Here is a 113,526-nt window from a genome sequence, read left to right on the forward strand (position 1 = left end):
GCCGGCGACCACCGACAGGGTCAGTGGGATCACGGCCAGGCCGACTCCGGCGCCGATGACGACGACGGTCAGTCCGATCTGCGGGAAGTAGCTCGGCGACGACGTGGCCACACTCGCGGCGTACAGGCATCCTGCGAGGATCACCGCCCCACCGGCCACCACCAGCCAGCGCGGTTGGATCCTCAACGCCAACTTGGAGGCGACCCCGGCGGCCACGCCCAGGCCGAAGGCGAACGGCACCACCGAGAGTCCGCTCTGGATCGGTGAGTATTTCAGTACGCCCTGGAGGTAGAGCGAGATGAACACCGCCATACACATGATGATCGCGCCGGCCAGCAGGATGGCCAGCAGGGCCGCGACGCGACTGCTGTTGCTGAACAGGCGCAGCGGCAGGATGGGGTTGTGCGCCCGCCGCTCCACCCATACGAAGGTGACCGCCGCGACCAGCGCCAACGCGAACGCCGCGACCACCTGAAGACTGCTCCATCCCACCGACGGCCCCTCGTTCACCGCCAGCACGAACAGCGTGCAGGCCGCGGTCGCGAGTACCGCACCCTTCACGTCGAGGGACAGTCGCGCGCCCTGCGACTCGAACAACCAGATGACACCGCCGACGGCGACCAGCGCGCCGATCGGCACGTTGATGAGGAACACCAGTCGCCAGCTGACCTCGGTGAGCACGCCACCGGCGATGAGACCGGCCACCGAGCCGATACCGGTCATCGCGGCGTAGATGGCGAACGCCTGACTCCGCGCCTTCCCCGGCGCATACGTGGTCGCCACCAGGGCCATCGCCGTCGGTGCGGCGATCGCGGCGGCCGCGCCCTGCATCGCGCGACCGACGATCAGGCTGTAGGGGTCCCACGCCAGGCCGCACAGCAGGGAGGTCGCGGTGAAGGCCGCGACACCACCGACGAACATCCGTTTGCGTCCGAAGGTGTCACCGAGGCGACCGCCGAGCAGCATCAACCCACCGAAGGCGAGTACGTAGGCGGTGATGATCCAGTTGCCACCGGACTCGTTGAGGGTGAGCGCGTGCCGGATGCGCGGCAGCGCCAGCGCCACGACCGTCCCGTCGAGCACCACGAGCAGCTGCATCCCGCCGAGGACGAAGATGGGCGCGCCGAAGACGCGGGTCAGCCCGGTGGTGACCGGCGGATGTTCGGTGGCGGACATGGATGTCGACGGTACCGCTCAGCGGTGGCGGCGTCACAATCCCGTGGCGCACCGATGAGCGGCCGACGTCCGGTCAGCCGGTGGAACCGGTCGCGGCGTCGAAGGCCGCGACGGCGCCGATCACGACGATCGCCGGCGGGGTGAGCCCGCGCTCGCGTCCGACACGGGCGGCGTCACCGAGGACGGCCCGGATACGCCGCTGGGTGGGCAGCGACGCGTTCTCGATCAGCGCCACCGGCGTCTGCGGGTCACGGCCCGCGGCGATCAGCGCCGCGGCGAAGGCGTCGAGCCGCTCCACCGCCATCATCAGCACCACGGTGCCGCGCAGCTTGCCGAGGGCATCCCAGTCGACGAGCGAATCCGGGTGACCGGGCGGCAGGTGTCCGGAGACGATGACCACCTCGTGGGTGACGCCGCGATGGGTCACCGGGATACCTGCGGCGGCAGGTGCGGAGATCGGGCTGGTGATACCCGGAACCACCGTCACCTGCACCCCCGCGTCCACACAGGCGGCGAGCTCCTCGAATCCGCGGCCGTAGACGTACGGGTCGCCACCCTTGAGCCGGACCACGAACTTACCCGCGCGGGCCCGGTCGATGAGGACCTGGTTGATCGCCTCCTGCTTCATCGCCCGCCCGTAGGGCACCTTGGCGGCGTCGATGATCTCGACGGTGGGGCTCAGTTCCGACAGCAGTGCCGCCGGGCCCAGCCGGTCGGCGACCACCACGTCGGCGGCGGCCAACAACCGCCGACCGCGCACCGTGATGAGTTCGGGATCGCCCGGACCGCCACCGACCAGCGCGACCCCGGGAGGGTGAGTGGTCTCCACCGACGACTCCAGGCTGCCGTCGAGAAGTTGTCTGCTGATCTCCCTGCGGATCGCGGCCGAGAGCCGGTGGTCACCGGAGGCGAGCACCCCGACGGTGACCCCGTCGTGCCGGACGGACGCCGGGGTTGCGGCGCTGCCGAATCGGGCGTCGTCGGCCCGGACGCAGAAGATGCGGCGGGAGTCGGCCTCGGCGACCACCTGTGCGTTGACCTCGGGATCGTCGGTGCAGGCCAGCGCATACCAGGCCTCGGCGAGGTCACCGGGACGGTAGGCCCGCCGTTGCACGGTGATGCCGGGGAACGATTCGACCGTCGGGGTGGGATCTACCGCTATGACGTGGATGTCGGCGCCGCTGGAGGCCAGCGTGCTCAGCCGTCGTTGCACCACCGAGCCACCGCCGATGATCACCACCCGCCGACCGTGCAGGTCGAGCCCCACCATGTACTGCTCACCGGTGTGGTGACCGTCGGGATCCGGGCCACCAGGGGTCGTCGGGGTCGGTTCGGGCATGTCGTGAACGGTACCGAGCGGCAGCGACGCGCCCGACGGCAGCGTCACCCGTCGCGGACCGCCCGACGTTCAGTCGCGGATGTCGGCGGTCGCGCCGCGACCCGCCCGCACCAATCCGGCGATGAGTCCCGGATGCGCGGCCGGGTGCAGGTGCAGATACGACCCGAGCACCGACCCGCGAATCACCCCGTCGGTGACCATTCGGGCGCCCGCACGCCATCCCCAGGCGTCGTCGGCGGTCTCCGCCGGGTCCCGCAGCACCACACTGCGGTGGAACTCGTGGCCGGTGACCCGGGTGCCCGCCCGGAAGAAGCAGGAGTCGGTCACCGCGACGGCGTCGCGGTAACCGAGCGTCAGGTGATCGCCGAACATCCCGCGCACCGGCAGCACCCCGGCCATCGGGTGGCCGTCGAGTTCGTGCGCGAGATAGAGCAGTCCCGCGCATTCGCCGTAGATCGGGCGGCCGGTGTGGGCGAGCGCACGCAGGTCGGCGCGCAGCGGTTCGTTCGCGGCGAGCTGTTCGGCGTACTCCTCGGGGAAGCCACCGCCGATGACGGCCGCGCAGGCGCCTGCGGGCAGGCGGTCGGTGAGCGGGTCGAAGGCGACCACGTCGGCGCCCGCGGCGGTGAGCAGTTCCACCTGTTCGGCGTAACCGAACGTGAACGCCGCACCACCGGCCACCGCGACCACCGGTCGGGCGGCCTCCGGCGTGCGCGCGATGTGATGGGCGACGGCGTCGGTCGCGGACCAGGGCGCCGCGGCGACCGAGGTGCGTGCGGTCGCGACGATGCCGGGCAGGTCCAGTCCGTCGGCGATGAGGTCGGTCATCGCGGTGACGGCGTTCTGTGCCGCGGGTCGACGTTCGGCGGCCGGGATCAGGCCGAGGTGTCGGGAGGGGACGGCCAGCGCGATGTCGCGGCGGATCACCCCGAACACGGGCAGTCCCACCCGTTGCGCGGCCTGCCGCAGCACGAACTCGTGGCGGGCCGAACCGACCCGGTTGAAGATGACACCCCCGATGGCGACGGCCGCGTCGAAGGAGACGAAGCCGTGCAGCAGCGCGGCCATCGACTGACTGTGTCCGGCGGCGTCGACGACGAGGATGACCGGTGCACCGAGCAGGGCGGCGACCCGTGCGGTCGATCCCTCGGCGGCGGACATGGCACCGTGTTCGTCGATGCGACCGTCGAAGAGTCCCATCACCCCCTCGACGACCGCGAGGTCGGCGTCGGCGGTTCCCGCGGCGTACAGCGGGCCGATGAGCTCCTCCCCGACGAGCACCGGGTCGAGGTTGCGACCGAGACGGCCCGCGGCCAGCGTGTGATATCCGGGGTCGATGTAGTCCGGGCCGATCTTGAACGGCGCGACCCGGTGACCGGCCCGGCCCAGCGCACCCATCAGACCGGTGGCCACCGTGGTCTTACCGCTACCCGACGCGGGGGCGGCGATGACCACGGCGGGTGCGGCCGTCACCACTCGATCCCCTTCTGCCCCTTACGGCCCGCATCCATCGGGTGTTTCACCTTGTGCATCTCGGTGACCAGGTCGGCGACGTCCATCAGTTCCGGCGACGCGTCGCGACCGGTGATGATGACGTGTTGACGGCCCGGGCGCGTCGTCAACGTCTCGATCACCTCGCCGGTGTCCACCCATCCCCACTTCAGTGGGTAGGTGAACTCGTCGAGCACGTAGAAGTCGTGGACCTCGTTCGCCAGTCGGCGACGGATCTCCCGCCACCCGGCCGCGGCCTGTTCGGCGTGATCGGTGACGTCGGCGTCGTGGCGGATCCACGACCAGCCCTGCCCCATCTTGTGCCACTCCACCGGCGCACCCTCGCCGGTCTCTTCGTGCAACCTGCCGAGTCGGGTGAGCACCGTCTCCTCGCCGACCCGCCACTTGGCGCTTTTCACGAATTGGAAGACACCGATGGACAGCCCGGAGTTCCAGGCCCGGACGGCCATCCCGAAGGCGGCCGTGGACTTGCCCTTGCCGTCGCCGGTGTGCACCGCCAACACGGGCGCGTTGCGACGTTGGCGGGTGGTCAGCCCGTCGTCGGGGATGACCGCGGGAACTCCACGGGGCATGGCGCGACCCTATGCCGCGATCCGCGAGGAACGCGAGGTGGTGCCGGTGAGGTCGTCCAGACGTAACACGGTGGCGCGCAGTCGCGCGGCCAGCGCCCCGGCCAGTCCGAGGCGGACGAAACCCTCTTCGCAGTCCACCACGGCCACCGTGGCCCCGCGTTCGCGGAGCCGGTCGGCCGCGGTGTCGGCCCGGCCGCGCGGGTCGGTACCCGCGGTGGCCCGGCCGTCGGTGAGCACCACCAGGATCGGCCGTCGGTGCGGGTCGCCGACCGCGGCCCGGCGGATGACGTCGTCGGCGGCGAGCAGTCCCTCGGCCAACGGGGTACGACCACCGGTGCGCAACCCGGTCAGTCGGCGCACCGCGACGTCCACCGACCCGGTCGGTGGCACGGCCACCTCGGCCGCGTCACCACGGAACACCACCACCGCGACGCGGTCACGGCGTTGGTAGGAGTCGCGCAGCAGGTCCACGCAGGCCGCGGTGACGGCGTCGAGTCGGCGTCGCGCGGCCATCGACCCCGACAGGTCCACCGCGAAGACCACCAGGTTTCCCTCCCGGCCCACTCGTTGCGCCGACCGCAGGTCGCCGGGGGCGATCCGCACCCGGCCGTCGGGACGCGGTACCCCCGCGGTGCGTTCCACCGCGGCCAACACCGTGGCGGGCAGATGGACGCCGGTCCCCCCGTCGACCACCCCGCGGATGGCCCGCCCGCGACGGGTGCGAGCCGGTGAGCGCCTACCCGGGTCACCCTCCCCCAGTCCGCGGGCGCGCAGCGCCCGACCCACCCCGCCGCCGAGGCGACCCTGTTGGTCGGGGATGCGCAACGCACCGGACGGCGCGGGCGCGCGGTCGTCGTCGGAGCTGGTGTCCGGGCTCTGTTGCGCGGTCGTCGGACCGGCCGGTGGCGGGGCCTGCGGACCGGGCGCGGGCGCACCACCGCCCGGTCCGTTCGGATCGTCATCGGGGTCGACCGGGTCGGGTGCGGCCGCGGCGTCCCCGGGTGGGTCCGCCCGGGCGGGCTCGTCGACCTGTGTGGATGCGGACTCCATCAGGTCGTCGACCTCGTCGTCCGACAACCCGGGTGCGTCGAACGGGTCGCGGCGACGACGATGCGGCAGAGCCAGTTCCACCGCGGCACGGACGTCGTCGGAGGTGACCGCGGTCGCCCCACGCCAGGCGGCGTGAGCGCGGGCGGCGCGGGCGACCACGATGTCGCCGCGCATGCCGTCGACCCCGAGATCGGCGCAGATCGCCGCGATCCGGCGGAGCTCGGTGATGCCGAGCTGCACCGCGGGTAGCGACTCGCGCGCGGCGACGATTGCCGCGGACACCGAATCGTCTTGTGCGGCATAAGCGTTGTCGAAGGCAACCGGGTCGGCGTCGAAGGCCAGCCGCCGCGTGACCACCTCCACGCGGGTGTCCACGTCGTCGGGGGCGGACACGTCGACCGCCAGGCCGAACCGATCGAGCAACTGCGGACGCAGCTCGCCCTCTTCGGCATTCATCGTGCCCACCAGCACGAACCGCGACGGATACGAGGCCGACACCCCGTCGCGCTCGACCACCACGTGGCCGGAGGCCGCGGCGTCGAGCAACACGTCGACGAGGTGGTCGGCGAGCAGGTTGACCTCGTCGATGTAGAGGATCCCGCCGTCGGCCTGGGCCAGCAGCCCCGGGGAGAACGTCGCCCGCCCCTCGTGCAGCGCACTTTCGAGATCAATGGACCCGACCACCCGGTCCTCGGTGGCCCCGATGGGGAGTTCCACCACCGTCGACGCGCCAGGGCGCGCTGCGGCGGTTGCGCCGGCCAGCAGCCGCCCCAGACCACGGACCGCGGTGGACTTCGCGGTGCCCTTCTCGCCGCGGATGAGCACACCACCGATGGCGGGATCGACGGCACTGAGCACCAATGCACGCTTGAGCGCATCCTGACCGACCAGGGCGCTGAACGGGAACCGTACCGGGGCGGAGCTTTCCGGATGACCGGCGGGATTCGGGTGGTCCGTCGTCGTCACGACTGCCAGGGCTTGCCGCCGCCACGGCGCATCGGCACATGCGGGATGCCGTCGAGCACGTACTCCGGCCCCTCCGGCGCGAACCCGTGTTTGGCGTACATGTCCACCAGATACGTCTGGGCGTCGATGAGACAGGGATCCGAACCGACCTCGGCCAGAGCGGTCTGCAACAGCCTGGTGGTGTGACCCTGGCCGCGTTCGGACCGCTCGGTGCACAGCCGCCCGATGCGGAATGTCTTGCCCTGCTGGTGTTCTTCGAGCAGTCGCAAGGTGCAGATGACCCGCCCGTCGTGCTCCAACCACAGGTGCCGGGTGTCCCCCAGCAGGTCCTTGCCGTCGAGTTCGGCGTAGGGGCAGGCCTGTTCGACCACGAACACGTCGACCCGCAGCTGCAGGATGTCGTAGAGCGTGGTGGTGTCCAGGTCGCGGGCCCAGCTGCGGTGCAGCGTTGCGGTGGCGGTCATGACCTTGTGACTATCACACCGTGGTGGGCGACGCCACGTGCGCGCTGTGATCCACGGGCTGGTCGGCGGGAGTGCCGCCGAGCTCCAGCACCTTCGACGTATGCGACCAGATCTCACCGAACAACCGCGGGTTGTCCGACAGCTTCTGTCCGAACGACGGGATCATCTCGGTCAACGCCGGCCGCCACGACTCGAAGTGCTTGGGGAAGCACTTCTTCAGCACGTCGATCATCGCGGGAACCGCGGTGGAGGCACCGGGTGAGGCCCCCAGCAGACCGGAGATGGTGCCATCGGCCGCGTTGACCACCTCGGTGCCGAACTGCAGACTGCCACCCCTGCCGTCCTTCTTGATGATCTGCACGCGCTGACCCGCGGTGATGAGCTCCCAGTCCGTACCGTCGGCGAGCGGCACGAACTCCGAGAGCGTGGTGACCCGGTCGTGCTCGTTCGCGGCCAGCTCGGAGATCAGGTACTTGAGCAGTCCGAACTCCTTGGGGGCGATGGACATCATCGGCACCACGTTCCCCGGCTTCACCGAGGTGATCAGATCGCTCCACTTACCCGACTTGAGGAACTTGGGCGACCAGCCGGCGTACGGACCGAACAGCAGACCTGGTTTGTGGTTGATGACGCGGGTGTCGAGGTGCGGCACCGACATCGGTGGGGCTCCGACCGCGGCGCGGCCGTAGACCTTGGCGTGGTGTTCGTTGACGAGGTCGGGATTGGTGCATCGGAAGAACGCGCCGCTGACGGGGAACCCGCCGGACCCCTTGATCTCCTCGATGCCCGATTTCTGCAACAGGTGCAGCGCACCGCCCCCTGCGCCGACGAAGACGAAGGCGGCGTGCACGGTGAGCTTCTCGTGGGTGCGCAGGTTGACCACCTTGAGCACCCAGCTGCCGTCGGACTGCTTGGACAACCCGGTGACCGCGTGACCGAAATAGATGTCGCTGCTCTTGCCGACGTAGTTGAGCAACTCCTGGGTGAGAGCACCGAAGTCGACGTCGGTGCCGCCGTCATACCAGTTGAGGGCGACCGGGTCGGCATAGTTGCGTCCTGCCGCCATCAACGGCAGCCTGCGGGCGAACTCGTCGTCGTCGTCGATGAACTCCATCCCGGCGAACAACGGGTTCGCCGCGAGCGCCGCCTGCCGCTTGCGCAGGTACTCCACGCCGTCGGCTCCGTGGCAGAAGCTGACGTGCGGGATGGGGTTGATGAACTCGCTGGCCGAGCTGAGTACGCCGTGTTCCAGCGCGTGTGACCAGAACTGGCGCGACACCTGGAACTGCTCGTTGATGGTGACGGCCTTGGCGATGTCGACCGAGCCGTCGGCGGCCTGCGGGGTGTAGTTCAGTTCGCAGAGCGCCGAGTGTCCGGTTCCCGCGTTGTTCCACGGGTCGCTGCTCTCCGCGGCCGCGGCGTCGAGTCGCTCGAACATGGTGATGGTCCAGTCCGGCTGCAACTGCCGGATGAGAGACCCCAGGGTGGCGCTCATGATGCCCGCGCCGATGAGAACCACATCGGACTTGATGACACCCGATGTCGGCCCCGTCTTGTTCGACACCGTGCTGTTCGTGCCCGTGCCGTTCGTCCCAGCCACCACCAGATCACTCCTCACCCAGATCCGTCGACCGTCGTTGTCAGCGGTTCACCCATTGTTCCTCATCGCCGGGCGACCGATGAAGCCCGTGTGGGCAAACGCACCGCGAGGATCGTGGTCGACGGTCACCGCCCGCTCAGTAGAGTTGTCCGGGTGTCCCCCACTTCACACCCGACCGGTGACGAACAGCCCGCTGACCAGGCAGGTCCGGTTGCCGACGTGACCGCACCCGCCCTCGACGAGGTGGTCGAGGGCACCGAGCCCCCGGCAGGGCCGGCCGCAGGCACCGGCTGGCAACCCGACATCCTCGGTCCGGACTACCGATCCCTGACCATCGACCTGGGCCGCGATCCCGACGACGAGGGCGACATCGTCGCGACCCTGGTGCGGCACACCCCGACCGGTGCGGAGCCCCCACCGGGGCCCGCGGTGCTCTACGTGCACGGGTTCACCGACTACTTCTTCCAACGCCCGCTCGCCGAGTTCTTCGACGACCGCGGGTTCACGTTCTACGCGCTGGACCTGCGCAAATGCGGACGGTCGCTGCGCGAGGGTCAGACCCCGCACTACATCACCGATCTCGAGGCCTACGACACCGAACTCGGGGCCGCGCTGGACCGGGTGATCGCCGAGACCGGTGGACCGGTACTGGTGGCCGCGCACTCCACGGGCGGGTTGATCACCGCGCTCTGGCTCGACCGGCTGCGGCGCACCGACGCCGAACGCCATGCCCGTATCAGCGGGCTGGCGCTGAACAGCCCGTGGTTCGACCTGCAGGGCGAGGCCTATCTGCGCAGCGTGGGCACGGTGTTGGTGAACGCGGTCGGCAAGGTCGACGGCACACGCGTCGTACCCAAGGAGTTGTCGCAGGCCTATGGGGAGAGCATCCACCGGTCGGTACACGGCGAGTGGGACTACGACCTTGCGTTCAAGCCGCTGACGGGTTTCCCGGTGACATTCGGGTTCCTCAGCGCGGTTCGGCACGGCCACGCCCGACTGCACCGCGGGCTCGACGTGGGGGTGCCGTCGCTGGTCCTGCGCTCGGACGCCACCCTGTTCACGGGGAGCTACCGTCCGGAGGTGGACCGGGCCGACGCCGTCCTCGACGTGGCGCAGATCGCCCGGTGGAGCGGCTGCGTCGGCAAGCGGGTGACCGTGGTCCCGATCCCGGGCGCCCGCCACGACGTGTTCCTCTCGCTGACCGAGCCGCGGGAGGCGGCCTACCGCGAACTCGACCGGTGGCTGTCGGCCACCACCCGGTCGGTCGGGGTCGTCGACAGCGAGGGGGCGAGCGCATGACGGGCTCCGGTCCCACCTCCGACGACACCGTCGTCGACGTCGCCGTGATCGGCACCGGCAGCGGTAACACCTTCATCGACGACCGGTACGCCGACCTGCGGGTGGCGATGTTCGAGAAGGGTGTCTTCGGTGGCACCTGCCTGAACGTCGGATGCATCCCGACCAAGATGTTCGTCTACGCGGCCGAGGTGGCCGAGACCATCCGCGAATCCGAGCGTTACGGTATCGACGCGTCGGTGAACAAGGTGCGGTGGCGCGACATCGTGAACCGGGTGTTCGGACGTATCGACCCGATCACCGCGGGCGGCGAGGACTATCGCGCCCACCGCAGTCCCAACGTCACCCTGTACCGCAGCGAGGTGCGGTTCGTGGGGTCCACAGACGATGGGTATCACCGGCTGCGGACGGAGTCCGGGGACGAGATCACCGCCAAACAGGTGGTGATCGCCGCCGGGTCGCGGCCGGTCATCCCCGACGTCATCGCCCGCAGCGGGGTGCCATTCCACACCAACGACGATGTGATGCGTCTCGCCGAACTCCCCGAACACCTGATCATCGTCGGCGGCGGGTACATCGCCGCCGAGTTCGCGCACGTCTTCGGGTCGTTGGGCAGCGAGGTGTCCATCATCGGACGCAGCGGGCGACTGTTGCGCACTCAGGACGAGACAATCTCCGACAGGTTCACCGAGATCGCCCGCGACCGGTTCGACGTGCATCTGGACGCGCAGGTCACCCAGGTCTCCCAGCGCGACGAGGGGGTGATCGCGGTGAGCCTGGCCGACGGCACCGAGGTCACCGGCGACGCCCTCCTGGTGGCCGCGGGTCGGATCTCCAACGCCGACACACTCGACCTGTCGACCATCGGCGTCGAACTCGACGACCGGGGCCGGGTGCCGGTCGACGGGTACGGGCGGGTGCCGTCGTCCAATGTGTGGGCCCTGGGCGACGTCAGTTCCGACCACCAGCTCAAACACGTGGCCAACTACGAGGCCCGGGTGGTCGGCGCCAATGTGTTGCGTGGCTGGGATGCCGACGACCTCGTCGCCTTCGGTGACCGCCCGGTGCCGTCGGCGGTGTTCACGCACCCGCAGATCGCCAGCGTGGGACTGACCGAGTCTGCGGCTCACGACGCCGGATTGGACATCACCGTCAAGGTGCAGGACTACGGCGACGTGGCCTACGGCTGGGCGATGGAGGACACCACCGGTCTGTGCAAGGTGATCGCCGACCGTCGCTCCGGCCGTCTGGTGGGTGTGCACGTCATCGGGCCGCAGGCACCGACGGTGATACAGCCCGCCATCCAGGCGATGACGTTCGGGTTGCCCGCCGAGGAGATGGCGCGCGGCCAGTACTGGATCCACCCGGCGATGCCCGAGGTGCTGGAGAACGCGCTGCTGGGGTTGGACCTCCCCAAGCCTGAGGTCTGAGACCGGCCTCAGAAGGTGGCGCTGCGCAGCGCGATCTCGCTGGCCAGTGCTTGCGGGGCGCGCTGCGGTATCCAGTGGTCGACCCCCGGCAGCGCACAGAAGCGAAAATCGGAGAACACGAACCGGCCGCTCCGTTCGGCCTGGTCCCGGCCGAGCGCGGTGTCGTTCTCGCTCCAGATCATGGTGGTGGGTACCTCGACCGGCGGGCAGCTCATCGCGGTCTTGATCCGATCGGCGGTCAGGTTGGCCCGGTACCAGTTGAGCGCTCCCGTGAGCGCGGGGCGGTCGGTCAGCGGCAGCACCGAGTCGTCGGGTACCAGCGCGCGGAGCCGCGCGGCGTCGTCGGCGAGGAGGGTGTCCTCGGCCTCCGGGGCGATCAGCTTGGGGATGTAGGCCGAACGCTTGCGTTGGTCGGGGTCGCCCGCCACCGAGGCGAAGGCCGACGGGTGCCCGGTGCTGGCGGCCACCAACCCGGTGACCCGGTCACTGTGTCGCGCGGCGAGGTGCCAGGCGACGAGCCCGCCCCAGTCGTGGCCGACCACGTGCGCATATCCGGCGCCCACCGCGTCGAGGATCCCGACGGCGTCGGAGACGAGCAGGTCGATCCGGTAGGCCTCCACCGCCGTCGGTCGTGCACCGGGGCTGTACCCGCGTTGATCCGGGACGACGGTGCGCAGGCCCGAGTCGTGCAGTCGGGGCACCACCTCGTCGAAACACGCGCCGGTGGTGGGGAATCCGTGGAGCAGGAGCACAGTGGGGGCACGTTCGGGTCCGCTGACGCGGACGTCGAACTCGAGGTCGTCGACCGTCACCTTCTGCACGTGCTCGTCCACACGGTCAGCCTACGTGGGAGCCGCACAGCGAAGCGCGCTAACCCGAGATGGCGTGGACGCCGCGACCGGCACCGACGGCTTGCGTGCCGGCCGCTCCCGGAGCGTCCGGCACCGGGGCTCGCATCGCCGCGATCAGAGCCGAACAACAGGCGCCACTCATTCGCTGGTCGGACTGCAGAACGGCGTCGATACCGATGAGTTCTCGGTACCCAGACCCATCACACCCCCCGACACGCGGATGCGAAAACCCTGACCAACGTCGACCTTTGGCGATCCCCGCCACCGGGATGAAATTTTTCCACCACTCTCATCAGCGATACGCGGCGACAACGGTTGTGTCGTGAGCGGGGACGGCGATGGTGCGGGCGATCATGTCGGCGAATGTTCGACGGCGTCTGCCCCATAGGGGCCACAACCAGCCCAATCCGAGGGCGATGTTGTCGACGAAGTGCACCAGGGTGCGGTAGAGGCAGCCGATCGCGCCGATGGGTTGGCCTGTGTCGGTGTCGACGATCTGGATGTCGCACCATTGTTTGCCCAGTGACGATCCGCTACGGCCTTGCCGGATGAGACTGTTCCACACCCAGAACGCAACATCTGCGACCAACAGGATGCTGTACATCGCTGTCGACCAGGGTTGCCCAACATGCAGGGCATGGCCGATCCAGACGGGCACGTAGATGATCAGTGTCAAGGCGTTGTCGATGATGCTGGCGCATCCCCGCCGCCACCACGGGCTGTAGGTGTCCCGCGGGTAGATCGGTGTGCCGCGACGGTCGGTCGGATACGTCGGGCGAGCATCGTCGGCTGCGGTCATCGTCGGGCACCCTCCTTGTCGGGTCACCTCGGGAGCCGGGACGATCCCGCCGCGGGCACCCCCGCCGTTGCGGAATCCGGTTCATAGTCCCACGCCCGGTTCTGATCCGGCGCCACCGTGTTCGAGCCGGTGGGGTTGAGTGGCGGAATGTTGCGCTCTGTCGATGTCCATCCGCAGGAGGCGTGGTCGACTCTGTTCGTCCTGCAACTCCCGCGTCTTGTCGAACACGGCGTCCATCCGTGGAGACTCGACCTGGATCTCACGCTGTGGTCATCAATACGGTCACCGAGATCGGTCACCAGATCGACCTGTGTCACCCCCGTCGATCGACCCGCAGTGTGGGCAATCCGGCGGGGGTCCCGCGGGTGATGAGTTCGCCGATAGCGTCGGTGTCGGCGTGCTGTTCGATCAGGTCGGCCAGGGTGTCGAGTTGTCGGAGTCGGGCGGCGCCGTGGTCGGTGTCGGCGGCCACCCGGAACCCATGACGACCGGCGGCGGCCGCGACCTCCGTCAACCAGTCACGCCGTAGCGCGTCGTTGGACAGCAGTCCGTGCCAGTGGGTCCCCCACACCGGGCCGCGACTGCTGCCCTCCGACCCCCGGTCGTCGTCGATGAGCCAGCCCGGATCACCATTCCGGACGACGGTGCCGTGATGGATCTCGTACCCGCGCACCGGCCGGTCGCCGACGCGTCCGGTGGCCTGGCGGACCGTCTTGTCCGCGGCGAAACGGATGTCGAGATCGAGCAACCCCAGTCCCGGCACCGTGCCTGCCACCGACTCGATGTCGTCATCGATGCGACGGCCCAGCATCTGGTAGCCGCCGCAGATGCCCAGCACCGGTCTGCCCGCCGCCACCCGGTCGCCGAGCGCGCGGGCGAGACCGCGCGCCCGCAACCACCCCAGGTCGGACATGGTGGCCTTTGTCCCCGGCACCACCACCAGATCGGCGGTGTGCAGGGCGGCGATGTCGTCCACCCAGCGCACGTCGACACCGGGTTCGCACGCCAATGCCTCCAGGTCGGTCGAGTTCGACAACCGCGGCAAGCGGATCGCGGCCACCGACAAGCGCTCCTCACCGTGGGCCTCACCACCCGGTCCCACCGTCGACCCGACCGGCACGGACAACGAATCCTCGGCGTCGAGCCACAGGTCGGACAGGTACGGCAGCACGCCGAGGGTGGGCCGTCCGGTTCGTCGCGCGAGTTCGTCGAGCCCGGGGGTGAGCAGCGCGGGGTCCCCGCGGAACTTGTTGACCAGGAACCCGGCGATGCGGCGTTGGTCGTCGGGCTCGAGGGCCGCGACGGTGCCCAGCAGGTGGGCGAGTACGCCGCCGCGGTCGATGTCGGCCACCACCAGCACGGGGATGTCGGCGGACGCGGCCAGACCCATGTTCGCGATGTCGGAGTCGCGCAGATTGATCTCGGCGACCGACCCGGCGCCCTCGCAGACCACGACGTCGAAGTCCGCACGCAACGCGGTCAGGTCGTCGGCGACCACCTGCGCCAACGCCGCACGCCGGCGGTGGTAGTCGGCGGCGCCGATGGTCCCGTCGGCGACACCGCGCACCACCACCTGCGATCGACGATCCGAGCCCGGTTTGAGCAACACCGGGTTGAAGCGCACCGACGGTTCCAACCCGCAGGCCAATGCCTGGGCAGCCTGCGCGCGGCCGATCTCCCCGCCGTCGAGGGTGACCACGGAGTTGTTGGACATGTTCTGCGCCTTGAACGGCGCCACCCGCACCCCACGTCGGGCCAGCAAACGGCACAATCCGGCCACCACCAGGCTCTTGCCCGCGTCGGAGGTGGTGCCGCCGATGAGCACCGCTCCCCCGGAACTCACCGGTATGCCCGTGTCATTCGTCGGGGAGCGTGAGGATCTCCGCGCCGTCCTCGGTGACCACCAGGGTGTGCTCGAACTGCGCCGTCCATTGCTTGTCCTGGGTGGCGACCGTCCACCCGTCGTCCCAGATCTGGTAGGCCAACGACCCCAGGTTGATCATCGGCTCGATGGTGAACACCATGCCCGGTTCCAGCACCGTGTCGACGTTCGGCTGGTCGTAGTGCAGTACCACCAGACCGTTGTGGAAGGTCTCCCCGATCCCGTGACCGGTGAAGTCGCGCACCACGTTGTAGCCGAAGCGATGGGCGTAGGACTCGATGACCCGGCCGACCACGTTGAGCTCGCGGCCCGCGCGCACCGCCTTGATCGCCCGCATGGTGGCGGTGTGGGTGCGCTCGACGAGGTCGGCGTGCTCCTGGCTGACGTCGCCGGCCAGGAAGGTGGCGTTGGTATCGCCGTGTACACCATCGATGTAGGCGGTGACGTCGATGTTGACGATGTCGCCGTCGGCGACCACGGTGGAGTCGGGGATGCCGTGGCAGATGATCTCGTTCAGCGAGGTGCAGCACGACTTGGGAAAACCCTTGTAACCCAACGTGGACGGATACGCACCGTGATCGATCATGTACTGGTGCGCGATCCGGTCGAGCTCGTCGGTGGTGACGCCGGGGGCGACGGCCTTACCGGCCTCGGCGAGGGCATTGGCCGCGATCTTGCCCGCGACGCGCATCTTCTCGATGGTCTCCGGCGTCTGTACCCACGGCTCGTGGCCCTCGTTGACCCGGGATTTCCAGGCGTATTCGGGGCGCGGGATGGTCACCGGGACCGGCAGGGTGGGCGACACCTCACCGGGCTGGAGGGCTGCACGTACGGACATGCCGACCAGGATAGGTCAGCTGCCGGTGGGTGAGACCGGGCACGGGTGCCGCAGGTGACACCGATGCGTCCGGCTACCGCAGCGTCACTGGCCGTAGCCCTCGGGCAGCCCGGCGAAGAAGTCGCGGGTGACCCCGACCGCGTAGTCGGAGCTGCCACCCAGCACGATCAGGGTGGCGAAGGCGATGTCACCGCGGTACCCGGCGAACCAGGCATGCGATCCGCCGGGCACCTCGGCCTCACCGGTCTTGCCGTACACCTCGCCCTGATCGGAGATCCGGTCGGCGGTGCCGTCGACAACCACCTGCCGCATCATCGGCCGCAGTTGGTCCAGCACTCCCGGGGCGAGGGCGGCGCGCGGTCCGGTGACCTCGGTGCGTCGGTTCAGGATCAGCTGCGGCACCGGGGTGGTGCCGTGCTGCACGGTTGCCGCGACCAGTGCCATCCCGAGCGGCGTCGCGACCACCTTGCCCTGGCCGAAACCGTCCTCGGTGCGCGACACCAATTCGGGTGCGATGGGGACGCTGCCGGACTGGGCGGGCATCCCCGGGATGGCGTACCCCGGCCCCACTCCCATGGCGGTGGCCGCGTGGGCCAGATCGGACGGACCCATCTCGCTGGCCAGTTTCGCGAAGGTGGTGTTGCAGGACCGCGCGAAGGCCGTCTGCAGCGGCACGTCACCGAGCGCGAACCCGTCGTAGTTGGGCACGCTGCGCTGTCCGATGGTGACCTCACCGGGACACCCGACCGTGGTCTGCGGGGTGACCATCTTGGCGTTGAACGCCGCCGCCGAGGTGACCATCTTGAACGTCGAGCCGGGCGGGTACAGACCCATCGTGGCCAGCGGTCCCGCCTTGGTGGCGGCTTCGTTCTGCGCGATGGCCAACAATCGGCCGGTGGACGGCTGGATGACGACCATCATCGTCTGCAGCTTCTTCTGCACGTCCACGGCGCGTTGCGCGGCGTTCTGCACCTGTCGGGACAGTCCGACGGTCACCGCGGGGGCAGGCCGCGGGTCGGTCTGCGCCAGCACGTCGGAGACCTGCCCGTTGACCCCGAGCGTGACGACCCGCCAACCGGGGGTCCCGCCGAGCTCGCCGGCCACCACACTCTTCACCTGTCCGACGACCTCGGGGGCGAAGGTCGGGTCGGTGGGCAGCAGGTCGCCCTGGCGCCGGGCGTCGACACCGGCGACCGCCGCGAGCTGGTCGCTGATCTTGTCGTAGTCGCCCGACTGCAGGGTGGCGACCACGTGCGGGCCCTGTTGAGCGGTGGACTCCTCGGCGATCTTCTGCGCCGACAGCGTCGGGTCGTACCGGGTGAGCAGCTCGGCGAGCGTGGTCGCGGCGTCGCCGACGGATCCGCGTTGCGCCGCCACGGACGCGTCGAACCGCACCGCGACCACCTCACCCTGCCGCAGGATCTCGGTGCCGTCGGTCTCGTTCACCGTCGCCATCGGCGCATCGAGGGTCTGGGCGGCGATCTGCTGACCGGAGCCGAGTCCCGGATGGATGTCGGCGTTGCTCCAGCGCACCTTCCACCCGCTGTCGGTACGCGCCATGGCCAGCGTCGCCTGGTAGGTCCAGACCTGTTTCGACGGCAGCGTCCAGTGGTAGGTGGCGGTGACCGACGCGGTGTCGCCGGTGATCTTCGAGGCGGTGGTGTCCGCGGTCATGGCGGTCGCCTGGAGACCGTTCCAGACCATGTCGAGCGCGGTGCGGGCCGACGTCGGGTCGTCGGTGTCGGCGGATGCGCGGTCGGTGTGTCGGGCGCCGACGTCGGCGAGAAACGCTCCCGCGGCGGCCCGCGGCCCGTCGTCGGGTTCGGAGCAGGAGACCACCGTGACCGTCAGCACGGCCACCGACACGACGGTGATCGCCGACCGCAGCAGCGTCCGTCGGGAAGGTCGGTGTGGCACGGTCATCGACTGCAGAGTCTACGAGCGCGCACGGTGCTGATCGGTTTGCCACGCAGTGGTTTCGCCGGATCCGGTGGGATCCGCGACAGGGCTCGGCGACTCAGTCGACGAGGATGGTGGCGAAGGTCCCGACCTCCGCGAACCCGACGCGTCGGTAGGCGCCGCGGGCCGGGTCGTTGAACCCGTTCACGTACAGGCTCGCGATGCGCCCCCGTGCGACCACCGAACGGACCACAGCAGCGGTACCTGCCGCACCGAGCCCCTCGCCGCGGCGGTGCGGGGCCACCCAGACGCCCTGGATCTGACCGACTCGACGCGACATCGACCCGACCTCGGCCTTGAAGACCACCTCACCGCGGTCGAACCGGGCGTAGGCGCGCCCGGCGGCGATGAGGGAGGTGATCCGGCGTCGGTAGGACCGTCCACCGTCGGTGCCGCAGGGGTCCACGCCCACCTCGTTGACGAACATGTCGATGGCCGCGGGCAGGTAGGCGTCGAGGTCGTCGAGGCCCACCCGCCGGACCCGTTCGTCGGGAGCGCACGCGGGGTCACCCGACATGGCCAGCAACGGTTGGTGATCGCGGATCTCGCGGGCCGGGCCCCAGTGGTCGCTCGCCTGCTCCCAGAACGGCAACACCAGATCCGACCGGCCGACGATCGACGAACAGATCCGAGCCGCCCGGACCGCACGTTCGACGAAGGCGTCGATGTCACGCGGACCGCCGAGCATCGGGATGAGATTGGCGCCGGAGAAGCAGAGCGCCGCGGCCGGGTCACCGTTGCTCCACATCTCACCGCCGAGCAGACGCGGGGTCAGTCCGTGTTCCTCGAAGCGCGCGGCCACCATGCACATGGCGACGGGGTCGAGGTCGAGCGCCCGCGCCACGGCTTCGCTGTCGCGTGCCCCGAGGGGGCGGTCGCCCAGCAACTTCAGCACGGTGGCGCTCCCTCGCGTCGGTCCTGTCGGCTTGTCGGACTACCCGACGGTGACGACGGGCGAACCGGGGGTGGTCTCCCCCTCAGTGTCCCCCGATTCCTCCGCGATGCGCAGCGCTTCTTCGATCAGTGTCTCCACGATCTGCGCTTCGGGGACCGTCTTGATGACCTCACCCTTGACGAAGATCTGCCCACGACCGTTCCCCGAGGCGACACCGAGGTCGGCTTCACGGGCCTCACCGGGCCCGTTGACCACGCAACCCATCACGGCAACCCGCAGCGGGACCTCCATACCCTCGAGCCCCGCGGTCACCTCGTCGGCGAGTTTGTACACGTCCACCTGCGCACGTCCACACGACGGGCAGGAGACGATCTCCAGCTTCCGGGGGCGGAGGTTCAGCGACTGCAGGATCTGACTGCCGACCTTGACCTCCTCGGCCGGAGGGGCCGACAGCGACACCCGGATGGTGTCGCCGATGCCGTCGGCGAGCAACGACCCGAAGGCCACCGCGGACTTGATGGTGCCCTGGAAAGCGGGTCCGGCCTCGGTGACACCGAGGTGCAGGGGGTAGTCACACTGGGCGGCGAGCTGGCGGTAGGCCTCGACCATGACCACCGGGTCGTTGTGCTTGACCGAGATCTTGATGTCGCCGAACCCGTGTTCCTCGAACAGTCCGGCCTCCCACAGCGCCGACTCGACGAGCGCCTCGGGGGTGGCCTTGCCGTACTTCTGCAGCAGCCGGGGGTCGAGCGACCCGGCGTTGACGCCGATCCGGATGGGGATGCCCGCCGCGCCCGCCGCCTGGGCGACCTCTTTGACCCGGCCGTCGAACTCCTTGATGTTGCCGGGATTGACCCGGACCGCGGCGCACCCGGCGTCGATGGCCGCGAAGATGTAGCGCGGCTGGAAGTGGATGTCGGCGATGACCGGGATCTGACTCTTCCTGGCGATCGCGGGTAGCGCGTCGGCGTCCTCCTGGCGCGGGCAGGCCACCCGGACGATGTCACAGCCGGAGGCCGTGAGCTCGGCGATCTGCTGCAACGTGGCGTTGATGTCGTGGGTCTTGGTTGTGGTCATCGACTGCACGGAGATGGGGTGATCGCTACCCACCCCGACCGAGCCCACGCGGATCTGGCGGGTCGTGCGTCGCGGTGCCAACACGGGTGCCGGTCCGGCAGGCATTCCCAGCCCGACTGCTGTGCTCACTGGTCACATCTCTTTCGTTCGGCGTTCTCAGAACAGTTTGATCGGGTTGACGATGTCGGCGGTCAGGGTGAGGGCCATGTACGTACCCATGACCGCCAACACCACGTAGGTGGCAGGCATCAGCTTCATGTAGTCCACCGGTCCGCCCGCCGCACGGCCTCGCCACCGGCGCACCGCGTCGCGTCCCTTCTCGTACCCGATCAGGGCCATGTGCCCACCATCCAAGGGTAATAGCGGCACGAGGTTGAAGAGACCGAGGAAGAAGTTGATGCTGGCCAACAAGAAGATGAACATCGGCCAGTTGCTGGTGTCGGCGGCCTCCCCGCCGATGACGGATGCGCCGTAGACACTGACCGGGGTGTCCTGGGCGCGGGGGCCGCCGGTCACCGCGGTCCACAGATCCGACACCTTGGACGGCAGCGAGAGCAACGAGTCCCAGGTCTTGTGCAACAGGTCACCGGTGAACACCACGGCACCGGGGATCGCGGTGAGCGGGTTGTACTGCGTCGGGCCCGGCGGCTCCGGGTAGGCGATCCCGATCATCCTCACGGTCTCGGTGGTGCTGGTGCCGTTGTCGTCGGTGGTGACGGTGACCGGCTGCGGGGTGATGGTCACGGTGCGCGTCGTACCGTCGTGGCGGACGGTGAGCGTCACCGGCCCCGTGCTCTTCTTGATGATCGGGGTGAGGTCGGCCGCCTTGCTCACCGGGGTGCCGTCGGCGGCGACGATCTCGTCCCCCGGTCGTAGACCGGCGGTGGCGGCCGGACCGGCGCCGCTACAGGGACCCATCCGACCGTCTGCGCCGACGGTCGCCGACACGCACTGCGTCTTGTCGACTGTCGCGGGAGTCGGCGGCTGGTTGAGATCGGGCAATCCCCAGGCCACGGCCAGCACCCAGATGAGCGCGAATCCGAGAATGAAGTTCTGCACCGGGCCGGCGACCATCACGAACAGCCGTTTCCACGCCTTCTGCCGGTACATCGCGCGGGACGCCTTGGCCGGCGGCACCTCGTCGTAGGTGGTCATCCCCGCGATGTCGCAGAATCCGCCGAGCGGGATCAGCTTCAGGCCGTATTCGGTCTCACCCCTACGGACGGACCAGACCTTGGGGCCGAATCCGACGAAGTAGCGGCGTACCCACATCCCGGTGCGCTGGGCGGCCCACATGTGTCCGCACTCGTGCCAGGCGATCGACGCCAGCAACCCGAGCGCGAACAGCACCACGCCCACCACGAAGACCACGGTTGCCTCAGACCTCTCTCACCCGGCTGTTCAGACCCCGACCCGCGCCACCAGCGCACGCGCGCGTGTTCGCGCCCACGCGTCGGCGGCGAACACCTCCTCCACGGTACCGGGCGAGCCGGACCACTGGTCTGCGGCGGCGAGTACCTCGGCGATGATCCCGGTGATCCGCGGAAAGGTGATCCTCCGGGCGAAGAAGGCCTCCGCGGCGGCCTCGTTGGCGGCGTTGTACACCGCGGTGAGGCAGCCGCCCCGGGTGCCGGCGTCCCTGGCGAGTTCGATGGCCGGGAAGACCGCGTCGTCGACGGGTTCGAAGGTCCACGTCGAGGCCGCGCGGAAGTCGCACGCGGACGACGCTCCGGGCACCCTGTCGGGCCAGCCCAGTGCCAGCGCGATGGGCAACTTCATCGACGGTGGCGACGCCTTGGCGATGGTCGCCCCGTCGACGAAGGTGACCATCGAGTGCACGATCGACTGCGGGTGCACGGTGACGTCGATGTGGTCGTAGTCGACGCCGAAGAGCAGATGCGCCTCGATCACCTCGAGTGCCTTGTTGACCAGGGTGGCCGAGTTGAGGGTGATCACCGGTCCCATCGACCAGGTGGGGTGCCTGCCGGCCTGCTCCGGGGTCACCGACTCCAGTTGTGCGGCGGTGAAACCGCGGAACGGTCCCCCAGAGGCGGTGAGCACCAGACGATCGACCTCGGCGGCCGAGCCACCGCGCAGGCATTGCGCGATCGCCGAGTGTTCGGAGTCGACCGGCACGATCTGTCCGGGCGCCGCGGCGGCGAGGACAAGCTCGCCACCTGCGACCAGCGACTCCTTGTTGGCCAGCGCCAGTCGGGCGCCCGACCGCAGGGTCGCCAACGTCGGCGCGAGTCCCAGCGACCCCACCACCGCGTTGAGGACGACGTCGGCGTCGACGGTCTCCACGAGCGCGGTCATCGCGTCGGGGCCGCTGAGGACCGGCCCGCCGTCGAGCGCATCGGCGACCACCCCGGCGGCCGTCGCGTCGGCGACGCCGATCGACGCGGCGGGTATCCCGTGCGCCGCGGCCTGCCGTACCAACAGGTCCGCCTGGGCGCCGCCCGCGCCGAGACCGACCACCGTGAACCGATCGGGGTGGGCGGCGATCACCTCCAACGCCTGGGTTCCGATCGAACCGGTGCTGCCGAGGATCAGGACGCGGGTGCTCACCGCTTCATACTGCCCGGCGGGTGGTCGGAGGCGTCACGCCCGGGTGACCAGACGTTCCCCGCGTCGGGCGGGTGTGTCTGCTGCCAGTGTCGGGCGATGTCGATGCGCCGGGTGATCCAGACCTTGTCATGCGATTGCACGTGGTCGAGAAAGCGTTCGAGGGCCGCGATGCGTGCCGGACGCCCGACGATCCGGCAGTGCAGACCGACCGAGAGCATCTTCGGCGCACCGCGTTCACCCTCGGTGTAGAGGGTGTCGAAGGCGTCGCGCAGATGCGCGAAGAACTGCTCCCCCGACGGGAAGCCGCCCGGTGACGCGAAGCGCATGTCGTTGGTGTCCAGGGTGTACGGCACCACCAGGTGCTCGACGGTCGCGTCGGCCGGGTCGGCGGGTTGACCGCCCCCCGCGGGGACCCGCACCCAGTAGGGCAGGTCGTCGGCGTAGCTGTCGGAGTCGTAGACGAACCCACCGTGCTCGACCACCAGCCGCCGGGTGTTCGGGGAATCGCGTCCGGTGTACCAACCGAGGGGTGCGACGCCGGCCAGTTCGGTGAGGATGTCGACGGCCTCGGCCATGTGAGCCCGCTCGATCACCGGGTTGATCAGCTGATAGTTCAACCAGCGCAGACCGTGTGCGGCGATCTCGTCTCCGCGTTCGACGAAGGCCGCCACCGCCTCGGGGTTGCGGGCCATCGCCTGGGCCACCGCGAAGATCGTCAACGGCAGTCGGCGACGGCCGAAGACGCCGAGTACCCGCCACAACCCGGCCCTCGATCCGTACTCGTAGAGCGACTCCATGCTCATGTGCCGGTTCGGGAACGACTGTGCACCGACCATCTCGGAGAGAAAGGTCTCGCTACCCCGATCCCCCTCGAGGACGTTGTTCTCCGCGCCCTCCTCGTAGTTGAGGACGAACTGCAGCGCGATGTTGGCCCCACCCGGCCAGTGCGGGTGCGGGGGCCGCGGACCGTAACCGATCAGGTCCCGGGGGTAGGCCTCGTTGCGGTAGCGCGACATCGACACGCCGTCCATCCTCTCATCGGCATCTGCCGGTCGCAGACTGCCGGCCGGTCGGCGATATGCTCATCGCATACGCACCACCGCGAACCCGCCCGAGCGGCCGGGTGGCGGATCAGCCCAACGATCAGGGAGTACCGACGTGGCAAGCAACGAGGTCGAACACGCATCCCACGGGCAGGCCGTCGAGTGGCGTCACGAGCCCACCGACGCTCCGTCGGCCCGGTTCGGCTGGCACGGCGAGGGCAGGAAGACCATGCGGATCGCCGCCGTGGTCTCGCTGGCCGCTTTGTTGTTCATGATCATCGGCAACCAGAAGGGTCACGTCGAGGACCTCTACCTCATCGGCTTCGCGGTGGTCCTCGGTCTCATCCTGCTGCGCGACTGGATCACCCATCGCGGCAAGTGGAAGAACGGCAGCTGGAAGAACTGAACGCGGCGGTCCGATCGCCTCAGCGTTCCTCGGCGGCGAGTTGGCCGCAGGCCGCGGCGATCTCCTGACCTCGGGTGTCGCGCACCGTGCACGCGACACCCTGCGCCTGCACGCGACGCACGAATTCGCGTTCGACGGGTTTCGGGCTGGCATCCCATTCCGACCCGGGGGTGGGGTTGAGCGGGATCAGGTTCACGTGCACCAGGTTGCCCAACGCCTTGCGCAGTGTCGTACCGAGCAGCTCCGCCCGCCACGGTTGGTCGTTCACGTCGCGGATCAGCGCGTACTCGATGGACACCCGCCGACCGGTGATGTCGGCGTAATACCGCGCGGCGTCGAGCACCTCGCGCACAGACCACCGGTTGTTGACCGGGACCAGGGTGTCGCGCAGTTCGTCGTCGGGACAGTGCAGCGACACCGCCAGCGTCACCGACATGCCCTCGTCGGCGAGTCTGCGGATCGCCGGGGCCAGACCCACCGTCGACACGGTCACCGATCGCTGCGAGATGCCGAACCCCTCCGGTGCCGGTGCGGTGATCTTGCGAACCGCGTCGATCACCCGCCGGTAGTTGGCCAGCGGCTCGCCCATGCCCATGAACACCACATTCGACAGTCGGCCCGGTTCTCCGAGGTCACCGTCGCGGAGGGCCGCGGCCGCGGCGCGTACCTGGTCGACGATCTCGGCGGTGGACAGGTTGCGGTCCAGGCCGCCCTGCCCGGTCGCGCAGAACGGGCAGGCCATCCCGCAGCCCGCCTGACTGGACACGCACAGGGTGTTGCGTTGCCGAACCGCGCCGAGTCCGTCCTGTTCCTCGTCGGTCTCGGCCGCCAGGTCGGTGGTCGTTCGGGTACCGGTGCCGTACCGCATCAGCACCGACTCCAACAATGTGCCGTCATGCAGCTTCCACAGCGTCTTGCGCGTCGCGCCGTCATCGCAGGAGATGGTGCGCACCACCGTCATCAGCGGCGGGAACAGCTGGTCGGCGACCGCGCCGCGCAACCCGACGGGTAATTCGGTCATCTGGTGCGGGTCCGCGTTCAACCTGCCGTAGTACTGCCGGGCGAGTTGATCGGCCCGGAACTTCGGCAGCCCCAGGCGCTGCACCGCGTCCACCCGGCCTGCGGCGTCGAGATCGGCCAGATGGGTCGGCGGCTTACCGCGTTTGGGCGCGTCGAACACCAGCGGGATTGCGGGACCGGGCATGGGTCCACGTTCTCGCACTTCGGGACGCAAATCCAATCCTCGGTCGCAATCGCACCGCGACCACGGTCACAGAACCCGCTCGATCCCGCCTGTCGACTGTTCTCACGGCGCCGCACGCGCGATCATGAGTTCATGACCAGTCATGATCGGGGCGCGCAGCACGAGTTCGAACCGGCCGAATCGGCCCCCGTCACCCCACGCCCCGAGGATCAGCACAAGCAGACCTCACCCCTTGCCGAGGTCAGACACACCCGGACCCGAGCCGTCTGGACGGGCCTGTTCGTGGTGGCGGTCATCGTCATCCTGCTGCTCGTGTTCATCGTGCAGAACCTCGACAAGACGCCAATCCACCTCTTCTTCTGGGATGTGACGCTGCCGCTGGGCGTGAGCCTGTTGATCGCCGCCATCGCCGGCGCCCTGATCGCCGGGATCATCGGTACGGCCCGGATCTTCCAGCTTCGTCGCGCGGTCAAGAAACAGCTCTGACCCGGGCCCGCCGTCCAGTCGATGATTGTTCGGCGATGTCGGCGACCGCGGCGAGCACCGCCTCGCGGGTGTCGGCGGGAAGCCGCTCTGCCACCTTCACCCGGAGGACGAACGGCGGCGGCACGGGCAGGGCGCCAATCATCCGGAGCCCCTCCGGAACGCCGTCGACGACGGGCAGCATGGTGACCGCGACCCCTGCGCGCACCACCGATTGCAGTCCGGCGAGATCGGGTGTCTCGCAGACCACCTGGTGGTCACGGTCCGCCTGGCGCAGGACGTCGACGATGGGCTCCCGCAGCGCACAGGGGGCGTCGAACAGCGCCACCGGTAACGGCTCGTCGTCGAGCGTGAAGTCGGTGGCGCCCAGCCAGACCACCGGGATCCGCACCGCGTCGGCGCCGGCCCGTTCGTCGGGTGGTGGCCGGTCGTCGACACCGTCGAGGTAGATCGCGACGTCGGCGTCGCCGTTGGCGTGCGCGGCGGCCACCCGATCCGAACGGTCCAGCCGGAACCGCACCGTCTCCTCGGGCAGTCGCGCGCGTAACAAGGCCGCCAGGGCCGGAACCACGCGGTCGGCCGCGTGCTCGGTGGTGGCCACCGTGATGGTGCGCGGGACGGGCACCTGCATCCGCTCCACCGCACGGTCGTGGGCGGCGAGAATGATGCGCGCCTCACCGAGCAGCACGTCGCCGGCGTCGGTGAACCGGCTGACGCGGCCGACCCTCTCCACCAACGCGGCGCCGGTCTCGGACTCCAGGCGCCGGACGTGTTGGCTCACCGCGGATTGCGTCAGGTGGAGCGCCACCGCGGCACGATGGAACCCGCCGTAGGTGGCCACCGCAACCAGACTGCGCAGCGGGGTGATGTCCAACGTCGGGCTCATGGCGCCATCCTATTCCGATCAGTACAGCTGATCAATCACGATCAGTGATCATTGTTGGACCGTGCGGGGTTTCTGCCGTGAGGATCGGAACATGCGTATCCCCCTCGGGCTGGCCGCCGCGATCGTGGTCTTGTGGGCATTCGGGTACCCCCTCGGCGCCCTCGGACTGACCGCCATGTCGCCGATGCTCCTGCTGACGTTCCGCTTCGCCCTGTCGGCGGCGGTGGTCGGGGCGATCGTGGTCGCGCGACGGGTCGCGCTACCCCGCGGTCGCGACCTCGCACACGTCTGCGTGGCCGGGTTGCTGGCCCAGGCCGTGCAATTCGGCGCGGTGTATCTCGGACTGCAGATGGGTGTGCCGTCGGTGATCGCGGCGCTGGTCATCGCGTTGAACCCGGTGGCGACGACGATGCTGGCCCGTCCGTTGCTGGGCGTGCGGCTGACCCGACGGTCGGTGGTCGCCATCGGGCTCGGTGTACTGGCGGTGGTGGCCGCGTGTGCGCAGCGGCTCGCCCAGGTCGGCCCGTTGGACGCCGGGGTGGCGCTCACGCTGCTGGGCCTGCTGGGACTCGCGGTGGGCGGGGTCTATCAGCAGCGGTTCTGCTCGCACATCGACGCGATGGCGTCGAATGCGGTGCAACTGGGGATCGCAACGGTCCCGACCGCGGTGATGGCGCTGGCCATCCCCCAGTCGGTGACCGACCCGGTACGCGCGGCATGGGTGATCCCGCTGATGGTGCTGTTCTCGTCGGCGCTGTGCACCACGTTGTACCTGCGGGCGGTCACCATGGTGGGCGCGGCGTCGGCGTCCATGTTGTTCACCGTCATCCCGTCGGTGTCGGCTCTGCTGTCGTGGGTGATGCTCGGGCAGCGGCCCGACGTCGGGGTGTACGCAGGCCTGGCGCTGGGGGCATCGGCACTGTTGGTCGCCCGCCGCGGCGCGGGGGCGGCGCGCGTCCCGGTGCGGACCACGGTGGCACGACGCCTGTCGGTCAGAGCAGAGCGCTCAGCACCGCCCAGACCACGAACGCCGACGGCAGCAGCGAATCGAGCCGATCCATGATTCCGCCGTGTCCCGGGAGCAACGTCCCCATGTCCTTGATCTTCAGGTCGCGCTTGATCTGCGACTCCACCAGATCGCCGAGGGTCCCGCAGATGACCAGCACCGGCCCGAGCACGGCGCCGACCCACCATGCCGCGTCGACGAGATAATGGACGATGAGTACGGCTCCGACGGTGCCGAACACCAGTGAGCCGGCCATCCCCTCCCACGACTTCTTCGGCGAGATGGCGGGCACCATCGGGTGCTTGCCGAACAACACGCCCGCCGCGTAGCCCCCCACGTCCGAGCAGACCACCACGATCATCAGGGTCAGCACCCGGGCCGAGCCGTGCGGTTGCAGCACCATCAACGTGCCGAAGGCCGCCAACAACGGCAGCCAGGCGAGCACCAGCACCGACGCGGCGAGATCCTGCAGATAGTTGATCGGCGCCGCGCTGCGACCCTGCGACAACAGTTTCCAGATCATCATCACCAACACCGTGGTGACGAACGCGACCAGGATGCCGGTGGTCCCCCACGGCCAGCCGGACCAGATGACGGCCTGACCGCCGACCAGCAGTGGGACCAGTGCGACGTGCCTGCCGCCGTCGCGCAGCCGCTTGCTGACCTCCCAGGTGGCGACGGCGAACGAGACCGCGACCACCACGTACCAGAGCTTGGGGACGAAGACGACGACCAGGATGACCAGGATGCCCAACGACGCCCCGACTGCGATCGCAGCGGGAAGGTTGCGCCCGGCCCGCGACTTCGCGGGCGCCGGCCCGTCGGGGGCATCGACCGCTGCCGGAGCCACCTCGTCCTCTGCTGCCACTACCGCCTTCTTCTCCTCAGTACACTTCCCGATCCCGGCTCCGCCGGGCGCCACGGTCACCGCACTCAGACCTCGAGAAGGTCCTCTTCCTTGTGCTTGACGAGTTCGTCGATCTGGCCGACATATCCGGCGGTGGTCTTGTCGAGTTCCTTCTCGGCACGGGTCACCTCGTCCTCGCCGGCCTCACCGTCGCGCTGGATGCGCTTGAGCTCGTCGAGAGCCTTGCGGCGCACGTTCCGGATCGAGATCTTGGCGTCCTCACCCTTCGCCTTGGCCTGTTTGACCAGTTCCCGACGTCGTTCCTCGGTGAGCTGCGGCACCGCGACGCGGATGATGTTGCCGTCGTTGGTGGGGTTGACACCGAGGTCGGAGTTGCGGATCGCCGTCTCGATGTTCCCCAGTTGCGAGGTCTCGTAGGGCTTGATCACCACCAACCGCGCCTCGGGAGTGTTGATCGACGACAGCTGGGTGATGGGTGTCATCGCGCCGTAGTAGTCGATGGCGATCCGGTTGAACATGCCCGCGTTGGCCCGGCCGGTACGGATGGACCCGAGGTCGTCACGGGCCACCGTGACCGCCTTCTCCATACGCTCCTCGGCGTCGAACATCGCTTCGTCGATCACGGCCCTGCCTCCGTCTCCTCGTTGTGCCTGTTCCTGAACCCCGGTTGGGTTGATCGACCCCCTGGTCGGTTCAGGTCGACACCAGTGTCCCGATCTTCTCACCCGCCACCGCACGGGCGATGTTGCCCTCCTGCAGCAGGTTGAAGACCAACATCGGCATCTTGTTGTCCATACAGAGACTGAACGCGGTGGCGTCGGCCACCTTGAGGTCCTGTTCGAGCACGTCGCGATGGGTGATCTCGCGGTACAGCACCGCCTCGGGATTGGTCCGCGGATCGTCGGAGTACACCCCGTCGACCGCCTTCGCCATCAGCACGACCTCGGCGCCGATCTCCAGCGCGCGCTGGGCCGCGGTGGTGTCGGTGGAGAAGTACGGCAGCCCCATGCCGGCACCGAAGATGACCACGCGACCCTTCTCGAGATGACGCCGGGCGCGCAGCGGGAGATAGGGCTCGGCCACCTGACCCATGGTGATCGCGGTCTGCACCCGGGTGGCGATACCGCGTTTCTCCAGGAAATCCTGTAGGGCCAGGCAGTTCATCACCGTGCCGAGCATGCCCATGTAGTCCGACCGGGAGCGTTCGAGACCGCGTTGTTGCAGCTCCGCGCCGCGGAAGTAGTTGCCACCGCCGATGACCACCGCGACCTGCACGCCGGATTCGACCACCTCGGCGATCTGGTCGGCAACGGTGGAGACGACGTCGGGATCGAGACCCACCTGACCGCCACCGAACATCTCGCCACCGAGTTTCAGCAGCACCCGACCGAATCCGGGACGAAACGGTTGCGCGGCGGTTTCGGTCGACTCCCCGGTCTCGGCTCCAACACTGTCGGTCATCGAATCTCCCTCATCGGCGGTTGGCGCGGTCCGGCGGGACACGGATCGCCGAGGGCGACCGGTCCGGTCAATCTTATGCACTGCAGACGCGAATCCCGGTACGACCTGGAGGGTCGTACCGGGATCGCGAGAAACGAACGGCAGATCAGGCCTGACCGACCTCGAATCGGCTGAAGGCCGCCACGGTGACGCCGGCCTCGTCCAGGATCTTCTGGACGGACTTCTTGTTGTCCTGCACCGACGGCTGATCGACGAGCACGACGTCCTTGTAGAAGCCGGTGACGCGACCCTCGACGATCTTCGGCAGTGCCTGCTCCGGCTTGCCCTCTTCCTTGGCCGTCTGCTCGGCGATGCGGCGCTCGTTGTCGACGATGTCGGCAGGCACCTCGGCGCGGGTGACGTAGCGGGCGCGCAGCGCGGCCACCTGCATGGCGGCACCGTGTGCGGCCTCGGCGGCCCCGGCACCGTCACCGGTGTACTGCACCAGGACACCCACCGCGGGCGGCAGGTCGGAGGCGCGCTTGTGCAAGTAGTGGGCCACCGGGCCGTCGTAGTACACCACCCGTCGCAACTCCAGCTTCTCGCCGATCTTCGCGCTCAGCGACTGCACGGCGTCGGCGACGGTCCCGCCGTCGAGGGCGGCGGCGTTCAGGGCGTCGAGGTCCGACGTCTTGGCCTCCAGGGCGGCGCCGACGATCTTGTCGGCCAGCTCCTGGAATTCGGCGTTCTTGGCGACGAAGTCGGTCTCGGAGTTGAGCTCGATCATGACACCGTCGCGGGCCGCGACCAGACCCTCGGCCGTGGAGCGCTCGGCGCGCTTGCCCACGTCCTTGGCGCCCTTGATGCGCAGTTCCTCGACGGCCTTGTCGAAGTCGCCGTCGCTGTTGACCAGCGCGTTCTTGCAGTCCAGCATTCCAGAGCCGGTGAGCTCGCGGAGACGCTTCACATCGGCTGCGGTGTAGTTCGCCATCGTCGGCGACCCTCCTCGATTCAAGGTGTGAATGGGATCGGTGAGTTGTCGGTGGGCACGGATGAGCTCGGGACGCGCTCCTCGGACCAGCGCAGAACGCGCCGGTCCGAGGCGATCGTGCGAACCGTCGAACCCGGTGATCAGGCCTGCGGTGCGGTTTCCTCCGCGCCACTGGCCGGCGGGACCGTGGCTGCCTCGGCAGCGGCCGGGGCCTCCGCAGCGGCGGCCGGGGCCGCGGCCTCGGTCAGCAGCTCTTGCTCCCACTCGGCAAGCGGCTCACCGCCGCCGGCCTCCGGCTTGGTGTCACCGGCGGCGTTCTGGCCCGCGCGGGCCTGCACACCCTCGGCGACGGCTGCGGCGACCACATGGGTCAGCAGCGCGGCGCTGCGGATCGCGTCGTCGTTACCCGGGATCGGGTAGTCGACCTGATCGGGATCGCAGTTGGTGTCCAGGATCGCGATGACCGGGATGTTGAGCTTGCGTGCCTCACCGACAGCAATGTGCTCCTTGTTGGTGTCCACAACCCAAATTGCGGATGGCACCTTGGACATGTCTCGGATACCACCGAGGGTCCGGTCGAGCTTGGTCATCTCACGCGTGAGCATGAGGATTTCCTTCTTGGTGCGTCCCTCGAACCCACCGGTCTGCTCCATGGTCTCGAGTTCCTTCAGGCGCTGCAGGCGCTTGTGGACGGTCGAGAAGTTGGTGAGCATGCCACCGAGCCAGCGCTGGTTCACGTACGGCATCCCGACCCGGGTCGCCTCCGCGGCGATGGACTCCTGGGCCTGCTTCTTGGTGCCGACGAACAGGATGGTGCCGCCGTGGGCGACGGTCTCCTTGACGAACTCGAACGCCTTGTCGATGTAGGTCAGCGTCTGCTGCAGGTCGATGATGTAGATGCCGTTGCGGTCGGTGAAGATGAACCGCTTCATCTTCGGGTTCCAGCGACGGGTCTGATGACCGAAATGAGCGCCGCTGTCGAGCAGCTGCTTCATGGTCACGACAGCCATGAGTACTTCCTTTTGTTGTGCAGTTGATGTCGACGTCCGTGTGGTCGCCGACCCTGACGCCTGACACCGTGATGGAACCCGGACCGGCCGGGACCGCCCACACGGTCGGATCGTGGTGCACCGATGACGATGCGATCCGCTCGCAGACGTGCGAAGTCACTCCACCCGGCGGGTGAAATGCGTTGACGAGTCTACGCCGACCGCTCGCAACCACGAAATTGCGGGGTGAGCTGGATTTTCACCGAGCCGGGATCCGCCGGTGGAGCCGGTGCGTCCGATGATCGATGAGAACCCCGCCGAACACGACCCCGACCGTCCACCGCGCCGGGTCGCACCCGCGCGACCGTCCGTGGCGACCGGTCGCGGTGGTGACCGTGCTCGAGATCGCCGTGCTGGTCGTGGGCCTGTGGGTCGCGCCGTCACCGGCGTCGGCCACGCCGATCAGCGCGTCGACCGGCGGCTACGGCTGGCCGATCCAACCGCGTCCCAGGGTGGTGACCCCGTTCTCACCGGGTGAGCACCGGTGGCAGCCGGGCCATCGCGGCGTGGATCTGGCCGCCGCGCCGGGGACGGTGGTGGTCGCCGCCGGAGCGGGGACCGTCCACCACGTGGGCGTCGTCGCCGGACGGCCGGTGGTGTCGATCCTGCACCCGGATGGTCTGCTGACCACCTACGAACCGGTGGACCCCGGCGTCCGTGCGGGTCAATCCGTCGCCCGTGGGGATCCGATCGGCACGTTGCTCGCCGGCCACCCTGGCTGTCCGACCGCGGGGTGTCTGCACTGGGGCGCGCGCCGGGGGGCGGGGCATGCGGCGACGTACCTCAACCCGCTGGGCCTGGTGAGCGCGTTGCGGGTGCGGTTGCTGCCGCTGGAGCGGTGATCGCTCACGCCCGCGGGTGCGCCTGGGCGTGGACCGCCCGCAGTCGTTCCACGCCGACGTGGGTGTAGAGCTGGGTGGTCGCCAGCGACGCGTGACCGAGCAGTTCCTGCACCACCCGCAGATCGGCACCACCTTCGAGCAGATGCGTGGCGGCGGAGTGCCGGAATCCGTGCGGCCCGATGTCGGGAGCGTCGGGACGGGTCGCGACCACCCGATGCACCACCGTCCGCGCGGCCCGCTGATCGAGCCGTCGCCCCCGTACCCCCAGGAGCAGAGCGTCACCGGATGCGGCGGTGGCGAGGTCACCGCGCCCGCCGCGCAGCCAGGTCTGCACCGCGTCGCGGGCCGGGGCGCCGAACGGGACGGTGCGCTCCTTGTTGCCCTTGCCGAGCACTCGCAGCACCGACCGGGAGAAGTCGACGTCGCCGACGTCGAGCCCGCACAACTCCCCCACCCGGATGCCCGTGGCGTACAGCACCTCGACGATGACCCGGTCACGCTGGGCCACCGGATCACCGGTGCCGTCGGACGGGTCGGTGCGCAGGGAGTCGAGCACGTCGGAGACCTGATCGGTGCCGAGTACCGACGGCAGCACGCGGTGCGCCTTCGGTGCCTCCAGTCGTGTCGACGGGTCAGTACCCAGCAGGCCGTCGCGCGTGGCCCAGGCGCAGAACGACTTCACCGACGACACCCGGCGCGCGACCGTCGTGCGCGCGGAACCGCGGCGTGCGGTCTCGGCCAGCCAGGCCCGGAGCACCGCGAGATCGATGTCACCGACACCCACACCCCGTGCCCCCGCGAAACTGACCAGCGACCGGACGTCGCCGAGGTATGCGCGCACGGTGTGGGCGCTGCGCCCTTGTTCGAGGCGCAGAAAGGCCGCGTAGTCGTCGAAGACGTCACCGGAGGACACGTCCACCACCACAGTCGGCGTTCGCCGCCCGCGCAAGCCGACGCACCGGAGTCGGTCGGATCACCCCGCGGGCTGGGCGGCCTCCTCCTCACGCCGGAGGTCGCTCTTCCACTCGCGGAAGCCCTCCTCGGTGCGACCGCGGCGCCAGTATCCCGAGATCGAGGCGTTGGCCGCGCTCACCGACCGCTCCCTGCGGATGTACTTGCGCAGGTTGTGCATGACCGCGGCGGCCTCCCCGTGGATGAACACCTGCGGGTCGCCGTCGAGCCATTCGGAGGATCGGACCGCGGCGACCAGGGGCGCGTTGTCTCCCGCCCCCTCGTCGTCGACCTCGAAGGAACTCGCGCCCCGATGTACCCAGGTGATGTCAGCCCCGCTGGGCGCGGTCAGTTCGATCTCGTCGTCGGGACCGGAGACCTCGATGAACGCCTTGACCCGAGCGGTGTCGGGCATGCCTTCGAGCGCCGCCGCCAACGCGGGCAACCCGGACTCGTCGGCGGCGAGCAGGTGCCAGGATGCCTCGGGGTCGGGTCGGTATCCGCTACCCGGGCCGACCAAGGCGATCTCGTCACCCGCCTCGGCGTCTGCCGCCCACGGACCCGCGACACCCTCGGAGCCGTGGACGACGAAGTCGATGGCGAGCTCACCGCGGCCGGAGTCCACGGATCGGACGGTGTAGGTCCGCAACGTCGGCTGCGCGTCCGCCGGGAGTTCCGCTCGGATCCGTTGCAGATCGAACGGATCCGGATACTCGGCGCCGGCCACCGGGAAGATCAGTTTGACGTAGGCGTCGGTGTCCTCGGTCGCCTCGAACTGGGCGAACCCCGGACCGCCGAGGAACACCCGCACCATGTGTGGGGTCAGCCATTGCTTCCGCTGGACCGTCAGCGTGATCGCAGTTCTCGCCATGTCGCCTCCCGACTCGCAGTTCCGACTCGACCATACACTTCGATTTAGGGGACCCTAATTCGACGTATCCCGCTCGGCGGCCAGGCGCCAGGTGGAGCCGTCGCCGACCACCAGACCGTGGGCCTCCATCATCGCCAGGGCCGGCCGGACCTCCGCGGCCGTGAGACCGCTGGTCACCGCGATCTCGGTGACGGTAACCGCGCCGTGACGCGGGATCGCGTCGTGGGCACGACGTCCGGTCTCGTCGAGGATGTCGGTCACCCGATCGGTGACGACCGGCCGGCCACCCAGGGCAGAGTCGCCGACCCGACCGCCGTCGGGCGCGACCAGACGCGACACCGCCCCGGCGTCGACCACCAGGTGCGCCTGTCCGTCGGCGATCATCCGGTGACACCCCAGCGACGTTGCGGAGGTGACCGGCCCCGGCACCGCGCCGAGGGGGACGTCGAGTTTGCGAGCCCACGCAGCGGTGTTGGCGGCGCCACTTCGCGCACCCGCCTCCACCACGATCACCGCTGACGAGAGGGCGGCGACCAGACGGTTGCGGGTGAGGAACCGGTGCTTGGCCGCCGTGGTCCCGGGCGCGTACTCGGTGATCACGAGCCCGGTGGACGCGATCTCGGAGAGCAGGCGGGCGTGGCCCGCCGGGTAGTCACGGTCGATGCCGCAGGCCAACACGGCCACCGTGGTCCCGCCCGAGGCGAGCGTCGCCCGATGGGCCACCCCGTCGATACCGTAGGCACCGCCGGACACCGTCGACCACCCGTCCAGGACCAGATCGGAACTCAGCCGCGCGGTGACGTGTTCGCCGTAACTCGAGGCGGCCCGAGACCCGACCAGAGCCACCGACCGGCCCACCACGTCGCTGAGCGGTGCCTGCCCACGCACCCACAGCGCCAACGGCGGACCGCCTCGCGTCGCGGTGTCGGCGACGGACAGGCGCAACAGTTGCCAGGCCGGCCACTCGGCGTCGTCGGGGGTGATCAACCGAGCGTCCACCGCCTCGGCGACGCGCAGGTGGTCGACGGCGCAGTCGAGGTGATGACGCGCCTCGGTCGCAGCGCGGACGTCACGATGACGCCCGGGAAGCGGGGTTCGATCGCGGATGGCCCCGGCGGCCTCCACGGGACCGACCTCGGCGACCAGGTTCGCGACCGCCGCACAGGGTGGTTCGGCGACGGCGGCCAGGTAGGCCCAGGCCGATCGGACGGTGTCGTCGGTCATGCGTACCCCCGATCCCGGAACAACAATGCCTGTGCGACCTCGGACTCGGTCGGGGACTCACCGCCGCGTAGATCGCACAACGTCCATGCCAACCGCAGCGCGCGGTCGGCTCCTCGCGCGGTGACGCGACCGTCGCGCAGGAACAACTCGATCGGACGGGTCACCGTGGGCGATAGTCGGAACCGTTGCCGTAGAGCCGATCCCGGCACCTCCGAGTTGGTGAGCCAACCGTGGTCGGACCAGCGGTCGATGGCCGCCGCGCGCGCTGCCATCACCCGTGCCCGAACCAGCGCGCTCGACTCCCCCACGGGGTTCATCAGCGCCGCGTTACCGGGTGGATCCATGCGTACCCGGATATCGACCCGATCCATCAGCGGGCCGGACAGGCGACCGAGGTAGCGCCTGCGGGTGGTCGCCGAGCAGATGCAGTCGACGTCGTTGGCCGGTGCGCAGGGGCACGGATTGGCGGCCAGGATCAGCTGGAACCGCGCAGGGTAGGCGGCGGTCCCATCCCGCCGCGGGACGCGGATCTCGCCCTCCTCCAGCGGTGTTCGCAACGTGTCGAGCACCTTCGGACTCAGTTCGGCACATTCGTCGGATGAAACAGAAGGACACCCAACCTGCTATAATTAGGTTAGGTAACGACAATGTACGACAGTCCACACCCCCACCAGCGCAACATCATTCAGCCTTCAGCTGCAATCTACTCCCGCATCTCGTCGGACAAGACGGGAGCTGGGTTGGGGGTCGAGCGACAGGAGGCGGACTGTCGGGAACTTGCCGAACGGCTCGGAGTGAGCGTTGATCATGTACTCGTCGACAACGACCTCAGCGCCTACTCCGGGAAGCCGCGCCCTGCGTACGAGGAACTGGTCGAACTGATCAAGACCGGGGGAATCGACTATGTGCTCGCGTGGCACACCGACCGGCTGCATCGCTCAACGACGGAGCTTGAGGACTATGTGACGTACTCCGAACAGGGCCACGTCGCGACGCACACGGTCAAGGCCGGCCACCTCGACCTGGCTACCTCCTCCGGTCGATTCCAAGCGCGCATCATCGGGGCGGCAGCACGCTACGAGGTCGAGCACATGGTGGAGCGACAGAAGGCGGCAAAGCTCCAGGCAGCGCGTGAGGGGAAGTACCTCGGTGGTCAGCGCCCGTTCGGTTTCGAGCCTCGGCGTGTGTCCCTCCGCGAAACCGAAGCCGCCTTGATCCGCGAGATGGCCACGGCGGTCATCGCTGGCGGCTCGTACTGGTCCGTCGCGGTCGACCTGAACCGCCGCGGCGTCACCACACAGCACGGCAAGGAGTGGAACGCGTTGAAGGTGCGCAACGTGCTCATCCGCCCCATCAACGCCGGCATCGTTCGACACGAGGGAGTCGACCACCTTGCCCAGTCCCCCGCCATCCTGACTAAGACGGAGTGGCAGCAGCTGCACGTGGCCATCGAGCGCAATCGTCGAAAGTCGTCACACCCAGGGGTTTATCGAAAGCATCTACTGACAGGCTTCCTCTACTGCGGTGAGTGCGGCCAAGCCCTGCGTCATAAGAGCAAACAGCAACGTGACGGGTCATACCGAACCTGCGTCGCCTGCGGGACCACCGACAGTGAAACCGGACTAATGCGGGGGTGCGGGCGTGTATCCCGAATGTCAGACCCCATCCTCGACCTCGTTACCGACGCCGTGGTGTACCGCCTGAGCACGCCAGAACTCGTACAGGCGATGCGGGAAGCCGAAGGCACCTCGGACACAATCGAAGAGTTGCGGACTCGTCAGGCGACGATCGATGCGCGGATCGCGGAGGCTACGTCCGACTACTACATCAATCGGTTGCTGACGCGGGACCAGTTCGAAGCGACCAAGGCCCAGCTCGACGCCGAGTTACAGTCCATCAGTCGTGCGCTCGGGCGGGAGACATCGCTGCTGGCCAACGCGGAGACCGAAGCTGACTTCCCCGCGACGTGGGACAACGCGACGCTGCAGTGGAGACGCACCATCCTTGCGGAACTGATCAATCAGATCATCGTGCATCGACGACCACGCGTGCCCGGCTACACCTACCCCGGCTACAAGCAATGGCGGTTTGATCCGGACCTGATCGAGATCAGGTGGCGGGTGTAGTAACCCCCTCACACCGAATCGCGTAGTCGCTTCATGATTTCGGTCGCACGCAGGAACATCTGGGTTCCATTCTCGTTCGCGGCCTCGATCTTGTTGTTGAGGTGCGGCAGCAGCCCACTCGCCTTCACGATTTGCAAGACGTTGATGACCTGAAAGTGGTCTTCAACTAGCTCTGACACCATGTCGACGAGCTCATGGATGTCATTCTTAACATCCGGGCTGGCGTTGGTCGCTTCGATCTTGCGGACAACCACGTTCTCGGCTTCGTGAACGGTTTCGGACACCAAGTCCTTAGCGTAGCCGATGTCATGGCTAATGCCGTAGTCAAGAATTACAGCTGCAAGCTGCGCGAGTCCCTTGTTGCGGTATCGGTAGAAGGTTGACGTAGCGACCACTTCACGGACTCGTCCGGCTGATTCGTTGACGGGCACTCCTAGGGCCTGCTGTGCAGCGTTAGCGTTGTTGCTTGATCCAAGTTGGGCGACCAGATTCGACAACACATCGACTGTCTCGGCGAGTGAACCATCACCGAGGCACTTTCTGATGATCTCTGGGTTTACGAGACCCAAGTTTCCAACCTCTAGGTCACCACCAGCACACAGCTGTTTCAATTCCGTAACTATTCGATCCTGCGGCGTCTTAGGCGACGTCATCAACCACCTCCGAGTAGAACAACTTGAAACTACCTGAGAATTATTGGGAACACTTGGTACGGATCGCCACAGTTACGGATTCTCAAAAATTCGCGCGATCAGACTACTTGTGCCCAATGCTTCTCACACGCTGGACCTGTCTGGTTTGCCGGTTTACGGTGAAGGAGCAATCAGGTCTGACCTGGGGGTATGTGTTCCTCGACAACTTCATACGAGCCGAAAGGCTCCTTCGTCCTCATCGCCAGGGCGGCACGAGCACCCAGAGCGTGGTGCCCGCCCAAGGCGACGAGCTCTTGTGTGAGATGTCCTGCTAGGTCACTTCGGTTCAAGAAAGGAGGAACCTTATGAAAAACTCAACTGGTTTGCTGTGGGCGCTTGCCGCCTTGCTTATCGCTGCGTCATACTTCGGACCCATTCTGGTCCAGTCGTACGGCGTGATTGTGCTGATCGGCATCATCATTTTGGTGCTCTTGTTGATCTCCGGCTTCTTCCGACGGCGTTAGTACGAACAGTTGATTATTCGCCCAAAAGTTAGCGAATGTGCGAAGCTTGGTGTATATGGAAGGAGATTTCATATACACCTTGCTTTCTACATTGACCATCGCGCTTCTCTGCGCGATTCCTTGGATAGGATTGAAGTACACGATGGGTATTCAGGGTCAACGAAGTCGCGATCTGGGTCGGAAGACCTACCGGATCGTCTTTCCACCAAACGTCAAGCAAGAGCAAGTGGCGGCGTGGGTACGATCCGCCGGTGGCGGCCTGGACAACAAGCTCGGCGCGATGGTGTCCCGGCCAACGATCGTGTTCGAGCTGCATGGGAAGAACTTCGCGCTCGAACACCGCATCCGCATCCCGCTCTCGGGTAAGCAGCTCGACTCGCAAGACGGGATGGACGTCGGCGCGCTTGACTCCTATCTCATCCAACAGCTGCGGGCCACCATCCCGAACATCGTCATCACCCCCGTGCGCGACGACAAGGACGAGCCGCTCGAGATGATGTACGGCGTCGAGATCAACATGACCGACACCACCAGGATGCTGCGCATGGCGAGCGTCGCCGACCACGCGAACCGGGTGCTCGCGTCTGCAGGCCCGCTGCGAGAGGGCGAGCATGTCGTACTCAGCTGGGTCGTGTCTCACCCGCGCCAACCTAAGGCTCCCGAAGCCGACGGTTCGACCCGCAGTTCGAAGTCCTCGTGGTTGAGCATGTTGCTCGGAAGTCCTGCCGCGGGTCGCGACGAGCTCCAGGATCGACGCAGCAAGGTGGTCGAGCCGTCGTTCAACGCCATCGCCCGTATCGGAGCGGTCGCCGTTGATGACAAGCGTGCTCGCGACATCGTGTCCAGAATCGAACAGGCACTGAAGTCGGAGAACAACAGCCACGCGTATTTCGTCTCCCACAAGAAGTCACCACGGACCATCAGCGCTCGAATCAACGAGGGCACCACCCCCGCGATGTTCAAGACAATGCTGAACACGTCGGAGCTGATCGGGGTGCTCGGGTGGCCAATCAACGGTCCCCAGGTTGCAGGTTTGGTGTCGGGCGCGGTGCGACAGCTGCCGCCGTCGGGCGCGATTCCGATTCAAGGATTTCCCATCGGCGAAGCGAACTTCGCCGGCGCGGAGCGACCGTTGGCCTATGACGCCGAGCAGGCCTGCCGCCACACCTGGGTGCCAGGTATCAGCACGATGGGTAAGACGACCTGGATGTTGAATCTATTCAAGTCGGTCGTCGATGCGGGACATGGTGCGGTCATCCTCGACATGAAGAAGGATATGGCCGAAGGAGCAATCGAGTACGTCCCGCGACATCGCCTCGGAGACGTGATCTACATGGACTTCACCGACGCCGAGCGCGCCATCGGTTACAACCCGATGGAGTTCGGCAAGCCCTCGGTTGTCGCCGACACGATCACCGAACTGATCCACAATGTGTACAAGGACGAATCAGGTGTCCACATGCGCCAGCAGCTGTACTACGCAATCACGGCGCTGATGGAGGCTGGGCGCGCGACCGGAAAGACCTATACCCTCCTCGATGTCCAGCCGCTGCTCAATCCGCGCGGGAGAGATGAAGTCGCCTGGCGCGATGAGATCGTCAATAACATCGCCGATCGCCGGACCGCACGCTGGTTCACTGAATGGAAAGCCATGAGCGATCGTGAGAGGTCGACCAACCTTACGGCCCTCCTCAATCGCTATTGGCAGTTCGAACGGTCGGAACTGGCAAACATGATCGATCAGAGCAAATCCGCCTTCTCGATGCACGACCTGATCGCGAACAACAAGATTTTGATCGTCAACATGCGAGGCATGGACCAGTCGACGACGGCCGTACTTGCGGCCGTACTGCTCATCAACGGTGCATGGCAGGCGGTTCAAGCGTTCACCCCGGAGCGCGCCAACTTCCTGTTTCTCGATGAGTTCCACGACATCATGCGAATTCCAATCGGTTTCGAGTCCATGCTGGCTAAAGCACGCGCCGCGAAGTTCGGGATGATCTTGGCCAATCAGGAGATGAACCAGCTCACCCGCGACATGCAGGCAGCTGTACTGGCGAATGCGACGACCAAAGTGGCCTTTAAGGTCAAGCACGACGACGGCCGTACGCTGAGCCGCGAGGCCAGCCACAACATGGTCACGGCAGAGGACTTCGCGAATCTGCAGAGCTACCACGCCATCGCGACCATCGCCACGCCCAACAGTGGAATCGCGCCGCCGGTCACGCTGACCACCTACCCCCCGGCAGCCACGTACGGCATGGGTGGCGAGATCGTCCGGCGCGCGCACCGGATGTCGCAGTCGGCCGGGTTTACCGAGACTGAGTCTCTTAAGCGCCGTACAGCGAATAAGCGGCCGCGTGACTGGGTAACCGACACCCCCGGCGAGAAAGACATCGACGATGTATAGCCCTGAATACAAGCAAGTTTGGTGCGACGGCGTCCACCCCGTCCTCGACTCCGACCACCACAGACTGGTTCAGTGTGCGGCGTCAAAAGCATCCAAGATCTCAGCGCGAATCCGCCCTCTGGGTGAGACGTCGTAGTTGTTCTTCCCGGCCCACTCCCTGATAGCCGCCAACTGATCCTTGCTGCGCCCGGAGCCGGTGTTGGATCGACCGTCGCTCGCGGCCTTCCTTCCACGTCCGCGCTGACCCTTCACCTCGGCGGCGGCGTCGACGAACGGCTGGATCGCTTTGTCGAACTTCGCCGCATTCTTGTCTGTCAGGTCGATCTCATACGACTTGCCGTTGTAGCTAAACGCCACAGTGTTGATGTCACCCTCGTCGACAACCGTGCCATCGAGATCATCGACGAACTCGATGATGGTCTGTACGTTGCGCGCCATGATTGCCCCTTTTTGTTCTTAGACTCAAATCGACAGTAGCATATGACGCGTTTAGAGCCGTCGTGACAGCCGAACCAGCCCTACATGCACAAAGAGCGCCGATCTATAGTCACGGCGCTCACAGTGGCTCTCACGAAGCTGAGGGGGTGCTAACCGACGGTTCCGGTAGTCGTATTAACCAGCTTGCTCGCGAACTGGTTATACGATACCGCCGCGACCACGGCGATGAGCAGCGCGGTGCCAGCCGTACCGGCGACGTCCGCTACGTCGAAGCTGGGCTTTACCACGATGATCGCCGCGATGGTTGACAGGATTCCATTCACCCACGCGGGGTACTTGCTGGTGAACTCCACCGGCACGAGTTTAAGCAGCTCAGTGATGATCAGCACGGCTGCCGCGCTTAATGCTGTTGCTTGTGTAAATATATCCATATGACCTCCAAGAATTACCTTATTTACTGCACGGCGGACGCTACGGCCTTGATCGCGCCCTTTAAGGCATTCAACTGCGCGAGGACTTCATCGTCTCCAGCAGGTACAGCCTTAAGCGCCTGATCTTGACCGCGCCACTCCCCCGAGTTCCTGACCGCATTCAGCGCCGCGTCGGCCTTCAAGCCAACCAGCGAGTTGATTGCCGCGTCGCTCTCAGGCTCCCTGTGCAGTACCGCGCGGTACAGTGCCACAACATCGTTTCTATCCATAACATCTCCTTTCTGTGGTTCCTGACTGATTACGTAGAAACCGTTTAAATCTTCGCTCCATCCCCGCAGCGTGAGCCGTCCCCCGTAATACGAGTAGAGCGCCTGCAGGCTCGAATGATGAACGGGCGTATTTGCCGTCGGGTGGGACGTCGAGTAGATGCTGCCGTCCGGCTCGCGAATCACAATGTGCCCGTCTGCGACACCTGCCATTGCGAAGTACACCGGGACCGCCACCCCATCGGGAAAGTTGGCATCACCATGCTTGCTGCGCGCTCGGTTCCACGCGTCAGTGGCTGATGACCCAGCCCAGGGCGCGCGGAAGGCCGTTTGCACATACGTCAGGCACCATCCGGGCATACACGCGATGATCGGGTTTGGTGCTATGACCTGCTGCCAGCTCATAGCCCGAACCCCTTGAGAAGTCCGTTGACCCCATCTATCAGCGGCGTGATGATCGGGACACCCTGCGCCTGTGACTGCGCTGGCGTGGTCGGTGAGGCACTTGGTGACGCACTCGTCACCGGTTCGGTCGCCGTGTTCTGATGAACAGGTTCCGTCTCGCCTGACGCCGGTGCACTTGCCTGTCCTGCACCCGGCGTTGCCGTCACAGTGACGCCAAGTCGCCGCTCCAGCGCCTCAACCCGCTGCGTGAGCGCCTTGATCTGCCCCTGCAGGTCACTGCTTCCCACCGGTTGGGGATAAACGGTGAAGATGTTGGTCTTGAAGTATGCCGACTTCTCGATGTCGTACTTGACCTTGAAGGATAGGTTCAGCGTCAACTGGTAGCGGCCCGGCGTGAAGTGGTGCTCGGAGTCTTTGATGAGGTAGGACTGGCACTTGTCGTTAACGACTCCCTGGATGCTTTTGTTGTAGAGGAAGATGCGGTCCTTGTCCGTCTTTCCCTCCGGTATGGCGAAGACAGAGCGCACACCCGTCACCGGGTAGTTCTGATCGTGGTCGCGGCAAAGGGTGTACGTGATGTCTTCACCCTCGCGTGAGTTGTTGACTATGGCGCTGGTGTAGTTCAGGAAGTTTGACGACGGCGCGTTGACGACGTTTCTCTTGTCGACCTCGGCGAGCACGTACGAGACGCTGAACCAGATCAAAGCTAGTGACACCGTAGCGACGGCGATCTGCGGCAACCGTTCAATGATCGCCCTGGGTACCGCAGCGATGTACCCGAGTGTGTTCACTGCCAGGAGTCTATGTCCTCTCATCACCACCCCCTAACAACTTCCTGATGTCACGGACACCCAACGCGATCCCACCCAAAATCCAGTACGCCACTTGTGGCACGTCGAAGCTTGGCTGGGCATCAACCCAGGCCAAGACGACCACCGCAATGATGCACACGATTTGTGTGATCTCTTTAGCTCTCTCATCACGATCCGCCATGCCTGGTCTTCCGGCTAAAAATGAGACATGAAGCCAATCGCTCGACTATGGCTGTTGTCGGCAATTCGCGACTGTGGATTATGATCCATTTTTCTTGCTCACGCTGCGTCATTCTCAGCTCCTAGCTCGTCGAAACGAGATATCCCCCGAAGTAAGTCGCAAACTGTCCGGTGCCAGTCGTAGCGTTGCTTCCCTGATTCTGGAATCCATATAGTTCGACGTAGTCGCCAATACTCAAGGAAATGAGCGGTGGTGATACCGTCCGCGTAGAATTTGAATTTGACCCCTGAGTCGACGGACCCTCATGACCCCGATAGTACTCGACACCATTCCTGTAGATCGACACAAACATGTGCGTATTCGCCAAAACCGTCATCTCAATGGCACCGCTGAACTGGTAGTAACCAGTTGCTGGCGCGACGAATCGGTAACTCGTGATCGCATCGAAGTTGGATCCGGTATCGAAGGTTTTGCTGTCGAATGGGATCTTCGTGGCTGTCCCCGATGGGAACGCATACGAAGCGTTTCGGAAGACGGCGAATTTGAAAGGGTTTGCTGCAACGGGTGCAGTTAGCCGCAAGTCTGCAACGCCGGTGACGGCACTGCCGCCCGTCACGATCTTCGCCAACCAGATGCTGTTCGCAGGAACTGTCGGCAATGCACCCCCGTTCGCTACCGGCAAGTAGCCCAACGTGCCTGCCAAGTTGGCGTACACGTACGTGTCCTGGCTTGCAGTGAAGGTCTGCGACGACACTGCGGAGAGCACCACAGGGACGAACGTTCCAGCGACGTTCAGATAGACCGTTCCCGCAGTCATCGACGCGTTCAGGCCCGAGGTCGCCGACCAGAGGCACCCACTGTCCACGTACGAGGGTCGCGTCATGGCCTTGACCATTGCCGGTGCAGAAAATACCCGCAGGTCGGTGATGTTCGGGTTCGTGATTGATGTGACGCTGGCAGCGACGGCCACCTGCGCCAGGACCACGTACGGGTTCGTTGAGCCGATAGTGCTTTGTATCTGGCTCACTGTCGGTGGATTTGGCGAACCAGCTGGCGTGCCGGCGACCGAAGCCAGCTTGAGCACGTTGTTGGTGTTGTTGACGTAGGAGCCGGACGTCGAGCCACTGACGCCCTTGTCGACGTACATGACCACGTAATCGATCCGCGGAGACGCCGCCGCGGTGGCGATGGTGACCGACTCTCCACCTGAGGTGTCGATACCAACGCGGTAGTTGTAGTTGCTGGGGCTAGTACCTGTCGGGATCAGTCCGACGCCGGGTTGCACCACCACGGTCATGTTTGGCGAGCTGTTGGCGACGACGTTCAGGCCCTGGATGATGTTCCCCGACATGGCGCGATCGAACGCCAGCATCGTCCCGTACTCGTCGGTTGTTCCGCCCCCGTAGTTCTGAACGATTTTCGCCAAAGTGGTTAGTTCCTATTTACGTTTATGTCCGCAATATAAAACAACGTGCGCGAATTTGATAGACCGAATTAGACGGCGACCTGCTCGACGGTGTACGTCCCGTCCGAGATGGTCCAGAAAGACGCGGCGATCGACAGGTCGGGGAAGGATGCGCCTGGCGACGCGATCAGGTAGAGCCGAAACTTCTGAACGCCGTTCACTGGCACGAGCGGCGCATGGGTGGAGTAGAGCGTCCCCGTGCCGGACACGGTCGTGTACTGAAAGCCGAAGTCGAACACGATAGTTGGATTCAACACCTTGCCCTTCGGCGTCACGGTGAACTCAACGCACTGCGGCGTGGAGGTGGTGAGGTTCATCAGGTTGATGTCGTTGTTGCTGGTCGTGTTGTACAGGCGGTACGTACGCACGGTGTTCGCCCCGAAGGGTTGGTTCTTCGAGCGGGCTTCGTCGGTGGCGGTCTGCAGATCCGAGATGGTTTGCACTAACGCGCTTCCGCTTTGTCGACCGAGGCGGCTCATAGGTTCCTCTCGAACGTCACCGTCATCGGCACCGTGCTGTAGATGTGTGCCTTGAAGTAGAACGACTGGCTGCTCACCGCCTTGCGTGCGCTGATGGACAGCCAGTACTGCGTCTTCGTGGGGTCGTCAGTGATGATCTGGTTGAAGGTCACCAGATAGTCGGTGTTGAGCTTGTCGATGTAAGGCGTCGATAGGTTCGGGATCCATAGCTCAGGCGTGAACGTGGACAAGAACGTGCCGTTGTCGACTGAAGTGGCGGTGACGATCAACAGGGCCAACGTTTGGTTCGATCCCGACGATGAGCTCAGCGTTCCCGTCATGTCGTAGGTACCCGCGCTCGAGTACTCGTAGAGCTTGGCCTCGACGAACTGGGTGGAGGTGCGGAGCTCGCGCAGGTTGTCCGCCATCGTGTTGACGGTCTCGACCAGTTGGTTCTCCGGAAGTAAGCCGACGCGAGTCTTCACCATGTCATCGTCCACCCGCCCGGGCACGTCGTCATGGTTCGTACCTTCATGTAGACCGTCGCCCCGCTGCTGCCGGCCTCGATGGCGATGATCCAGCCGACCTTGTTCGGACCGAAGTAGGTGCCGTTAATTTCCCACGAGTAGCCCGTGCCGGTTGAGTCGACCTGCAAGTAGTCCGATAGCCGATGTGCCGAGTCGGTGCCACCGTTGTAGACCGCGACGTAGGGCACCCCGTAGGGGAACGCCTGGGTGTTGTTGCCCGTGAACAGCAGGTAGAAGAACGCTGCTTGGTTGGCGGGGACCGAATACCCGTTGACATCAAACGCGTTGGCGGTCTGAGAGATGAACGAACGCTTTACCAGCGCCCGCCCCACCGGCTGTCGGCTGCGCAGCGTCTCGATGTTTGTCGAGATGTCACCGATGACGGTGGCCGCCATGTTGTCGATGGTGCCGCCCAGCCTATTCACTCTGATTGACTCCGTAGTTGTCGAAGGTCAACACGATCTCGCGCTCGAAGTCGTTCTCATCTATGGACACGTCCATCTGCTCGATGCGGTAGAGCCCGCTGACGCTCTTGAGCCAGCTGTGGGCCTGCACCTGCAGCGGGATCCGGTCGCCGATACTCAGGAAGTTCTTGCCGACCATCTGGCCGGTGATGGTCACCTTTGGCAGCTCCAGTACATCCTTGGCCAGGCTCAGGGCCGTCATGGTGTTCTGGTCGAGTGTCGGTTGCAGCACGACACTGTTGAACTGCGAGATGGTTTCGCGCAGGTAGTAGTTGAGCTGACTGGCCGTGTCCCCTTGCGTGCTGGTCAGCTGGTCGGTTCCGTACCCCGAGCCGATGCCATAGACCTTGTTGAACAGGTTGATACCGCTGCGCGACATGGTGAAGCCGGCGACGTTGCCGAGCGGGCCGCCATAGATGAAGTTCAGGTCTTGCCGTCTGGCTCCGAGCTTCTGGTAGGTCTTGAACTGCTTGTCCCAGGTGAAGGCGAAGTCAAACGGGGAGTCCGACAGCGCCGCCAACTCCTGGATCTTCAGCTTGATGTTGTCGCGCTGGTATGTCCGGTCGGTCAGCAACCCCGTGGCGTATTGGCCTGCGGGTACCGTGACTCCGACGCTGCCATTGGTCTGTGCCTGCGTGGTGGTGATGAGGTCGGTGGCGATCGCCGTTCGCTCGACCTGCGTGTACAGGTTCGATGTGTAGCGATCCTTGAAGAGGTTGAGGTAGCCGGTGCAGGTGATGTTGACCATAAAGTCCGTCCCCCTGCCACCCTGCCCGGGTGAACTTGAGTCGGCCGACATCGTGAACGACACGTCGACCACTTGAACTCCAAACAGGTACTGGCCCGCTCGCTTGACCTTGACGTCGGTGACGTAGGGCGCAAGCAGCGTCGCGGGATCGACTCCGCCGAGGTGCTTGGCACAGAAGCTTTCAAACTTGAACAGACCGACACTGAAGGTGAGCGTCTCGGCCTCGTTGCGCTGCAACGTGTAGCGCCGATTGACGCACAACTGGCTGATGTCAGCGATGCGGCTGCCGCTGGGGCTCCACAGCTCGATCTCGTACAAGCGGGGTGAACCGAAGTCCATTCAGATCCCCTGGTACCCCGTCCGATAGGAGACGGTGGCCACGACGGTGTCAGTGCTGTTATTCGTGCTCAAGGCGACGCTGTTGTTGCCGGGAACAAGCGACCACCAGGTGCTGGCAGACGTCATGTAAGGCAGTATCGAGCCGCCGTTGAGCAGAACCGTCCTGTTCTTCATGTCGATGACGACAATGTCCCCAGCGGCCGTCGTGAGGCCGCTGAGCGTGAAGAACTGCCCCGTGGTCTTGTTCATGATCATCGGGCTGCTCATTTGGTTGGTGAGCGTGATGACCGGATAGGTGGGGACGGTGCCGGTGTTGTTGATCGTGGTCGGTTGCGCTCCCGGTGCCCAGACGACTGGTGTCCAGGCAATCGGCCACGTCACGCCGCCCCCGATGGACAAGTTGACCGTAGCTGTGTTCGCCCCGCCAGTTGAGTTGTCGTAGATGGTCGGGTCAGGGGCAATGAGTGTCAGCTTGAATGGGGCGTAGTTGATGGACTTGCGCACCGGGATATCGAGCGAGTCGATGTAGCAGTTGATCAGGTAGGAGTTGCCCGCCTTGGTCACGATCGTGAGGGCGATGGCTGATGCGGACGCGGCCGCGATCAGTGCCCGCCGGTTGGCTTCGACGCCGGCAGCACCCGCCGAACTGAACAGACTCCCGGTGAAGGTAATGAGTCGCATGCCGTAGAACTGCGCGCCGACATACCCGCCGTCGCGTCCACTGTAGGTGCCGGTACTGGTACGAATGGGCGCGAGGCCAAGCCCATCGATCGGCTCGTCGAGGTAGATGCCAAGCCCGCTGTTTGGGTCGTTCAAAGTCAGGCCGTTCAGGGTGACGATCATGGCAGTGCCAACCTCCACCCGATATCAGCGAGAAATCGCTGAACGTCCAGTTCGTTGTGCACGTGCAGGTTTGCGATGCTGAGCGAGGCGTTGCCGCCGCCACTTCCACCGTCTGACAGCATGCGTCGTGTCTCACTCGCCGTGTAGACGGTCGAGCCCCGCGGAGCCCTGATGAGCTCCGGTCCTTCCTCACCGGCGAGGAACGTGCCGCCAGGTGTGAAGTCCGTGCCGCGGGCGAAGCGCGGGATGGAGATCTTTGGTGAGCCCGGCAGGCTCTTGAGCGCGCCGTTGATTCCACCCTCCAGGAGCGCGATGAGCGCGTTGCCGATCCCCTTGGCCGAACCCGATATTGCTGCACCCCAGTTGAAGCCCTTGACGAAGTCGAACATGCCCAGCACCGAGTTTCGTATGCCTCCAAGTCCTCCTTCGACGATGCCTTTGAGCCATGCGACCCCTCCGTCCCAACCAATCTTGATGCCCTTGACCATTACGTCACCGACGCCGGCGAAGAAGCCCTTGATAGGGGCCGTGACGAAGTCACCTACCGCCTTGAGTGAGACGAGTATCCAGTCGCCAATCGGCCCGGCGATCGGAATCTTCGCGAGTACACCTCCTAGAGCTCCGACAACTTTGGCAGGCATGAAGCCGAGCGATATGAGTAACAAGGCGAAGTCAAGGGGGTTCTGGACGGCGTAGTTGAAGATGCCCTGGATAAAACCGCTTATCAGTCCTTCCGCGATCTTGATCAGTGACGGTGTCGATTTGGCGACCAGCGCATCAGTGTTGGCCGCCATCGCCCCAAGCATCCGCACGATGCCATTGGTGATGTTCTCCGTGTGTTGTTCCCACGGGAAACTCGCGAACTTGTCGATCCAGGAACCGAGGATGCCGTTGATGTCGAGGCCGCGAAGATCGTTCCCGATCATGTCGATAGCACCCTTGAACCCGCCACTCTTGAGAGCGTCCGAGGTGCGATCCATGTACCGGGCCACCTGACCAATCGTGCTGTCGGCCGCGGACTTGGGCTTCTCCCAGCCTGGCGTCTTGGCGAGGTCGTTGATGTGAGTGATCGAATCGTTCGTCGAGGTGATCAGCTGATCGAACAGCCGCTTGCTTGATGACTCCAGGGGCGCGAAGTTCAGGCCCAGCAGGTTGCCGAACGCATAGAGCAAGCCGCCACCACCGGCGATCAGCCCGGTCACTCCGAGAATGGCGGTCGCGAACAGTCCGAGCCCTGAGCTGATCGTGAAGACGTTGGCCATGAAGCCGAGCAGGCCACCAGCAGCGGTTGCGACGGGACCACCGAACGCCGCGAAGTAAACTGCCATCTTGCCCAGCGGAGTGTTGGCGTCCAGTACCCGTTGCGCGACCATGAGGATCGTCTCGTTGAACCGAGTCAATACCGGAGCGGTGAGGGTGCCGACCTGAACCTTGAGCCCGTTGGCGCTGTCGGTTAGATCCTTCTGCGACTGAATATATGTCGCGATCGCCCCCGCGGTCTTGTCCGTAATCGTTAGTCCGAGCTTGGCTGCTTGATCCTCCAACTGTCGGATTCCGTCACTACCCAGGTTGAGCACCTTGATCATGTCGGTGCCCTGACGGCCGAAGAGCTTCAATGCCGCGTTGGTCTTGTCGACACCGTTAGGCATGTCTTTGAACTTGTCAGCGACGTCGAACAACACCGAAGACAAGGAACGCGTCGAGCCGTCCGCATTCTGGGTGTTGATGTGCATGTCTTTGAGCTCGTCGCTGTTCTCGGCGATCTGTTTGGCCAACATGCGAAGTGGTACTGAGGCTTGGTCGGCACCCATGCCCATACGTTGGAAGACGTAGATCAGCTTTGAGCTGTCTTCGATGGTGTCACCGCTTTGACGCGACAGTGCTCGGGCCGACGCCACGAGCTGCGAGGTGTAGTCGATGCTCTGCTTCTCGAACGCGGTCAGCCCGACGCCGAGTGCGCCCAACGCGACCGCGGCTTGGTTCATCCCGGTCTGAACGCTGCGGGCCATCGTGCCCACGGAGCCGGTGATATTGCTGGCAACCTTGCCAAAGACCCCTGAGGTCTCATCTTTGGTCTGTAGCAGGATTGAGATTATGTTTGCCATATGGAGTTATGCCGATGACTATTGCGACTGGGCCGCCTGTCGATCTGCGTTCAATTTATCACGCTCGGCGTCGAGCGACCATACGAAGAACGCGCGCTCTATCTCTTGAAATGGGTCGGCGGCCGCCTCGTTGTAAGATATGCCACGCTTATCGGCGTAACGCACTAACATGATGTCCATCTCGACATCGTGCGGAATGTTCGCGCTCATCTCGTGGACTATCGCGTCGCGGTACTTTTCTCGTCGCCAATAGATTGCATCGAGCTCAGCGCCGCTTCGCGTAACGCTTTTGGGTCGAGGTCGCTCCTTATGCAGGCCGCGGCGATCTTGTCACTCAAATCCGGCAGCTCGACGACGTCGTCCACAGTCAGGTCGCCAACCGATTCCTTACCGTCATCGTCGACCACCAGGCCCCGACAGCTGACGAAATGCTCGCGAATGAGGTCGTCTTGCAACACGTCACCGTTGGCGTCCTTGGCTTGGGCACGGGTGAAGAAGCCTTTGACTTCCTCTGTAGTGCAGGGACGTACGACCGCATAGCAATCATTTCCCCAGCCCTCGTAGAGCCCGGTCAGGTCGATCTTCTTGTTCGCTACGACGCGGACCATTACGCGGTGTATCCCGTCTGCGTGTTCGTCAGCACAGCACGTACGAGGTAGCCGGCGACCGTATCCAGCTCGCCGTCAATGGTGAGCGTCTGCTCGACGTAGTTGCCAAGGTCGGTATTCATGCCGAAGTCATTCACGCGCGCCCGCGGGACGGTAAAGGTCAACGTCGGGTTGGTAGCCGTGCCGATGGTGACGTCGGTGTTGCTGGCCGTCACCTGGAACGCCTGGATTGTGTTGTTGTACCAGAGGTCTTCGTAGGTGGTGTTGCGGTAGCGCAGCACGACTTCGCTGCTGATCTCGAACTCACCGAGGTCGAACGAGGCTGGTTCGCTTGCGTGCAGCGGTATGTACGGATCGACAGGTCGAACCAACTTGATGGTGATCGTCTTGACGTCGACTTCTGACGCGGCTGCGAGGCCCGCGACGTTGTTCGCCAGCTTGGCGAACACGTGCGTGCTCGTGAACTCGCGCTCATAGACAAAGCTGCGAGTGTCGGTGCCGGTCGCTCCCTTCTTGGCTGAGATCTTGCCGCTGACGGTCAGCCAACCACCAGTCTCGATCTTGATCTCGACGTCCGAGATGTAGCTCATGGCGTGACGACGGTTCGTCTTGGGATCAATACGGGTGGTCGTCAGCGCTGGTGGTAAGACCGTCGAACTGATGTCGAAGGTGTGATTCTTGACCGTTCCCGAGGCGTCCGCATTGGCGGTGGTGACTGGTGCACCAATGACATTGGCCAGGATGTAGCCGATGCTGATGTCGCCGACCTTGCCTTCGAACTTGCCGTCTGCCCAGAACGCGACGTCAGCGCTGTCGTTGTACTTCTCGTTGCGCCCCATTGCGCTCTCATTCTTGATGTTCGTCTTGCGACGCTGAAAGTCCAGCGACAAGTGCTTGAAGAAGAAGCTAGGGGCAACCGATGTGCCCGGTGTGGTCTCGACTCCAAAACCAATTGATACTCTGCGACCTAGAAACGGATCATTTGGCGGCATCTACTTCCTCTTGCTCTTTCTTCTTCAGCTTCTTGAGTGCCTCCTCTGATGACTCCGCCTCGACGCTGTGACCACTGTCCGGGAAGAAGTAGTGTTTCTTCTTGGCAATGACCTGATCGGCGACGTCTTTCTTTGAGTTCTCGTCTGCGCTTTTATTGCTATTCATAGCGATAATTTAACACCTAATATAAATCTTTTGAATAGCGAACTTCTACATCGACGTCGCACGCCAGCATTACTCCTGCCGTCGTCGATAGCGTCGACCATGTCGCACGTCGTGAATCGAGCAGCAACGTATTCAATTGAGGGTCGGCAGTATGCAGCGCGCTCGTCACGTCGCCGATGGCGATCGCGTCGATCATCTTGTCGGTCAGGTCGTACAGCCAGTCGGTGGTTTCCTGGTCAACGTCGTTCCCGTCGAGCGGCACATACACGCGCAGCACGAAGTTCACCGTGCGATCTTGCTGCGCCACCGAGCCGGGATCGGTCGGGTAATCGTTCGGCAGCACCTGGCATACCGGCACCCCATCGAACACAGTCTTGGTCGAGGCGGTGACGTGATGGAACGCCGGCGTCTCGCCGTTGCCGTCACGGTCAATGGTGATGTCGCTCATGACCACCATGAGGGCGTCTCTGATCTGGCGACTCTTGCCCTTAAACGCGGCCATTGTTCATCTCCCGCACGAACGCCGCGACGTCATCGGCCATGTCGCGCTCAACCACTGGGCGCATCGCGTCGTAGGTCGGTCGGATGAATGGGTGCGCCACCGTCCCCTTGGCCGCGATCGACGCTTGCACGGCGTACGGATTCAACCCCTTCTGATCCGCCCAGCGGGCGAGTGGCGTTCCCGGTGCCGCGCTGACATGTCGCGGTGGACTCCCCCACTCCACGGCTTCGGCGTACGACGCCGTCGGGCGGATTTCTGCTGAGAGTCCATGCGTGTCGATCGTGTATGTGACTGAGCGACGCAGGTCTCCCGTCACGCCGACACCCGCTCTCTCGCGCATTTCGCGTTGGATTCGGATCGCATTGCGCAGTGTCATCTTGCTGAACCGCGCCACTGCCGCTGCTGGAGCGCGTCTGAACAGGTCTGCGACCTGTTGCTGATCGATCTTGATGTTGAACTGCACTGCGTCCATCAGCGGCTCTCCCGCGACGCTACGACCGCCTGATGACTTACCGGCCCGAAGCCGACGAAGGGGCTGACTGACGTGACCGCGAAGGTGTCGTCGCCTTGCTTCAATGAGTCACCTTCACGCACGTCGATATCCGGAGGGAAGTAGACCCGAAACGTCTTGCCCACCTCCCAGCTGTTGCGGATCGATCGTTCGGCGTTGGCAGCGATGAACAGACAGTCAACGTCGGACGTAAGCAACGTCTTGGCACGCTGGCTCGAGCTGACGCGTTGGTTGCGCCAGATATCGCAGCTGTCTTTGAACATGGTGTTGTCCATCAGAGGTGCCTCTTGGCGTAGCTCTTGATGACTGACATGTTCAGGTCGTTCTGACTGGTCGGTGCCGCCCCACCGAGCCCGCTGCTGCGAACCGAGCCGGCGTACTGAACCCGGTACGAATCAATGGACGTGGCCACGATGTCGCGCCCACCAGCGGAGGCGTAGTTGTAAAGGCCGATCGCGATCGCGAGCGTCGCCTGCACCAGGTCGTCGGGCACCTCGGCGACGCCGTAGGTGTAACTCACCCCGACGTAGCCGGGGCCATAGCCGCCTGACGCGCCGTAGCCCAACAGGTTAATCCGGCCGGCTCCCTCGTAGTACCAGGCACTCTGGTCAACAGTGCTCTGCGGTGTGCCGGGCCGGCCGAACGTCAGCCCATCGACGCTCACCACGTCCATCTGACGGAGCCACAGGGACGTGCTCAGGTCGTAGCGCTCATTCGTGACGGTCCGTGTCTCGCCCCACACCCGGTGGGTCACCGTCTCGACGTATTGGTTGGCAGCGTTGACCGCTTGAGCAGCAATACCGTCGGAGAGCTGTTTGCCCGCATAGGTGTTGAGGTCTTCGACGGAAATAATACTGCTCATTGATGTGGTTAATATAAAACAAACACCGCGCCTTTGAAAGCGCGGTGCAAGTAACTTTGTGTTGCGTGTTATTTTTTCTTCGCGGTAGCTGCTGGTTTGTCGGCAGCAGGTGCAGGGTCGACGACCGCTTGCGGAGCGACCGGAACATCGACGTTGTCGGTTTCGGTCTTAGTCAGGTCAACGTCAGCTACGTGAGCTGGCTCATTGTTTCTGCTTGCCTCGCGGGCGGCTTCCTCGGCCGTGACCGGGTGGTCAACGTCCGTGTGTTCGCCTTCCTTGTACAGCTTGACGCCCTCAGGGCTGCGATCTTGCAGCTTCTTCAGGTGGTCGAACTGATCACTGTCGACGGCGATGACGTCACCGAGGCAACCGTAGCCCCAGACATCAGCGAGTAGTGTAATTGTCTTTGCCATGTTCTATTCTCCTTCCTCAATTAGCTGGCGATCACGCCAGAAAGTTTCGCGAATGCCTGGCTCAGGATCGGCATACCGGCGACGCGTTTCACGACGCGCAAGCTGATCTGGTTGGTCGCGAAGTCGTTGGCGTTCGTGCCGTAGTCGATCGACAGGCCTTGACGGTCACCGATGATGTAGTTCTGCCCGAAGGTGCCGAACCACAGCTCGGTCGCGTTCGTACCCGCGCCCAAGTTCGATGGGATCTCGTCGACGATGTAGACCGGACGGCCGAGCAACGTTGGTGGATTGCCGTTCGCCAGTCCGTCGCGCCAGATCGGACGACCCTGCGTGTCTCGGAGGTTGGTCAATGCCAATGCCCCAGCGCTCGAAGTCACGAAGACAGCGTTGCTGCGGTAGGCGGTGCCGAGTGCGAACATCAGCTTGGTCACATCGCTGTAGCTGACAGTTGCGCCGGCTTGTGCGACTGCGGTCGGTGTGATGTACGAGCTACGGAAGCCGTATGGCTGACCGCTCCCCGTGCCGTTGGTGAACGCCTGGTTCTCTTGCAAGGCCAGAGCGAGCGCGAAGCGTTGCTCGACCCACGTCTGGAGGTCAGGCACGACTGCCGCGTCTTGGAGCACCTGGTTTGAGAACGTGTCGAGGCCGGCCACTTCGTATGGAGTCAGCACGTTCGGTGCGAATACTTCTTGCGACGCCGTGATCGCGCCGGCTTCGGCAACCCAGTACGCCTGGACGACTGACGCCTCACTTGGCAGTTGTAGCTGTGCCGGCATGTTCGAGATGACTTTCGAGATTTGGCGGATCGGTGACACGTAGAGCATCTGCGTGATGATGCTGTCGGCGACAGTGGTTGGAACCAGGATTCCGCCGGCGGTACCCGCACCGGGAGTACCGATGACTTGGCCTTTGGATTCGTACTGCTTCGAGACCTGGGCGTTTACCTCGTCGCGTTGTGTGCCGTCGCGACTGGCCAATGCTTTGTAGAATGCGCTCGCAAGCTGTGCGTCCTCGTTGGACTCGTTCTTGCGTACGCTCTGGTAGGTCGTGGTGTTGTCTTTGGCTTTTTCTTTTTGCAGCTCTTTGAGTCGAGCGTCTATATAATCTTTACGTTTTGTCATATCACCCCCTTTAGGGATATGTAGTTATGGCTAACATCACCTCCTTCCACTAGGTGCGTTCGGTGTAGTCTGTTAAGCCGGGTTGTTGTTAGTTTGCGAGTGCTTCTTCAAGCTCTCGGTCGATCTGCGCCTTTTCTTCGTCGGTGAGCTCAGCGTCTTCATCGAACTCGTCCGTGTCAGCACCGGGCTGGTCATCACTGCCGCCCTTAGCTGCCTCTTCTTCCTCGAGTCGTTTCTTCTCCGCTTCCTCAGCCGCAACACGTTCCGCCTCAGCCTTCTCTTCTGCGGCCTTCTTGTCGGCCTCGGCCTTGTCTGCGGCTTCTTTCTCCGCAGCGGCTTTGGCGTCTGCCTCTGCCTTCTCGGTCGCTTGCTTCTCAGCCTCCGCGCGAGCGGCTTCGTCGGCTTCGAACTTGGCCACGATGGCGGCGTTCTGCTCGCTCACACTGTTGACTGATTCGGCGATCTTGCCGATGGTGTCGGTGAGTGCTGCGATTTGGGTCTTGAGTTCGTCCATGGATTCTCCTGATTCGTTATTGTCATGCTTCAGTTGCGCTTCCAGCTGATCGGCCTCCTTGCGCATGCTGTCCATCATCCAGCGGGCGTCCTTGGTGGTCAGCCCACCGTCTTTGAGCGCCAGGGCGATCGCGCGGGGGTTCGCCGGGATTGGAACGATGCTGACTTCGAGCAACTCGTTGTCACGCAGGATGGGGACGTCTTCTTCGACCTCCCAGCTGTGGTTGATGAACCCGGCGGATACGCAGCGGAGCGTGCGTCGCAGCAGCTGCTTGAAGATCATGCCGGCGCGAGGGTTGACGTCGTCGTCGTCGAACTGAGCGGTGATGTAGCTACGCCCGTTGTTGTTCAGATCAAGCTTGACGCCCTGGCCCAGAACGTTTTCCGGCTCACTCGGGTCGTGACCCCACAGGATGACCGGGTTGGCCATGTAGTTGTCGGTCTGCCAGCTCGCCTGATCGACGACTTCGCCCTGACGGTCTTCCTTATCGTCACTGAAGCAGAACGTGATCTGGCGTTTCTCTTCATCCACCGACTTGATGTCGAGGTTGAACAGTTTGAGTCGTTTGTTCTGCGTCTTGCTCATAGCTTTATACGCGGAATATAAAACAACACGGTTATAAATACAATGATAATTGTGCTGAGTAAGCCGACGAACGCTTAGTTCGATTGGAGCACGGGCAGAAGCGTGCAGCGGCAGTTCGGATGCAAACTTGGCCCAATGATGTCGTCGTAGCTCAAATCCAGCTTCGCAACCTTCGGCTCCCCATCTTTTCCAACGGTGTCGACGGTCTGCACGTCGCCCTTGTCAAAGAAGTTCTGGTGCAGGTCAACGATCTTGCCGTCCATCTCTTCGCAGAACGCGCATACGTGATCTTCCGCCGTGAACCACTCCTTACCTTCGACGACCTCGCTTTGTGCCCATGCTTGTTCATCGGCATATGACTGCGCCCTAGCGGTTTCCGTCCGTGCGATGCGATCAGCACGCACGGTGGACGCGTTGCCCATGATGTTCTCGATACTGGCGCTCACCTCGCTCGACGTCGCACCAGCCTGCATGCCCTGCGAGAGGGCAGCCCGCAGTTGCTTTTCGGTCTCATCGTCGACGTCCTTGGCGATCTTGACGGAGCGAGACTTGACGTACTGCTGGATCGCGTCAGCATAGGGGTTGAACTGGGAGGGGTCGCGGCCGAGCTCACCGGTGGCCGATCGGCCGGTGTCGTTCAGTACCAGGCGCAGTATCGGCTCGATCGCGGTGGCCATCTTGCCGTCAAAGCCACCCCAGTCAACCAGGTCGTTCAGCCAGTCCTTGCGGGTATAGCCCTTGGTCGGTCGTTGCAGCTGATCCAGCCGAGTCAGCAACTCACGCTTCTGGGCGTCGAACTGCTCACGTGTCGCCCGCATCAGGTGTTCCTCGTAGACCGACGCTCGCTCGGTGTACGCCTTGGCCTTCGTGTTGCCGCGCACGTCGCGCAACTCGCGCACATGCTCTTCCACCTTCGCCTTGGTCTCGTCGAGCTTCAGCGACTTACGCAACTCGGCCCAACTCGGCCCAGGGGGCTTGGCAACTATGGCCTTGGCGGGCTCGTCATCATCATCGGGGTCATCTTCGTCCTCAGGCAATTCGTCTCTTGGTGGCTTCTTCCCGGGTTTGTCCTCCGGTGGCTCGTCCTCCGACTCCGCCATAGGTGCAACTGGCGGTTTCTCGGCCAGCACATCCTCCAGCGACATAACGGCGTTGCCGGTCACGATGATGTGTTCACCCAGTCCATCCGGCAGCGGCTTGAGCCCATACATCGCACGCGCTTCGTCCTTGGTGATGAACTTGTCCGTCGCGCCTTCGACGTACGCGCGCTTGGCATCGGCGTCTTCCGGTACGGGGTTCACGAAATCGAGCTCAAGTGACGGATCATAGATACCGACGAGCGACGCGTTGACCTGGCGCACGAACTGGCGGACCCGCGGCACGATGTTCACCACGGCGTTGACGTAGAAGCCGGCTTCGAGGTTGGCGCGGTTGACGTTCTCGACCAGCCCGATCATGCCGGGTGACAAACGGAACATCGCCAGGATCTCGTCGCGACTGAAGCGGCGGCTGGCCAGGTAGTCCAGGTCACGCGGTGACAGCATGTTCTGCACCACCGAGCCTGCCTCGATCAAGAGCGGCTTGCCGCTGTTCATGACGCCCGTGTAGTCGTCGAAGAACTGCTTTTTCCAGCGCTCGTACACCGAGTCGTCGAGCTGCTCGTTGGTCTGGAACACCACGCTCGGTCGTGCCCCGTTCTTCATGAGCATCTCGTTGACCGTCTTCATCTGCTCTTCGAGGTTCACCGTCTGCGCCGCCGCCGCCACGATCGACTGCCCGAGCCATGGGTTCGACGGGTCGGGGTTCAGGTCGCGGATGATCGACTGGATCGGGTAGGCGTGCTCACCCAGGTGCACCGTGCTGTCGCTGTAATTGCTCCCCAGGCGGAAAGCGGTCATGTGCGCCGGGAAGATGTCGAGCGCTGCTGGCAGTTTGCCCTTGCTCGGAATGAACGGGTTGCCGTCCAAGCCGCGCATGTAGACGTAGCTCTCCCCCACGATATTCATGTAGGTGAAGTGCAGCTGCCGCAGCTGTTCGCCGGTGTGAAGCGCATTGGGACTGTTGAGCAGGTCCATGATCTCCATGGCCGGGTCACCGAACGCCACCTCGACTTTGGTGCCGTCCTTCTTCTTGCGAAACAGTTTGAGCTCAACGGCCGCGCACGGATCGGCGATGGCACCGTTGGCGGTGTAGACCCAGCCGGTCAACGCCGTGATCTGCTCGGCCTTGGTGTCGTAGCGCTTGAGTGGGCCACCCGATCCGGGGAACATCAGGCCACCGGTCGGGTTCAGCGCTGGCACGAGGCTCTTCCCGAGCTTGAAGAAAGTGTTTGCGAGACTAACTCGGAATGATTGCCGCGGTTGTGCCATATATGGCTTTAATATAGCACCTGGGTGATTATATACGTAGCTGTTTATACCTAATTATTCTAGCGGATCGTTATATCGGTCGTGCCAGTCTTGAAACTGCGACTCAAAGCGGTTGTCAAACGTCGGACGTGCAGCGCGCATCTCCTCCGCATGTCGGCGCGCATCCTCGCGTAGCGACTCAGGCATAGCTTCGATCTGAAGTTGCGACGCGCAATTCATCAAGTATTCGAAGAAGTCCCATCCCACGCGATGAAAATACTGGCTCATGGCGGTCGACCCAGGATAGTTCGTTTCAATGTACTCCTGCAGCGGCACCGGAAGCCGCTGGCCAACTGGCAAGATGTTACGCCACCTATGTAACAGCGGGAATATGTTTCCACTTTTCTCTGCGTAACCCTCAAGCATCGCCAGATTGCGCCAGCTCAGTACCCCCGGCACGAACACCCGGTAGTAGCTCGGGTTGACGTTGAACCTTTTAACCAGCTCGAAAGCTCTGACGAACATGGCCGAGTCAACGGTCATATCGGTTGGCAGGCCCGCGTCCGGGGCCACGACAAAGGGAACGAACCGTGTTCGGTTCGTGACGCGAGCACCCGTCCGGTTCCACCCGTGCTTGAGCAGCAGATCGACGGTGCTTAGCAACTGCCCAAACTTAGTTTTGGTGTATCGCTCTTCGATCTGCTTCTCGAAGTCGTGATAATTGGCGGTTCCTTCGGCGAACTCTTGTGGGAGATATCGCATGTTGGCATCTACCAGGACACAGGTGTTACCGCGAAAGAGAACGAAGTCACACACGCTTGGAGGTCGGCCTTTACTTTTACCCCATGCACGCTTCATCTGTTGCTCGGTGACTAGCACGGTCTCGCCGGTGTTGTCCGCTTCACAGATCCGTTGCAGTACCTCGCCAACCCTCTGCTCAAAGATGTCGCGCATCGCGCTCGCGTAATAGTCCGCCTTCTTCGGGTCCGTCTGTTTCAGCATGTCGTGGGACTCCATAAACAAGTGGTCGCCAAAGATGCGCTGAACCACAAACTGGAATCTGACGGGGACGAGCGTGTCGTCTTCCAAGCGCACGAAGGGGCACTGCTGGAGCTTGTATCTCGTCCACGGAGTGGTTGCCTCGTCTCCGTCCTGGTCGAGCAGGAGATCGCGTATCTCGGACAGTGACAGGCTGCAACGTTCAATCAGGAACTCGACAACCGCAGACGGAATACCCCGATCTAGCAGGAAGTCGGGATGTAACGTCTTAAATCCCTCGCGACGCCACAGATTGTAAAAGACATAGCCCAGTGCGAAATAGTCATCGAGAGATACGCCCGTGATCGCCTCCCACTGCGCTGCCGGGTCAACTTCTAAGCTGCCCCGCACTTTCTTGCTCGTTTGCTCGGACCAGCCCGCGAGCCAGGTCTCACATGCAATGGTGGCGGCAAACTCGATTGGGTCACCTGACACCATTGAGTGTTGGGCCATGTGCGACAGAGTGATGAAGCGCACCTGCTCATCTCGATCCACACCCGTTGGTGGTGTAGACGCCACTTCGTTCTCGTCCGCCACCGAGAGCAAGAGCTGCAGCAATTGCTCGTCAGTGATCGTTGGCGCATCCTCGGATCCGCCGAACGCGATCACCTCCTTGATGGCCCCGAGTAACGACACCGGATGGAGTAGCGCGTTACCGGCTGTAATGAGTGGCTCAGTCTCGGATCGCACCTCGGCGCTGACGGTCGCCGCGAAAGCACGCTCAACGTCTGCGTAGGTATGCGAGATCACAGAGAGGTCTAGCTTCGCCAGAAGGCGGGAGACCTTGACCAGGGAAGCAGCCGTATTGACTTTAGCAAGCAACTCACGACGCTGGCGTTGGTCGACCGCCTCGATTGACGGAACATCTCGGCTTTGGACAATTCGCGGTTCGTTGTTGTTCGAGCTGCCCATCAGGTCTTGCAAGTTCATGCGCTAGATCCTGCCGTCAGACACCGACATACTTCAGACGTTGTCCGTCCCACTACCCGTTCGTAGTCCAAACGAGCGACATCAATACCAGCGCCGCCAGCAGTCCGACGATGAGCAGCAGACCCGTTTGCAGCCGCTCTGAGGGTCTCCACGGCACAGACCAGCTCGTTGGTCGCGTCGCACTGCCGGACACCGCCTGGACGGCTCCAGTGGGGTCGTACGTGTACAGCGCGATGCCCATCGACTTGGCGTACTCCACCGCCTGCTTGCTGTAACCGCTGGCAGCGAAGAACATGAGTTGCTTGTCAGTGTCAGTACCGCGAGCACCCACAAGAAGCTGGAGATCGGGTCTGCCGGCGACTCCCCCGCGCCACTTCACCTGCGCCAGCGCCTTGCGCGACCGCACGTCGATACCGCCATCGGATCCGCCTGTCGTGGCAGTCGCGTCAATGAACCCCCACTCGCGCATCTTGGCGGCGGCGTTAAGCTCGGCTTGGTGGGCGGAAGTGATGTAGTTCATCCTGCGTGTAATAAAGCACGAAACAACAGGTTGTTGTACCTGAATTCGCGTCAGGAAGAGCCTTCCTCATCTGGCGCTTCGCCCGTCAAGTGAGGAGCTCGCATCATTACGCCGCGCAAAATTGTGTTAACATACGCGACTGTATCCTTCAAAAGACGAGCGTACTCGACAGACGATACTCGTATATCGAACTCCGGCCACCGTTGTGCGTACCCCATCATTGCTGAGATGTTCTTGGCTCCGACGTAGACTTTTACCTTATTCCTTGCATTTTCGCCATCGCCCACTTTTACAAAGTAGAAATCTAAACCTATGCTTTCAGCATAAGCTTGCGCTGTGTAGCAGTTCCACATTGCGGCGTCGCATCGAATGTCCTCGTTGATAGCTTTCACTCGCATTAGAAGATTTCCAGGATCGTAGATTACGAGGTCACCTGCGGGATTGAACGCGCGCGAGTGCTCGATGTTCTCCGAGCTCACTGTTTCCTCCACGAAGTCGTTCAACGCGGAAATGGCCTCGCTTAACAATTTGTACAAATGGAGAACAATTGGCCTCATATCCGTTCCGCCAATGCCGCCGCTTGCAAGAACTTGATTCATCGTGACAGCTTCTTGAAGTCTTGACCCCCGCGGAATGCCTAGCCTGTCAAACGCCAATATCAGAACGCTCTGTGTATTGATAATCTCGATGAGCAAAAATCTCAAATTGTAGGTAACATGGTAGTCGCGAACGTTGTCTTTAACACGCCGTAGCACTAGCGTGGGAACAACGATCCCTGGTCCGATGAGAGCGAGCGTAGAAAGGATGCCGACTACAAAGTCCTGAGCGTCGTATACGAGGCCGAGTCCAATCGAAACCGCCGACATGAAGACCGCGAGGGTCCCAGCTATCAGCACAACTAAATCAATGTCTCGATTATGAAACTCACGTTCGAACTCGAGGCGAGCTGGTGAAGCAAGCATGTTGCCGAGTATGGAGCGAGGGGATCGCATGAAGCGATTATTGTCCGTGCAGATCGCGGCGCAACTGTGGCGCACCCAGGCGATGTCGATCTGTACGTGTCGGTGTTGGCAACTCGGCTGGTCCAAGCATGGCCATCGCACCCCACCCAGCCCCCATCGCTGCAGCGCCAGCGTCATGAGCAGCGCGCGATGGACGTGGTCAGGCATGGCTTCGGTCTCTGTCATGGCGATCCGACGGCCCTGCGTGCCTTGCGGTTCCGACCATCGCCGGCAGTCATTCGTTCGCATGGATCAGTAACTTGAATTTACCTTCCAATTACTACACGACGCGTCGTGTAGTCCAAACGGGTGCTTTTTCGGGCGCGATTGGAGAGTTTCGAATTTCGCGTGTGAATATTTGTTCCTGAGCGTTACAGAAACTCGTGGAGGAATAATGTCCGGTGGCCCATTCTCACAGCCCGTCGAACAACGCATGGCCGCTGGCGCACGCGGTGAACTGCTCAAGACCGTGCCGATCGTGCAGCAGGGACGCAAGAACGACGTGCCATGGGTCATCGGCATCTATGCCGGCGGCGTCGTGCTCTCCATGATCCTGACCGGCGTGTTCTACGACTCGGCAGCCGCCCGCGTCGTCTCCACCCTGTTCGTCTGGGCCATGTGGATCGCCATCGCCTACCTCTTCGTCGCCATCGGCACCAAGCTCGCGCACAACATGGCCACCTGGGGCATTGCACTGGTCGCAGGAGTGTTGGCAGTGCTCAGCACGATCGGCAACGTCATCGCACTATCGACGCTGAACACCGCGAACAACCTCTTCGCCGGCACATCGGTACACCTGCCCGGAGCCGGCACCTACGGCACGCTCATGGTCGTCAACGCCGCAGTAGCGGCGATCGCGTTCACGCTCACCGTGAAGATGAGCCGCGCCATGAAGAACCTGTCGAGCGCGCCGGCTGCGCCCGGAGCACCTGCCGCCCTCGAACCCGCTCCGCAACAGCCGAACGTCGGATACCCGACGCAGCAGGCTCCGTCGGTTGGATACCCCACGAATGCCACGCCCGCCGCGGGCTACCCGGCGCAGTCACCTCAGCCGACGACCGGTTACCCCTCGGTCGGTTACCCGCAGCAAGCACCGGCCACCGGCTTCGCGAGCAACGCCCAATCGCAATACCCGAGTCCCCCGCGCCACGAGCCCAAGACGTACGACGACCAGGCTCCGCACCCGGACATGTGGCAGTAGGGCAACGGCAGCGAATGACGGGCACCGCACGCTTCAATCCTCCGCCGAACTGGCCCAAACCCGTCGACGGTTGGACTCCGCCACCGAACTGGGTACCTGACCCGTCATGGCCGGATCCACCCAAGGGATGGCGGTTATGGGTCGATGAGACGCCGGCCGAAGGCACGAAGTCAGAGCCGAATCAGTCACCCGAGCCAGCAGCTACCGCGGTAACGCCTACGGCACCCGGCAAGACCAACGACCTCGCAGTTGCAGCGCTCATATGCGGTCTGGTCATCTCGCCGGTCGGCATCATCCTCGGACACATCTCGCTGTCTCAGATCAAGAAGCGCAATGAGAGCGGCCGCGGACTCGCATTGGCCGGCTTGATCATCGGATACGCGTTCACCGCGATTGCACTGATCGCCATCATCGCGTCCGTGATGGCGTTTAGCAGTGCGGTAAGCAGCATTAACGATGCAGTTGCGACGACTACGAGCGCGCCCGACTCTGTGAGCGACGACTCGCCTAGTGAGTCGACTAGCGGTAGTGCTCCGACCAGCAGCAGTTCATCATTCGCGAGCCGCGAACAAGCGGTGGAGTACGCCGTGCCTATGTTCAATAGCGGAGAAAGCTCGAGTGCCGAGCAACTGTTCGGCGCGGACTACCTGGTCCGCGAACCGTCCGACAGCGACAATGCAGACGACCTGGCCAAACACGTGCTGGAACAGTGGCAAATCAATCTCCAAACAATCATGTCCTATGGAGAAACAAATTATGCCGAGGGGGTAAAACTTCTAGATGCCGCAGTTGACAAGCGCACTGCAGACTCCCCGCCCTACGCCAACGATGTGAGAAACCCCAGCCACTTAGCCTTCTCGGACTTCATCGCGCAACAGATCAGCCAGTCTCAACGGGAAAACGAAGGCAAGTACGAGGTCGTCGACCACTCGGTAATATTTCAGCACACGCAATTCCAGTCGGTAGAACCGAGCGGCGAGAAAACAATCATCTTAACTGCGCGCAACCCAATCACTGCAGACATTGTTCAGTACACGTTCCAAAAGCAGCGAGGGACAAATCCCCAGAACAACATGTATGTTCTGGTACAGGTGGTTGATCCTAATCAACAACGTGACTACATGGCCCCGTCCCAGCCGTACTACATCGAGAAGTTGGCCGACCTGAAGATTGATTAGCCGTAAGCGGGTGTCGGCACTCAATCTCTATCTACCAAACAGCCGTCGCTCCACAACGTCCGGCGACGTACCCAGCTCCGCGGCCCAGTCGTTCGCCAGATCCAGGTAGCGCCCGTACATGTCGGCCGGGCCGCGTTCGACCCACTCCCCGACCTTGAGGTAGTTGAGCGTGTCAACCACGTTGCTGTCGTAGATCAGCGGCTCCCCGAGCTGGGGCTTTGATCCGTAACCGCCGAAGTAGAGGAACTTGGTGAAGTACCCCGAGTTGAGGCCACTGATCTTCAAGCGGCCCTGCAGCGCTCGGTAAGCACTTACCGGACCTTCGCCTCGCAGAACCTGGAGTGCCTTCGCCAGCTTCGCCTCAGCTTCCGGGTCATGGAATGGCTTTAGTGCCCGTGCGACATTCTGACCGCCGGTTCCGGCTCCCCATGCACACGCGGCGACGTGCAACTGGGCGGCAGCGAGCGGATCATCCGACACGTGGCGCTGCTCGGCGATTCTGAATACGTCACGCCGGGCGATAACCCGGTACTTCCCCTGTTGCGGCAGATCATCAAATTCCACGGGGAGCAGATCGGTACTGGGCAGCCTGGCGGCGATAAGCGCCGGGTCGAACTTGATGGCCTGGTCGAGCACCCAGTCACGTCCGGGTACTACGCCATCTGGGAATAGATTTGGTGGGACTGTCATGGGGTCGAGGTTAACAACAATTACAAATGCGCCACTATGGACGTCTTTGGTGGCCAACCATGTAGTCCGAACAGCTGCTTCCGCATCCCGGTCTCTCCCGGGCACGCTTCATCCATCACCTTTGTGGATGACCGCTGCCCTTATTCAGGGCGCACCCGGAATGGAGCAACCCATTGCAAGAGAGCCTCAATGAGTCGGGTGGACCGGTAGCCAACCCGGCTCAGTCATCGCAGCCCAAGAGCAGTCGCAACCGCCTAGCCATCGTCATCGTCGCTGTGGTCGTAGTCCTGGGCGCGGCGTATGGGGCCTGGTCTATGAGCAAGCAGTTCGATGACGCCGACAAGGCCGAGGATGCGGGTAACGCGGCGTTGGGCCTGTCTTCGACGGGCATCGCCCAGTCATCGTCGCCAACTATCACATTGAGTGCAGGAGCGGTCAATGCACAACGTCGGTTTGACGCCGCAAAAGGAAGCCTGCCAGCGCAAATTGACGCGAAGCTCGTACAACTGGGATGGGGAGATTACAATATCAAAACTGCGCCAATAACTAACTCCTCAGTCAATATGACACCGCAGCAGATCATTGATCGAAACTTTGCTCAGGGCGTATGGCTACAAACGAACTCAGACAAGGGACAGGCGCTAAGCGACATCGGCTTGGCGATTCAGCCCGAAACTGAGCTGTATAGCGCGATGAGCGCTGACATCAGCAAAGGGAAAGTGCAATCCGATCCAGAAGTAGTTGTGTCGTCCAAGCGGTTCGACAATGGTCACTATGAGAACAACGGCCTGACAATAGACTCAGATGACCGCCCGACGGTACTAATTGCTACCACTGGGATTTTCCACGGTGGCAACACAATTCAAGTCTACCAATATGACGAGACTCGCGACAGAAAATCTGGTGAGTGGCGTCAGACTCAGACAATCGAGAAAGATCGGCCGGGATGGTTCGATCCAGCGAATCTTGATAAGGCAACTATACAAGAGTAAGACTGTGCGTCGGCATTGGACACCCGTAGCGGGTATCACGGGAAATTGCTTGGAGTAGCTTAATTACCCCCCACAACCAACCACCCGCTCCCCGTACTCACCACCACCACGAACTTCCACTGCGCATTCAGCACATACGTCGAAGCCCCGTCGATCGTCTGCGAGGAACTCGTGGCTACGGTCAGGTTGTTCGAGCCGGCGCTTATGCGCTTGAGGGTGTACTGGCGGCCGGTGCAGGTCGAGGCGTCCGGGAGCGTCAGGTTGAAGGCTGCCGAGGTGGTGTCACCCGAGACGACTGAGTCGGTCGCGGTGAGGGTGTAGGCAGCGGTCTTGGCGGTGAAGGCGGTGGCGAAAGAACCGCCGGATTGCAGAGTCGAGGTGGCCGCGACATTCCCTCCCGCATACAGACCAACCGAGTTCACCCTCACCTTGGTGCTGCCAGCAACGTTGATCGTCGTGCCGTTGGCGGTGTCAAACACGACGGAGTCGATCTTTGTCGTGCCACCACCCCACTGGAACTTGAGGCCGGAGTTGTAGCCGAAGTAGACCGTCGAGAAGTTTGAGGTCGTCAGGTCAGGCATTAGGTGAATGTCGGGTGTTGTTCCGGTATTGATTCGGAACAGGGACACAAAACTGCCCGCCGCGTTTGACGACTGAATGACCTGGTTGTTCGCCAGGGTGATCGCGGCGTTGGCCTTCAGCTCACTCGTAAACGTCTTGCTGCCCGCTACTGTCTGGGCGGTCGTCAGGTCGACGAAGTTCTGGGTGCTCGACCCGGTACCGCCGTTGGCGATCGGAACCAGGCCCGACACTGGCGCGCGCAGCGTGTACCACGTGCCGCTCGTCGCGGTGCTGACCAACGTGACCGAGTCGTACTGGGTAGCGAGCACATAGTTCGTCGCCCCGTCGATGGTGCCGGCAATGGTCACGGCGTTGGCCGATGAGTCGATCTTCTTGATCGTGAATCGGTACCCAGGAGTAGTTGTCCCTGGCAGCGTCACGGTGAATGCGCCCGATGACGCGTTGCAGTAGTTCGTCTCGCCGCCGTAGGTCAGCCCAAGCGTCGTCGCGCCCGTAATCGTGTTGATCCCGGACTGGTAGTTGCCACCGTTCAGCAGCCCAGTGAACGACGCCGTGCCGCCCGTCGAGATGGTGTATGACCCACTGGCGCGAAGGCCGAGGGCGGCCAGGGCAACACCCAGATCAGTACTGGCCGATGGTTGAGCTGTAGGAGTGGCACCGAAGAAGCCCAGCTTCTGGGTCGTCGCCGTTGCTATTTGAGTACCTGTCGTCGTTCCGAGTGTGACGGTTGCCCCGTCGGACAACGTTGTGCTACCGAGTGTCTTGTTGGTCAACGTGGCAACAGCGCTGTTCTTCGTCGCGTCGCTGGTGTTGTCGACGTTCGCGAGCCCCACGGCCGTCTTATCCATCGTCTGCCAGGTCTTGTCACCCCGGTAGTACTGGCTGGTCGTGCCAGCCGTTACGGTCGGCTCTTTGCCCGCGAGTCCAGGGACGGTTGGGTTCGGGTAACTACCAGATAGGTCGCCGCCAGCAGTGCCCGAAGGTGGGGCGGTCTCTGCGTACGACAGGGCGCGACCCGTCTCGCGCCAGTACGTGCCGTCCCACATGTAGTCGACGAAGTCGATAGCGCCGGCTGTCGTAGAGAGCACTAACGAGTTCTTGGCGTGCTTCACGTTCGATGAGAAGGTCGGCACCCGGCTGCCAGTCGCGTCCTGCGTGTATTGCAGCGTCAGCGTCTCACCCGGTATGAGGCAACTGGCGAACGTGATGGTCGCGTTGCCTGTGAGGGTGATGGACTGCGTGCGGCCGGCATTGCGGTTGACGGTCGTCGACGTCGACACGCTGCCGATGGCGTTCAGCAGTTCAGGGTTGAGGCCATGGTTGTTCTTGACGATCGTGGAGCTCGATACGCTGCTGATTGGTGTCGGTACCGACGACGTCAGGAATTGGTTGAGCGACACCACATTACTGTTGCCGGTTTGCTCCTGGATCCCGTAGGTGACGTGATCCATCATGTTGTTACCGACGACGTTGAAGTGATCCGTGTTGTCGAGCAGGATTCCGACACCGGAGTAGCGGGTGACGTTACCCATGATCGACCCGAGCGAGCAGTACTTGGCGGTGATTGCAGCCGAAGGAGTGCTCTGGGCGTTGACGATGTTGTCGTTGATGGCGATTCGGTAGGTTCGTATCGAACCGGACGGCCCGTTGACATATATGCGCGAGTTCTCAGTGACGTTGCCCGCGATGAGGTCGGAGCCCTCGCTGGCAGTCGATGATGAGTTCCCGTTGATCGTGATCGTGCCCCACGTCTTGTTCTTGGCGTTCTTGACCGTGTTGTTGACGATCTTCGAAAGGGCATTCGGCCATTGCTCGAACCCGAAGAAGATGTCGCCCTCGGTGTTGTTGTCCGAGTACGTCACCCGGTAGATACCGACGATGTCGATAGCCGCGCTGTACTGATGGCCGCTGGCGGCGTCCTGGGTGATGGTGTTGCCGTAGATGTGCATGTCTTTGAGCACGGATGACGCCCCTGAGTCGTTCGTGCCTCCGCCGATGAGGTCATTGCCGCCCAGCCCGTCGATCAGGTTGTTGAAATACCAGAAGCCCGACGACGTCGTGTTGTACGTGTGAGTGAAGATGCCGAAGCCACCAATGTTGGTGAGGTAGCAGTCGCGGACGGTGACGCTGTTGCAGCGGTAGATGTCGAACAGGAAGTCGTTGTAGTTGTGGCTCGATGAGTCGGTACGGAAGTTCGAGAACTGCACGTTGCTCTTGCTGTCCATGGCAAAGCCCTTGCCCGAACCGAAGATGAGCAAGCTGTTGTACCCGGCACCCTCGATGAGCGTGTTCGACGCTGGCGTCAGGTTGCTACCGAAGATGTATCTGCGCGCGGGAATGTGAACCTTGCTCGACGCCGTCGACGCCAAGGCCGCATTGAACGCGGTCGAATCGTCGGTTCCGTAGTGGAACGTGGCACCACTCACCGAGGCTGTTGCCGCCGTCGAGAGCGTGACGGTCGTGGCGTTGGTTACTGTGCTGATCGTCGCCGTCAGTCCGTAGTTCCACGGCGTGGACGGATCGGCTACTCCAGCGTTCAGCACGATGATGACCTTGCCGATGTCGGCACCGGTGAAGCCGGCGCTACTGGAGGTGAATGTGCTCGACCCCGCAGTGATGGCTCCGTCGGTGTACTTCTTGGCGTTACCTACTGCCCCGAAATCGATGACGTTGTTGACCTTCGCCACGTTCCTGACTGACGGCACAGTGATTGTCCCGCCCAGATCTCCCCCGAGCTGCACCTTCGTGTCGAGCGCCCCCTGTGTTGCCGTGCTGATGGGCTTGGAGAGGTCGGAGGTGTTGTCGACACTGGCTAGCCCGACGTCGCTCTTGCCGAGCGTCACCGTGCCCGTCTTGCCCGCCACGCTTTGAACCGGTGCGGCGGCACTGGCGCGGGCGCTGGTGAAGTAGAGGTTGGTCGTGCCCTCGGCCAGGGCGTCGGTCGAACCGGGACTCGCGACCAGTCGGATGTAGGCCGTACCTGACCAGCGGTACTCGAAGTTCGTGTCGAGCGCGATGTAGATCTTGCCGGTCTCCCCCGTTGCTGGCATGGCCGCGAGATTGGCGTACTCCAGCACGTCGTCGACGTAACTCGGGAGTTGGCCCGCGGGGACTTTGCCGGTGGCGTCCAACGCTGCGTAGCCACCGGCAGCGCCCTTGTTCGCCGGGTTCTCGGGTGCGAAGCCCAGCGCGGCTTGCTTGCCGTCCAACGCCGTCTGAAGCCCCGTGACGGTCGATATGGCTTGAGAGCCTGTGTGAGTCGACCTGTCCCGCAATGCCGCGTCAGACGCGTTCTGCGTAGCTCCAGGCGCTATGCCGGCGAGCTTGGACTGCTCGGCCGTCGTGTAGTCGTTGGTAGAGAGGCCTTTGCCGGCAACGACGTCGACTTTGGTTGCGAGGGCGGTCTGTGTGGCGGTGCTGACGGGCTTGCTCGCGTCGCTGGTGTTATCGACACTGCCAAGGCCGACCTGCGACTTGGTGACCGCATGCGGATTGTCCGTGCGGGAGGTATGCGCCGCGAGTGCTGCTGCCGCGGCCGTCGCCACTGAAGTGTCTTGGGTATCGACGTACGTCTTGCTCGCCTTGGCCGCGAGTCCGGGAACGGTTGGGGCGTCAGCCGTGCCGCCGAGATCGCCGGCGAGCTTGATCTTGCCTTTCACCGTGGTGCTGGCATCAGGAACGAGTGCCGAGCCGGCGCTGACCGTGACGACGGTGACGTTGCCTTCCTCGGTGACGACGACCTTGTCCGACGACTGGGTGACGGTGACGTGCTCACTCATGCGGTGGTCTCCGCAGAGATCACCACCACTCCCTCGATCAGGCGCTTCTTGTCGCCGGGGCGGTCGACACGCAGGCTGTAGTGTGCCGAGCTGAACGTGTAGTTGAGGGTGACAGTGTCCGGGATCTCCAGGTAGACCGAGCCGTCCAGCGGAACCGCAGTCAGGTACTGAGTTACGTCGCTCAACAGTGCCGAGGTGAGGGACTTAGAACGCCGCAACTGCATCCGGCAGGTCGCACCGGTCAGATCGACGGGCTGGTTTCCGTCATCGGTCCAGCGAAACTTGAACCGCGCCGTGGTGCCCTGTTCGATCGTGAGGTTGTAAATGCCAGCTGTCATATCTAGCTTGAATATATCATCGACTACCGATAATCGAAACGCTACTTTTGTTGTTCTTTGACCCACTTGCGAACCGATTTGCGACGGTCGCGATGCTTCTTATATTTGCGTGGGTGTAACCGCAAGGCCATATTAGTGGGATGTTCATAAGTAATTAACTTATCCTTAGAAAGATGCGACCTGGTGTGACCCATTGCCTCCGAATATTCTAATCGCCATGCCCTAGCATTTGAGTCACGGAAGCCCACGTAATACCGCGCCGCGCCGCTCATTTCAACGGTGTACAGAAATTCCGCTTTCTCACCCGGTCCGATACTATTATCACGGCCTTCCATATCCATTCGACCCAAAAACGGCAGATGCTTTAGACTCTCCGCAATCTCATCGTATTGATCGGGGCCGAGTCGCTTAATTTTCCTGTTTTCAAGGTCAAATCTAATAATTTCGCCAAATACAACGACTTCTTCAAGCGTCTTCGCCTGAGATTCGGCGTAAAGATCGTAAATTGCCTTGTCCGAGTAGTTCCAGACCGCCACGGCGAAGCCCGTGTCCCGCTTCTCAAGTCGAATGCGGATGTGCCGTGCCTGCGACTTCGCTTCAATCCGCTTGTCGTAGATGTAGTACCCCGCCGCCGCCGCTACCGACCCCGTGGTTCCGACGGCGCTGATCCATGCTGCGACGGTGCCCCAGATCTCTACAGGAAAAATCGTCATTGCACGGGTTTGTCTGGGTAATACCTCGCCGCTATGTGTCGGGCATCAGCGGCAGACACTGTCGAAGTCGCCGACTTGACGAACATTCCCTCAATTGCAAATTGGTCCAGAAGCACCTTGGATGTAACCCCGAAAGATTTTGCGAGTTCGTGGATCCGTGATCGCCCCTGATGTTCGGGCTCTGTTGAGGTTTCGCGCAATTGAATGCCCGGTTGCGCCGGCGGCGTTTGCGTATGTTCCTCTGCCGCTTCATTCTTTGACGTCTTCGTGTCTAAGAATTCCTGAATTAGCGCCAGCCTATGCGCCTTCACCTTGAGCGCGAAACCATCCTGGTTCATAGCAAGTAGAAGGCGCTCGCTCGTGTCTAGTGCTCGATATATCTCTTCAAGCGGCAGCTCATTATTGTGGTGGAGATCGTTTCGATAAGCTCGCAGTTCGAATGCCAATCCCTGAGCCTTAGACGGTAATGCCTTACGCAGTGCGTTACGCGCCGACGCAGGTAATCGATCGTGCGTGAGAAGCCGCAATCCGTCCTGCACGTCGCGTCGGTTGTACTGGCGACTGTTATTGCTGGGTCTCGTTGCAAGTCGACGCTCTGCGGCCTTGCGATCCAAGTCCGCGAGCAGGTCTATCCAGTCATACCCAACGACGGTGGTCAAGAAGCTATCTATCCCAGGGGCCAGCATCGTGCGTTCGACGGCGAACAACACCGCTTCCCACTCTGCCAACACAGCCTCCCACGGTGACCAGAGCCTCCAGGTTACCGCGGCCCGTCCTTTCCACCACCAGGTGCGATCAGTTTGAGCGGCAGCTAGTTCGTTGGCTAACGATCCCTGCGGCTGTCCCCCGATCGATCGGCACCCACCCATGCGCGGCCCGCCATACGGTTGACTTAACCCGCGCATCCGCAGGGTCCAAACGATCGGGGATCATCATGGCCAAGTCCAAGTCGCTCACCTGCAGCCAGTGCGGCACGAGCCACACTGGCACGTGGAGCGCGACCCTATGCCCCGACTGCGCCAAGAAGAGCGGCCAGACCAAGCCCGACAACTGAGGCACCGAAGGATTATCACAACTGCGTCATATCCGGCCTCGTTCGAAGGTGATGTAGAGGGCGCAGGGCGTGGCAGCCATGCTTCCCGGAGTAACAGCCATCACCCGCCAGCCTTGAGTAGCCATATCGTTCATAAGCTTCTCAGCGTTCGGTGGTCGCTCTACACTCTCCGAAATCCGTTCGCGCCCATTATCATCAACCAATCGAACTGCGTACTCAGCCATTGCAACAGCTTATTGGCTCGCTACGCCGTCCTCACCCTGAACCCTGACTTGTGGCGTCCCAGGATCGTCATCACCGCATACCGCTCCATGTCGCAGGCGTCGTCGTCTTCCTTGACCGGCTCGTCGAGTGGCTGATCGTTTTTGTCGAGCTTCCAGCTGTAGTTCTCCTTCTCCCACGCCAAATCCTCGCAACTGGGATCCATGGTCAAACGGCCCTGGTGCAGCTGCGAGATGCACTTGTTCAGACCTTCCAGCACTGACCCCGAGCCCTTCACCACGGGCTGGATCTTGAGCCCGAGGGCGGTGTTGAGCGTGTCGATCGCCAGCGGGTCTTCGGAGTCGCCGACCTGTACGTCGAGCCGTGTATCCCCGATCAGGTCGCGGATCTTTTCGTTGCGCCGCTCGTTGCTCAACTTGCGCTCGTACAACATCCGATCGAGATGAATGCTGTTGTCTGCACCGATGGCGAAGATGCCGGCGGACAGCGGGTGGTTGTAGCCGAAGTCGATGGACAACCCCCACCGGACAGGGACAAATGGACACGCCACCATGTGCTTGTCGCGGTCGAACTCCTCGTAGATCAGCCCTTCCATCTTGTGGTACTCGGCCAGCACCTCCTGCGCGAACTGCGATGGCGACATCTCGCCGCGCATCTCTTCGATCTCGTCCGGGTCAATGAACGGGTTGTCGAAGCTGGTGAAGTGGAACACCGCGTAGTTGGTGTTCGTCTTCGACAGCTTCTCCAGCCGATAGAGCGACTTGTACCCCTTGGGCGTGCCCATGAACAGCGCGCGGCCGCGGTAGTCCGCTAGTGTCGCGCGGAGGATCTCACGCCACTGCTTCTCGAAGGCACGCATCGAGTCGAGCTCGTCGAGCACCACCAGGCTGTACTTCTTGCCACGGGCGGTCTCGATGTTCTCCCAGCCAAACAGGCGGATGTGATTCGTCGTGCCATCTGGCCGGCGCAAGGTCACTTCGAGTCGTTGCTCATTGTGCGCCACGTAGTTCGCGGTGCCGAGGCACTCCTTCAGCAAGTCGGCCCACATGATGTCGCGCGCCTGGTCCCTAGTTGTTGCGAAATAAGCAACGGGCCCGGGTTCGAACAGACACGCACCCTTCATCTCCTCGGCTGCGTAGGTGGTCTTGCCGAACCGTCGTCCACACCGCAGCACTTTGAAACGGGCGCTACTGCTCGCTATCTGTCGTTGTGCCGTGTGGAGCTGCGCCACCCTGCTGCATCCTCGCTAGAACGGCGGCATCGAGCGCAATGGGCATCAGAGATTGACCGCCGCTCGTAATGTCGACGCTCTTGCCATACGCCCAGTCGTGCACGAGCTTCGAGGCCGGAACGTCACCAGCCACGCCCTTGGCGTACATGACGTAGGTCAACGCTTCACCACCCCGCTTGCCGAACCTCTTCTCGAGTTCCTTGGCGTTCTTGACAGGAACCTTGTTCCAGTCGATACCGCCGTCTTCAAGCAGCTCACGGACGATGGTCTTGAAGTTGCGCGTTCCCGGCTTCTTGCCGGCAGGGTTGCCGCTCTGACCAGGCTTGAACTGTGTCGCCTTGCCAACCATCGGATCAGTCTTGACATTCGGCTTTTTAGCCTGCTGAGCGCCTGAATCAGATGAGACCGCAGTTGACTGAGTCGTCCCGTTGCCCGAGGTGTTGTTACCCATTGACCACCACTTTCCCGCCCGCGGGCTCCGCTACCTCACGGATGTCGTCGAGCGCCGCGTCGAGGTTCTCGATGCTGTCGAACTTCACCGTGATGGTCGGCTGGGGTGCCGGCGTGCTGTCCGTGTCGCTGGCGGCCTCGTTGCTCGTGCCGAACGCCAGGGCGTCGAAGTTGGTGTCCTTGTACTCGAACTCGGGTAGGTCCGCGGTGAACTCGTCGAAGCCTTCTTGGGTGATCGTGCCGTACTGGCTGGTTGCGAGCAGGATCTTCTTCTTTGCTTCCTGCTTGTTCCGCGCCGGTATGTAGACCACCGGGATCTCATAGCTGCCGTTGTCGTTCATGTCTTCTCGGTTCATCACCCTGAGGCGCTGGTGCATGTCGAGCGCCCAGCACTGTCCCTGGGGGTCTTTCCATACGAGTCCAGGGAAGGTGAAACCGTTGTCGAGCAACGAGTTCTTGAGCTTGTCGTAGTTGACCTTGCGTAGATCCTTCAGGTTGCCCTGAAGCGGCTTGATCTTGCGGTAGTCAAGCGTTTCGGTGCCCTTTAGGTTGTGGATCGTGAACTGCGTCATCTGCACTTATTTATGCACAAACGCACCGATAAATCCAGACTAATGAGCTGTTATAGATTCATCGAGACTACAGTCATCCGAGCTTCGCGATGAGTCCGCGCTTCGCGGCCTTGAATTCGTCATCGTCGAGTAAGCCGCGCTGATGCATGTCGGCAAGCTTTTCGATCTGCGCGGCGATGCCGGCCGGTTCTGCGGCGGTGGTCGCCGGCGCGGACTGCTGAACAATTACCTGCGGGCGTTTCGACTCAGCCATCTTGCGATGGAGTTCGTTGAGTCGTGGTTGAGCCTGCTGGTAGACGGACTTGAGTAGCGGCAGGCAGTTCGAGAGAGTGCGCGGGTCATCAGACGCACTGTTTCTGGATTTGCCGCTGGACCTCCAGAAGTCATGGTTGGCGGTGCCCTGGTAGCTAGGAGTCAGCACCTCCAGTACGCCGTTCATGAAGCCGCCGTTGTACTCGATGTTCGTGATGTCCGAGTAGGGGAAGATGGTCTCGCGCCCTCCCCCGAGCGACCCAGCCATCCAACTCGCCATCGCGCCCGTCTTGCTGATCAGTAGACGGTCCTCGAACGCCGCCAACAGGCCGTCCATCCCCGAGTTGATGACAAACCACGGCAGCTCACCATCGTGCGAGTGGCGATGGATGCTGTCCCACCACTTGTCCTTCATCGCTGTCCCGAACACCTGCACGTTGTCGCGGTCTCTGAGCCGCTGGCTTGCCGCCTGGTCCCGCTCGTTCTGTTCGTCGTTGCGTTGCTTGATACCCACCGTTACCTCAGGTGCGATGCCGGCACTGGCCAGGTAGTCGACGTAATAACGTGCGAAGTCCACCTCTGAAGCGTCGATCGCGCCGAAGTTGACCTCTTCGATGGCAGTGTTGACGCGCAGCGAGGTCGTACCCATCTTGGTCGTGAACTGAACATCGCGGATTTGGTCGGCGAACACCTCGACAAGAATCCTTTTCTCCGTCGACGTGCCGGTATCGTTAAACCCAATGAGCCTTGCGTTCGTGATCGCCATGCCCATGGTGATCGGGCGCATGCGGCTCGCACCAGTGAAAGCCCAGATCAGTTCGCCCTGGTAGAGATCAGGCGCGAGGACGCTCTGCCATTTGGCGGACTTCTTCTCTTTGACCTTCGAACTGAGCTGAATCACCGTGCACTCCCCTTCTCGACCCCGCCACACGCGGTCACCGACGTTGCTGTCGCTCGGCTCCGCTCACTCGTTACAGGCACCTTAGCGGGCTTATGGTCACCGACGCCGCCGTTCGTCCAAGGACAACCTGACGGGACAGGTAATGTCACGCGAAAACACGCAAATACATTGACTTGCAACGTCTTTGGCCTTATAGTGCGCCGTAGAATGATGGGCTCTTCGAACGACAAACTCAACCTGACCGGTCGCGTGTACCAGATCGATCAGACGCCCATGCCCATATCGCCCCTGGCACGAGCGGCGGAGCTGCGCGAGTACGCCAAGGAGCACAAGTCGGCCAAGATCGACTACACAGTGCCTAAGCATCGGAAGAAGCGGTACGGCGTAGGGGGCGGCGAACTAGAGCCGTCGCAGGTCACTCCTCCGCAAGAGCAGTAGGCGCATCCACCTCGACCAAGCACTCGTAGAGCACAAAGTCACGAAGCGGCTCGGCTATCCCCATGCCGAATCCCGACGCGTATTGGAACAGCTCCAACGCAGCTTCATCCAACGAACCGAACTCGCGGCCGGCGTTACGAACCAGTATGTCGATCGTCTCGGCGAGCTCCGCCCAGTTCTGCAGCAACTCATGTTTCCGCGGGTGGTGCTCCCCCATCAGCACCTCGTACCCGAATCCGCGCGGTCGAAGTAGATCGCGATAGGCATCGGGGCGAACGCGGTAGGTCTTGGACATCTGGCCAGCGTAGAGCTGGGGATCAGTGGTCGCAGAGGAACATCATGGTCATCGGGTCGTCCGCTCTGACCTCGAACTTCAGCGGCACCGACGAGCCAAGCGTGTCCGAGCTGACCGTCTCGGCGAGCGGGTGCCCGCCGCCAGTTAGCTGGTCAGTTCCTATCGTCACCTTGGCGAGCCCTGACGGCTTCCCAGTGAATTCGACTTGCGCGAGCCCCTTCGACTCGCCACGCACGCTGGCAGCCACCCCACCGAAGTCCTCGCTGCTGTCGATCTTGACCGGCGTGCAGGTGTGGCCACCTTGCGGTGATGACTGTGAGTCGACGTTGATGGTATCCGAGGTGGGACCTGCCTAAGGTATGTCACCCCGCGACGTCTGGGCAAAGAATTTTGGCGCTTTCCACATAGTATTTCAGCGAATCCCCCGACGCCGGAGTGCCCCCACTCGACATGACGTGCGCGACGGTCTGTCCGTTTCCCATCGAGCGCACCGCGTGACAGGTAGTGATAAAGCCAAAGGTAGTTCTGACCGAGTATTTAGCGTCTATTTGCAGCAATGAACGCTCGAGCGCGTCCCAGTCGACGCTCTTGTACTGTGGTTCATCTTTGAGCTTGCTCCTCAAATCCGTCGTAACACCATTCAGATCGCCTACAAGCCTGTATCCGTTATCCAACGCCGCCTGATCGTGCGGGAGCGACCTGCAGGTATACTCGGAGTGCCTTTGGATCGCGCCAGCAGGTATATGAGGGAGCTCAGGAGCGATCTGCGAATTCATGAAGTCTGGGGCAATCTCAGTCGGCAGTTCGCCGTCGGGGGGAATCGGGTATCCGTAGTTTCTATCAGTTGCCTTCACCGCTTCAGTGATGTCGCTAAAGATCTGCGTCCAGCCATCCACGCTTGGGTTCGGCCCCCTGTACGGTTGGCAACCCACTGCATCGGGTGACGCTGGCGCACCCCCGACGGCCTGCGCCACCGTGCCTGTCGCTGACTTCGTCGCGTCACATCCAGCCAATAGCAGCGAGAACAAGCCCGCCAACAACGCGACCATCACCCGATAACTGCGCACTGACGTTCCTCGCTGCCTCTGCCGCCACGCCTGAAACGGACATGGATGGGGGAAGCTTACGAAGAGATTGGGGCGGAGGCAGTGCGGTGGGACGAGGTTCGTACGAACGGGTGACGACGAGTTACTGCTCTCAATCTTCCGTCTGTGTCATCCGAGCGAGCGCAGGTGTTAGCCCGTACGCGTCCGCGACGATCGCATCAGCTCTACTCACTAGCGTGTAGTAAGACTTTCTAGACCGTTCGACATCGTCCAGCACAGAATCAAAGTGTTGGAACAGTTCTTGACGTTGAGTGATAGTTGTGAATTCCTTGAGTGCCATCTCCAGCAATTTCCAATTCGCCCTACCCACCGCGTTTATCGCAATCCGAGGTTCGATACCAAACGAGGCCATAAGATACTTGGCGTACCCGTGAATCTTGCTAGATTCTGTGGCGAGAGCGGCTGTGATTTGATCTGCTAATTCCGCGAGTACACGATCGCAACCGGAAATCTCAACCGGCAACGGAAGCGCGCCTACCGTACGGGCTTGGATCTCAGAAAAAACTGTTTTAGTCGACTTGTACTTCCGCCCATAGTAATGGTTAAGCACGGCCGAATTCATCAGAACCATGAGCGCCTTAAGGCTCAACGGTGGCGTGTCGGTTTTTGGGGTGACGACTATCAGGGTGTTAAGAGCGAAATACTGTTCGTTATCGTATGCCGCAATAATAGATACTCCAGTACGCCTAAAGAACAACTTTTCATCTATTTCAAAAATATCTTTACGCTTACACGAGTGGATTCGCGACACATCGTATTCAAGCCAATTGCCCGTCCAGTCAATCTTATACTTGTTGATGTTTCGGCCATCGAGAAGTTTGTAAAATTCGCCAGTTTGCGCAGGCTCATCTTTGATCGAGGCTTTACGGTCACCTTTAAGGGCAATGGCTTGGTTAATATTGTAATGCTTATCAATGGTAGTAGTCTTCTTTAATGAATCAATCGCGTCAGTCACAGCATCACCGCGCAGAGAAAAGACGTTGTTTCTTGCCCTGGCGTACGGGCGTTGATCGATAGCGCGAACAGGCGTCACTGTATTCGCGGTCTGAGCGACCACTTCAAAGAGCTCGGGTTTGCGACCAGGACTAATTGGGCGATTCTTGAGAAGCAGCGTAATATTCTCAACCACGGCATCCTCGAACTGCATCTCTGGGTATTCGACAATTTCCTCAATACGGCTACGATTAATGATGATTTTTCTGGCTACTTTGTAGAATTCCTGCGTGAGAATTGTATTAGGGATAATGAAGCCGAGCCTGCCATCTTCACGCAGTAGGTCCAAGCCCAGAAGCGTAAAGAAAATAAAAGTGTTTAGTCGACCACCAGATGTCCCATAGCGGCCCACTAGATGCTCGCGTAGTTCTTCCGACTCCACACCCCCCTGCGACAGCTGCACATATGGAGGGTTACCCACGATTACGTCGAACCCAGGCTCGCGATTCTCACCAGCAAACTTCAGTTTCGTCGCAGGCTTCTCAGCCATGATGTTCGGGAACTTTTCTGACCAATCAAACGGTGCGTCAGACGCGGCTGAGTCGTTCACGATCGAGTTGCCGCATTTAATGTTCTGGTCAAGCGACGTGAGCGGCTTGTTCTTGATCGCAGTCTGGAGCCAGAGGCTGAGCTTCGTGATCTCGACCGACTCTTCATTAAGGTCGACGCCATAAATGTTGTCTGACAAAATGCTTCGAACGAAATCCTCTTGAGATGTCAACGTGCCACCCAGAATATCGTCAACTCGCTTGTTTTCAGCAAGGAGATAATTGAAGACACCTACGAGAAAAGCGCCACTGCCGCAAGCTGGGTCTAGTACTCGAATCGACTGGAGTACGTGCTGGTACTCGGTGTATGCTGCACGTTCGGCTTTCTCGAAGCTGGCATCCTTAGTCATACCCGAGAGATTGTGTTTCTTGAGTAACTCAGTCTCTTTGTCACGGAGATACTCACCGACTGTTGCGTTAACGATATACCTGACAATGTAGTCGCCGGTATAGAAAATCCCGTCCTTTTTTCGTCTTCCACGGCCAAGGGTGTCGTCTTCGCCGGTCGGGAGTTCACCGCCCGCCGCCTTTGCCTTAATCATCTCAAGGTCGGTGACGGACTGCTCGAAAATGTGTCCCAGCACTGTAACCGTCAGGTCGTCTTTAAAATTGTAGCGAGAGCCAAGCTCCGCCAAGGCGCGTAGAGGCTGGTCCGGAATATCGAGGGCGTTCAGTTCAGGGTCATCAGCAAAGAGATCCCCACCGTATCCACTGGGGATGTCGAGATAGCCATGTCCGTGGCCGACGCGCCAGGACAGAGTCTTGAACTCTTCCCATAGTGAAGTGCCCTGCATCTGATCAGTATCTTTGAGCCACCGCGCGAGGGTATCCGCTCGCATCAGATCGCCGTCCTCAGCAAAGCAGATGAAGACGAACCTGTCTATTATCGTCTGTGCTTTGGTGATTGCATCATCAAAGTGGTTTCGATAGCCTGAGTTGTTCCGCCAGATATCACGAAGAAGTTCGAGCCGTATGTCGCGGTACTCTTTGTAGAAATCCTTTCCAATTTCTAACTGCTCATGCCGAATCTCCGATAGTAGCGACTCGGTCGACGATATGCCCGATGTTCTAACGAGGTTCTCGGCTTTAAGGAGGTAGTACCACTTCTTGAACCCGAGGTAGTCGTCGGCTGGGTCGACCAAGTCACGGAGCGTCCAGCGTTCGAAGTCCATTCGATTGTCGCTGTAAAGTCGAAACTCAAAGAAGTTTGTGACGATGACGAACGGACAGACGCGGTGAGCAGACTTGTAGTTGAACGCTTGTTGTACGGGACTCAGGTTGCCGTAGGTCGGCCCCTTCTGGGGCTTGTCTAGATCGGCGCTTGCGCGCTTGTACTCGACTACCGCAGTGAGGTCTTCTGCGCCATTGACACGGATGATTCCATCAGGAAACTTGCCCTCCTGACCGACTTTCGGCTCGAACGTGCTGTGAGCGTCTGGCTTCAGCTTGTAACCAAGTACTTTTACAAACACATCCTCCGTGTAGCCACCTTCGCGCCCCTGCTCGGTATCTGTCTTCAAAGTGCCAGTGTCGTAGTCGAGGAGCCAGGCACGAAGAATATCTACGCGATCGATGATGTCAACCGTGCTGATCTCCTCAGCACGTTTCCTCAGCGCGGAAGGTGGGAACAAGTGGGCCACGTCAACACAGTAGTACCTCAATCGAGAAGCCAAACCAATGACGTCGCTATCCGTGGGTGTCCTTGACCGGTCTCAACACCCAAGCTGGCACCCAGTGCGTCACCTGCTCCTCCCACACGCCCGCAGCGACCGTGTACGTGACCCGGCCGTACCAGTGCCCCCACTCCGACAGATGCCAGCCCGTGAGCACCCCGGTCACGACCTTGTCGACCTGCAAGCCCTTCGGGTGGTAGCGACCCGAGTGATGCGCAACCCGCGGGTATAGCGCACCCAAGTCGATGAGGACCGCCTTGTGCCCGACCTTGTAGAACACCTTGCGGCGCGGTTGGCCGAGGTCTCCCTTGATCGGTGGCATCTCCACACCACCACAGTAGAACATGCGTTCGATCCGGCGTATCGTCTTGACTGCTGGGCGTGACCGCACGGAACGAGGGAAGCGGGACGCGTGGGAACGCCCAGCCCGACTTTCCGTGGCCAGCTGTTAGCAAGCCGGTAACACGGCTTACCACCCTCGGCGATAGTCAGGCGATCAGCGACGAACGAATCGACGGGAGTCCACTTCAGTGAGCCACGTTCCACCAGGTGGGCCGCCACCTTTTCCGGCCCAACCTTCGCCCGCCAAGTCGTCGAAGCGCTGGATATGGATTCTGATCTCACTGGTTGTCGTACTGGCGATCTGCTTCGTCGCTCTTGCTACCTATGTCCTAACCCGTCCTGGCAAGGGCGTCGAGTGGACAGGGTTTCCGAGGCACCAAGTGTGCGAGCGGTTGAGTGAACAAGACGACAAAGGAGTAGACAAGAATCATTACGTCGATGGAGAAGTGCCGGACGACGTTCGTGCAATATCAGCAGACATCGAGTACCTCGGCGACAGGCGCATCAGGATTACCGTCGCCTTCGCCGGTGCCCCCCACCCCGTACGCCAGGTGCCACTCCCCGGTGACCTTCGCGCGAACCCGACGATGATTGATCAACCAGGTGCGTTTGGCTTTGACTTGCAGCTTGCACCTCGTGGTCCAGTCGAGCAGCAATCACTTATTGGATTCTCCGCAAACTCTGACGGCAGTTGGGAGGGAGTCGAATTCACCGATTATCTAGAGGACGAGAGCAAGTCCGGACCGGCGGACGCTGAGTACCGTGGCAACACGTTCGCGCTAACTGCAGACCTCTCGCCGTACAAGACGATTCCGGCAGGCGCAGAATTTAAACCTTCGGTTCTCGTAACGACCCACCGATACAACCGCGCTCTGAATCCCGGCGAGGACACATCGAGTTGGACCCCGTTCTTCGACTACCCCACCCGTCGCTGCACTGACGGCAGTGCCACTGACACCAGCGACTCGCCAGCCTCGTCCAACACCTCCAGCACCGGTGCGTACCCCGACATGGACAGCCAGGGATTCCGCAACTCCCATGCGTCTTGCGATAGCGGAGACGCACCAGTCATGACGGGCCGCACCGCGAAGTCGCAGGTTGTCATCTGCCAAAGCAGCCCACAGACCTTCTACTACCGCGGTGTGCGGTTGAGCGATGACGCTCCCAGTGAGTTCAACGGTGCGCAGCCACTCAACGACACGTACGAGGTGGCGAACGGGTACACCACATATTCCGTGTCCCCTCAGCGCTTGTACATCAGCTCCGGAGGTGACGTCTTAGCCAACGAACCAATGCTCGAGTTCCGTGGCCAGTAGACCCGGACGTCTATGGCTTCGCGACTACGGCAGTAGACCCAGGCTTCAACTAAGGCGCGCTTTGCCACACTAAATCCGATTCAGGACAATGGTCCCCGGCAGTCCTTGTAGATGCGAGGGGTCTCTGCGAGGGCTGCCGCATGCTTGCTTCGGGACGACAGGACCGCGGATGCCCCATGGACTGAGTGAGAGCTCCACGACCGCCGTACAGGCCGCAAGCGCGTGAGTAGGCGTCGAGCTGGACTACGAGGCGGCATTCGTCATTGCAGTCGCTCTGACGCGCTTACACGTCGCGAGGGAGGCACCAAGACCGACATGAGACGCTTCGAACAGTCCTGGACATTCAACCCGCCCGACTTCAGAAGGCCACAGTCGTACCGGGTCATCGTCGGCACGCGCCCCGGCGGCGGACGCAATGGTCGAATCGCAACGCTGCGATCCCCTCGTGAGACCCGCGAGTGGCTCGAAGCGACCCGTAACCTGACAATCGGTCCGCACATCACCCACCTCTATGTCACCTACCGCGGCTACTGGGGACCGAGCGTCCCCTACGAAGAGCGAATGCAAGTCGGTGGATGGAACCGCGGGCTTCGGTGGAACAGGTTTGAACCCTGGCTCGACCGCTGCCTGTGGGCCGGCAAACCGCCGCTAGTGAACTAGTGCCGCGCGGCCAACCACTCGCGCAGCTCAGTCCCGCCGACGTCAAACAGGAGTTGCTCGGCAGTGACCCCGTTCCGCGCCGCAGCCCGCAGGCTCGCGCCAGCCTCGACGAGCTCCCCGATCATGGCGACCTGACGGTCGAGCGGGCAGCCGGCCAGCATGAAGATTGGGGTCAACCCGGCGGTGTTTCGGCGATTAATCGACGCCTCGGCCGCGATCAGCACCCGCACCACGTCAAGGTGGCCTTGCTGAACCGCCGCGTGCAGCGCGGTCATGCCCTCTGCGTCGGTGATGTTCGGGTCAACTGCCCCCTGAGACAGCAGCTCATAAATCTCAGCTGACTCGCCGTAGTACGCGAGCGAGATCAGTGACGACAGCTTGGACTGATCAGCCACGTGGTGGGTGCTCAGCGAAGATCTCCTTCATCTGCTCATTGACCATGGTGTCGACGACCTCACGGGGTGAGCGGTCATGGTTGTTCTTCAAGTCAGGATCCGCGCCGCGGTCGAGCAACTCACGCATCGCGATCCACTTCCCGTCACCGCCCTTGCTGCTACTGAAAACTGAGTTCCACAGCGGGGTGTTGCCATTGCGCGTGTCACGAACGTCCACCTCGGCCCCGGCGTCCAAGAGGATCTTCACGACTTCGCCTTTGGCCTCCTGTGCTGCGAACGACAGCGGCGTGAACCCGACGTCGTCGCGGGCATTGACGTCCGCACCGTCAGCCAGAGCTTCGCGAACCTTATCCGCCTCACCTTCGAGCGCGTAGTAGTGCAGCGGGATGCGGCCCATCCGGTCAGCCATGCTCAATCACCCTTTGCTATTTCTCACGTGGAACCTCGTAGGCGTGGCTTCTATTCGCAGCGGGATCCTCGATCTCGTACAGGTCTGGGTTGTTCTCGTACTCAACCAGCTCCTGTCGCGTCCATCCCTCTTCCCGAGCCTTCTCGACGATCCGCCAATGCTCCATACCTGGCTTATGTCCGTAGTCAAACGGGCCATCTTTCGGTATCACCGCACCAGTGTTGGGATCAATGAAGTCGCCATCGGCGTTGGTGAGGCCTTCGTCCCGCGCGTTCTGCTTAATTTCCTCTTTCGTGCTGTTGCGCAGCTTGACCCGGCGTTTGGTGACATCGTAGGCACCGCTGTCTCCGGTGGCATCCACTGCGTTGTACTGCGCGGCAATGGGCGATGCACCAGCGAGTTCCTGTATGCCTTGCAGACCCACAGCACCCGGATTAATCGCTGCGACCGCTCCAGCCCCACCCAACCCGGCCGCGGCACCGAGCAGCGCGTCGAGGATCGTCATGGCCCGTGTAGCAGCCAGGGTCATTGCTCCCGCGCTACCGCTGACGCCGGCCGCAGCACCGACACCGACCGTGACGAAGGCCAACAACACGCCCGTTGCGATCGCGGCTAGTGCCAGCTCGACGAGGTGCTTGACCTCGTTGTTCAGCTGGTCATGAGCTTGCGTCACTGCGTGCGAATAGGCGTCAGCCGCCTTCCCCACTGCATCCATGTTGTCCGCGATTTGATTGACCGCGGTGACAAGATTGCTGCCGTTGGTGTTGATCTGACCAGCTTCGGGAACCGACTGGCCGCCCATCGTGGCGTTGATGGGCCCCATAGCCGACGCCGCCGAGCGGAAGGCGCTAGCCGCGTTCTCCCAGGCGGTGCCGACCTGCGAGAGCCGATCCGTGTCCGCGTTGGGCCAAATCTTGCCGCCGATGTAGGAACGCAGCGTCTCCCACCAACCGGGATCCTTGTTCGCTCCGCCGAGCACGCTGGGAACATTGGGCGACAGGAAGGTCGACGACATCCAGTCAGGCACGGCACGGTCAGCCTGTTCCTTGGCCGGGTCGACCTGATTGGCGTTCTTGTAGTTGAACGCTGACTGCTGGAGTAGATCGTGCATGCCACCGGTGGCGTTGATGACCATGGTCATGCCATCAAGCGCTGACCGGGCTGCCGGGTCGTAGGTCTTTGCGAACGCCTGTCCGGGATCATCCGAGCCAGCGCAGCCGCCCGCGCCAGACAGCGCCGACTTCAGCTGCTTCGCCGCAGCTTCCAGCGCCTCCTTCTGGCCGTTGTAGCCGTCAGCCGCGTCCTGGAACACCCCGCGCCGGAACTTGATGGGCGGGCTCACGGCCACATCCCGCGATTGGTCTCGACCGCCTTGGAGTAGTTGCCGTGGGCAGTACGGCAAGCCGCGGACACCTTGTCGAGGCCATCGCGCATCTCTTCGATCGACTGATCCCAACGATCCTGGAAGTCGGCGTGACCGGTAGCGCCCAACCCCTGCCACTGCGCGTGCAGCTTGGCGATTCGGCTCTGAATGTCCTCGGCGATGCCGGCGACCTTGTCGTTGAACGTGTCCATCGACTGCACCAGCTCGTCGAGCTCGTTCAGCGTGACGTCGAAGTCATCCCCACCCGTGGTCATGGCAGGTTGAGCATTCCGCCGGACTCGCCACCGATCGACTGGAAGTTCGATGCATTCTCGTGGTCACGATTGGCGTAGGACTGGCGGATCTCCGACAGGATGTCGCTGCTCTCTTGCAGGGACTTCAGCACCTCATTGAAGCCATCAAGCCAGGTCTCGTAGCCGTCCTTGACCTTCGACGCCAGATGTCCCGTCCAGCTGCCGAGCATGACGTCGTTGGCCTCTTTGTCGACGGCCTTCTTGCCGTTCGTGATGTCGTCATATGCCTTGGCGACGAACTGGGCAGCCTGGTCCAACTCGTTGAGTTCGACGTTCAGATCGCCACTGGTCATGCCCGGCAGACTACAACAGCCTGCAGGTTCTTAAGCGGTGCACATAGGTCGAATGAATGACGCGACTAAACGGCCAATTCCGGTATGTCTCATTCGGCCGTTTTTGTGTCGTGCGTTCAGATGAACAGGTGCCAGCCCCCAGTCGACCAGTTCTTGAGCGGCGGGTCACGGTCGATGTCGACGTAGGACAGGCTCTTGCCGCGGTAACGCTTGTCGAGGGTGTCGTCGATCGTGCCGTGGAACCGCCAACGCGATGGTGTGTCACCGGCTTGTTCCCACGACTCAGCCCGGAAGACGGCGCGAATCAGGCCGGCATGAACGATGAACACGGGCAAGTTCGGAATAGCCACGGCATGTCGTGCCGTCCACCACCCTGCGTAATGAGCGTAGATCTCATCGTTCGATGCCGACTTGAGCACGGGGTTCGTCGACACCAGCACAACGAACGGTCGCTCGATCTCACCGGCCGGGCTTGCCGCGAACTGTCGGATCGTCTCCTCGATCGGTTCGACGATGAACTTCGCCCGAGGTGTGGCCGCCCATGATGTTGGTCAGTACTGGGTTATCCAGGTCTCGCTCGATGAGCCGAAACGCCGAGATGAGCACCTGCTCGAACTGAAACGCCTGCTTGTCAGGTGACTCCGCCGGTGCGATGTTCGGCCGCAGAATGTAGTGCTGCACCTGCTCGCCAGCGTCGTAGATCTCGTTGATCCGCTTGTTCTTCGCCGACGTGACCTTCGCGGAGTCGCGCTCGACACCATCCTCGACAAGCTGAGACTCCCCCATGGCAACCCACACGTGGCTGTAGACGCGGTCTCCCCTGCCCTTGCCGATGTAGAAGATCGACTGGTCGCGAGGGTCACGCAGGGCATAGACGTAGACACCCAGCTTCTCTGCGACACCGGGAGGGAATGTCTCGGGGAGGGCAGCACGTACTGTCACCAGTCACCGCTGGTGATCATCGCCGTGGCCTGCTTTTTGATCTTGTCGAACGTCGAGATGACCACGGGGACGGGATCTTCCTTGCGTTTGACTTGGACGATGGCTGAGTCGTCGAAGTTGCCGGTGGTCAACACTTCCCAGGGCCCCACCGCAAACGTCTGACGCGAGACGCCGGACGTCGGGTTGATTCGGGTTCCACCACCGGTCGGATAATTCTCGCTGATACCGGATTGACCGACGAGTACCGGACTCGAGGCCGGATAAGCATCGTCGGTCGCCGTCTTAGAAGCCTCCTGCGGCGAGCGCCACTTGGTCACCTCGATACTGAGACTGAGATCAGTGTTGGCGCAGCCTAGGGATGCCTGTCTGAACCCATCCTTCTCTGTGTCGACCGTGTTGTTGGGCTCTTGGAACGAGTCAATAAACACGCTGGTGTCCAGGTTGGACAGGGCCAGAATCCGACACGGGTTGTGCTTCAAGTCGGCGTCAGACGTGTCCGCCGGCTTTGCGGGTGCAGGCGGTGGTGTTGATGTCGCCGAGGCAACCGAGGACGGACCTGGCTTCGCCCCCTGACCTTCCGCGAGCAGTTGCTTGTACGTCTTGTCTGACGGCTTGGCCGCACCCAGCTTGATCTTGGTCTTGGTCGACTCGGTCTGATCTGCGGCGATGCTCTGACGTACGACGACCCAGTTGGATTCTACGATGATGCTGCGATCGGCTGCGGCATCCTCGGAGTCAACGTTCTTGAAACCCTTGTCGCTTAGCGCGTCTTTCGCTTCGTCGAGCTTCATGCCGACAACCTTCGGCATCTTCTCACTGCGCTCGGCGTCATCAGCGTCGGTGTCGGTGCCATCTGCACACCCGGCGACGCCGAGCAGCACGAACACGAGAAAACCAATGACCACCAGCATGGGGCGCTTGTTCACGTCGAGATCATAAGCGACGTCATGTCCGCTGGCCGGGCTATGAGGATATGGTCAGAGCAACATGTTCGGCGCTGATCGCCGGCGTCACTGTCAAGCAGCAGCCTCGTTCATTACCTCTCCGTATTTGGGGTTAGCAGTTTTTCTAGCTGTTGGCCGCGGTCGCAGGTACAGAAGCGCATTTCTTCGAACGGATGATAAATGCGACCGCCAGGTGAGCCGATGGCCTGATCAGTGTCGACGCCAGTAATGGCGGACCGGTGGGTGGCGTAACCTTTTCCATAACAGGCGTGACAGCCGCCGTATGCTTTCTCTGTATGGCGTATCGCTTCTTCTTGTCTGGCTTTGATGAACTTAAACAAATCTTCACGACCTTGATTCTTGATCGACGTGTAGTCGATCGTTACACCAGCTTGCCACTCGCTTAGCGCTACGAGCATCGTCTGTGTAATCTCGTGAATCTTCTGTCGCAGATCTTCATCCTGTGGCGTAGGGGTGTTAGCTTGCTCTGTCATGATGGGCGTCCAGTCACATATCCGAGCGCAAAGAATGCGACCGCAAACGCGACGCATGATACGATTAATGAAACCGTCTGGAGCTTGTCTTTACTCATGCTTCCGCTCCTCCTTTCCAGCCCGCTGATTTTAATGCGTCGTGTATATTTTGTTCATATTTATCTATTGCATAGTTCCATCTCGTGTCTTGAAATGATGGCATTGGTTTAGCAAAACCCACCTCATCTGCTACCCATTGGAGGATGGCTTGCTTAGCTTCGGCGTAGTTCTTCTCAGTGAAATCTTCACATGACGGCAGCGCGACTTGATGGTGGCTATATTCGTCGCAGTTGATAACGTGAGATGCCTCTTGGGTGAGCGCCTGCCATAGGAGGCTGCCTAGCTTGTCGACGCTGTTATCATCTAGTCCCTGTGTCTTATTAGTGGTCGTTTTTCTCTCCTAGGTCTATGCCTTGGTCTATCAATTTGAGGGTCAGGAGTAATAAGCATTTAAGCGCTGTTTCCGCGATTGGGTATTCACCTTGTGGCATATCAAATGTGCCAGCGCAAAATTTGCCATCCCACGCTCTCATGCCAGCTCTGCCGCCCATGTCGTGGTTGTATCGCAACACAACACTCAAGTCAGCTTTTTTAAAGGAATCTAGCAAGTAATCTGAACTATAGATTGGTGTGTAATTATCATGAGGCCATATTGCGTCACCCACAAAGTCGGAACATGCATATACCTGCTTGCATAGCTCATATAGCTCGGTATCTCTATTGGTCACTTCGTTTGCTCCTTCCAGTTGGTTAACTCCGCTATGCGCTCATCATTCTCCGTCTCAAAAATTCCGTACTCGTACTGCCAATCCGTCGCGTCGGAAAACGTCTTACCGGCATAGTTACTGGTAGCAACGTTGGCACGTTCGTCGAGTCGCGCCTTGCGGTCGACCGACTCGCACAGTGCCACCAGATCCTCACGGCATGCGTCGCAGTCACTGGCCGAACGCTCGGGCGTGTGCTTGCCTTCGTCGAGGTCGTGGTCTGCGAGGATGCGGGTCACTCCATCACGGATAGGATCACCTATCGAAAGGCTTATTTCGGCCGTTCTATTCATCATCGTTTCCTTTTTTCATGGCCTCATAAGCCATCAATAAACTTGAACTCTCTTCCATCAGCTCTTCTAACTGGTCGCCCTCGGCGTCCTTGGCACGGAGCATCGTGTCGCACAGGCGGAGCGCGATGCGGGCCATATCCGTGTTCAGCGCCGGGTTGGGCTCGGTGAAGCCCAGCTCCCTACGCGTGAGCTTGAGCCGCAGGTAAGCCGCACGGAACCGGTCGATCCGATGGCGATTCTGGTGGCGCTGTATGGCCTGCTCGCGGCGCTCGACCGGGAACTTGATGATGTTGGATTCGTCGGTCATGACTCGCCGTCCGTACTGATCAAGAACCGTAGGTCCCGCTCGTTCGTGCCGGTCAGCGGCGACTTATCTGTGGCTGTCGCTACTCGCACAACTGAGTCCCAAACCGCGCCCATGTGCCGGTGCAGCTCATCGGCGGCTTCCTCCGGTGTCATCCGAAACAGCAGCGGCATCCCGTGATCAGCAGACTCGTGCCAGTCCACGCATGCCACGTCGCGCTCGCAGAGCACGCACCTGCCCGACGTACATGGTCGGTCACTCATGCAGCGCCCTCACTGCTCATCGGCTCACGTCCGGCCACCAAGATCTCGTCAGCGGCTTTGAACACCTGCCCGATCGCCTGGTCACTCGGCACCTCACCGGACAACCAGCTACGGATATACGCGCGGCTCTCACCAGGATCGAAGTGGTCGTGCATGTCCAGCTCGTTCAGCACGATGTATGCGGTGGTCTCGGCCTGGAACTCACTGACGCCACGGTGCTTGGTGTAGTCGTGGTGTGCATCCGGTGCTGTATGCCCGATACAGATATGGCCAAGTTCGTGAATCGTCGTCTTGAATGGGTACCGCGCGACCGGGTTGATGGCCAGGTTGCGTCCGTAGCTGTAGCCCTGGGTGTTCGCGCTGATGTCGTCGTAGACCACCTCATTGATGGCGAGTGCACCTAACGCCCTCGCGCGGCTCCAGGTGGGGTGCTCGATCTCCGGAAGGGGCTCGCCCTCGGTGTCCGAGTAGACGAAAGCTCCCTTCACTGGCTTGAAGCGCTTGTACTTCTTCGGCTCGCCGGTCTCTTGGTCTACCTCTCCCGTCTTTACCATGATCGGGCGGTAGATGTATTTGCCAGACGCACCTTTGACCACGTGCCGGCCAAACGCCTTCCAACCTTCGTAGCTGCACACGGGTTCTCGGACACCCTGGCTGCGCAGGAGCATTTGGTTTCGGATGGAGTACGTGTGGGCCCTGTTGTACGTAGTGAGTTCACCAGGCTCGAGCGTCAGTGCTTGTTCGAGCAGATCAGCGGGCGTCAGCCTGGCGACTGACTCCGGGATCTCCGCGGCTGGTGGTCGGCGACGACCAGCCACTTACGTAGTGACTCCAAAATTACTGTCATACCAGGCGTAGAAATCTTCGTCTGTAGCTTCATCGACATCGGGGCACCCATATTGATGAAACCACCACCCGTCGCGCCAATTCTCTTTACGCAGCTCACGCTCACTCAGGGCCTCCATGCCGTCGTAGTGCGGCGCACGACCCACTCTCAGGTCGCACCAGTCGCCGGACATCTCATAGAAGTCTTGGCCTCTCGCCTGTTTCTTGGCCTCTCGCGACGTGGTTGCGAACACAATTTCGCTACCAGCGTCGGGATCGCTTGCCATCTTAAGCTTGTAAGCCTTCATGCCTCACCCCCTACCGCACTCGCCGCCTGCTCATAAGCCCGCTGCACTGTCTGGAACTCGCCGGCACTGCCGCCGTGGTCGGGATGGTGCTTCATCAGCATGGAGCGGTACGCAGCGCGGATCGTCTCGCGTGACGCCGTCGGTGATACCTCCAACACTTCGTGCCACGGCTTGGCGGTGAACGGCGTGATGATGGCTTCGGCCGGCAGTGCCTTGAAGCCGCGGAACGCGGCGTTGACCATCTCCTTCGCGCCCCAGCGTTCAAGGGACCGGAGCGCTTCGACGGTCAGCCGGATCGCCTGGAGGTTGTCGTGGACGTGCAACCACTTGTCGCACGGGATGCACTGTTGCTCGTCGTTCAGCGTGAAGTAGACGGCGACACCGCGATCGTCGGGCATACGCTGCTTCGCGTACAGAAGCCCGTCCTGGCGCACCATCATGTTTCTGCTGATCACGACGTCGGTCGCGCCCAGTCGGTCCAGCTCAATCAGTAGCTGATCGCGAGCGTATGAGAACGGGGTCTTGAACTTGGCTGACTTTGGGTACTCGGTTCGCGGCCATGCGGAAGGCCATTGCAGCGGGTAGGAGTCGATCATGACGCGTCACCCCAATCGGACTTCGTCATGAGCACACATCGGCAGGGTAAGTGGCGGGTAGGGCTAGTTTGGACCGGGATAGCGATACGACGGCTGGTCAGCAGCCATGCGTCCTCGACACTAAACCCCAGGTTGCGCAGATGCGTTACTGCCGCAATCCTCTGTGCCACTCTGATTCTGAGAGCAATATTTGGACTCCTCATGACTCACCCCCGTCACTCACCTCAATCCGCGGATCCGTGAACCCCGGGCTCCAACACCACGTCTTGCCGATCTCCCGCATCCGGCGTGACAGCTCGACCTCTTCGTCGTCCGTGCTGAAGTCCTCGGCTTGCTCCATGTGCCGGATCAAGCTCGCGGTGCTGACCCCGATGAATTTGCGGCGGATGACCTCTCCAAGTGACAGAGGTTCCGACTCGTCGTTTTCGAGAGCGCACCCGACGGCGTGCGGGTCACTGAAGTGCTCGCCGCAGCTGGCGCTTGAGTCACTGGGCTCGTTCAGTCCTCTGTCGATCCAGATCCGGTTCCAGCCGTCCACCGGCCCACGTTCACCGATGCCGTTGACGTACGCGCCGAGCAGCACCATCCAGGTGCGCAGCTCGTGGCGGTCGTTCATGTCGGCTTCGAGGTACTCGCGATCAATCTCGACGCTCAGCCGGTCACTGATCGCGCCGGTACTGACGAAGCTGTACATCGCGCTCGACTGACCGCCGTGGTGCAAGCTCGCGATGACCCTGGCGGTCGCGTCGTTGATGTCGCGCTCTTCTTCGATGGCTCGGGCGACTGCTAGCTCGACGAGGTCGGCGTCGCACAGTCTGTCTTTGTTGTTGTTGTTGGGTTGTCGTTCCACATCACCTCCTGTTATTTGCTTATCTGATAGTCAATTGGTCGTCGCAGTCCGCACTTGGTGCAGCGCCGAATCGTGAATTGCGCGTATGGCACTTTGCTCATGTCCGCGGTGCGCTTGCGTTCCCCCGGTGTGCGCCGCTCGGGCTTGATCAGCTCGGTGATCGTTTCCCAGGCGTGGGGGCAGCTCGGCGCAGGCGAGGTCTGCTGACTGAGCATCGCTCTATCCACCGACCTGCTCCTCGACCTGCTCGCGCACCTTCGCGGCAATCATGGCCACGATCTCGGCTTCGGCTCGCTGTCCCGATTCGTCGTGCAGGTACGAGGTGCCGACCAGCGTGACCAGCTGCTGCTCTTCCTGCTCGTTGAGCTGAAGGATCATGACTGCACCTTGGCGATGACGGCGATGATGAACAGAATCGCCAGGCTCCAGAAGAGCAGCTTCCATGAGCGTGACATCTTGGCGGGTGGTTCAGTGTTCATTGGTGTTGCTCCTTGTGAAATTATTGGGCCGATGACCTCTCGCATGGGCCACCGGCTCGGGTTCGTGAAAGGCATAGTGCTAGCAGCGACAAATCTCAACGGACTTATCATGTTTACCGTGTTTTGAAATACAGTTGGCATGGCTTGATCGTCATCTGAGGCCGACGTCGGAGCTGCGAGGTTAGTGTCCCTGCCGGCACCATGCCTTCACGAACCGGATTGTTAAAGTCTTCCGCCGCTCACCACCAGTTCCCGCAATCGCGGCCGTTGATCGGCACGCGAGCAACCCAGTGCGCCTTCGCCCGCGTCCACGAGCCATACCGGTGGAGCATGTAGCTCTCCCAGTAGGCCAGTTGGCAATCGCGGTTTGTTCGCCAATCAGGGCACACACTTGCGAGCTTCGCGCACGGAAGTGACTGGCCGAGGCCACAAGCACTGGACTCCGCGTTGACCGCGTCTAAGCGTCCGCCTGACTCATGCTCGAAGATGAAGGCCTTGGCGTCGGTTTCGGCGTCCCGGAGCGCCTGGACGGGCTCTGGTGCGGTCTGAGCGACTATTCGTGATGGTTGCCGCTTCCCCGCCGTCGTGCGGACGGTGGTTAGCGGCGATCGGCTTTTGACGCCGCGGCCGTCAGTACCTCGGCATTCGTAACCGTGACGTTAGCGTGGAAGAACCAGCCGGCGATCAGGCCGGCGACGGCTGCGGTCATGACCGTGACGATGAGCCACGGGATGATGACGCTGACCGCGATGGTCCTGGGTTGGTTAGGTGCTGTTGGTGAGAGTGTTTTGTTCGACATGTTTGTCTCCGTTATTTAGTTGTGGCGCGGTTGCCCGCGCAGTCCCCTAGCCGTGTCATCGCTCGCAGTTCGCTTGGCTTATGTTCATCGCGTGGATCGTTTAGGCGCGATCGTGCAAGTTTGTGAGCGGTGATACGGCTACGGGTTAGTTGTTAATGTTTGGTGACCTTGCTTGGGTCTAAAACAAGTTAATCACACTAATGGTTATAATGCAATACTAAGCGACCTGGTTTGTGGGCTTTAACAGAGGCAAAAATAGCGGGTTATTTTTACAACATGTCGATATGTTTCATAGCTCGAACGGCCGAATAGGCAGGTCGTCGACGTCGTTGGGACGCTGCTCGTACTGCACGCGATACTCCATGTACAGCCGTTCTGCGACACGTTCGAGCACGAGGGGGAACGACGCCTCGGTCAGCAGGCCGTCCCGGAGGTTGAACATGACCCAGTACGGCGGCTCATGTTCTTGCACCGTCATCAGCAGCTCCCCCGAGCCCGGCGGGGCGAGTGCCGGGAACGAGCTCCACGTGCGCTCGTTCTGACTCGATGGCGCATCGCCTTCGGCCGTCCCGATGCCATACGACGTGTACAGCTCTTCCAGAATCCCGACCATCGCTTCCTTCCACAGGTGGGCGATGCCGATCTTGGACTCTGGGGTGATCTCGAGGTAGAGCGCGTGCTTCACGGGTCACATCCGCCGCTTGATGCTTTGCAGTACGTGTAACTGCTTCTTCGAGGTCTCACCGTGCTGGCGCATTGCCAGTGACATCTCACCGTTCGCCGCGGCGCTTGCTTGTCGCATATCGTTTTGCGATTGCGCAATCACTCCTCGGGTATACGAAGATTGGTCGACAATCGTGCGATTCAGGTCATTGATCGAGTTCGTAATGATAGCAGTCGAGACCATTAGCGTTTGACGCACAGTGTCTAGACCATGAACCACGGAGCTGAAGCCCTTCTGCAACTCTTGCCTGGTCTTCATTTGTTGCAGAATGTCAGCAAACTCGTACCTGCGTTCACCTTCGTACATTATCGTACTAAGCTCGTCGTGCAGTGATCCCACTGTACTCGCGGCTACGTCCAAGAAAGGTACCAAGTTCAGGAATGGTGGAAGCTCAGCCTCAGTGGTGTTGACTAAGGTTGCGTACCGCTTTGCGCAGTCGTACAGGGCAATAGCATTGCGAGCGACCACATCAATGTCTTTCTCGCTTTGCTTACAACTGACCCAGAACGGAGCGAACGCGGTGGCGGAGTAATGGCGATGGGTCTCATCAAGTGTACTGTAGGCACTACGCACACTGAGTATCAATTCCGCAATCTTATCAATCGCTTCTGCGTAAAGATTCTCCGCACTATGACGATCATCGCGCTTCTGCTGTTCCCGCCTTAACCGCTCATGATCAGCCCTCTCGGCCTCTTCTCTGGCGGCTTGAGCCTCGCGCTCAGGTCGTTCCGCCTCCCACTTGGCCTGACGCTCCCTTTCGCGCTTGGCTTCACGCTCTTGATTCTGTTTGCGTAACGCCTCTAATCTTGAAGCCTCCTCAGCTTCTTTTCGGTCCCTCTCTCGCTGTTGTTTCTCCTTATAACGCCGGTTGCTTCGGCGGTTCGCAGTATCCGATCCCGACCAGACAAATAGTGCAATCAACCCAATGAATATAATCAACACCACGGGCCCCAATACCGGGTGATTGGCGTTCATGTCAATGTCGATGCGGGCCAACAGCATGCGCCACAGTTTACGGCCACCAAGCGCCGCAGAGACTTTTGTTCGCGTAGGTAACGCGATTGCGGCGCTACATCCCCTGCGTCCACCGTCCGGGCGTCAACCAGGGCGTACCCAACTTGAGCTCGCTGTCGACAGCGGCCAGGATCTTGCGCACCTGGTTGCCGCGGTACACGCCGTATCGAGCGAGTGCGAAGCCGCAGTGCCGCGCGAGGTTAGGCCCGTAAATCCCCTTGTCAAACACCACCGTCTGCGAGTGGTTGACGAGGATTGGCGTTTCATGCGAACCGTCTCCGTCGTGCCGCGACACCTCCAGCGTTATGTACATCTCAGGCTTCGTATCAACGTGCGTCAGGACAAGATCGCCCTTCTTGTAGTGACGATCCATGTGCCACACCTTAAGGTCCCGCGGCCTGTTGAAGTAGTCGTCAAGCGCTCGATTCCAAGGTGAACCATGGCAGACGTACAACTTCCGCCCCTTGTCGTGCTCCAGCAGCTCGGCAGGCAGTCCCGAACTGTCGTCGCGGGGGTACGTGATTGGAGACGAATCTTCAGTCATTGGGGTACTTAACCGCATCGGTGCGAGGCTCGTATGCGAACCGGCGGCGAAATACGATCGAGCCTGGCGGCCGGAGGCCGGCACACGCACTCTGGTGTAGTCCCACCGCATGACACGCAGACGCCAACCGCCTGCGCGATCATGAGACCCATGCTTCGAACGATTGCGACTGTCGCCTCCGTCTGTGCGGGCCTTGTGCTCGTCGCCGCGTGCGACATGACCTCGTCAACGACCAGCGCTCCGCGCAGCACCGTCACGGTGACGCGAAGCGTGCAGACAGTCACCGCACCGCCGGTAGCGCCCCAAGAAAATGACCGCGCGCCCCTTGTGCCCGTCACCACTGAGCCGACGGGGTCCGACACGACGGCACAAGGCCAAGGCGGAACACCGACGCTCGGCAAGGTATGGGCGAGCAGCCAGCAAGGATACGGCGAAGTCCGGCCGGCGACGGTCTTCAACGGTGGCGACCCGACCGGCCTGGTCGAGAACATCACGTGGTCGAGCTGGGGTGGGAGCCAGGCGACCGGTACCGGGACAGGCAGTTACGAAGCACCGGGACAGTCGGTCGCGGACTCCACGCAGCAACAGGCGACCATCGTCGCCTTCAACCTTGGCACCTGCGACGGCCAGCTGATGTACCAAGCGATCGAGTGGTATTACCCGCAGCACGGCGAGACGTTCCACCCCGACCGATACATCAATATCTGCACCGGGGACTACGTCGGGCAGGGATAGCACGGGTGTCTTCGCGTGGTGATAGAACGAGCGCATGGGAGACGAAGCAACCAAGACATCGTGGTGTGAAAGTGTACGAGCGTGGATGCGCTTGAATAGACTGCTGCTTGCAGCTGCCGGCCTGTTAATTGTATTGGGCCTCGCGCTTTGTCTCCTCGCCGAGAGTCTTACACACGGATGGGGTGCATCCGTTTGGGGACCCATTGGCGGTTGGGTCGCTAGCGCCTTGACCTTGGTCGCGGTAGTAGTTGCGTTGTGGCAAGCAAATCTTGCTAGGAAAATCGCGACTGTTAATCAAGAGGAACTGTTGCGGGCACAAATGGAGGAAATCAGAAAAATCCAGCTTAGGGCAGTGTCTGAGCTCAGTAATGCGGTGGCAACAATGTATGGCGCGTTCGCTTCACAGGTCGACCTTGAAGAGGGACATCAAGAGATCGTGGACATTGATGAGTCGCATCAAATCTCAACGCAGTACATATTGGAACGTCGACACCAGTTTGTTGTCACAGTAAACACTGCCACAGTCACTGCCCGGCTAGCGCTAGTTGGCATCGTAACAAAAGAATTGAAAGATCCGGCGCGCTCGCTCCTTACTGGAGTGCAACAAGCAACCGGGTTCGCCAACGGCGCGGTCTCGAAGGAAGTCAACTGGAAGGTCGCTATGCAGTCGCTTCAGGCAGCTGTGAGGGATGCAAAATCCCTGCAGAGAGCCGCAGATACTATTTTGTCCCCCAAAATGACTTATGACAAGCATTCGTACAAACCGTAGGTGAAGTGATCCCTGGTTGTCTAGCATTGAAACTACTCAGCTATAGCTGCTTGCCCCGGAATAAGTCCGCTCGAAATATATAGTACTTTCAAACCGCTCGACTCTTACGGATACCGGCTTGTGGATTCTTTCTGCAATCCACGATCCAGCGCCGGTGCTCCCGCCTCAGGTCCTCATAGAACTTGATGGTATCGGGATTGGTTATTACCAGCTGGGACGTGCCTTTCAACAGATTGCAGTCGACACAGCTAGCCACGAGGTTGCTTGTCCTGTTCTGCCCGCCGTAATATACGGGCACGAGATGGTCAAGATGATCTCGGATGGATATTGATGTTGAACAGAAAAAACATCGTCGGTGCTGCACCCGCAACTTCTTTCGCATCATACGGTCGCGTTCGACATTGCGGCGAACAGTAGAGCGTTCCTTGGGAGTGGTGGATCGGTAGAGAACGAACAGATCCAGGTAACTGATGGCGGGGTTACGCGCCATAGGCAGCCTCTTGTTTGACTAACGTGATGAAGTAAGCTCTGGGATTTCGCCCCAACTCGAAAGCTGTGGCGACATGGTGATCGATCGTGCCCGCAGGCAACCGCCAAGCAACGCGCAGGAACAACGGCCGATACTGAGGTGACTGGAACTTCTCAACTAGGTAGTCTGCGAGTCTTTCAGTGTTAGCTTGACTCTTGCGACCGCTCCTAGGATTCCTAGGATCAAGGGGGACGTTACCGTCCTTGTTCCTAGGACGGAGGTGTGATGAATGATTGATGACGGTTTGTATAGATTCCACTATTGCAATTTCCTGACTAACCCCTATAATGGATAGTGGTAAGAGATGCAAATCTTCTCTAAGCCTCTACTCCGGTAGGGGTTTTTAGTTTGTTTGATATATTGCGACGTGTAGTCGTACGCCAACTGCCGCGGCGCTACGTGCATTCTGGTAAGAGACGCAGTAGGCTGTTATTATTTAAGCACAAATTGATCTCTTAATAAACACCATGTGGATAACTTCGCCATTTCTGTGGACAACCGCCATGCCGCTACTGGTCGAGCGTGAACTGCTGCACAGCGTGGAGAGGAGGCCCCTTCTCCATTTCGATATCGACGGTGACCGTGTACAGCCCCGGATCGGTCAGCTCGGTGTTCGTTCCGTACCCGCCGCCGCCTGAACAACCGTTGAAGTTGTCGCTGTCATATCGACCCACCTCAGACCCGTCCGCGCGGGTGACTCTGACGTGATACTTACAGTACCCGAGATCGCTCCCCGCAGGACGTTCCACCGCCCAGTGGTATGCGACGTCCGCGTAGTACCGCCCGCCGTGTTTGTACCGGTCAGACACCCTGAAGTGATTCGGCGACACGACGAAGCCAGCTCCGTTGGACGTAATGCCAGTAGTCAGCGTCAGGATCCCGCTGCCGCTTCCCGCGGCGGCGCTCTTCTGCTGTGTTCTGACGTTAATGACTTGTCGGTCCTGGCCCGTGAGAGGGCCGAGCGCACCTTGGACATTCGTGAACAGCAGCGCTCCGCCGTCTTGGACCATCGACAAGATCGCTCCGAGCGACTTCGTCGCTGTCGTCGACGTGTCTTTCGGCGTGAGACTCTTGGATTCTTCGTCGATACACTTGCTGACGCCATTCACGAGACCCCCGAAGCCGGCACCAGTCGGATCGTTCTTGTACGACGGCGTCTCGGTCAACGTGTTGAAGCAAGCCGCAATGTCAGGGAACTCAAGGAGTGCGGCCTCGGGGAGCATGACATGAGCTCCGAACATTCCCGTCGCAAGCAGCGCCATTCCCGGATCCGCGTTCAGCGTGACCGTCTGCGGAGCGTTCTTGCTATCGAACTTCAAGCTGGTCGTTCCGCCAGGAACCATGAACGTGCCGTTTCCGGCCGCGTTGGCGAAGATTGTCTTGTAAGCGAGCGCGTCGGTGGTGGCCTCAAAATCCCGCGACGGCTGAGCCGTCATGGTCGCGGCGGTGGGCGTGGACTGAACAAGCCATCCGTTTTTCGAGTTGGAGTGCAGCTCGATCGTGATGCCATCACTGCCGCCCGACAAGCACGGCCAGGCCGCCGGTATCTGAGGTGGGTCCAACGTGTAGGTCGTATCCCCCACGGTCAACGGCTTACCGACGCAATCAGGCTTCGGGTATGCCAACCCAGGTAGCCCGCAATCGCGCCTCCCACCTGTGACTTGATCTTCCCGACGTCGATCAGGCCGGGCCAGAACGAGCTCAAGTGAGTGGTGTCGGCTGACAACACGTGCGTCGCGGGGTTCCACGCTGACCGGAGTACCTCCGGTTCCGATGACGACTCCCCCATCGCAATAACAGCAGGGACCAGCGTGTCCGATGGACTGAACGTCGAGTTCTTGCCCATGTCGAAGTCGAGGGTCAAGGGGCTCGAAGGCTGCGACTGGTCCGAGTACCGCACATCGACCCCGGCACCGGCGGCTGAAATGTATGGCTGGTTATTCGACAGCGACGTCGCGCTAGGTGAGGCCGATAGGGCTTCGCTCGAGTGCGAACCTGAGACGCTTAGGACGTAATCACTGGTTGTAACCGACGCCAAGAGACCGGGTTTAGCTGCTGAAGACGACCGAGCTGTTGACGTGCTACCTGAATGGCCCCCTGCGGCGCTGGAGCATGCCGCGACCCAGAGCAACGCGGATATCAGGACAGCAACGCTAGCCAGACGATGACGCGAACAACTACCAGGGGTACGCACCATCTATGGCCTCGGGTTCTTTCGCAGTCTCCAATTTTGGAACGAGGCTACCGCGAAGCTGGACAGGCGCATGTAAGTCGGTCGGATGACAACCAGAACGTTCCAAAGCGCAACGAGGATTCGTCCAACATACGAGACCTTCGTCGCTACCCGCCCCAACCATCGCCGCCCAATCATCATCGTGCGCCCATGTCGCTAACGATCGATCACATCGTGAAACTGTCACAAGGCGGCTCGCTGCTCGACGTGGGTGGCCATAGTCATCGTTGCCGTAATACTCGTCGCGTTGGTTAGTAAATACGTGATACTGCTCGATCATCGCGGCTCCCCCACATGCTCACACGCCGCCTTCCAAGCTTCCGCCGGGTCGGCGGTAAACCACCAGTCGCAATTATTGCAGAGGTACAACGTGTAATTTGTCTGGGTCGGTGTCATCCTCGCTGCACTTGTCGCAGAGGTACAACGTGTCGAATGTGCCTGGGTAGCCGGCGAACCAACTCGTCGCAATTGTCGCAGAGGTACGTGTCGCATTTGTCTGGGTCGGTGTCACCCTCGTCGAAATGCCCACCGCCAACTCTCCCGTGCTGGTCAAGCTCCCTCAAGTCGGCGATACTGACGACATAGCTCAGGTCGTCTCTCGTACAGTTTGATGGTTCATTCATGCTTTTTGATACTCCATATTCAATTACTTACTTAGTATTGCCACTAGCGACGCGCACAAGCTCGCCACACTCACCATGTACAGGTGCCAGACGGTCGGGTCACGCCGACGCTGGTACCGCCCAACGCGTCGCCTGGAAGCACGCGGCGGGCGGTAGAGAATGCGTGGGGTGAGTATCTCGCCGGTTACGCGGTTCACGATGTTATACATGTTCGTTCTCCTGTATTAACTTATATTATAAGTATGACGGAATACGCCCATAAATACAATACGTTTAACAGATAATCCGTAGTAGAAAAATCAACGCAAGCAGTCGGGGAAGTCATCGACCAACCCCACCCGGAAGTACTGCGTGTACCGGGGCTGACGTTCGCGTATCCACCGCTTGAGCTGCTCAGCGCGTTGCCCGTCGCCGACTAGGAACCACACGACCGGGAACACCTCATACACGCCGTCGTCATGCGTCAAAGCGTGCACGTAACGGTCGAGCTTGTCCCATATCGCCGGGCGGTTCTCCGTGCCCTTGTCGACTTCGACCGCGACGTATAGCTGCTTGCGCCGCTCCAGGTTGGCCAGTTCTAGGTACATATCCGGCCGGATCGAAGCGCCGCGCACCGACCGGTAGGCCTCATCTTCAACTTCGGCATAGAAGTCATCGCGCAACCAACCAGCGTCTACCGCGTTCAACACCCGAATGTAGGTATCCGCGACGGTGAGCGCGTGAAAGTCCGTCGAGCGGCGCGAGTGGTACGGGCCGGTGCGGTATATCCGCCAGCCCGAAGCGCTCAGGCGATACACCCACTGCCCGCTCCCCGCGTTCGCTCCGCCAGCCAGACGGCGCTCCAGTCGCGTCACCAGCCCATCGTCACGCAAGTATCGCAGTTGCCTGTCTACGGTTGTCCGGGACTTGGAGGAGCGGAACACGAGCTCGTAAATCTGCCCGGTCGTGAGCATGTTGAACCGAGCCAGTGCGACGAGAACACGCCGCCGCGGTTCGGAAATCTTCATAGGTACAACGTACCGACGAAGTGTCCGGCGGCGCAGCTCAGCGTTCTCCCTGTTCACGTGGGGTGCGGACGTGTTGCGATACCCACAACAACCACACGGATAGCACACAGTGTTTCATGGGTAGATTTAAACACGCTTTGTCAAGAATGAATAGATATGACTTTTCCACAGGCGACGCAACAAAAGTATTGCAAAATAAAGCATATTGCGCCATGCTAATAACCAGAACCAAACGCGACACTCATAACGGTCGGACAGAACAACCTGGTTCAAGAATCAAACGGATAATCAGTAAGGGGGATCTATCACACTAATCACGGATACTTTTCATGTCACAGATCAAATACGTCAAGCTTGAGCAGCGCAGGGACATCGGGCTTTCCCGTACCTCGTACTCTCAAGACGAAGCAATCACCGAGGCTATGCGCCGCACCCGGGCTGACATCGCCCAGGAGTATGGCCTCAAGGTTTACAGCCTGAGCAACTACATCGCGTCACTGGTCGAGCACGACCCCAGGGCGCGGCAACACCTGAAGGAGGTGAGGAAGGAAACACGAGGAAATGGCCGACGGCCAAACTATCACCGAACAAGACCACTCGACGAGGACGATTAATCTACTTGCGTTGCAAGCACCGTTCCCTGAAAGGGACATCGAATGGCGCGCGCAACGATCAGGGATCAACCGAAACGGCAACGGCTGGGTATCCGTCGTCGCGTACATCGACAACCGAGCCGTACAGAACCGCCTCGACGACGTCTGCGGCCCAGAGAACTGGCGCGACGAATACGACACGTCCCCCGTGGGCGGCGTTCTCTGTGGCATATCCATACGCGTCAACGGCGAGTGGATCACCAAGTGGGACGGAGCCGACAAGACGGACGTCGAACCCATCAAGGGCGGTCTCTCCAACGCTGAGAAGCGCGCCGCCGTCAAATGGGGTATCGGCCGCTACCTGTACCGGCTTGAATCCGACATAGTGCAGGTCAGGCCGAGTGGTGACAACTACATCGCTATCAAGAAGAACAAGTCTGACTTGGTTCCGACCATTAAGGGGTACTGGACTCCCCCGGCGCTGCCAACCTGGGCCCGCCCAGTAGCGCTGGAGAGCGAGAAGCCGGCAATGGCCGACCTGATCCACAGCCCGAAGAACGCAGCACCAACACCTGTGCAGGTCGACAACCCGATCCGCGGTGCCCAGAAGATCCAGATCAAGGCGCTCTACCAAAAGGCTGGTGCGGACATGTCGCGACGCGATGAATGGCTGGCGCGTATCACTACAGCCTCACAGGCTGACCAAGCGATACAGCAGCTACGCGACAAGATAGAAGACAACGCAGCGGAGCAGAACAGCGGTGAGTGACCTGTATTCGCAGGAGCACGCTGCGTGGGAGGCGGACCGCGAGGATCCCCGCGATCTCGTTGACGAAGAAGCGCGATACTTCGCAGAGATACGCGATGAGCGAGGCTCCACGTCGACAACGGTATTGCGCCGGTGGCTCGACGATCCCGCTATGACCTACCTGTTCAACCGCCTCAAAGCAGAGGCGAAAGCCCGCGAGTCGGGCGACCAACATTAACGCGGCACTCAGTGCCAGGACCAACCATGGCTGTACGAACAGCACCCAAACCGATCAAGGTGACGAAAGCCCCTGGTCGACCGAAGAAAGTCACCGTCAAGAAGACGCTGCCGGCAAAGCCTGTCCAGCCCAAGACGGCGCAAGACAAAGACCGCGAGCTCGCGGGCCGTATCAACAAACACCTCACTCCGAAGAAGCCGCTCAGCGCCAATCGCGCCCCGGAGAAGCGAGAGCGGATCGAAGAGGTGCGCAAGAAGCTCGCCAAGGCCAACGCCAAGAACGCGCTGCTGATAGAGGCATCGACGAGCGACTCACTGACTCTCGACGCGTACCGCAAGGAGGCGAAGGCCCTACGCAGTGAGAACGCCGACTATGCCCAGCGAATCGAGGACTATCGCAAGCTCGTCGCAAAGGTCGAACGCACCCTTATTGGGCGAGTGCTCGTGCGACGTGCGAAGCGCCACATGGTGTGGGGGCGGTGGTAATGAATGTCCAGATACTCAACACCACCGACTACAGCAAGTTCAAGACGATCGAGGGCAACCGCGAAGTCGATCAACCACACGTGCGCCAGCTCGCTGAAGAGATCGCGCTCAATGACCTGACCCCGTACTTCCCCGTGCTCATCAATGAGGGCTGGGAAATCATCGACGGTCAACATCGCTTTTCCGTCTGCCAGCAGCTTGGGTTGCCGGTCTACTACCTTCAAGTCCCAGGGTTAGACCTCACGTCGGTGCAGAGAATCAACACGACGTCTAAGCGATGGACGCTACGCGACTACATCAAGTCGTACATTCAGAAGGGAGTTGAAGACTACTCCGTACTTCTGCGGTTTAGTGAACGCACGGGCATCAACTTCAGTATATCGGCTGCCCTGCTCATGGGCCTCGAATCTATCGGCGGTGGCGCAAGGGGCAACAACGACGCACAACGCGTCGGGTCAATCATTAAGGAGGGCCGCTTCAAGGTAAGTGATCGTACACACGCAGAAGACATGGCCCTACTACTGAAGTCACTTACGGGTCATACCGACTTCGATCCGACCAAGGAGAGATCACTAGTCTTCGCCCTTAACCGCATTAGCAAGATCGAGCGATTCGATAGCGATCGCCTGTTGGGCAAACTGCGCGATCGCAATCTCAAGATTGATCGACAAACAACGACCCGCTTTTATCTCATTGAACTCGAGCGAGTCTATAACCATGGCTCACAGATCCGAGTCGATCTGTTTACTGGCGAGGAGACACGATCGTGAGCGGGACGTCACTTGGCGGGCAGCGTGCCGCGGTTACCAACAAGAAGCGACACGGCGCTGACTTCTATAAGTGCATCGGCGCTCGTGGAGGCCGTAACGGGTCCACCGGTGGCTTCGCCTCAACTGTCATAGGCAAGGACGGCTTGACTGGTAGCGAGCGCGCTCGACTGGTTGGAGCCAAAGGTGGTCGGATAGGCCGACGCGGAAAGCAAGTAAAGAAGGAGGTTATATGAAAACAACTAAAGGAGTACGACACGGCGAGAATCTACTATTACCAGTAGGGGCCAGTCCCGCCGCGTTAACGAAACAGCACACCACCTATATCGTTGGTCACTCGGAGACCGGTCACCATCACGTCCTGGAGAGTGAGACACCATTCGACGTCACAACTACTGACGAGGAACTGTATGTACGGCTGTATCGACCGGCCAAGCTGGTCCATAAAAAGCAGCATGACAAACATCGGACTCTGACTATCCAACCCGGGACGTACAAGGTCCGACGCAAGACAGAGTACGACCCATGGCAGCAGACGATCCGTGAGGTCTTCGATTGATGGTTAGCGAACTAAACGCCGCAGCGCGAGAGGTGATTGATCGGCTCCAGGCGATCAACTACGACGAGCCACACTGGAACGAGCAGAAGATCATCGAGGTGTTCAAGCGGCAGTACAAAATACTCGGTATCGACATGCCCGCGGTGGAAGTCGCCGGCAACATGCTGATCGGCTTCGAGTTAAGCCGGGACGCCGCTTGGGACGCCGCTTGGGACGCCGCTCGGGGTGCCGCTTGGGGTGCCGCTCGGGACGCCGCTCGGGGTGCCGCTCGGGACGCCGCTCGGGACGCCGCTCGGGACGCCGCTCGGGGTGCCGCTTGGGACGCCGCTCGGGACGCCGCTCGGGGTGCCGCTCGGGGTGCCGCTTGGGACGCCGCTCGGGGTGCCGCTCGGGGTGCCGCTTGGGACGCCGCTTGGGGTGCCGCCGCGCGCAACACCGGGTTGTCCGACGCTGCGACATTGAAGTGGATATCGGTCAGTGAGCAAGAACTCATCGCTCTAGAGAACGGGCTTGGATGGTTCTTTCCAATGCGCGACAAGCTAATCCTCGTTCCTATGCCACGCATGATTATGGTCGGCGATGCGCTGCACTATGACCATGGCAAAGCTGTGGAGTGGTCAGACGGGACAGGTTTCTACTTTATCCGCGGTGTGAAGTTCGACGACGAGCTGTACTGGCGGGTGGTCAACCGAAGCATCACACCTGAGGAGACGCTGCTGATCAAGAACTCGGAGCAACGGATGGCGGCGATATCGATGATGCGACCCGACCACCTTCTCGCCCAGTTACACGCAACACTGATCGACACCGGTGTGAAAGGTACCCGGTTGTACGAGGTAAACAACTTTATGGGCACCGGGCGGACCGAGTACTGCATGCTGATGGATGATGCCAGCACAGATCGTCAGTTCATCGAGTGGACGCCGCCCGCCATCGGCGAGCAGGGCAATGCCGAGCTGTGCCAGGCCGAAGCGTTTGGAGTCCCACTTGAAGATTGGCTTCTGATCACGGACGAGGCCTAGCACCTACACATCCCCCGCCCGTCGACAGTTCCGGCACACGAACCGCAGTGACGCAATCTGGTCGTCGTACGCCGCCTCGCGGATGTACATCGGCAGGATTGTGACGCGATCGCACACTGAGCACCGGTGCGGGTCGATCCCCTCCCTCGCCATAGCGACGACGACCCGCCGGCGCAAGACATCGTTCTTCTTCGCACCGACGCGTTGAGGGCGAGGCCCGCAGTAGCGGTTGATCGCCTTTTGCACGGAACGCAGGTGGCGAGGATCGATACCAGCCGCTTCCATGACCTGCGGGGCAGTCCTGTAAGAACCGGACTCCCAGAACGCGAGCAGTTCGTCAAGATCAAATTGGTGCGGACGTGACATATACAACTATATAAGCACAGGTTCGCATTAAGGCACATCATAAATCGTAGATTGTGCGTCGCAAAATTTTGAGTGCCGGTACGTTCAAAACAGAGGTCACACGAGCGATTTGTTAGCAGACAACATACGCGGCACTTGCACAAGTAGGCAAACACATGATGTGGGGCTTGATTTACGTTTGCAAACGTTAGATCCCTACCTACGACGCCACGATTGGCCGAAGTCCGTCAAGGTTCACCTCAACAATCGCGGTTGCGCTACTTATCCACAGTTGCACATTTAACAACACGACTCATCGCCCGCCCGCTCGGCCGGACCCACTAACTAACCATTAGTGCTATACACCCGGCTTGGCGTGGGGGCGATGAGCGAGAGCTTGCCCTTTCGCCCTGCGCTGCAAGTACCCTCCCCGCATGGACATCAGCAGTGCATGGCTCGCCCTGATCGGCGTATTGATCGGCAGCGTCGCAACGTTTGCTGGCACCTACGTCACCGCACGGTTCCAATCGAGGGACTCAGATACCGCTCGACGGGACGCTGACCGGCGAGATCGCCTGGCATGCCATACGGAGCTGACGATCGCCCTGTACCAGTTTGCGGAAATTGCACGACGAATGACTGTCGATCTAGGGACATTGGTAACCGACGACGACCGAGCGCAGTACACCATTGCTTGGAACGCCACTCAAGTTCGACAGGCCGCCGCGGTGATCGCGGGACCGAATGAGTTGACAACTGCTGCTCGGACTGTCGACGACGCCGTGTTCGACTTCAAGAGAGCAACGTCGAGGCTCATTAGCGAACAACGTCAAACGGATCGCTGGGACGAAGCATGGATTAAATTTTGGGACGCTGTCAATCTTTATGTTGACACTGTCCGAACAGAATTCCACCCGGATACCAAATAACTAGCCGCGGCTCAACCGCAGAAAACAACTGAATATGGACAACAAATCTTCTAGCCCAAGTGGCACTGGCATTATCGGCGTCGTGCTGATCGTCTTCATCATCTTGAAGCTCGTGGGGGTTATCACCTGGCCCTGGATTTGGGTGCTCTCCCCCATCTGGATCAGCTTCCTGATCGTCATCGCGGCGTTCGTACTGTTCGCACTGATCGTGCTCATTGTTGCGATCGTGAGGACGCTGCGGGGGCGCGGATAGCCATGACCGAGCGCTACTCCCCCGAGCCCGAAGCACTTCGCCTGAACGACGCGCAGGTCGAAGCACTCGAACGCATCTGCGCGCGCTACGGCGTCGAGTACGACCCCGGCCACTACTTCATCTACCCGCCTGGCAGCGTCATGATGAGCGGCTACGCGGAGGGCTGGGTCGGTGGGACTGACTACGCCCATCGCACCCTGTACATCGGTGTCAGTCCCGATGGGCGCATCTCATCATGACCCAGGACCAAACCACCGGCTGCGAGGGCAAGGTGCAGTACCCGGACTACCGAATGGCACAGCTGTACCTGTCCCGCAAGAAGCGGCTCAAGACCGCGGAGAGACGCTCGCTCAACATCTACCACTGCGACTTCTGCCATCAGTGGCATGTCGGCACGACGGTGAGGCGCAGGCGAGCGCGCAAGTAACACAACGTAAGCGCGGCTCAGCCGCGAAGGAATCACATCATGAAAGAACCAACCAAAACCCAATTGGAGGTGACCAAGCACCGGCCCGACTCCCAGGTCGCGCGCATTCTGCGCCGGCTCAAGAGCGAAGGGCGGATCACCAACATCGAGATGGTGAACCTCCGAATCTTGCGAGGATCGGAGAGGATTCGCGACCTGAAGCGCGAAGGCCACGCCATACGCAGCATCCAGCTCAACCAGACCACTTGGGTCTACGTCCTGGAAGACGAGGACTGATCCGGTGGCCCGCCTGATACTCACCACCACGCGTGATTTCCTGATCATCGTCGCGATCGTCTGCGTCGCCCTCGTCGCAGTGGCCGCGCTCGGCTTCGCGCTGTTCTACCTCGCGGCGTACGGCGTCGCCTGGCTCATATGGGCGTAAATCCGTGCGGTTTAGTATTGTAAAAAGTAATCCGGCTATTCATAATGTAGCCAGGGAAATACATGAAGATAGATGACACCCTGACGCTCGGCTACGAGTACAGCGAACCACGTTCCGTCATGATGGCGGTCGCGAAACGACAGCTCGAACGGTTGGCACCTCAGTTCGACCGTATCCGTATCGCCGTGGCGCTGACCCTGGCCAAGCGTCGCATCGCGCGATAACTCGTACCTTTAAATTTCAGCGCTCAGGACAGGGCGTGCATGTCGCGCCTGGCACCTTGCGTGATGGCTAACCCGACCTCGCAATAGATTTTCCACTCCTAATTCTCGGTCATACCTGGTTGGCCGTCCTGTCCTGAGCGCTACGACATCACTTGGCGTGGAGAGGTTTGCAGATCTTCCCCTCCGCGCCAGGCCACACCAGCCCGTTGTTTTCCCACTTACTAGCTGGTGTGGGTCTACCGCTGCCATCAACTGACTAGTCGTTGGATCCGACTAGCCCTCCCGGATGGCGGCGGTAGGCGGAAGCAGACACGAAAAAACGTAATCGGAACAACACAAGTGAAAGAACGACCATCCGTACCTGAGGCTCCACAGCAAAACGACTACTACGAATCGGAGCGCCGGCGACAAGGCATCAGGCGTCTCGCGCTGCACGTCATGTTCGAGCACATCATGCAAGAGGTGGACGACGGCTTGTGTAGCCGCGACAACGCTCTGGAGCGGATCAGTGCCCTTCATCAGTTCATATGTGAGGGCACACGATGAGCAGTACGCCTCGCTCCCCTCTTGACCGTATCCACGTCGACCTGACGATTCCTCAGTCACCCGATGAGGATCGTGCCGGCGAGCAGTTGGTCATCGGCGACGAACGCGCGTTTCTGGAGCTCCAAGAAGCGGCGTACGTGCGAGACATCGGTGCCCGTGCCCTGATCGCCGCCCAACGGCTCATGGATCTGGCGTATGAGGCGCGGGAAGTGCTGCAGGACTGGGAAGAAGTACCGACTCGACGACGCAAACGGTTGAACGTGCTGAGCGCGGTGCCCGATCTGGTTGAGGTATCGCCTCAATGAGCCAGTTCTACTGCCGGCTTCTGGCGCTGTACCTGAACATCAGGTACTTCGGCGACTATCTCGACGGCTACGTGTACATGGGTCACGACCTGCACGACACTGACGAAGTTTGCGGTGACATGTTCATTGTCGAATGCGCCCGCTGCGGATGGCGAGCTCATACCGAGGTCAAGCTCGAAAAGGTCATCGCTGACGAGCTGGGTTCAGAGGACGACGACTGATGGAACGTCCACGGCCGAGCACGATCGCCTGGGCGGGTCTCGCCGGCGCTGTCGCGGTGTACGACCTGACTTGTTCTCCCGGAGAGACTCTCAGCGAGGGAGTCGACGCCGGGCTGGAGACGAAATACAAGCGGCTGATCCAGCTCGGAATAGGTCTTACGGCGCTGCATCTCCTCAACCTTTGCCCAAGCGCCCTCGATCCCTTGCACCAGCTGACCAGGCTCAAGGCACAACGGAGTGACCGCCAGTGACCAAGGCCAACGTCGAGAACGGGGTCTACCGACTGATCGCCCTGCATCTGCGGCGCAAATACCCGGACGTGATGTTCCACTTTGATCTGAGCGGAGTACATAACCCCAGCCGCTATAGCCGCGGGCTGTATGCCGAGCTGAACGGCACTCGCGGGTGGCCCGATCTCCATATCGCTGCACGCTCGCACCCGCTCTTCGGCTCGTTCATCGGCCTGTACATCGAGATCAAAGCGGACGGCACGACCATCAGGAAGCGGGACGGCAGCCTCGTTGCAGATCCCCACATCCGCGAGCAGGCCGAGGTCATCAAGAGGCTCAACGCGACCGGCCACTACGCCGCATTTGGTGTCGGGTATCAGTCGTGCAAGCAGCTCATCGACGCCTACCTGACCGGTTCGGCTAAAGAGATCGTCGAGTTCTAGTTCGCCGGAAGCACACTGCGCCGGGACATCCGACGCAGTGCACATTCCTACGAACGAAGGAACAAGACAATGGCACGCATACAAGCGGTCAGGATCCCCGCTCATGAGGACGCGGAGCTGGTCGAGTGGGACCAGGGTGACTACCGGTTCATCCAGGACGTGGTGGGCGGTGTGTTCGACGCGATCAACCTCTACGACCAGGGGATCTCGATATTTGTCCACGATGAGGGCAAGGTGATCGGGCTCCCGAAGAACCTGCAAGCGACCTTGCTGCTCTGGAATGACAAGGTCTGGCGCAGGAACTACATCCTGATGGGTGACGTTCTGGTAACCGGGTTGCCTGATGACGAGGGCGAAACACAGGCCGTCCCCGACGACTTGGTGGCCCTGCTGTTCGGCACCAACGAATACAAGTACGAGGTGCAGACCGGCGATAGCAGCTGGGCGAGCAACCAGATGACGTTCGACAACTACTTCGCCGCTTGCTACGCCGCGGTGAATCTCGAACAACGCTGGACGCTGGTCACCGACTGGCGCGTGGTGCCGGTATGAGCGCCCTCGTGTTGCACGGCGACGGCCGCGTGGTCATCGACGATAGCTACGGCGGTCTGCCCCGAAGCGCGGACAGGTTCAGGGTCACTCCGGAGCACATTCCGCTGCCGTGGTTCGGCCTGTCTATCTGGTACGACGGTGACAGCGACCACCACGGTTCGGTCAACGAACTTGGCACGCTGTTGCTGCACTCACTGATGCCGCCCGCCCGCGGCAGACTGACATTGCATGGGCTCGTCGTCGTCACCGGAGCCACTGAAAACGACTCGGTGCCAGCGCTGGACGATGAATTTGTCAACGTCGTACGTGATACGTCCCGAGACAAGATGTTCCTGGTGAGCCAGTATCAGGGCTCTGAACTGTTCATCGAGTTCGGTCACACGACGCGGGACTTCTGGCAGCTCCTGTCCTACGGGATGGAGCGTGTCGTGGAAATCGAAGAGCCAGTCGTCGTCGAGGTCAAGTTCAGCGCATCGTAGGAAGCTCCCCGCAGCAGCCAGCTGCGGGATTTTCTATTGCTCAATTGAAAACCCCCACCCAGAGAGCTTGTGGCTCAATCTGGATGGGGGTTGTGTTGAAGGGGGTGGAACGTAGCGAGCGAACTCACTCACTACGGCGAGGCGAGAACCCCGAACGACGCCCACGCAGGTTGTCGAACGTGTCCAGCTGCGCCGTGCTGACCAGCTTCTCGAACTCGGTCTTGCTGCACAGCACTGTCTCTAGCTCACCGTCGGGATGACGAAACTCGAGCTCGATGACGTTGGTCAAGCGCTTCAGTGCGCTCAGTTCCTCGGCGGCAGCGTCGAACACCTTGCCCGCCGATTTGACCGCCACTGTGACGACGTCGGCTTCTTTGAGCTCGACACCCGTCAGATCACTGGTTCGGATTTGTTTGAATCCCACGGTTACCTTCCTTAAGGTATTCGACGCGATAACACCTTGTTATCCCGTTGCCCTTATTTATGCATAGAAGGCGTATTAAAACAATACCGAACAATATATAATAGAGGTATA

At 61.9% G+C, this 113,526-nt stretch carries 125 protein-coding genes and 1 pseudogene; 32 read left to right on the forward strand and 94 right to left on the reverse strand.

Annotation, left to right across the window (positions count from 1 at the left end; translation table 11 throughout):
• The 7 genes from BW971_RS13190 to mqo form a co-directional block, all read right to left on the reverse strand.
• Positions 1-1,176: MFS transporter (locus BW971_RS13190; RefSeq protein ID WP_076480336.1), on the reverse strand; the 1,176-nt coding region annotated here is incomplete at its 3' end.
• A gap of 73 nt (positions 1,177-1,249) precedes the next feature.
• The gene (gene cobA, locus BW971_RS13195) at positions 1,250-2,515 is read right to left on the reverse strand and encodes a uroporphyrinogen-III C-methyltransferase (protein ID WP_083710020.1); all 1,266 of its coding nucleotides are present in this window, start codon (positions 2,513-2,515) and stop codon (positions 1,250-1,252) included.
• 69 nt (positions 2,516-2,584) lie between these two features.
• On the reverse strand, positions 2,585-3,988 hold the full coding sequence (locus tag BW971_RS13200; RefSeq protein WP_076480718.1) for a cobyrinic acid a,c-diamide synthase CobB: 1,404 nt from the start codon (positions 3,986-3,988) through the stop codon (positions 2,585-2,587).
• Complete coding sequence (gene cobO / locus BW971_RS13205) at positions 3,985-4,599, reverse strand: cob(I)yrinic acid a,c-diamide adenosyltransferase (protein WP_076480338.1); 615 nt, start codon at positions 4,597-4,599, stop codon at positions 3,985-3,987. The genes BW971_RS13200 and cobO overlap by 4 nt, the downstream gene beginning before the upstream one ends.
• Before the next feature lie 9 nt (positions 4,600-4,608).
• The gene (locus BW971_RS13210; protein WP_076480340.1) at positions 4,609-6,615 is read right to left on the reverse strand and encodes a VWA domain-containing protein; all 2,007 of its coding nucleotides are present in this window, start codon (positions 6,613-6,615) and stop codon (positions 4,609-4,611) included.
• Entirely contained in the window at positions 6,612-7,079 is a 468-nt protein-coding gene (locus BW971_RS13215) for a GNAT family N-acetyltransferase (protein ID WP_076480342.1), read from the reverse strand. The genes BW971_RS13210 and BW971_RS13215 overlap by 4 nt, the downstream gene beginning before the upstream one ends.
• Positions 7,080-7,092: 13 nt before the next feature.
• Positions 7,093-8,574, reverse strand: a complete 1,482-nt coding sequence (gene mqo / locus BW971_RS13220; RefSeq protein ID WP_083710022.1) for a malate dehydrogenase (quinone) — start codon at positions 8,572-8,574, stop codon at positions 7,093-7,095.
• A gap of 348 nt (positions 8,575-8,922) precedes the next feature.
• Here mqo and BW971_RS13225 point away from each other — a divergent pair, with 348 nt between their 5' ends.
• Positions 8,923-9,978 (forward strand): alpha/beta hydrolase, encoded by a 1,056-nt coding sequence (locus BW971_RS13225; protein WP_076480724.1) that lies wholly within the window; start codon positions 8,923-8,925, stop codon positions 9,976-9,978.
• Complete coding sequence (locus BW971_RS13230; RefSeq protein ID WP_076480344.1) at positions 9,975-11,405, forward strand: mycothione reductase; 1,431 nt, start codon at positions 9,975-9,977, stop codon at positions 11,403-11,405. The genes BW971_RS13225 and BW971_RS13230 overlap by 4 nt, the downstream gene beginning before the upstream one ends.
• Positions 11,406-11,413: 8 nt before the next feature.
• Here the strand turns inward: BW971_RS13230 and BW971_RS13235 are convergent, their stop codons facing one another.
• The 10 genes from BW971_RS13235 to puuE all read right to left on the reverse strand — a co-directional run bounded on the left by BW971_RS13235 (position 11,414) and on the right by puuE (position 23,305).
• Positions 11,414-12,238: an alpha/beta fold hydrolase gene (locus tag BW971_RS13235; protein WP_234974401.1), complete on the reverse strand. Its 825-nt coding sequence runs from the start codon at positions 12,236-12,238 to the stop codon at positions 11,414-11,416.
• Positions 12,239-12,548: 310 nt separating this feature from the next.
• Positions 12,549-13,055, reverse strand: a complete 507-nt coding sequence (locus tag BW971_RS13240; protein WP_076480346.1) for an RDD family protein — start codon at positions 13,053-13,055, stop codon at positions 12,549-12,551.
• A gap of 313 nt (positions 13,056-13,368) precedes the next feature.
• On the reverse strand, positions 13,369-14,904 hold the full coding sequence (locus BW971_RS13245; protein ID WP_407701223.1) for a cobyric acid synthase: 1,536 nt from the start codon (positions 14,902-14,904) through the stop codon (positions 13,369-13,371).
• 7 nt (positions 14,905-14,911) lie between these two features.
• Positions 14,912-15,775 (reverse strand): type I methionyl aminopeptidase, encoded by an 864-nt coding sequence (gene map / locus BW971_RS13250; RefSeq protein ID WP_076480350.1) that lies wholly within the window; start codon positions 15,773-15,775, stop codon positions 14,912-14,914.
• 84 nt (positions 15,776-15,859) lie between these two features.
• Positions 15,860-17,698 (reverse strand): penicillin-binding transpeptidase domain-containing protein, encoded by a 1,839-nt coding sequence (locus BW971_RS13255; protein WP_076480352.1) that lies wholly within the window; start codon positions 17,696-17,698, stop codon positions 15,860-15,862.
• Positions 17,699-17,792: 94 nt separating this feature from the next.
• Positions 17,793-18,629, reverse strand: coding sequence for a GNAT family N-acetyltransferase (locus BW971_RS13260; RefSeq protein WP_076480354.1), 837 nt, complete (start codon positions 18,627-18,629; stop codon positions 17,793-17,795).
• 39 nt (positions 18,630-18,668) lie between these two features.
• Positions 18,669-19,811, reverse strand: a complete 1,143-nt coding sequence (ispG, locus tag BW971_RS13265) for a flavodoxin-dependent (E)-4-hydroxy-3-methylbut-2-enyl-diphosphate synthase (RefSeq protein ID WP_076480356.1) — start codon at positions 19,809-19,811, stop codon at positions 18,669-18,671.
• A gap of 51 nt (positions 19,812-19,862) precedes the next feature.
• Positions 19,863-21,077 (reverse strand): M50 family metallopeptidase, encoded by a 1,215-nt coding sequence (locus BW971_RS13270; protein WP_076480358.1) that lies wholly within the window; start codon positions 21,075-21,077, stop codon positions 19,863-19,865.
• Between the two features lie 30 nt (positions 21,078-21,107).
• Positions 21,108-22,274, reverse strand: coding sequence for a 1-deoxy-D-xylulose-5-phosphate reductoisomerase (gene dxr / locus BW971_RS13275; RefSeq protein WP_076480360.1), 1,167 nt, complete (start codon positions 22,272-22,274; stop codon positions 21,108-21,110).
• Positions 22,271-23,305 (reverse strand): allantoinase PuuE, encoded by a 1,035-nt coding sequence (gene puuE / locus BW971_RS13280; protein WP_083709962.1) that lies wholly within the window; start codon positions 23,303-23,305, stop codon positions 22,271-22,273. Before puuE ends, dxr begins: the two co-directional genes overlap by 4 nt.
• A 127-nt stretch (positions 23,306-23,432) precedes the next feature.
• On the opposite strand from puuE, the gene BW971_RS13285 reads away from it, so the two are divergent.
• Positions 23,433-23,723, forward strand: a complete 291-nt coding sequence (locus BW971_RS13285) for a DUF2631 domain-containing protein (protein WP_076480362.1) — start codon at positions 23,433-23,435, stop codon at positions 23,721-23,723.
• A 19-nt stretch (positions 23,724-23,742) separates the two neighbouring features.
• Here BW971_RS13285 and rlmN read toward each other — a convergent pair whose 3' ends face one another.
• Positions 23,743-24,927: a dual-specificity RNA methyltransferase RlmN gene (gene rlmN / locus BW971_RS13290; protein ID WP_076480364.1), complete on the reverse strand. Its 1,185-nt coding sequence runs from the start codon at positions 24,925-24,927 to the stop codon at positions 23,743-23,745.
• Positions 24,928-25,059: 132 nt separating this feature from the next.
• Between rlmN and BW971_RS13295 the strand changes: the two genes are divergently transcribed.
• Complete coding sequence (locus BW971_RS13295) at positions 25,060-25,413, forward strand: LapA family protein (protein ID WP_076480367.1); 354 nt, start codon at positions 25,060-25,062, stop codon at positions 25,411-25,413.
• Here BW971_RS13295 and BW971_RS13300 read toward each other — a convergent pair.
• A complete protein-coding gene (locus BW971_RS13300; RefSeq protein WP_076480369.1) occupies positions 25,397-26,296 on the reverse strand; it encodes a LysR family transcriptional regulator in 900 nt (299 codons plus the stop codon). The genes BW971_RS13295 and BW971_RS13300 overlap by 17 nt on opposite strands.
• A 91-nt stretch (positions 26,297-26,387) precedes the next feature.
• On the opposite strand from BW971_RS13300, the gene BW971_RS13305 reads away from it, so the two are divergent.
• On the forward strand, positions 26,388-27,359 hold the full coding sequence (locus BW971_RS13305) for a DMT family transporter (protein WP_076480732.1): 972 nt from the start codon (positions 26,388-26,390) through the stop codon (positions 27,357-27,359).
• Here BW971_RS13305 and BW971_RS13310 read toward each other — a convergent pair.
• The 5 genes from BW971_RS13310 to rpsB form a co-directional block, all read right to left on the reverse strand.
• The gene (locus tag BW971_RS13310) at positions 27,289-28,170 is read right to left on the reverse strand and encodes a phosphatidate cytidylyltransferase (RefSeq protein ID WP_083710027.1); all 882 of its coding nucleotides are present in this window, start codon (positions 28,168-28,170) and stop codon (positions 27,289-27,291) included. The two genes, BW971_RS13305 and BW971_RS13310, sit on opposite strands and share 71 nt — an antisense overlap.
• 65 nt (positions 28,171-28,235) lie before the next feature.
• On the reverse strand, positions 28,236-28,793 hold the full coding sequence (gene frr / locus BW971_RS13315) for a ribosome recycling factor (RefSeq protein ID WP_076480371.1): 558 nt from the start codon (positions 28,791-28,793) through the stop codon (positions 28,236-28,238).
• A 70-nt stretch (positions 28,794-28,863) separates the two neighbouring features.
• The gene (gene pyrH, locus BW971_RS13320) at positions 28,864-29,631 is read right to left on the reverse strand and encodes a UMP kinase (protein ID WP_076480373.1); all 768 of its coding nucleotides are present in this window, start codon (positions 29,629-29,631) and stop codon (positions 28,864-28,866) included.
• Positions 29,632-29,776: 145 nt separating this feature from the next.
• Entirely contained in the window at positions 29,777-30,601 is an 825-nt protein-coding gene (gene tsf, locus BW971_RS13325; protein WP_076480375.1) for a translation elongation factor Ts, read from the reverse strand.
• A 140-nt stretch (positions 30,602-30,741) separates the two neighbouring features.
• Entirely contained in the window at positions 30,742-31,611 is an 870-nt protein-coding gene (gene rpsB / locus BW971_RS13330) for a 30S ribosomal protein S2 (protein WP_076480376.1), read from the reverse strand.
• A gap of 284 nt (positions 31,612-31,895) precedes the next feature.
• Here rpsB and BW971_RS13335 point away from each other — a divergent pair, with 284 nt between their 5' ends.
• Entirely contained in the window at positions 31,896-32,492 is a 597-nt protein-coding gene (locus BW971_RS13335; RefSeq protein ID WP_083709965.1) for a M23 family metallopeptidase, read from the forward strand.
• 4 nt (positions 32,493-32,496) lie between these two features.
• Here the strand turns inward: BW971_RS13335 and BW971_RS13340 are convergent, their stop codons facing one another.
• The 4 genes and pseudogenes from BW971_RS13340 to BW971_RS13355 all read right to left on the reverse strand — a co-directional run.
• Positions 32,497-33,405 carry a tyrosine recombinase XerC gene (locus BW971_RS13340; protein ID WP_234974402.1) on the reverse strand — a complete coding sequence of 303 codons (909 nt, stop codon included), beginning with the start codon at positions 33,403-33,405 and terminating at the stop codon, positions 32,497-32,499.
• A 60-nt stretch (positions 33,406-33,465) separates the two neighbouring features.
• Entirely contained in the window at positions 33,466-34,314 is an 849-nt protein-coding gene (locus BW971_RS13345; RefSeq protein WP_076480380.1) for a siderophore-interacting protein, read from the reverse strand.
• A 54-nt stretch (positions 34,315-34,368) separates the two neighbouring features.
• Entirely contained in the window at positions 34,369-35,538 is a 1,170-nt protein-coding gene (gene dprA, locus BW971_RS13350) for a DNA-processing protein DprA (protein ID WP_076480382.1), read from the reverse strand.
• A pseudogene (locus BW971_RS13355) lies at positions 35,535-36,134 on the reverse strand (ATP-binding protein); the annotation flags it as partial. The pseudogene BW971_RS13355 and the gene dprA, both read right to left, overlap by 4 nt.
• 51 nt (positions 36,135-36,185) lie before the next feature.
• On the opposite strand from BW971_RS13355, the gene BW971_RS13360 reads away from it, so the two are divergent.
• Positions 36,186-37,664: a recombinase family protein gene (locus BW971_RS13360; protein WP_076480384.1), complete on the forward strand. Its 1,479-nt coding sequence runs from the start codon at positions 36,186-36,188 to the stop codon at positions 37,662-37,664.
• An 8-nt stretch (positions 37,665-37,672) separates the two neighbouring features.
• On the opposite strand, the gene BW971_RS21215 is transcribed toward BW971_RS13360, so the two are convergent.
• Positions 37,673-38,317 (reverse strand): hypothetical protein, encoded by a 645-nt coding sequence (locus tag BW971_RS21215; protein WP_143690355.1) that lies wholly within the window; start codon positions 38,315-38,317, stop codon positions 37,673-37,675.
• Positions 38,318-38,661: 344 nt separating this feature from the next.
• On the opposite strand from BW971_RS21215, the gene BW971_RS21505 reads away from it, so the two are divergent.
• Both BW971_RS21505 and BW971_RS13375 read left to right on the forward strand, forming a co-directional pair.
• Positions 38,662-38,820: a hypothetical protein gene (locus BW971_RS21505; protein WP_159441861.1), complete on the forward strand. Its 159-nt coding sequence runs from the start codon at positions 38,662-38,664 to the stop codon at positions 38,818-38,820.
• 142 nt (positions 38,821-38,962) lie between these two features.
• Positions 38,963-41,230 (forward strand): type IV secretory system conjugative DNA transfer family protein, encoded by a 2,268-nt coding sequence (locus tag BW971_RS13375; protein WP_159441862.1) that lies wholly within the window; start codon positions 38,963-38,965, stop codon positions 41,228-41,230.
• 69 nt (positions 41,231-41,299) lie between these two features.
• On the opposite strand, the gene BW971_RS13380 is transcribed toward BW971_RS13375, so the two are convergent.
• The 26 genes from BW971_RS13380 to BW971_RS13510 form a co-directional block, all read right to left on the reverse strand.
• The gene (locus BW971_RS13380; RefSeq protein WP_076480392.1) at positions 41,300-41,668 is read right to left on the reverse strand and encodes a histone-like nucleoid-structuring protein Lsr2; all 369 of its coding nucleotides are present in this window, start codon (positions 41,666-41,668) and stop codon (positions 41,300-41,302) included.
• A gap of 149 nt (positions 41,669-41,817) precedes the next feature.
• Entirely contained in the window at positions 41,818-42,057 is a 240-nt protein-coding gene (locus tag BW971_RS13385) for a hypothetical protein (protein ID WP_076480394.1), read from the reverse strand.
• Positions 42,058-42,122: 65 nt separating this feature from the next.
• A complete protein-coding gene (locus BW971_RS13390; RefSeq protein ID WP_143690357.1) occupies positions 42,123-42,770 on the reverse strand; it encodes a hypothetical protein in 648 nt (215 codons plus the stop codon).
• Entirely contained in the window at positions 42,767-43,561 is a 795-nt protein-coding gene (locus BW971_RS13395) for a hypothetical protein (protein ID WP_076480398.1), read from the reverse strand. Before BW971_RS13395 ends, BW971_RS13390 begins: the two co-directional genes overlap by 4 nt.
• A 323-nt stretch (positions 43,562-43,884) precedes the next feature.
• Complete coding sequence (locus BW971_RS13405) at positions 43,885-45,135, reverse strand: C1q-like domain-containing protein (RefSeq protein WP_143690358.1); 1,251 nt, start codon at positions 45,133-45,135, stop codon at positions 43,885-43,887.
• A gap of 122 nt (positions 45,136-45,257) precedes the next feature.
• On the reverse strand, positions 45,258-45,707 hold the full coding sequence (locus tag BW971_RS13410) for a hypothetical protein (protein WP_143690359.1): 450 nt from the start codon (positions 45,705-45,707) through the stop codon (positions 45,258-45,260).
• Entirely contained in the window at positions 45,704-46,174 is a 471-nt protein-coding gene (locus BW971_RS13415) for a hypothetical protein (protein WP_143690360.1), read from the reverse strand. Before BW971_RS13415 ends, BW971_RS13410 begins: the two co-directional genes overlap by 4 nt.
• Positions 46,168-46,608, reverse strand: a complete 441-nt coding sequence (locus BW971_RS13420) for a hypothetical protein (protein WP_143690361.1) — start codon at positions 46,606-46,608, stop codon at positions 46,168-46,170. The genes BW971_RS13415 and BW971_RS13420 overlap by 7 nt, the downstream gene beginning before the upstream one ends.
• A gap of 22 nt (positions 46,609-46,630) precedes the next feature.
• A complete protein-coding gene (locus BW971_RS13425; RefSeq protein ID WP_159441863.1) occupies positions 46,631-47,743 on the reverse strand; it encodes a hypothetical protein in 1,113 nt (370 codons plus the stop codon).
• A 21-nt stretch (positions 47,744-47,764) separates the two neighbouring features.
• Positions 47,765-48,607: a phage distal tail protein gene (locus tag BW971_RS13430; RefSeq protein ID WP_143690362.1), complete on the reverse strand. Its 843-nt coding sequence runs from the start codon at positions 48,605-48,607 to the stop codon at positions 47,765-47,767.
• Positions 48,604-50,712, reverse strand: a complete 2,109-nt coding sequence (locus BW971_RS13435; protein ID WP_143690363.1) for a phage tail tape measure protein — start codon at positions 50,710-50,712, stop codon at positions 48,604-48,606. The genes BW971_RS13430 and BW971_RS13435 overlap by 4 nt, the downstream gene beginning before the upstream one ends.
• An 18-nt stretch (positions 50,713-50,730) precedes the next feature.
• Positions 50,731-50,922: a hypothetical protein gene (locus BW971_RS13440; protein WP_076480413.1), complete on the reverse strand. Its 192-nt coding sequence runs from the start codon at positions 50,920-50,922 to the stop codon at positions 50,731-50,733.
• 8 nt (positions 50,923-50,930) lie between these two features.
• Positions 50,931-51,320 carry a hypothetical protein gene (locus BW971_RS13445; protein ID WP_076480415.1) on the reverse strand — a complete coding sequence of 130 codons (390 nt, stop codon included), beginning with the start codon at positions 51,318-51,320 and terminating at the stop codon, positions 50,931-50,933.
• Positions 51,320-52,312, reverse strand: a complete 993-nt coding sequence (locus BW971_RS13450; RefSeq protein WP_234974403.1) for a phage tail tube protein — start codon at positions 52,310-52,312, stop codon at positions 51,320-51,322. Before BW971_RS13450 ends, BW971_RS13445 begins: the two co-directional genes overlap by 1 nt.
• The gene (locus tag BW971_RS13455; protein WP_076480419.1) at positions 52,299-52,478 is read right to left on the reverse strand and encodes a hypothetical protein; all 180 of its coding nucleotides are present in this window, start codon (positions 52,476-52,478) and stop codon (positions 52,299-52,301) included. The genes BW971_RS13450 and BW971_RS13455 overlap by 14 nt, the downstream gene beginning before the upstream one ends.
• 16 nt (positions 52,479-52,494) lie before the next feature.
• Positions 52,495-52,980 (reverse strand): hypothetical protein, encoded by a 486-nt coding sequence (locus BW971_RS13460; protein WP_076480421.1) that lies wholly within the window; start codon positions 52,978-52,980, stop codon positions 52,495-52,497.
• The gene (locus BW971_RS13465) at positions 52,967-53,452 is read right to left on the reverse strand and encodes an HK97 gp10 family phage protein (protein ID WP_076480423.1); all 486 of its coding nucleotides are present in this window, start codon (positions 53,450-53,452) and stop codon (positions 52,967-52,969) included. The genes BW971_RS13460 and BW971_RS13465 overlap by 14 nt, the downstream gene beginning before the upstream one ends.
• The gene (locus BW971_RS13470; RefSeq protein WP_076480425.1) at positions 53,452-53,766 is read right to left on the reverse strand and encodes a hypothetical protein; all 315 of its coding nucleotides are present in this window, start codon (positions 53,764-53,766) and stop codon (positions 53,452-53,454) included. Before BW971_RS13470 ends, BW971_RS13465 begins: the two co-directional genes overlap by 1 nt.
• The gene (locus BW971_RS13475) at positions 53,766-54,353 is read right to left on the reverse strand and encodes a hypothetical protein (protein WP_076480427.1); all 588 of its coding nucleotides are present in this window, start codon (positions 54,351-54,353) and stop codon (positions 53,766-53,768) included. Before BW971_RS13475 ends, BW971_RS13470 begins: the two co-directional genes overlap by 1 nt.
• Before the next feature lie 68 nt (positions 54,354-54,421).
• On the reverse strand, positions 54,422-54,766 hold the full coding sequence (locus BW971_RS21220) for a hypothetical protein (protein ID WP_143690365.1): 345 nt from the start codon (positions 54,764-54,766) through the stop codon (positions 54,422-54,424).
• Positions 54,767-54,786: 20 nt separating this feature from the next.
• Entirely contained in the window at positions 54,787-55,887 is a 1,101-nt protein-coding gene (locus BW971_RS13485; RefSeq protein ID WP_076480431.1) for a phage major capsid protein, read from the reverse strand.
• A gap of 88 nt (positions 55,888-55,975) precedes the next feature.
• Positions 55,976-56,986: an HK97 family phage prohead protease gene (locus BW971_RS13490; protein ID WP_076480432.1), complete on the reverse strand. Its 1,011-nt coding sequence runs from the start codon at positions 56,984-56,986 to the stop codon at positions 55,976-55,978.
• 74 nt (positions 56,987-57,060) lie between these two features.
• The gene (locus BW971_RS13495; RefSeq protein WP_159441864.1) at positions 57,061-59,286 is read right to left on the reverse strand and encodes a phage portal protein; all 2,226 of its coding nucleotides are present in this window, start codon (positions 59,284-59,286) and stop codon (positions 57,061-57,063) included.
• A 123-nt stretch (positions 59,287-59,409) separates the two neighbouring features.
• Positions 59,410-61,302, reverse strand: a complete 1,893-nt coding sequence (locus tag BW971_RS13500; RefSeq protein ID WP_076480436.1) for a hypothetical protein — start codon at positions 61,300-61,302, stop codon at positions 59,410-59,412.
• Between the two features lie 52 nt (positions 61,303-61,354).
• Positions 61,355-61,822: a restriction endonuclease gene (locus BW971_RS13505; protein ID WP_076480438.1), complete on the reverse strand. Its 468-nt coding sequence runs from the start codon at positions 61,820-61,822 to the stop codon at positions 61,355-61,357.
• A 50-nt stretch (positions 61,823-61,872) separates the two neighbouring features.
• Positions 61,873-63,009: a hypothetical protein gene (locus BW971_RS13510; protein ID WP_076480440.1), complete on the reverse strand. Its 1,137-nt coding sequence runs from the start codon at positions 63,007-63,009 to the stop codon at positions 61,873-61,875.
• 247 nt (positions 63,010-63,256) lie between these two features.
• Here BW971_RS13510 and BW971_RS21225 point away from each other — a divergent pair, with 247 nt between their 5' ends.
• Positions 63,257-64,024 carry a hypothetical protein gene (locus BW971_RS21225; protein ID WP_076480442.1) on the forward strand — a complete coding sequence of 256 codons (768 nt, stop codon included), beginning with the start codon at positions 63,257-63,259 and terminating at the stop codon, positions 64,022-64,024.
• 14 nt (positions 64,025-64,038) lie between these two features.
• Positions 64,039-65,202 (forward strand): DUF4190 domain-containing protein, encoded by a 1,164-nt coding sequence (locus BW971_RS21230; RefSeq protein ID WP_076480444.1) that lies wholly within the window; start codon positions 64,039-64,041, stop codon positions 65,200-65,202.
• Positions 65,203-65,229: 27 nt separating this feature from the next.
• Here BW971_RS21230 and BW971_RS13525 read toward each other — a convergent pair whose 3' ends face one another.
• Positions 65,230-65,838 carry an 8-oxoguanine DNA glycosylase OGG fold protein gene (locus BW971_RS13525; RefSeq protein ID WP_234974404.1) on the reverse strand — a complete coding sequence of 203 codons (609 nt, stop codon included), beginning with the start codon at positions 65,836-65,838 and terminating at the stop codon, positions 65,230-65,232.
• A gap of 368 nt (positions 65,839-66,206) precedes the next feature.
• Between BW971_RS13525 and BW971_RS21235 the strand changes: the two genes are divergently transcribed.
• The gene (locus BW971_RS21235; protein WP_143690366.1) at positions 66,207-66,884 is read left to right on the forward strand and encodes a hypothetical protein; all 678 of its coding nucleotides are present in this window, start codon (positions 66,207-66,209) and stop codon (positions 66,882-66,884) included.
• 59 nt (positions 66,885-66,943) lie between these two features.
• On the opposite strand, the gene BW971_RS13535 is transcribed toward BW971_RS21235, so the two are convergent.
• The 13 genes from BW971_RS13535 to BW971_RS13605 form a co-directional block, all read right to left on the reverse strand.
• Entirely contained in the window at positions 66,944-71,245 is a 4,302-nt protein-coding gene (locus BW971_RS13535) for a beta strand repeat-containing protein (protein ID WP_076480449.1), read from the reverse strand.
• A complete protein-coding gene (locus tag BW971_RS13540) occupies positions 71,242-71,583 on the reverse strand; it encodes a hypothetical protein (RefSeq protein ID WP_076480450.1) in 342 nt (113 codons plus the stop codon). Before BW971_RS13540 ends, BW971_RS13535 begins: the two co-directional genes overlap by 4 nt.
• 41 nt (positions 71,584-71,624) lie before the next feature.
• Positions 71,625-72,296 (reverse strand): hypothetical protein, encoded by a 672-nt coding sequence (locus tag BW971_RS13545; protein ID WP_076480452.1) that lies wholly within the window; start codon positions 72,294-72,296, stop codon positions 71,625-71,627.
• A complete protein-coding gene (locus BW971_RS13550; protein ID WP_159441865.1) occupies positions 72,293-73,024 on the reverse strand; it encodes a translation initiation factor IF-2 N-terminal domain-containing protein in 732 nt (243 codons plus the stop codon). Before BW971_RS13550 ends, BW971_RS13545 begins: the two co-directional genes overlap by 4 nt.
• 570 nt (positions 73,025-73,594) lie before the next feature.
• Positions 73,595-74,803, reverse strand: coding sequence for a terminase large subunit (locus tag BW971_RS13560; protein ID WP_143690367.1), 1,209 nt, complete (start codon positions 74,801-74,803; stop codon positions 73,595-73,597).
• Positions 74,760-75,254 carry a DUF5681 domain-containing protein gene (locus BW971_RS13565; RefSeq protein ID WP_143690368.1) on the reverse strand — a complete coding sequence of 165 codons (495 nt, stop codon included), beginning with the start codon at positions 75,252-75,254 and terminating at the stop codon, positions 74,760-74,762. Before BW971_RS13565 ends, BW971_RS13560 begins: the two co-directional genes overlap by 44 nt.
• On the reverse strand, positions 75,247-75,825 hold the full coding sequence (locus BW971_RS13570) for a ParB N-terminal domain-containing protein (protein WP_143690369.1): 579 nt from the start codon (positions 75,823-75,825) through the stop codon (positions 75,247-75,249). The genes BW971_RS13565 and BW971_RS13570 overlap by 8 nt, the downstream gene beginning before the upstream one ends.
• A 73-nt stretch (positions 75,826-75,898) precedes the next feature.
• Positions 75,899-76,978, reverse strand: coding sequence for an SHOCT domain-containing protein (locus BW971_RS13575; RefSeq protein WP_076480461.1), 1,080 nt, complete (start codon positions 76,976-76,978; stop codon positions 75,899-75,901).
• 415 nt (positions 76,979-77,393) lie between these two features.
• A complete protein-coding gene (locus BW971_RS13585; RefSeq protein ID WP_076480464.1) occupies positions 77,394-77,711 on the reverse strand; it encodes a hypothetical protein in 318 nt (105 codons plus the stop codon).
• A gap of 22 nt (positions 77,712-77,733) precedes the next feature.
• Positions 77,734-77,958 (reverse strand): hypothetical protein, encoded by a 225-nt coding sequence (locus BW971_RS13590; protein ID WP_076480466.1) that lies wholly within the window; start codon positions 77,956-77,958, stop codon positions 77,734-77,736.
• Positions 77,959-78,073: 115 nt separating this feature from the next.
• Complete coding sequence (locus tag BW971_RS13595; RefSeq protein ID WP_143690370.1) at positions 78,074-78,778, reverse strand: hypothetical protein; 705 nt, start codon at positions 78,776-78,778, stop codon at positions 78,074-78,076.
• A gap of 130 nt (positions 78,779-78,908) precedes the next feature.
• A complete protein-coding gene (locus BW971_RS13600) occupies positions 78,909-81,998 on the reverse strand; it encodes an Eco57I restriction-modification methylase domain-containing protein (RefSeq protein WP_143690371.1) in 3,090 nt (1,029 codons plus the stop codon).
• A gap of 46 nt (positions 81,999-82,044) precedes the next feature.
• Positions 82,045-82,353 carry a hypothetical protein gene (locus BW971_RS13605; protein WP_076480737.1) on the reverse strand — a complete coding sequence of 103 codons (309 nt, stop codon included), beginning with the start codon at positions 82,351-82,353 and terminating at the stop codon, positions 82,045-82,047.
• 412 nt (positions 82,354-82,765) lie between these two features.
• On the opposite strand from BW971_RS13605, the gene BW971_RS13610 reads away from it, so the two are divergent.
• The gene (locus BW971_RS13610; RefSeq protein WP_143690372.1) at positions 82,766-83,689 is read left to right on the forward strand and encodes a hypothetical protein; all 924 of its coding nucleotides are present in this window, start codon (positions 82,766-82,768) and stop codon (positions 83,687-83,689) included.
• 656 nt (positions 83,690-84,345) lie between these two features.
• On the opposite strand, the gene BW971_RS13615 is transcribed toward BW971_RS13610, so the two are convergent.
• The 21 genes from BW971_RS13615 to BW971_RS13700 form a co-directional block, all read right to left on the reverse strand.
• Positions 84,346-84,744 (reverse strand): ankyrin repeat domain-containing protein, encoded by a 399-nt coding sequence (locus BW971_RS13615; RefSeq protein WP_076480472.1) that lies wholly within the window; start codon positions 84,742-84,744, stop codon positions 84,346-84,348.
• A complete protein-coding gene (locus tag BW971_RS13620) occupies positions 84,737-85,153 on the reverse strand; it encodes an ankyrin repeat domain-containing protein (protein WP_076480473.1) in 417 nt (138 codons plus the stop codon). The genes BW971_RS13615 and BW971_RS13620 overlap by 8 nt, the downstream gene beginning before the upstream one ends.
• 16 nt (positions 85,154-85,169) lie before the next feature.
• Positions 85,170-86,495: an HNH/ENDO VII family nuclease gene (locus BW971_RS13625; RefSeq protein WP_143690373.1), complete on the reverse strand. Its 1,326-nt coding sequence runs from the start codon at positions 86,493-86,495 to the stop codon at positions 85,170-85,172.
• Positions 86,492-86,791, reverse strand: coding sequence for a WXG100 family type VII secretion target (locus BW971_RS13630; RefSeq protein ID WP_076480477.1), 300 nt, complete (start codon positions 86,789-86,791; stop codon positions 86,492-86,494). The genes BW971_RS13625 and BW971_RS13630 overlap by 4 nt, the downstream gene beginning before the upstream one ends.
• Positions 86,788-87,123, reverse strand: a complete 336-nt coding sequence (locus BW971_RS13635) for a WXG100 family type VII secretion target (RefSeq protein WP_076480478.1) — start codon at positions 87,121-87,123, stop codon at positions 86,788-86,790. Before BW971_RS13635 ends, BW971_RS13630 begins: the two co-directional genes overlap by 4 nt.
• A 116-nt stretch (positions 87,124-87,239) precedes the next feature.
• Positions 87,240-87,557 (reverse strand): hypothetical protein, encoded by a 318-nt coding sequence (locus BW971_RS13640; RefSeq protein ID WP_143690374.1) that lies wholly within the window; start codon positions 87,555-87,557, stop codon positions 87,240-87,242.
• A gap of 25 nt (positions 87,558-87,582) precedes the next feature.
• Positions 87,583-88,065 (reverse strand): GIY-YIG nuclease family protein, encoded by a 483-nt coding sequence (locus BW971_RS13645; RefSeq protein WP_076480481.1) that lies wholly within the window; start codon positions 88,063-88,065, stop codon positions 87,583-87,585.
• A complete protein-coding gene (locus BW971_RS13650; protein WP_143690375.1) occupies positions 88,062-88,991 on the reverse strand; it encodes a PASTA domain-containing protein in 930 nt (309 codons plus the stop codon). The genes BW971_RS13645 and BW971_RS13650 overlap by 4 nt, the downstream gene beginning before the upstream one ends.
• Positions 88,992-89,101: 110 nt before the next feature.
• Positions 89,102-89,503: a hypothetical protein gene (locus BW971_RS21240; RefSeq protein ID WP_143690376.1), complete on the reverse strand. Its 402-nt coding sequence runs from the start codon at positions 89,501-89,503 to the stop codon at positions 89,102-89,104.
• Positions 89,504-90,266: 763 nt separating this feature from the next.
• Positions 90,267-90,545: a hypothetical protein gene (locus BW971_RS13655; RefSeq protein ID WP_076480484.1), complete on the reverse strand. Its 279-nt coding sequence runs from the start codon at positions 90,543-90,545 to the stop codon at positions 90,267-90,269.
• Positions 90,546-90,591: 46 nt separating this feature from the next.
• Complete coding sequence (locus BW971_RS13660) at positions 90,592-90,906, reverse strand: hypothetical protein (RefSeq protein WP_076480486.1); 315 nt, start codon at positions 90,904-90,906, stop codon at positions 90,592-90,594.
• Between the two features lie 256 nt (positions 90,907-91,162).
• Entirely contained in the window at positions 91,163-91,984 is an 822-nt protein-coding gene (locus BW971_RS13670; RefSeq protein WP_407701220.1) for an ArdC-like ssDNA-binding domain-containing protein, read from the reverse strand.
• Positions 91,985-92,299 (reverse strand): hypothetical protein, encoded by a 315-nt coding sequence (locus tag BW971_RS13675; RefSeq protein WP_076480491.1) that lies wholly within the window; start codon positions 92,297-92,299, stop codon positions 91,985-91,987.
• Positions 92,296-92,895, reverse strand: coding sequence for a J domain-containing protein (locus BW971_RS13680; RefSeq protein ID WP_076480493.1), 600 nt, complete (start codon positions 92,893-92,895; stop codon positions 92,296-92,298). Before BW971_RS13680 ends, BW971_RS13675 begins: the two co-directional genes overlap by 4 nt.
• 199 nt (positions 92,896-93,094) lie before the next feature.
• Positions 93,095-93,589, reverse strand: a complete 495-nt coding sequence (locus BW971_RS13685; RefSeq protein WP_143690378.1) for a hypothetical protein — start codon at positions 93,587-93,589, stop codon at positions 93,095-93,097.
• A 375-nt stretch (positions 93,590-93,964) separates the two neighbouring features.
• Complete coding sequence (locus tag BW971_RS21510) at positions 93,965-94,123, reverse strand: hypothetical protein (RefSeq protein ID WP_159441866.1); 159 nt, start codon at positions 94,121-94,123, stop codon at positions 93,965-93,967.
• 340 nt (positions 94,124-94,463) lie between these two features.
• The gene (locus BW971_RS22315) at positions 94,464-94,781 is read right to left on the reverse strand and encodes an aggregation-promoting factor C-terminal-like domain-containing protein (protein WP_456119722.1); all 318 of its coding nucleotides are present in this window, start codon (positions 94,779-94,781) and stop codon (positions 94,464-94,466) included.
• 41 nt (positions 94,782-94,822) lie between these two features.
• Positions 94,823-95,023: a hypothetical protein gene (locus tag BW971_RS21245; RefSeq protein ID WP_143690379.1), complete on the reverse strand. Its 201-nt coding sequence runs from the start codon at positions 95,021-95,023 to the stop codon at positions 94,823-94,825.
• Between the two features lie 289 nt (positions 95,024-95,312).
• Positions 95,313-95,708 (reverse strand): hypothetical protein, encoded by a 396-nt coding sequence (locus BW971_RS13690; RefSeq protein ID WP_076480498.1) that lies wholly within the window; start codon positions 95,706-95,708, stop codon positions 95,313-95,315.
• Between the two features lie 3 nt (positions 95,709-95,711).
• A complete protein-coding gene (locus BW971_RS21250) occupies positions 95,712-96,749 on the reverse strand; it encodes a hypothetical protein (RefSeq protein ID WP_143690380.1) in 1,038 nt (345 codons plus the stop codon).
• Between the two features lie 67 nt (positions 96,750-96,816).
• Positions 96,817-97,134, reverse strand: a complete 318-nt coding sequence (locus BW971_RS13700) for a hypothetical protein (RefSeq protein WP_076480740.1) — start codon at positions 97,132-97,134, stop codon at positions 96,817-96,819.
• A 321-nt stretch (positions 97,135-97,455) separates the two neighbouring features.
• Here BW971_RS13700 and BW971_RS13705 point away from each other — a divergent pair, with 321 nt between their 5' ends.
• The gene (locus BW971_RS13705) at positions 97,456-98,040 is read left to right on the forward strand and encodes a hypothetical protein (RefSeq protein WP_076480502.1); all 585 of its coding nucleotides are present in this window, start codon (positions 97,456-97,458) and stop codon (positions 98,038-98,040) included.
• Positions 98,041-98,074: 34 nt separating this feature from the next.
• Positions 98,075-98,809: a hypothetical protein gene (locus BW971_RS21255; RefSeq protein WP_143690381.1), complete on the forward strand. Its 735-nt coding sequence runs from the start codon at positions 98,075-98,077 to the stop codon at positions 98,807-98,809.
• 88 nt (positions 98,810-98,897) lie between these two features.
• Here the strand turns inward: BW971_RS21255 and BW971_RS22275 are convergent, their stop codons facing one another.
• The 3 genes from BW971_RS22275 to BW971_RS13725 form a co-directional block, all read right to left on the reverse strand.
• Positions 98,898-99,299, reverse strand: coding sequence for an HNH endonuclease (locus tag BW971_RS22275; protein ID WP_076480504.1), 402 nt, complete (start codon positions 99,297-99,299; stop codon positions 98,898-98,900).
• Positions 99,300-99,847: 548 nt separating this feature from the next.
• The gene (locus tag BW971_RS13715) at positions 99,848-100,921 is read right to left on the reverse strand and encodes a hypothetical protein (protein WP_076480506.1); all 1,074 of its coding nucleotides are present in this window, start codon (positions 100,919-100,921) and stop codon (positions 99,848-99,850) included.
• A gap of 1,572 nt (positions 100,922-102,493) precedes the next feature.
• A complete protein-coding gene (locus BW971_RS13725; RefSeq protein ID WP_076480510.1) occupies positions 102,494-103,201 on the reverse strand; it encodes a replication-relaxation family protein in 708 nt (235 codons plus the stop codon).
• A gap of 561 nt (positions 103,202-103,762) precedes the next feature.
• Between BW971_RS13725 and BW971_RS13735 the strand changes: the two genes are divergently transcribed.
• The 17 genes from BW971_RS13735 (at position 103,763) to BW971_RS13825 (ending at position 112,991) form a co-directional block, all read left to right on the forward strand.
• The gene (locus BW971_RS13735; protein ID WP_200799438.1) at positions 103,763-104,563 is read left to right on the forward strand and encodes a Rad52/Rad22 family DNA repair protein; all 801 of its coding nucleotides are present in this window, start codon (positions 103,763-103,765) and stop codon (positions 104,561-104,563) included.
• Positions 104,564-104,806: 243 nt separating this feature from the next.
• Complete coding sequence (locus BW971_RS13745) at positions 104,807-105,265, forward strand: hypothetical protein (protein WP_143690382.1); 459 nt, start codon at positions 104,807-104,809, stop codon at positions 105,263-105,265.
• Complete coding sequence (locus tag BW971_RS13750; RefSeq protein WP_143690383.1) at positions 105,259-106,035, forward strand: ParB N-terminal domain-containing protein; 777 nt, start codon at positions 105,259-105,261, stop codon at positions 106,033-106,035. The genes BW971_RS13745 and BW971_RS13750 overlap by 7 nt, the downstream gene beginning before the upstream one ends.
• 555 nt (positions 106,036-106,590) lie before the next feature.
• Positions 106,591-107,613: a hypothetical protein gene (locus tag BW971_RS21710; protein ID WP_234974405.1), complete on the forward strand. Its 1,023-nt coding sequence runs from the start codon at positions 106,591-106,593 to the stop codon at positions 107,611-107,613.
• Between the two features lie 779 nt (positions 107,614-108,392).
• On the forward strand, positions 108,393-108,887 hold the full coding sequence (locus BW971_RS21260; protein WP_143690384.1) for a hypothetical protein: 495 nt from the start codon (positions 108,393-108,395) through the stop codon (positions 108,885-108,887).
• 82 nt (positions 108,888-108,969) lie between these two features.
• Positions 108,970-109,140 carry a hypothetical protein gene (locus BW971_RS13775; RefSeq protein WP_200799440.1) on the forward strand — a complete coding sequence of 57 codons (171 nt, stop codon included), beginning with the start codon at positions 108,970-108,972 and terminating at the stop codon, positions 109,138-109,140.
• A gap of 2 nt (positions 109,141-109,142) precedes the next feature.
• Complete coding sequence (locus BW971_RS13780; RefSeq protein WP_076480530.1) at positions 109,143-109,379, forward strand: hypothetical protein; 237 nt, start codon at positions 109,143-109,145, stop codon at positions 109,377-109,379.
• Complete coding sequence (locus BW971_RS13785) at positions 109,376-109,567, forward strand: hypothetical protein (protein WP_076480532.1); 192 nt, start codon at positions 109,376-109,378, stop codon at positions 109,565-109,567. The genes BW971_RS13780 and BW971_RS13785 overlap by 4 nt, the downstream gene beginning before the upstream one ends.
• A 39-nt stretch (positions 109,568-109,606) precedes the next feature.
• A complete protein-coding gene (locus BW971_RS13790; RefSeq protein ID WP_083709982.1) occupies positions 109,607-109,843 on the forward strand; it encodes a helix-turn-helix domain-containing protein in 237 nt (78 codons plus the stop codon).
• A 4-nt stretch (positions 109,844-109,847) separates the two neighbouring features.
• Complete coding sequence (locus BW971_RS21515) at positions 109,848-109,991, forward strand: hypothetical protein (protein ID WP_159441867.1); 144 nt, start codon at positions 109,848-109,850, stop codon at positions 109,989-109,991.
• A gap of 62 nt (positions 109,992-110,053) precedes the next feature.
• Positions 110,054-110,215 (forward strand): hypothetical protein, encoded by a 162-nt coding sequence (locus BW971_RS21520; protein ID WP_159441868.1) that lies wholly within the window; start codon positions 110,054-110,056, stop codon positions 110,213-110,215.
• A 542-nt stretch (positions 110,216-110,757) separates the two neighbouring features.
• On the forward strand, positions 110,758-111,066 hold the full coding sequence (locus BW971_RS21265) for a hypothetical protein (protein WP_143690385.1): 309 nt from the start codon (positions 110,758-110,760) through the stop codon (positions 111,064-111,066).
• Positions 111,063-111,287, forward strand: coding sequence for a hypothetical protein (locus tag BW971_RS13805; RefSeq protein WP_076480540.1), 225 nt, complete (start codon positions 111,063-111,065; stop codon positions 111,285-111,287). The genes BW971_RS21265 and BW971_RS13805 overlap by 4 nt, the downstream gene beginning before the upstream one ends.
• Positions 111,287-111,538 carry a DUF7427 family protein gene (locus BW971_RS22320; RefSeq protein WP_076480542.1) on the forward strand — a complete coding sequence of 84 codons (252 nt, stop codon included), beginning with the start codon at positions 111,287-111,289 and terminating at the stop codon, positions 111,536-111,538. The genes BW971_RS13805 and BW971_RS22320 overlap by 1 nt, the downstream gene beginning before the upstream one ends.
• On the forward strand, positions 111,535-111,960 hold the full coding sequence (locus tag BW971_RS13815; RefSeq protein ID WP_076480544.1) for a hypothetical protein: 426 nt from the start codon (positions 111,535-111,537) through the stop codon (positions 111,958-111,960). The genes BW971_RS22320 and BW971_RS13815 overlap by 4 nt, the downstream gene beginning before the upstream one ends.
• A gap of 69 nt (positions 111,961-112,029) precedes the next feature.
• Entirely contained in the window at positions 112,030-112,512 is a 483-nt protein-coding gene (locus BW971_RS13820) for a DUF3846 domain-containing protein (RefSeq protein WP_076480546.1), read from the forward strand.
• Positions 112,509-112,991 (forward strand): hypothetical protein, encoded by a 483-nt coding sequence (locus tag BW971_RS13825; RefSeq protein WP_076480548.1) that lies wholly within the window; start codon positions 112,509-112,511, stop codon positions 112,989-112,991. The genes BW971_RS13820 and BW971_RS13825 overlap by 4 nt, the downstream gene beginning before the upstream one ends.
• A 124-nt stretch (positions 112,992-113,115) precedes the next feature.
• On the opposite strand, the gene BW971_RS13830 is transcribed toward BW971_RS13825, so the two are convergent.
• Positions 113,116-113,415, reverse strand: a complete 300-nt coding sequence (locus BW971_RS13830; RefSeq protein ID WP_076480549.1) for a hypothetical protein — start codon at positions 113,413-113,415, stop codon at positions 113,116-113,118.
• Positions 113,416-113,526: the final 111 nt, after the last annotated feature.

Origin of the sequence: Williamsia sterculiae (assembly GCF_900156495.1) — a bacterium.
GTDB classification, from domain to species: Bacteria; Actinomycetota; Actinomycetes; order Mycobacteriales; family Mycobacteriaceae; genus Williamsia_B; species Williamsia_B sterculiae.

Coding starts and splice junctions, on each gene's coding strand:
- cobA (WP_083710020.1), bottom strand. CDS start 2,515: ATGCCCGAACCGACCCCGACGACCCCTGGTGGCCCGGATCCCGACGGT.
- cobO (WP_076480338.1), bottom strand. CDS start 4,599: ATGCCCCGTGGAGTTCCCGCGGTCATCCCCGACGACGGGCTGACCACC.
- BW971_RS13215 (WP_076480342.1), bottom strand. CDS start 7,079: ATGACCGCCACCGCAACGCTGCACCGCAGCTGGGCCCGCGACCTGGAC.
- mqo (WP_083710022.1), bottom strand. CDS start 8,574: ATGAGCGCCACCCTGGGGTCTCTCATCCGGCAGTTGCAGCCGGACTGG.
- BW971_RS13230 (WP_076480344.1), top strand. CDS start 9,975: ATGACGGGCTCCGGTCCCACCTCCGACGACACCGTCGTCGACGTCGCC.
- BW971_RS13240 (WP_076480346.1), bottom strand. CDS start 13,055: ATGACCGCAGCCGACGATGCTCGCCCGACGTATCCGACCGACCGTCGC.
- map (WP_076480350.1), bottom strand. CDS start 15,775: ATGTCCGTACGTGCAGCCCTCCAGCCCGGTGAGGTGTCGCCCACCCTG.
- BW971_RS13255 (WP_076480352.1), bottom strand. CDS start 17,698: ATGACCGTGCCACACCGACCTTCCCGACGGACGCTGCTGCGGTCGGCG.
- ispG (WP_076480356.1), bottom strand. CDS start 19,811: ATGCCTGCCGGACCGGCACCCGTGTTGGCACCGCGACGCACGACCCGC.
- puuE (WP_083709962.1), bottom strand. CDS start 23,305: ATGGACGGCGTGTCGATGTCGCGCTACCGCAACGAGGCCTACCCCCGG.
- rlmN (WP_076480364.1), bottom strand. CDS start 24,927: ATGCCCGGTCCCGCAATCCCGCTGGTGTTCGACGCGCCCAAACGCGGT.
- BW971_RS13295 (WP_076480367.1), top strand. CDS start 25,060: ATGACCAGTCATGATCGGGGCGCGCAGCACGAGTTCGAACCGGCCGAA.
- BW971_RS13300 (WP_076480369.1), bottom strand. CDS start 26,296: ATGAGCCCGACGTTGGACATCACCCCGCTGCGCAGTCTGGTTGCGGTG.
- BW971_RS13305 (WP_076480732.1), top strand. CDS start 26,388: ATGCGTATCCCCCTCGGGCTGGCCGCCGCGATCGTGGTCTTGTGGGCA.
- pyrH (WP_076480373.1), bottom strand. CDS start 29,631: ATGACCGACAGTGTTGGAGCCGAGACCGGGGAGTCGACCGAAACCGCC.
- tsf (WP_076480375.1), bottom strand. CDS start 30,601: ATGGCGAACTACACCGCAGCCGATGTGAAGCGTCTCCGCGAGCTCACC.
- rpsB (WP_076480376.1), bottom strand. CDS start 31,611: ATGGCTGTCGTGACCATGAAGCAGCTGCTCGACAGCGGCGCTCATTTC.
- BW971_RS13335 (WP_083709965.1), top strand. CDS start 31,896: ATGAGAACCCCGCCGAACACGACCCCGACCGTCCACCGCGCCGGGTCG.
- BW971_RS13345 (WP_076480380.1), bottom strand. CDS start 34,314: ATGGCGAGAACTGCGATCACGCTGACGGTCCAGCGGAAGCAATGGCTG.
- dprA (WP_076480382.1), bottom strand. CDS start 35,538: ATGACCGACGACACCGTCCGATCGGCCTGGGCCTACCTGGCCGCCGTC.
- BW971_RS13360 (WP_076480384.1), top strand. CDS start 36,186: ATGTACGACAGTCCACACCCCCACCAGCGCAACATCATTCAGCCTTCA.
- BW971_RS21215 (WP_143690355.1), bottom strand. CDS start 38,317: ATGACGTCGCCTAAGACGCCGCAGGATCGAATAGTTACGGAATTGAAA.
- BW971_RS21505 (WP_159441861.1), top strand. CDS start 38,662: ATGAAAAACTCAACTGGTTTGCTGTGGGCGCTTGCCGCCTTGCTTATC.
- BW971_RS13375 (WP_159441862.1), top strand. CDS start 38,963: ATGGGTATTCAGGGTCAACGAAGTCGCGATCTGGGTCGGAAGACCTAC.
- BW971_RS13380 (WP_076480392.1), bottom strand. CDS start 41,668: ATGGCGCGCAACGTACAGACCATCATCGAGTTCGTCGATGATCTCGAT.
- BW971_RS13390 (WP_143690357.1), bottom strand. CDS start 42,770: ATGAGCTGGCAGCAGGTCATAGCACCAAACCCGATCATCGCGTGTATG.
- BW971_RS13405 (WP_143690358.1), bottom strand. CDS start 45,135: ATGCTGGCGTTCGATCGCGCCATGTCGGGGAACATCATCCAGGGCCTG.
- BW971_RS13410 (WP_143690359.1), bottom strand. CDS start 45,707: ATGAGCCGCCTCGGTCGACAAAGCGGAAGCGCGTTAGTGCAAACCATC.
- BW971_RS13415 (WP_143690360.1), bottom strand. CDS start 46,174: ATGGTGAAGACTCGCGTCGGCTTACTTCCGGAGAACCAACTGGTCGAG.
- BW971_RS13420 (WP_143690361.1), bottom strand. CDS start 46,608: ATGGCGGCCACCGTCATCGGTGACATCTCGACAAACATCGAGACGCTG.
- BW971_RS13430 (WP_143690362.1), bottom strand. CDS start 48,607: ATGATCGTCACCCTGAACGGCCTGACTTTGAACGACCCAAACAGCGGG.
- BW971_RS13435 (WP_143690363.1), bottom strand. CDS start 50,712: ATGGCAAACATAATCTCAATCCTGCTACAGACCAAAGATGAGACCTCA.
- BW971_RS13440 (WP_076480413.1), bottom strand. CDS start 50,922: ATGAGCGCGAACATTCCGCACGATGTCGAGATGGACATCATGTTAGTG.
- BW971_RS13445 (WP_076480415.1), bottom strand. CDS start 51,320: ATGGTCCGCGTCGTAGCGAACAAGAAGATCGACCTGACCGGGCTCTAC.
- BW971_RS13450 (WP_234974403.1), bottom strand. CDS start 52,312: ATGCCGCCAAATGATCCGTTTCTAGGTCGCAGAGTATCAATTGGTTTT.
- BW971_RS13455 (WP_076480419.1), bottom strand. CDS start 52,478: ATGAATAGCAATAAAAGCGCAGACGAGAACTCAAAGAAAGACGTCGCC.
- BW971_RS13460 (WP_076480421.1), bottom strand. CDS start 52,980: ATGGCCGCGTTTAAGGGCAAGAGTCGCCAGATCAGAGACGCCCTCATG.
- BW971_RS13465 (WP_076480423.1), bottom strand. CDS start 53,452: ATGGACGCAGTGCAGTTCAACATCAAGATCGATCAGCAACAGGTCGCA.
- BW971_RS13470 (WP_076480425.1), bottom strand. CDS start 53,766: ATGGACAACACCATGTTCAAAGACAGCTGCGATATCTGGCGCAACCAA.
- BW971_RS13475 (WP_076480427.1), bottom strand. CDS start 54,353: ATGAGCAGTATTATTTCCGTCGAAGACCTCAACACCTATGCGGGCAAA.
- BW971_RS21220 (WP_143690365.1), bottom strand. CDS start 54,766: ATGGCAAAGACAATTACACTACTCGCTGATGTCTGGGGCTACGGTTGC.
- BW971_RS13485 (WP_076480431.1), bottom strand. CDS start 55,887: ATGACAAAACGTAAAGATTATATAGACGCTCGACTCAAAGAGCTGCAA.
- BW971_RS13490 (WP_076480432.1), bottom strand. CDS start 56,986: ATGAGCAAGACGCAGAACAAACGACTCAAACTGTTCAACCTCGACATC.
- BW971_RS13500 (WP_076480436.1), bottom strand. CDS start 61,302: ATGAACTTGCAAGACCTGATGGGCAGCTCGAACAACAACGAACCGCGA.
- BW971_RS13505 (WP_076480438.1), bottom strand. CDS start 61,822: ATGAACTACATCACTTCCGCCCACCAAGCCGAGCTTAACGCCGCCGCC.
- BW971_RS13510 (WP_076480440.1), bottom strand. CDS start 63,009: ATGACAGAGACCGAAGCCATGCCTGACCACGTCCATCGCGCGCTGCTC.
- BW971_RS21225 (WP_076480442.1), top strand. CDS start 63,257: ATGGCCGCTGGCGCACGCGGTGAACTGCTCAAGACCGTGCCGATCGTG.
- BW971_RS21230 (WP_076480444.1), top strand. CDS start 64,039: ATGACGGGCACCGCACGCTTCAATCCTCCGCCGAACTGGCCCAAACCC.
- BW971_RS21235 (WP_143690366.1), top strand. CDS start 66,207: ATGAGCAAGCAGTTCGATGACGCCGACAAGGCCGAGGATGCGGGTAAC.
- BW971_RS13535 (WP_076480449.1), bottom strand. CDS start 71,245: ATGAGTGAGCACGTCACCGTCACCCAGTCGTCGGACAAGGTCGTCGTC.
- BW971_RS13540 (WP_076480450.1), bottom strand. CDS start 71,583: ATGACAGCTGGCATTTACAACCTCACGATCGAACAGGGCACCACGGCG.
- BW971_RS13545 (WP_076480452.1), bottom strand. CDS start 72,296: ATGACGATTTTTCCTGTAGAGATCTGGGGCACCGTCGCAGCATGGATC.
- BW971_RS13565 (WP_143690368.1), bottom strand. CDS start 75,254: ATGGGTAACAACACCTCGGGCAACGGGACGACTCAGTCAACTGCGGTC.
- BW971_RS13570 (WP_143690369.1), bottom strand. CDS start 75,825: ATGACGCAGTTCACGATCCACAACCTAAAGGGCACCGAAACGCTTGAC.
- BW971_RS13585 (WP_076480464.1), bottom strand. CDS start 77,711: ATGTCCAAGACCTACCGCGTTCGCCCCGATGCCTATCGCGATCTACTT.
- BW971_RS13605 (WP_076480737.1), bottom strand. CDS start 82,353: ATGCCACCGATCAAGGGAGACCTCGGCCAACCGCGCCGCAAGGTGTTC.
- BW971_RS13620 (WP_076480473.1), bottom strand. CDS start 85,153: ATGGCTGACCGGATGGGCCGCATCCCGCTGCACTACTACGCGCTCGAA.
- BW971_RS13630 (WP_076480477.1), bottom strand. CDS start 86,791: ATGACCACGGGTGGGGATGACTTCGACGTCACGCTGAACGAGCTCGAC.
- BW971_RS13635 (WP_076480478.1), bottom strand. CDS start 87,123: ATGACCAGTGGCGATCTGAACGTCGAACTCAACGAGTTGGACCAGGCT.
- BW971_RS21240 (WP_143690376.1), bottom strand. CDS start 89,503: ATGACAGAGCAAGCTAACACCCCTACGCCACAGGATGAAGATCTGCGA.
- BW971_RS13660 (WP_076480486.1), bottom strand. CDS start 90,906: ATGACCGACGAATCCAACATCATCAAGTTCCCGGTCGAGCGCCGCGAG.
- BW971_RS13675 (WP_076480491.1), bottom strand. CDS start 92,299: ATGAAGGCTTACAAGCTTAAGATGGCAAGCGATCCCGACGCTGGTAGC.
- BW971_RS13680 (WP_076480493.1), bottom strand. CDS start 92,895: ATGATCGACTCCTACCCGCTGCAATGGCCTTCCGCATGGCCGCGAACC.
- BW971_RS13685 (WP_143690378.1), bottom strand. CDS start 93,589: ATGTACAGCTTCGTCAGTACCGGCGCGATCAGTGACCGGCTGAGCGTC.
- BW971_RS21510 (WP_159441866.1), bottom strand. CDS start 94,123: ATGATCCTTCAGCTCAACGAGCAGGAAGAGCAGCAGCTGGTCACGCTG.
- BW971_RS21245 (WP_143690379.1), bottom strand. CDS start 95,023: ATGTCGAACAAAACACTCTCACCAACAGCACCTAACCAACCCAGGACC.
- BW971_RS21250 (WP_143690380.1), bottom strand. CDS start 96,749: ATGCTGTTGGCCCGCATCGACATTGACATGAACGCCAATCACCCGGTA.
- BW971_RS13700 (WP_076480740.1), bottom strand. CDS start 97,134: ATGGATCGTCACTACAAGAAGGGCGATCTTGTCCTGACGCACGTTGAT.
- BW971_RS13705 (WP_076480502.1), top strand. CDS start 97,456: ATGCTTCGAACGATTGCGACTGTCGCCTCCGTCTGTGCGGGCCTTGTG.
- BW971_RS21255 (WP_143690381.1), top strand. CDS start 98,075: ATGGGAGACGAAGCAACCAAGACATCGTGGTGTGAAAGTGTACGAGCG.
- BW971_RS22275 (WP_076480504.1), bottom strand. CDS start 99,299: ATGGCGCGTAACCCCGCCATCAGTTACCTGGATCTGTTCGTTCTCTAC.
- BW971_RS13725 (WP_076480510.1), bottom strand. CDS start 103,201: ATGAAGATTTCCGAACCGCGGCGGCGTGTTCTCGTCGCACTGGCTCGG.
- BW971_RS13735 (WP_200799438.1), top strand. CDS start 103,763: ATGGCCGACGGCCAAACTATCACCGAACAAGACCACTCGACGAGGACG.
- BW971_RS13745 (WP_143690382.1), top strand. CDS start 104,807: ATGGCTGTACGAACAGCACCCAAACCGATCAAGGTGACGAAAGCCCCT.
- BW971_RS21710 (WP_234974405.1), top strand. CDS start 106,591: ATGGTTAGCGAACTAAACGCCGCAGCGCGAGAGGTGATTGATCGGCTC.
- BW971_RS21260 (WP_143690384.1), top strand. CDS start 108,393: ATGGACATCAGCAGTGCATGGCTCGCCCTGATCGGCGTATTGATCGGC.
- BW971_RS13780 (WP_076480530.1), top strand. CDS start 109,143: ATGACCGAGCGCTACTCCCCCGAGCCCGAAGCACTTCGCCTGAACGAC.
- BW971_RS13785 (WP_076480532.1), top strand. CDS start 109,376: ATGACCCAGGACCAAACCACCGGCTGCGAGGGCAAGGTGCAGTACCCG.
- BW971_RS13790 (WP_083709982.1), top strand. CDS start 109,607: ATGAAAGAACCAACCAAAACCCAATTGGAGGTGACCAAGCACCGGCCC.
- BW971_RS21520 (WP_159441868.1), top strand. CDS start 110,054: ATGAAGATAGATGACACCCTGACGCTCGGCTACGAGTACAGCGAACCA.
- BW971_RS21265 (WP_143690385.1), top strand. CDS start 110,758: ATGAGCAGTACGCCTCGCTCCCCTCTTGACCGTATCCACGTCGACCTG.
- BW971_RS13805 (WP_076480540.1), top strand. CDS start 111,063: ATGAGCCAGTTCTACTGCCGGCTTCTGGCGCTGTACCTGAACATCAGG.
- BW971_RS22320 (WP_076480542.1), top strand. CDS start 111,287: ATGGAACGTCCACGGCCGAGCACGATCGCCTGGGCGGGTCTCGCCGGC.
- BW971_RS13820 (WP_076480546.1), top strand. CDS start 112,030: ATGGCACGCATACAAGCGGTCAGGATCCCCGCTCATGAGGACGCGGAG.
- BW971_RS13825 (WP_076480548.1), top strand. CDS start 112,509: ATGAGCGCCCTCGTGTTGCACGGCGACGGCCGCGTGGTCATCGACGAT.